A 109,403-nucleotide genomic window follows, 5' to 3' on the forward strand; every position below is an offset into this window, starting at 1 on the left:
ACGACGAAGCCCTGGGCGTACTTGACGAACATGGTCTTGCGGGCGAAGAAGTAGCGGAAGTTGACGCCGAGGTCGACGTACTCGTTGAGGCCCTGCTCGAAGGGCAGCTCGATGCCCAGTCCGACCGACGCGCCGCCCGCCTCGAGCGCCCCGCGGTTGGCCGCCTCCATCAGCCCCGGCCCGCCGCCGGTGATCACCGCGAACCCCGCCTCGACCAGGCCGCGCCCGAGCTGCACGCCCAGCTCGTACGTCGGGTGCTCGCGCGGCACGCGGGCCGACCCGAACACGCTGACGGCGTCGCCCAGCTCGGCCAGCGCGCCGAACCCCTCGACGAACTCCGCCTGGATGCGCATCACCCGCCACGGGTCCGAGTGGACCCACTCGGCGTCGCCGCTGTTGTCGAGCAGCCGCTGGTCGGTCGTGGAGCCGGGGACGCGCTTGCCGCGCAGCGTCACCGGGCCCTTGTGGTAGTCCCCTCGAGCGTCCTTCATGCGGCCAACCTACCCGCGCGACGAGGTCAGCCAGGCGTGCAGCCGCTCGTAGGCCTGCTCGACCTGCGCGATGGCGCAGCACTCCTCGTCCTGGTGGGCGACGAGCGGGTCGCCCGGCCCGAAGTTGACCGCGGGCACCCCGACCGCGCTGAACCGCGCGACGTCGGTCCAGCCCTGCTTGGCCTGCACCGGCAGCCCGAGCGCCTCGACGAAGGCCTGCGCCGCCGCGCGGTCCAGGCCGGGTCGCGCCCCGTCGGCCGCGTCGGTCACCACGACCTCGTAGCCCTCGAAGAGCGCCCGCATCCGCCGCTCGGCCTCGGCGGCGTCGATGTGCGGCGCGAACCGGTAGTTGACCGTCACCACGCACTCGTCCGGGACGACGTTGCCCGCGCGCCCGCCCCGGATGCCGACCGCCGACAGCCCCTCGCGGAACTCCAGCCCGTCCACGACGACCGTCTGCGCGTCGAACGCCCGCAGCCGGTCGATGATCGTGCCCGCCTCGTGGATCGCGTTGTGCCCCAACCATGGCCGTCCGCTGTGGGCCGCCTCGCCGCGCGCGGTCACCTCGACGCGCAGGGTCCCCTTGCAGCCCCCCTCCACCGTGCCGTCGGTGGGCTCCAGCAGCACCGCGAAGTCCGCCTCCAGGACGCTCGGGTCGTGGCGGACGAGGCGGGCCAGGCCGTTGTGCTCCGCCTCGACCTCCTCGCAGTCGTAGAAGACGTAGGTGAGGTCCCGCGTCGGCTCCGGCACGGCCGCCGCCAGCGCCAGCATGACGGCGACCCCGCCCTTCATGTCCGTGGTGCCGCGCCCCACGAGCTCGGTGTCCGTGCGCGTGATCGGCAGCGACGACGCCGTGCCCTGCCCCGCCAGCGGGACCGTGTCCAGGTGCCCCGCCAGCACGACCCGCTCGCGGCGGCCCAGCTCGGTGCGCGCGACGACCGTGTGCCCGTCGCGGCTGACCACCAGGTGGTCGAGGCGGCGCAGCGCCGCCTCGACCGCGTCGGCCAGCGCCTCCTCCTCGTGGCTCACCGAGGGGATGTTGCAGACGGCCTCGGCGAGGTCCACCGGCGAGGCCGTCAGGTCGAGGTGCGCTGGGGTCGTCATACGGACAATGTATGCCGAGCCCCGCCCGCGGCCCGTGCCTCTCCCAGGTGCGCCCGAGCGTCGGTCCACCGAGCCCCCAGCACGGACCGATAGCCTGGAAGGCATGACTTCTCGCACGGCCTGGGGCCACGGACTCGCGACCATCACGACCTCCGGCACGGTGCTCGACACGTGGTACCCCTCTCCCGCCCTCGGTGACCACGACGGCTCCGACCTGCCGGCCGCGCTCGTCGGCCTCGCGGGCGAGGACGCGGCGCGTGGCGTCACCACCGAGGCCGTCCTGACCGAGATCGACCTGGACGCCCCGCCCGCGGACGCCCGGGACGCGTACCTGCGCCTGCACCTGCTGTCCCACCGGCTCGTGCAGCCCAACTCGATCAACCTCGACGGGCTCTTCGGCGCGCTCGCCAACGTCGTGTGGACCAACCACGGCCCGTGCTCCCCCGAGGGATTCGAGAACGTCCGACTCGCGCTGCGCGCCCGGGGCCCGGTCCAGGTCCACGGCGTGGACAAGTTCCCCCGTATGACGGACTACGTCCTGCCCACCGGTGTGCGCGTCGCCGACGCCGACCGGGTGCGGCTCGGTGCCCATCTCGCCTCCGGGACCACCGTGATGCACGAGGGCTTCGTCAACTTCAACGCCGGCACCCTCGGCTCCTCCATGGTCGAGGGCCGTATCTCGCAGGGGGTCGTCGTCGGCGACGGCTCCGACATCGGGGGCGGCGCGTCCACGATGGGCACGCTGTCGGGCGGCGGGACCCAGCGCGTCTCGATCGGCGAGCGCTGCCTGCTCGGCGCGGAGTCCGGCATCGGCATCGCCCTCGGCGACGACTGCGTCGTCGAGGCGGGGCTCTACGTCACCGCCGGCACCAAGGTCACGCTCGCCGACGGCCGGGTCGTCAAGGCCGCCGAGCTGTCGGGGCAGTCCAACCTGCTCTTCATCCGCGACTCCGTCACGGGCGCGGTCCTCGCCAAGGCCCGCGACGGCCACGGCATCGCGCTCAACTCCGAGCTGCATGCCAACGACTAGGACCGAGCGCCGCCGCACCCAGCGGCTCGTCATCCTGGCGGTGGTCGTGGCGCTACTGCTGGCGGGGCTGGGCTACGTGTGGCACACCGTGCGGGACTTCAACGAGGGCTTCGGCTCCTCCACGTGCCGCGCCGCCGCCTCGACCTACACCGCGACCTTCAACCCGGACCAGACGGCCAACGCCGCCACGATCGCCGGCATCGGCGCGCGGCGCGGGCTGCCGGCGCGGGCGGCCACGATCGCGCTGGCCACGGCGATCCAGGAGTCGAAGCTCGAGAACATCGACTACGGCGACCGGGACTCCGTCGGTCTGTTCCAGCAGCGGCCCTCGCAGGGTTGGGGCACGGTCGAGCAGATCATGGACCCCGTCTACGCCACCAACAGGTTCTACGACGCTCTCGTCAAGGTCGACGGCTGGCAGACCATGGAGATCACCAAGATCGCCCAGCGCGTCCAGAGGTCCGGCTACCCCGAGGCCTACGCCGACCACGAGGGTGAGGGGCGCGCGCTGGCCTCGACGCTGGCCGGGCACACGCCCGGCGGCCTCGGGTGCCGGCTGGACCCGCTCGAGGCGGGGGACCACCGCGCCGGGCCGGTCGTCGTCGCCAGGGACCTCGAGAAGCAGCTCGGCGTCAGGGGTGTCGTGAGCGGCGACCAGGTCGAGGTCACCGCGTCGTCCGCGCAGCAGGCGTGGATGGTCGGGCAATGGGCGGTGTCCCACGCGCAGCGCCACGGGTTGTCGACCGTCACCGTCGGCGACCGGGAGTGGACGCGAGTGCGTGGCGAGCAGGGTTGGTCCTGGCGGGCCGCCCGCTCCCCGGTCCCCGCGACGGCCGTCACGATCCGCTGACCTGGTGCGGCGGCCGCCCCCAGCCCACCAGCCCCGCGCCGTCGGTCACCGACCGACATGGGGGATCGTTCAACCATGCCGGGACCCGTCCCGTGGTGACCCATGGACGAAGGGAGGGGCGAGGAGGGGGCGCAACGCCGCAGAGCCACCCGCCGTGCAGACAGATGGCCCTGCGGAGGGTGGAGTCGAAGGCTCAGGCCTGCGGCGCCACGTAGCCCGGGTAGGTGCGCTCGGTCTCGCCGACGTAGACCTGGCGTGGGCGCCCGATCTTGGTGGCCGGGTCGGTGATCATCTCGCGCCACTGGGCGATCCACCCCGGCAGCCGCCCGAGCGCGAACAGCACGGTGAAGTAGTTGACCGGGAAGCCCATGGCCTCGTAGATCAGGCCCGTGTAGAAGTCCACGTTGGGGTAGAGCTTGCGCTCCTTGAAGTAGTCGTCCGTGAGGGCGACCTCCTCCAGGGCGAGCGCGATGTCGAGCAGCTCGTTCTGACGGCCGGAGGACTTGAGGATCTCGTCGGCGTGCTTCTTGATGATGGCGGCGCGCGGGTCGTAGTTCTTGTAGACCCGGTGGCCGAAGCCCATGAGCTTGACGCCGTCCTTCTTGGCCTTGACGTCCTTGACGAAGCGCTGGACGTCGCCGCCGTCCTTGTCGCGGATCGTGCCGAGCATCTCCAGGACGGCCTGGTTGGCGCCGCCGTGCAGCGGGCCCGACAGCGCGTTGATGCCCGCCGCGATGGAGGAGTAGATGTTGGTCTGGGCCGACCCCACCAGACGCACCGTGGACGTCGAGCAGTTCTGCTCGTGGTCCGCGTGCAGGATCAGCAGGACGTCGAGCGCCTTGGCGACCGCCGGGTCGACCTCGAAGGTCTCGGTGGGGTAGCCGAAGGACAGGCGCAGGAAGTTCTCGACGTACCCCAGGGAGTTCTTGGGGTAGAGGAAGGGCTGGCCGACGGAGTTCTTGTAGGCGTAGGCCGCCAGCGTCGGCAGCTTGGCCAGCAGGCGCACGGTGGCGCCCTCGACCTGCTCGGGGTCCAGCGGGTCGACGGTGTCGACGGCGAAGGTCGACAGGGCCATCACGCCGGCCGACAGCACCGGCATGGGGTGGGAGCGACGGGGGAAGCAGCGGAACAGGTCACGCATCCGCTCGTCGAGCAGCGAGTGGCGGGTGATGCCGCGCTCGAAGCTCTCCAGCTGCTCGCCCGTCGGCAGCTCGCCGTAGATCACGAGGTACGCGACCTCGAGGAAGCTGGACTTCTCGGCCAGCTGCTCGATCGGGTAGCCGCGGTAGCGCAGGATCCCCGCGTCACCGTCGATGTAGGTGATGGCCGAGGTGCAGCTCGCGGTGTTGGTGAAGCCGGGGTCGAGCGTCGTGTTGCCGGTCGCGGACAGCAGCTTGCCGATGCCGTACCCGCTGTTGCCCTCGGTGGCCTGCGTGATGGGCAGGTCGATGCTCTTGCCGCCGTCGGTCAGGACGGCCTTGCCGGCATCACTGGTCATGGGTTTCCTCCTTGGGGGGCCGTGGACACCACGGTCCTTCGGTGCTTGGACGCTACCGCAGGTGGGGCGAACGTCCCGAATCAGGATCGGCCCGACCAGGCGGCAGGTGACGGCCCGCTCAGCGGCTGAGACGCCTGACCGCTGCCTCGATCCGCTCGTCCGAGGCGGTGAGGGCGATGCGGACGTGCCGCGCGCCCGCGGCGCCGTAGAAGGCGCCGGGTGCGACCAGGATCCCGTCCTGCGCCAAGGCGTCGACGGTGCTCCAGCAGTCCTCGTCGCGGGTCGACCAGAGGTACAGCCCCGCCTCGGAGTGGTCGACCTGCAGGCCGGCGCCCTGCAGGGCCGGCAGCAGGGCGGCGCGCCGCTCGGCATACCGGGCCCGCTGCTCGGCCACGTGGGCGTCGTCGCCGAGGGCGACCCGCATGGCCTCCTGCACCGGCCAGGGCACGATCATCCCGGCGTGCTTGCGGATCTCCAGCAGCCGCCTGACGATGCGCGGGTCACCGGCCACCAGGGCCGCGCGGTAGCCCGCAAGGTTGGACTGCTTGGACAGCGAGTAGCACGCCAGCAGCCCCTCGGTCGACCCGCCGCTGACGCGCGGGTCCAGGATGCTCGGGACGTGCCCCGGCCGCGGCAGCCCGTCGACGAGCGCGTCCTCGTCCCAGACCAGCTCGGCGTAGCACTCGTCGCTCGCCACGACCACCCCGCGCTCGCGCGCCCACCGCACGACGCGGGCGAGGGTGTCGACGTCGTGGACGGCGCCGGTCGGGTTGCTGGGCGAGTTGACCCAGAGCAGCCGTATGCCACCTGCCTGCGGCAGGTCGCCCGCCAGGTCGACGACCACCGGCTCGGCGCGGGCGAGCCGCGCGCCGACGTCGTAGGTGGGGTAGGCCACGGAGGGGATGGCGACCTGGTCGCCCGGCCCGAGGCCGAGCAGGAGGGGCAACCAGGCCACGAGCTCCTTGGAGCCCACCGTCGGCAGCACCCCGGCCGGGTCGAGGCCGGGGACGCCACGGCGCCGCTCGAACCACCCGGCCACCGCCTCGCGCAGCGCCGGGGTGCCGTGGGTCTGCGGGTAGCCGTGGGCGTCCGAGGCGTCGGTCAGCGCCCGCCGCACCAGCTCCGGGGTCGGGTCGACAGGGGTGCCGACGGACAGGTCGACGATGCCGTCGGGGTGCTCGGCGGCGCGGGCCTTGGCGGGCTCCAGCGCGTCCCAGGGGAAGTCGGGCAGCGCGAAGCGGCTCGGCAGCACCACGCGTCAGGCGTCCTGGGCCTGCGGGGGCAGGGCGGCGATGATCGGGTGGTCCTTCTTGATCAGGCCCATCTTGGCGGCGCCGCCGGGGCTGCCGAGGTCGTCGAAGAACTCCACGTTGGCCTTGTAGTAGTCGGTCCACTGCTCGGGGACGTCGTCCTCGTAGTAGATGGCCTCGACGGGGCAGACGGGCTCGCAGGCGCCGCAGTCCACGCACTCGTCCGGGTGGATGTAGAGCGAGCGCTCACCCTCGTAGATGCAGTCGACAGGGCACTCCTCGATGCAGGCCTTGTCCTTGAGGTCGACGCACGGCTGGGCGATCACGTAGGTCATTGCTCAGTACCTTCCGGAGGGGCGGGGGTGTATCGGGACCACACTATGCCGTCCCGTGCCGTGCGACGAGCCTCGTCTCGCCGCTCTGGTGATCGTGTGGCCGAACAACTTCGGCTGGGCCACGCACTCGAACCCGCCGGGCACGACGGCGGGCTGCGCGGTGGAGGTCTGGACGCTGACAGCCGCAGGCCGGGCGCTGGCGTTCGGGGTTGGTCGATGCGAGAGCAGGCTGATCACCTGAGGGGTGGTAGGCCACGGGTTCGTGGAAGCCCCGCGCGGCCCGGGTGGGGTTGCTCGCCGTCGCCACGGCGATGCCGCGACGTTGCCGCAACAACGGGTCCCGCATACCGTTGGCGGGGCTGACTGCCGGCTCGACACCCGGCACCTCGGCACCCGCCACCCTCCTAGAGGTAGGTGCACATGAGACGAGCAATGATCACTGTGGTCCTGGCCGGCGCAGCCGCCGGCGGGGTCGTCGCCCGCCGCGCTGCTCGATCGTCGCGCGAATCCGCCGGCGAGGAGTCCACGGGGCGGTGGCACAGCGTCACGCTCAACCGCAGCCAGGAGGAGGTCATGCCGAACGGGCAGGTGCCCGGTCCGTTGGCGGGGTTGGGTGACCTCGTCGAGGTCCAGGTCCGGCCGGCCCCTGGCGGAAAGGGCACCGAGCTTGCCGCCCGGTTGCGGGTGCCCGAGCCGACCGGCCCGCGGGCAGCGCGCGCCCGGGTCAGCGGCCACGATCCGCGCCAGCAGGTCCGATCGGCGTTGCGTCAGTCCAAGCAGCTGGTCGAGGTCGGGGAGGTGCTGCGGGTGGATCCCACCCCGCACGGCCACCGTTCGTCGACCCCGACCGGCAAGCTCATCGAGGTCGTCACCCGGCGCGCCGGCGGGGAGGGAGTGCTGTGAAGGCGCTGTGCTGGACCGGCGTCAACAAGACGTCGGTGGAGACCGTCGAGGACCCGAAGATCCTCAACGACCACGACATCATCCTCAAGGTGCGACTCAGCACCACCTGCGGCTCAGACCTGCACCTGCTCGGCGGGTACATCCCGTCGATGCGCGCCGGTGATGTGCTCGGCCACGAGTTCATGGGCGAGGTCGCCGAGGTCGGCAAGGGCGTCCGCAACCACAAGGTCGGCGACCGGGTCACCGTCTGCTCGTTCATCGCCTGCGGGAAGTGCTGGTACTGCTCCCAGAAGATGTACTCACTGTGCGACAACGGAAACCCCAACCCGGGCCTGAGCGAGGGGATGTGGGGCAGCGCCATCGGCGGCTGCTTCGCCTACAGCCACATGCTGGGCGGTTTCGCCGGCAGCCACGCCGAGTACGTACGGGTCCCCTACGCCGACCAGGGCGCGTTCGCCGTACCGGACGGGGTGTCGGACCTGGCGGCCCTGTTCGCCTCCGACGCCGCCCCGACCGGCTGGACCGGCGCCGACGGCGCCGGCATCACCCCGGGCGACACGGTCGCGGTGTGGGGCGCCGGCGGGGTCGGACAGATGGCCGCCCGCGGCGCGATGCTGATGGGCGCCGAGCAGGTCATCGTCATCGACCGGCTCCCCGAACGCCTCGCCCAAGTCCGGCAACACATCGGTGCGGACACCTTGGACTACACCGAGGACAGCATCGTGGCCGAACTGAAGGAACGCACCGGCGGCCGCGGCCCGGACGTCGTCATCGAGGCAGTAGGGATGGAAGCGCACGGAACCGGCCCGGCTTACCTATACGACCAGGTCAAGCAGCAGTTGCGGCTCCAGTCCGACCGGCCCACCGCCCTACGGGAGGCGATCTACGCCTGCCGCAAGGGCGGCAGCCTCTTCATCCTCGGAGTCTTCGGCGGGTTCGTCGACAAGTTCCCGCTCGGTGCGATGATGAACAAGGGGATGACCGTGCGCGGGGCCCAGCAGCACGGCCATCGCTACATCCCCCAGATCCTGCAGCACATCGCCGACGGTGAGCTCTCCACCGAGCATCTCGCCACCCACATCATGCCGCTGGACCAAGGACCCCACGGCTACGAGATGTTCAAGAACAAGCAGGACGGCTGCGTCCGGGCCGTCTTCCAACTCGACCGATGACCCGCGCAGTGAGCCAGCACTGGACGTGGAGCTGACCCGCGAAGACTTGGATCCTCTGGACCGTGCGTTTCCGCCGCCGAGCGCACCGCGACCACTAGACATGCTGTGACCCTGCCCAAGCGCGCAGCCCGGTCAGTCCGGGCAGTCCGGTCAGCGCGAAGAGCAGGACTCCCCCGGTGTCGTGTGCCGGGGCATGAGATCAGGCCGAGCCAGCAGGCCCTGCCTGTCACCTCTCCCTGAACCTGTGCACGCCTTCACGTGATCCACCACGGCAGCACCATCGGTTCGGGTGTGGAATTTCCGGGCTTGAAGGGGGATGATTTCGCGGGTGTCAGAGGACTCTGAGCCGCCGGGCAGCGAGGCCGACGCGCGGGACAGCGGTAGCGGGTCGGTGGGCAACCTAGAGCTGTTCTTCGACCTGGTGTTCGTGTACGCCATGTCGCAGCTGACCGAGCTGCTGCGGGACGACGTTTCGTGGCGCGGTTTCGGTCATGGTGTGCTCGGCCTGCTGGCGGTGTGGTGGGCCTGGGCCTGCTACACCTGGCTCACCAACACCGTCACCACGACTCGGGTGGTATCTCGCGGCCTGGTCATCGCCGCCATGGCTGCGATGCTGCTGGCCGCAAGCGCACTCCCGACCGCGTTCAGCACCGGAGCCCTCGTGTTCGGGCTTGCCCTGCTCGCCATCCGCGTCATCCACCTGGTCATGTTCGTCGTGTCCGCCTCCGACGACGACGAACACCTCCGTGCAGGCCTACTGCGGCTGGCCCCGAGCCTGATCATCGGACCAGTCCTGATCGCGGTCGCCGCCGCTTTCTCATCCCCCTACCGAGAGCTGCTCTGGATCGGTGCAGCCATCATCGACTTCGGCGGACCCCTGGTGGCCGGGGTCGAGGTTTTCCGGGTGGTGCCCTCCTACTTCGTCGAGCGCCACGGCAACATCATCATCATCGTGCTCGGTGAAGCCGTCGTCGGGCTGGGCACCGGGGCCAGCGCGCACCTGCAGCAACCGGTCGTGCTCGCCGCCGCCGTCCTCGGAGTCCTGATCGCCGCCTCGTTGTGGTGGACCTACTTCGGTCTGACCGCCGGCGCCGAGCAGCGCCTCAAAGACGCCGACGGGCCCGAACGCGCCCGACTGGCCCGCGACGCCTACAGCTACCTCCACCTTCCCCTGGTCGCCGGGGTCGGCTTCTTCGGCTTCGGTGCCAGCGCGGCGCTCGAGCACGTGTCCGACCCGTTACCGCTGCTGCCGGCCATCGCCCTCAGTGGCGGGGTGGGCCTGTTCTACGCCGCCGATGTCGCCTACCGATGGCGCGATCACCATCAGCTCGTGCCGGACCGCCTCCTCACGGCGGCCGCATCCCTGCTCATCATCCCGCCAGCACTGACCATGCCCGCCTGGTCAGTACTGACGGCTCTCACCGCGGTCGGCGCCCTGCGCCTGACGTGGGAACTCGTGCGACAGCCGCGGATCGGTCCCGCAGCCGCCGGCCAAGTCCGCTAAGGCCAGAACTCCACTGCCCCGTCACCAGTCCTCGCAATCGCGGTGTCGGTGCCGGTGAGGACGACGACAGCGGCCTGGTGCGCGTCATACGGCCGGAGCTGGCTCGGCCGCAGGGCGAGGGTCAGGTGCGCTTGACCTGGCCCTTGACCGGCCCGGTGCAGCGGACCTTGTCCTGAGGGTCGTAGTGGGTGTCGAAGCCGTCGGTCTTGACGACCTGGCCGCCCTTGATCATCTGGCGGGTGATCGTGACCTCGAACCCGGGCACGGGCACCTGCGGCTGGCAGGTGGGGCTGTCGTCCTCGATCGTGCGCGGCGGCACGACCTTGCGGCGGGGGCTCTTGAGGGACTTCACCTCGTCGTAGCGCTTGGTGCTCCACAGCTCGAACTTCAGCACCCCGTCCTCGACCCAGGAGTGCACCAGCACGGCGTACGGGCTGTCGTTGCGCCACTTGTTGTCGAGGTCGGGCCAGTGGACGGTCGCCTCGCGGCCCTCCGGGTAGTGGGTGATGTAGAAGCTGTGGGCGCGGTGCTCGACCAGCTCCATGCCGGCGAAGAAGGCGGAGTTGAGCACGGAGGTGGAGACCTGCGAGACGCCGCCACCGGTGTCCCGCACGTAGCGCGTGCCCTGGATGATCAGCGCGTCGCGGTAGCCCTTGGCCGGGGTGCGCTCCCCCACGATGCCGTTGAGGCTGAAGGTCTCCCCCGGCTTGATGACCGTGCCGTCGATGGCGCCCGCCGCGAGCCGGATGTTGGCGGTGCGGTTGGGGTTGTACGGCAGGTCGGCGTCGTAGCGGGAGATGACCTCCTTGATCCCCCACCGCGCGACGTCCTCGGTGCTGATGCCGGGCTCCACGGGCTGGGCCTTGACGGTCGCCGTGCGGGTGGGTGACGCGACCGCCCCGAGCACGGCGGTGGACAGCTGCTCGGCGGGCACCTCCGTGCCATTGCGGCCGGGGACGGTCTGGGGACGGCCGTCGACGAGGCGGACGCCGGCGTTGACGGGCGGCGTCTCGATGCCCGGGGCGACCCCGACGAGCAGCCGCCCCAGCTTGTCCTGGTCGACCTGTGGGGCGAGCGTCCCGTCCTTGGGGGCGAACGCGATCACCGACGCCAGCTGAGCGGGGGCCAGCACGCCCTTGTGGGTGCCGTCCGTGACGGTGACCGGGCCGGCCAGCACCGGTCGGGCGACGGTGGCGACGGCCTGGTCCACGGCCTTCTGCGGTATGGCGGGCTGCTGCTCCTGCATCACCGCGTCCGTCGTCGTGGTGCGGGGCCACTGCTCGAGCAGCTGCGAGCGGGTGCGGGCCACGTCGAGGCGACGGCCGACGACCGCGTCCTTGGCCTCGATGGCCCCCTTGGCGATGGACAGCGCACCGTCGGTCGCCGACACGTCGAGGGTGGCCCGGGCCTTGTCGAGGGCTGCGTCCAGCGCCTCCTCGTCCACGTCGACCCGCACGTCCCGGTCGCTCCCACCCGTGAGGTGGGCGACCACGTCGCGCGGGTCGAGCGAGAAGCGCGTGAGACCGGTCAGGCTGCCCGGCACGTCGACGGACAGCCCCGCCGCGCGGGGGTCGATCGTGGCGCTCCGCTCGCCGGAGCGCAGCGTGATCGGCTTGGTCGTCAGGGGCGCGAGCCGCTCGGTGAGGGTGCGCTGGGCGGTGGCCTGGTCCATGCCGCCGATCGACACCCCGCCCACGCGTGACCCCGCGGGCGCCTGCCGGGTGAGGATCGCCGCGAGGCCGGCATAAAGCCCCAGGAGCACGGCGAGCGAGACGAGCAGACGCACGAGCACAGCGGTGCCCGAGCGCCTCGTCCCGGAGAGGGAAGCAGCCATCACAACTCCTGGATCAGACGGTCAGGGACACGTTACGTCGTCCACCGTCACGACAAGTGACCAAACGCGCCACGGTAGTAGGTCAATGCCTCCCCGGCGTGCGCCGGCACCTCGAGCCCGACCACGGCACCGATGATGATCGAGTGGTCCCCCGCCGGCACCACCTGCGTGGTGCGGCACTCCACCGCCGTGAGCACGTCGTCAAAGATCGCCACCCCCGTGTTGGCGCCGCGGTGGTGCGCCACCCGGTCGAGCTGGCCATGCACCGGACGCCCCCTGGTGGCGAACCACGCTGCGTGCGAACGGGACTCGGCCGGCAGGACATTGACGCCCCACACCCCGGTCTCCAGCACCACGTCGTGGAAGCGCGCCTCCTGCTCGACGCAGCAGAGCAGGAGCAGGGGATCCAGGGAGACCGACGTGATGGCGTTGGCCGTCATGGCGTGGTCGACCCCGTCCTGCCAGGTCGTCAGCACCGACACCCCGGTCACGAACCGCCCCATCGCCCGGCGGAACACGTCCCGGTCCGGCGGCGGGGTGGGCACCGGCGCCTGCGGCGCGCTTTCACTCATCAGGTCCTCCCGTGGACGTGACGGCCGGCGGGTCGACGAGGACGAAGGCCTCGCGCCCCGCGAGCCGGGTGGCGATGTCGTTGGACAGGGCGTAGTAGCCGTCGTGCACGGTCACCTGCGTCGGGTGCTCGCGCAGCGCGGACGCCTGGACGCGGGCCGCCGCAGGGTCGACCACCACGTGGGTGACGAGGTCGTCGGGCACCACCGACGGCGGATAGGGATCGTCCGGCCCGGGCACCACGACGTCCGTGCGGTGGACGTGCTCGGCGAGCCAGGCCCGGTCCTCCATCGCCCACGACCGGGGCACCACCACCTGCAGGACGTGCGGCGGGGCCTCGAGGTCGCCTCGCACCGCCAGCGACGCCACCGCCGCGAGGGTCGCCCGGTGCGCCGCGACGTGGTCCGGGTGCTCGTAGCCGCCGTGCGGGTCGTAGGTGATCACGCCGTCCGGACGCAGCTCGCGCAGCAGGTCGGCGAGCGCCTCGACGGCGGCCCCTCCTGCGGAGGCGAAGGCGTCGGGGTGGCCCGCGGCCGGGGTTCCCGCCATACCGGAGTCGCGCCAGCGCGCACCCGGCCCGCCGCCCCCCTCGGACCCGGCCGCCCCCTGCAGCCCCGGCCGCCCCTCGGACCCGGCGGACAGGACGTGCGAGGTGGCGCCGAGCACGCGCATGGCCCCCGCCAGCTCCCCCCGCCGATGCGCCGCGAGCGCCGGCCCGTCACCCTCGAGGTGACGCAGGTCGGGCGGGATCACCTCGCCCTCCTCCCCCAGGGTGCAGGTGACGACGTGAGCCTCGGCACCCTGCGCCACCAGGTGCGCCGTCACCACCCCGGTCCACAGCGACTCGTCGTCGGGATGGGCATGGACGAGGACGACCCGCCGCAGGGACAGGTCGTCGAGGGAGCGCGTGACGGTCATCCCGCAGAACGTTACTCGTCCCCACGGGTCGGTGGCGCGACACGGCTCCTGGCGGGCCTTCACCGGGGCCCCGCGATCGGGCGGGCTGCCGTTCACATCGCGTTCACGAACCCCGGCCTATGCTCCCCGCAGACCCCGACCCGGCTGGAGATCCCATGCAGCAGAACTTCCGTGAGTACCTCGCCACGCTCCACGAGCAGGGGTACACGGTGCGCGACGACCAGGGCTCGGACCCGGACCTCATCGACCCTCTGGGCAACCCCGTCGAGACCTGGCGCGAGGACTACCCGTACGACGAGCGCCTGGACCGCGAGCAGTACGACATCGAGAAGTACCTCCTGCAGGTCGAGCTCCTGAAGTTCCAGAAGTGGACGCGCCAGACCGACAGCAAGCACCTCCTGGTGTTCGAGGGGCGCGACGCCGCGGGCAAGGGCGGCACCATCAAACGCTTCACCGAGCACCTCAACCCGCGGTACGCCCGGGTCGTGGCGCTCGTGAAGCCCACCGAGACCGAGCTGGGGCAGTGGTACTTCCAGCGCTATGTCCAGCACTTCCCCACGTCCGGCGAGATGGTCATGTTCGACCGGTCGTGGTACAACCGCGCCGGCGTCGAGCGGGTCATGGGCTTCTGCACCGACGAGCAGTACACCCAGTTCATGCAGCAGGCGCCGGTGTTCGAGAAGATGCTGGTCGAGTCCGGGATCTCGGTGACCAAGCTGTGGTTCTCGGTGTCCAGGAGCGAGCAGCGGACCCGCTTCGCGATCCGCCAGATCGACCCCGTCCGGCAGTGGAAGCTCTCGCCGATGGACCTCGAGTCGCTCGACAAGTGGGACCGCTACGGCGAGGCCAAGGAGGCGATGTTCACCGCCACCGACACGGACTACGCACCCTGGATCACGATCAAGTCCAACGACAAGAAGCGCGGCCGCATCAACGCGATGCGCTACTTCCTCAACAAGTTCGACTACGACGGCAAGGACACCGACGTGGTGTTCGACCCGGACCCGCTGCTGGTGCGGCGCGGCATCGACACCGTGGACGACTGAGCCGAGGACCCGAGCGAGGAACGAGCGAGGCCCGGAGGCGAGGCAGAGTCCACGGCGCGGGCCCCGTGGACGACTGAGCCGAGGACCCGAGCGAGGAACGGGCGGGGAACGAGCGAGGCCCGGAGGCGAGGCAGAGTCCACGGCGCGGGCTCCCTGGACGACTGACGTCTGGGACGGCCGCGCCGGTCTCTCCAGCCATCCCCCGTCTTGCGCTGGAGCACGAGACCAGGGACGCAATCCCAGACGGAGCACGCAACCCCAGACGGAGGACGCACGCCCAGACGGGGGCGTCAGACGACGGCGCGCAGCTCCGGGAAGTGGCAGGCCACGCGGTGGCCGGGAGCCACCTCGACCGGCAGCGGCACCTCCGCGGCGCAGCGCTCCTCGGCCTTGGGGCAGCGGGTGCGAAAGACGCAGCCCGACGGCGGGTTCTGCGGCGAGGGCAGGTCACCCTTGAGCAGGATCCGCTCGCGCCGCTCCTGGTGGCGGGGGTCGGGGACGGGGACGGCCGACAGCAGCGCGTGGGTGTAGGGGTGCAGCGGCCGCTCGTACAGCTCGTCGCGGTCGGCCTCCTCCATGACCTTGCCGAGGTACATCACGACGACGCGGTCGGAGATGTGACGGACCACGGACAGGTCGTGAGCGATGAAGACATAGGCCATGCCCTGCTCGTCCTGGATCTCCTCCAGCAGGTTGACGACCTGGGCCTGGATCGACACGTCGAGCGCGGACACCGGCTCGTCGCAGACGACCAGGCGTGGGCGCAGAGCCACCGCGCGAGCGACGCCGATGCGCTGGCGCTGCCCGCCGGAGAACTCGTGCGGGTAGCGGTTGTAGTGCTCGGGGTTGAGGCCGACGCGCTCCATGAGGCCCTGGACGGTGCGCTTGACGCCGCCCTCGGGCTTGATCCCCTGGATCTCGAACGGCGCCGCGATGATCGAGCCGATCGTGTGCCGGGGGTTGAGGGAGCCGTAGGGGTCCTGGAAGACCATCTGCATCTCGCGGCGCAGGCGACGCAGGCGTGCGCCCTTGGCGTCGGTGATGTCCTCGCCGTCGAACTCGATGCGGCCACCTGTGGGCTCGAGGAGCTTGAGCATGGTGCGTCCGGCGGTGGACTTGCCGCAACCGGACTCCCCCACCAGACCCAAGGTCTCGCCCTGGCGCAGCTCGAGCGAGACGCCGTCGACGGCCTTGACGGGCGCGTCGGGGCGCTTGACCAGGGTCTGGCGGAACTGTGGGAAGTGCTTCTGCAGGTCGGTGACCCGCAGCAACGGCTCTGCACCGGGCCGAGGTGCGGGCGCGGAGGACGGGGTGACGGCGGTGCTCATGCTGGTGTGGTCCTTCCCGGTCACAGCCGCGGCTTGACGTGGGTCTCGAAGAGCTCGCGTCGCCGCTCCTCCATGAGGTGGCAGCGGACGAGGTGGTCGGACTGCTGGGCGGGCAGCAGCTCCGGGACCTCGGTGGTGCAGCGGTCCTGCGGCACGTGCTCGCGATAGGCGCACCGGGGGTGGAACGCGCAGCCCGCCGGCACGCGGATCAGCGACGGCGGGTTGCCCGGCACGGGGTCCAGCCTGGCCTGGCGGACCCGGTCGAGCCGGGGCATCGACGACAGCAGCCCCCAGGTGTAGGGCATCTGGGGTGCGTAGAACACGTCGTCGACCGGGCCCCGCTCCACGGCCTTGCCGGCATACATCACCAGCACCTCGTCGGCCATCTCGGCGACGACGCCGAGGTCGTGGGTGATCACGATGATGGCCGAGCCGAACTCCTGCTGGAGGTCCCGCATCAGGTCGAGGATCTGGGCCTGCACCGTGACGTCGAGCGCCGTGGTGGGCTCGTCCGCGATGAGCAGCGAGGGGTCGTTGGCGAGCGCCATCGCGATCATGGCGCGCTGCCGCATGCCGCCGGAGAACTCGTGCGGGTACTGGTCGACGCGCTTGGCGGGGTTGGGGATCCCCACACGGGCCAGCAGCTCCTTGGTGCGCTCCTTGGCGGCCTTCTTGGACACGTCGGCGTGGTGCACCCGGATGGCCTCGACGATCTGGGCGCCCACCGTGTAGTAGGGGTGCATCGCCGACAGCGGGTCCTGGAAGATCATGGCCATCGTGCTGCCGCGCAGCTCGCGCAGCTCTGACTCGGGCAGGTCGAGCAGCTCCTGGCCGTCGAGGCGCACCGACCCGGCCAGCCGGGCCCGGCTGCCGCGGTGCAGCCCGAGGATGGCCTGGCTCGTCACGGACTTGCCGGAGCCGGACTCGCCGACGATGCCGAGCGTCTGGCCCTTGTCGACGGAGAAGGTCAGCCCGTCGACCGAGCGGACGAGACCGTCCTCGGTCGGGAAGTGCACCTGGAGGTCGGTGACCTGGAGGTATGGCGCCGCGCCGCTGCGGGAGGGGGTCCGCTCGCCGGCATACGTGGTGGAAGGTGTCATCTGGGCTGGTCTCCTCGCCTCAGGTCAGCCGCACGCGCGGGTCGATGACGCCGTAGAGCACGTCGACGACGAGGTTGGACAGGACGATGAAGAAGGCGGCGACCAGCACGATGCCGACGATCACCGGCAGGTCGGTCTCGGTGATGGCGCGGACGGCGGTCCACCCCATCCCTTGGAAGTTGAAGACCGACTCGGTGATGACGGCACCGCCGAGCAGGCCCCCGAGGTCGAGCCCCGCAGCCGTGACGATCGGGGTCAGTGCGGCGCGCAGCCCGTGGCGCCGGATGATCGGCAGCCGCTTGACGCCCTTGGCGCGCGCCGTGCGGATGTAGTCCTCGGACATCGTCTCGATCATGTACGCGCGGGTGAGCCGGACGTACTGGGCGGCGAAGATGCACGCCAGCGTGATGGCCGGGAGGATCAGGCCCTGGGCCCACGCGAGGGGGCTCTGCGTGAACGGCACGTAGGCCGGCGGGGGCACGACCTGCCACTTGATCGCGACGAAGGTGAGCAGCAGCAGGCCGATGAAGAAGGTCGGCAGCGAGTAGCCGACCAGGGCGAGGCCGACGACGACGCGGTCGACCACCTTGCCCTTGTTGAGCGCGGCCAGGATGCCGCCCACGATGCCGACGACCATCCAGAGCACGAACGCCGCCAGCGCGATGGAGACCGTGATCGGCAGCGTCTCCTTGAGGATGTCGGTCACCGACTTGCTCTTGAGCACGGAGAAGCCGAGGCAGGGTGCGTCGCAGTGGCTGGCGAGCTGTGGCGCCGCCTTGCGGAGCTCCTCGTCGGCCGGGTAGTCCCGTCCCACGGCGATGCCCTTGAGGAAGTCGCCGTACTGCGCGAGGACCGGCTTGTCGAAGCCCATGAACTTGCGGTTGCCCTCGATGACGGCCGGCGTGCAGTTCTTGGCGCAGGTGAGCCGGGCTGGGTCCTCGGGGGCGGCGTAGAACACGAGGAAGGTCGCCAGGGTCACGATGAGGAGCATGACGACGGCGGTGGCCAGTCGTCGCAGGATGTAGAAGATCATCGGGCGTCAGCGCCAGGTCGTGGCGCCCTCACCGCCTCTCGGGAGCGTGGGCTGGTCAGACGGACGAGCCCGTATGCCGCGGCGGGGTGCGGCGACCAGGTGGCGCCGCACCCCGCGTTGCGTCATACGGTCTGGATCACTTGACGGCGATCCGGGCCAGGTCGGGGTAACCGCCCATCTGGGAGTTGACCTCGAAGCCCTTCACGCCCGAGCCACGCATGAACGTGAACTTCTGGTTGACCAGGGAGACGTAGCCGCCCTTCTTGCCGATCATCTCGTCGACGTCGCCCCAGGCCTTCTCGCGCTGCGCCTCGTCCTGGATGCCATAGGTCTCGTCGATCTTGGCGTTGACCTCGGGGTCGTTGAAGTAGCCGTAGTCCTGGCCGGAGCCGCCGGCCGAGATGTTGACGCGGCCGTCGAACAGCGCCGGCAGGACGGTCGAGCCGGACGGCCAGTCCGCGCCCCAGCCGGCCCAGAAGACGTCCTTGTCCACCATGCCGGGGGCCTGGATCGTCGCGTAGTACTTCTCGGCGATGGGCTGCAGGGTGACGTTGAAGCCGGCCTTGTCCCAGGTCTCCTTGAGGGCGGTCAGCGCCTTGTCGGCGTTGCCGCGCTTGCGATAGACGACGGTGATCGGCAGCGGCGACGGCGCCCCGGCCTCCTGCAGGAGCTTCTTGGCGCCCTCGACGTCACCGTTGGGCTGGTTGCCGAAGGGGTTGAAGTCCTTGGCGCACTTCAGCTCCTTGTTGCACATGCCGAAGGACGGGGTCATGACCGTCGGGCCGCCGTAGGCCGTGATGTAGGCGCTGCGGTTGGTGGCCATGGCGAAGGCCTGGCGGATCTTGGGGTTGGACATCGTCTTGGACTTGAAGTTGGGCGCAAGGTAGTCCACGTAGGGGGCCGGCACGTTGATCGAGCGCGACTTGGCGGTCGGGTTGCCGGCGATCTGCGGCAGCGACGCGGCCTGCGCCTGCAGCGCCGAGATGGCCGTCTTGTCCTCCCCGGCGTCCGCGATCAGGCGCTGGTAGGTCGTGTCGACCGGGATGCCCTGCACGTCCACGATCTTGTCGGGGTAGGCCATGCGGACCTTGTCCGAGTCGGCCGACCAGTTGGGGTTGCGCACCCAGGTGCCGCCCTTGTTGGGGTCGTAGGTGCCCTCGAGCATGTAGGGGCCGTTGGAGAAGGCCTGGTAGTCGGACTTGGCGCCCTGGTCCTTGTCCTTGCGGAAGGGCGCGAACGCTGTCAGGGCCGCGTTGTTCATGTTGAAGTCGGTCCACGGCTTCTTGAACTTGAAGGTGATGGTCTGGCCCTCGCAGGTCACGGCCTTGTCGAACGCGGCCTGACCGGCGGCGTCCGACTTGTAGGGGCCGCTGAAGGCCGGCACCTCGCCGTCGGGGGTCTGCTTCGTCGGGATGTCCAGGAAGGTCAGCGCGTAGTTGGGGCCACCGGTGATGACATCCTGGGCGAACGTGCGGGAGACGCCGTACTTGACGTCCTCGCAGGTCACGGGCTTGCCGTCCTGCCACTTGGCGTTCTGGACCAGGGTGAACTTCCAGGTCTTGCCCGCGTCGGACATCTGCCCGGTGTCGGTGGCCAGGTCCGGCACCATCTTGGCGTCGCTGCCGGGGGTGTAGGTCGTCAGGGTGCGGGCGTAGGTGCGCGAGCCGAACAGGATGTCCGCGCCGACGTACATGCGCTGCGGGTCGAGGTGCTCCTTGGGCCCGAGGTTGAGGACCGTCAGGGTCCCGCCCTTGGCGGCCGGGGCCTGGCTGGACGACGTCGTCGTGCTGGCTCCGCCACCGCAGGCCGCGAGGCCCAGGGTCGCCGCGGTGCCGAGGGCGACGGCGAGCGAGCCCTTCGTCGTGCGCTTCATGACTACTCCTTTGAAGGTGCCCACCGCGGGGGTGCGGTGATGGGATGGTGCGATGAGGAACGCCCCGCCGGCAGCGGATGGGTCACTGCCGGTCAGCCTTGGGGTCGAGGGCGTCCCGCAGGCCGTCGCCGAGGATGTTGAAGGCGAAGACCATGAGGAAGACGGCGAGTCCGGGGAACAGGAAGTAGGCGGGGTCCGGCAGCGCGTAGTTGATGGAGTCGTTGAGCAGCGTGCCGAGCGAGATCGTGGGCGGCGGGACGCCGACGCCGAGGAAGCCCAGGGCCGCCTCCTGCGCGATGTTCTGCGGCAGGATCATCGTGGTGTAGACGAGGATCGGCGCCCACAGGTGCGGGAGCAGCTCCTTGGTGTAGAGCCGCCACGGGCGGGCGCCCAGGGAGCGCGCGGCCTCGACGAACTCCCGCTCCCGCAGCGACATGACCTGGCCGCGGACGATGCGGGCGAAGTAGGGCCAGCCGAAGAACCCGAGCACCGTGATGATGAAGAGCAGCTTGGGTGTGGACGCCGTGTCGGCCATGCCGACCAGGTCGGCGATCCAGGTGACCATGACGGTCTGCAGGGAGAGCAGCATCAGCGTCTGCGGGAAGGACAGGACGAGGTCGATCACGCGGCTGATGAGCCAGTCCGTGCGACCGCCGGCGAAGCCCGAGACCAGCCCCATGATGGTGCCGAGCAGGATGGCCACGCCGGTGGCCGAGACCGCGACCAGCAGCGAGGTGGTCATGCCGGAGAGGATCAGGGACAGCAGGTCCCGTCCCGTGCCCGGTTGGACCCCCAGCCAGTGGTCGCCGGTCACGCCGCCCATGGACCCGGAGGGCATCGAGCCGAGGTCCTGGACGAGCTCTTCGTGGTTGCTGAGGTCCAGCACGCCCGCCGAGGTCAGGACGGGGGCGACGACGCCGAGCAGGACGACCACGACCGAGCCGACGAGCGCGGCCATCGTGACGCGGTCCCGACGCAGACGGGCGAACACCAGCTGCCACGGAGAACGCCCCTTGATGTCGTCTCCCTGCGCGGGCGCGACATCGACGGCGATCCCCGCCTGATCGGCATGGGTGGGCGAGGTTGACATCGACGGCGGCCTTTCGAGAGCGGGCCCGCGCCTGTCCCGGTTGAGCGGCCGAGGGGCGCGGGTGCTGGTGACACTAAGGACAGTGCCTCCCCGACGACAGTCCCCGGCCGTCACCGTGTCCCGATCGTGACCTGGGTCTGGTGGCCCCGACCGGCCGTATGACGAAGCCGGTCACCCCCGCGCCGAGGGAGGGTGACCGGCTGTCGGCATACGCGCTGCCCCCGACGATCAGGGGCCCGGGATCACTGGCCCTGCTCGCGCTTGGCCTCGGAGCGGGCGCGGGCGGCCGTGCGGGCGCGCTCGGTGGCGCCGAGGACGACCTTGCGGATGCGCACGTGCTGCGGGGTGACCTCGACGCACTCGTCCTCGCGGCAGAACTCCAGCGACTGCTCGAGCGAGAGCTTGCGCGGGGGCACGACCTTCTCGAAGTTGTCCGCGGAGGAGGCGCGCACGTTGGTGAGCTTCTTCTCCTTGGTGATGTTGACGTCCATGTCGTCGGCGCGGGAGTTCTCGCCGACGATCATGCCCTCGTAGACCTCGGTGGTCGGGTCCACGAACAGCGTGCCGCGCTCCTGCAGGTTGACCATCGCGTAGGACGTCACCGCGCCCGCGCGGTCCGAGACGAGCGAGCCGGACTGGCGCGTGGAGATGGTGCCGAACCACGGCTCGTAGTCCTCGAACACGTGGTGGGCGATGCCGGCGCCGCGCGTCTCGGTGAGGAACTCCGTGCGGAAGCCGATGAGGCCGCGCGAGGGCACGAGGAACTCCATGCGCACCCAGCCGGTGCCGTGGTTGGTCATCTGCTCCATGCGGCCCTTGCGGGCAGCCATGATCTGGGTGACCGCGCCGAGGAACTCGTCGGGGGTGTCGATGGTGAGGCGCTCGGTCGGCTCGTGCAGCTTGCCGTCGACCTCGCGGGTGACCACCTGCGGCTTGCCGACGGTCAGCTCGAAGCCCTCACGGCGCATCTGCTCGACGAGGATCGCGAGCGCCAGCTCGCCGCGGCCCTGGACCTCCCAGGCGTCGGGGCGCTCGGTGGGCAGGACGCGCAGGGAGACGTTGCCGATGAGCTCGCGGTCGAGGCGGTCCTTGACGAGGCGCGCCGTGACCTTGGTGCCGCGCTCCTTGCCGACGAGCGGCGAGGTGTTGGTGCCGATCGTCATCGAGATCGCGGGCTCGTCGACGGTGATGACGGGCAGCGGGCGCGGGTCGTCGGGGTCGGCGATGGTGTCGCCGATCATGATGTCCGCGATGCCGGCGATGGCGATGATGTCGCCGGGCCCGGCCTTGTCGGCGGGCTTGCGCTCGAGGCCCTCGGTGACCAGCAGCTCGGTGATCTTGACCTGCTTGGACGAGCCGTCGTGCTGGAACCACACGGCCTGCTGGCCCTTGCGGATCTCGCCGTTGAAGACGCGCAGCAGCGCGAGGCGGCCGAGGAAGTTGGACGAGTCGAGGTTGGTGACGTGCGCCTGCAGCGGCGCCTCGTCGTCGTAGGTGGGGGCCGGGACGGTCTCCATGATCGTCTTGAACAGCGGCTCCAGGTCGGGGCTGTCCGGCAGGCCGCCGTCCGCGGGCCGCTCGACCGAGGCGACACCGGACTTGGCCGACGCGTAGACGATGGGGAACTCGATCTGGTGCTCGTCCGCGTCCAGGTCCATGAACAGCTCGTAGACCTCGTCGACGACCTCCGCGATCCGCGAGTCCGGGCGGTCGACCTTGTTGATGCACAGCACGACCGGCATCTTGGCCTGCAGCGCCTTGCGCAGCACGAAGCGCGTCTGGGGCAGCGGGCCCTCGGACGCGTCGACGAGCAGGACGACGCCGTCGACCATCGACAGGCCGCGCTCGACCTCGCCACCGAAGTCGGCGTGCCCCGGGGTGTCGATGATGTTGATCGTCACGCCCTCGGGGAACTCCGACGCAGACGGGCCGTTGTAGTGGATCGCGGTGTTCTTGGCGAGGATCGTGATCCCCTTCTCGCGCTCCAGGTCACCGCTGTCCATGGCCCGCTCGTCGACGTGGTCGTGCTCGCCGAAGGCACCCCCCTGCCAGAGCATCTTGTCGACAAGAGTCGTCTTGCCGTGGTCGACGTGAGCAACGATGGCGACGTTCCGGATGTCGCCGCGGGTCTTTTGGGCCATGCCTCCATTGTCTCAGCCCGGGGGACCTGCCCCGACCATTCGTGACGCGCCCCCGCTCACGGCCCGAGGAGCCGACCCACCGCCTCGACGATCGGCAGATCAGCGGGCAGCCAGGGGACGCTGGTCAGCTCGCCTGCGGCGAGCCAGTGGAGCTCGTCGTGGTCCTCCAGGAGGCTCACCTGTCCCCCGCTGACCTGCGCGGTCCAGACGCGTATGGCGTACCGCTCGCTCAGCACCCACCGACCGTCCGGGCGGGGACCTGTGACCTCCTCCCCCACGACGACGTCGACGCCGAGCTCCTCGCGCAGCTCACGGTGCAGCGCCTCCAGCTCGGTCTCGCCGGGATCGACCTTGCCGCCGGGCAGCTCCCACCCGCCCGCGAGGTGGGAGGGCTCGGTGCGGCGTGCGGCCAGCAGCAACCGCGGTCGTGACAGGTCGTCGAGGAGCGCGGCCCCGACGACGGCGATGGGTTCCGGCATACGGCCCATCCTGCCCCGAGAGGCGATGATGTCCGCATGAGCCGACTGCTGGACGACGAGGAGATCGCCCGTCAGCTACGCGACCTGCCTGGGTGGGAGCGCGTGGAGGGGCACCTGGTCGCGACCTACGAGTCGCCGTCCTTCCTGGAGGCGGTGCGGCTGGTCGAGTGGGTCGCCGACGAGGCCGAGCAGATGGACCACCACCCCTTCGTCGACATCCGTATGGCGCGGACCCGGTGGGAGCTGTGGACCCACTGGCGTGACGGCATCACGCAGCTGGACGTCGAGCTCGCCCACCGCATCCGCCAGCGCGCCGAGGCGACCGGGGCCCGCGTCACGACCGCGGGCGACGCGGACGACGACGGCCGCCGGAGGGGTACCCCCGCGCCTGGCCCGAGCACGGGCCCTCGGTAGTGTCGTAGGTGCCACTGGACGGAATCGGTGGCCAGCGACAGCTGAACGACGACGTTCTCGGATCGAGCCGATCATGCAGGTGCACACAGTCCTTGCGCCCCCACTTCGCGTCCCGGCCTCCGGCGAGGCCGACCTCCACCTCCCCGACCTCGGGTCGGTCGACTTCCTCGGCGGCATCAGCGGCCACTCGCTGCTGATGGGCGGCATCGTGGTGTGCCTGCTCGGCCTGGGCTTCGGCGTCGTGACCTACGGCCAGCTGCGGCGGCTGCCCGTGCACGAGTCGATGCACGAGGTGTCCGAGCTGATCTACCAGACCTGCAAGGCCTACCTCGTCCAGCAGGGTCGGTTCCTGCTGATGCTGTGGGTCTTCATCGCCGCGGTGATCGTGGCCTACTTCGCCTTCCTCATGGACTACTCGCTCGGTCGGGTGCTCGTCGTCCTCGCGTTCTCGTTGGTCGGGATGGGCGGGTCGTATGCCGTGGCGTGGTTCGGCATCCGCGTCAACACCTTCGCCAACAGCCGCACGGCCTTTGCGGCTCTGCGCGGCAAGCCCTACCCCGTCTACGAGATACCCATGAAGTCCGGCATGTCCATCGGCATGGCGCTGATCAGCGTCGAGCTGCTGATGATGCTGGTCATCATGCTGTTCGTCCCCGGGTCGCTGGCAGGCGCCTGCTTCATCGGGTTCGCGATCGGTGAGTCGCTCGGGGCGAGCGCGCTGCGCATCGCGGGCGGCATCTTCACCAAGATCGCCGACATCGGCTCGGACCTGATGAAGATCGCCTTCAAGATCAAGGAGGACGACGCCCGCAACCCCGGCGTCATCGCCGACTGCACCGGGGACAACGCCGGCGACTCGGTGGGCCCGTCGGCCGACGGTTTCGAGACCTACGGCGTCACCGGGGTCGCCCTGATCACCTTCATCCTGCTGGCGGTCCACGACCCGGCCACCCAGGTCAAGCTCCTGGTCTGGATCTTCGTCATCCGCGCCGTCATGGTCATCGCGTCCGGCCTGTCCTACGCCGGCAACCAGGTCATGGCCGGCCGCCGCTACTCGCACCTGGACCGGATGAACTTCGAGACGCCGCTGTCAGCCCTGGTGTGGCTGACCTCGGCCGTGTGCATCGTCCTGACCTATGTCACGTCCTGGGCCCTGGTCGCGGACCTCGGGACCGGGCTGTGGTGGCAGCTGGCGACGATCGTGTCCTGCGGCACGCTCGCCGGTGCCCTCATCCCCGAGCTGGTCAAGGTCTTCACCTCCACCCACAGCCGACACGTGCGGGAGGTCGTGACCAGCTCACGGCAGGGCGGCGCCTCCCTGGACATCCTCTCCGGTCTGGTGGCGGGCAACTTCTCGGCATACTGGCTCGGCATCGCCATCGTCGGGCTCATGGGTGGGGCCTACCTGATCTCGACGATCGCGCTCGGCGGGCTGATGATCGCTCCGGCGGTGTTCGCCTTCGGGCTGGTCGCGTTCGGCTTCCTCGGCATGGGGCCGGTGACCATCGCGGTCGACTCGTACGGACCGGTCACCGACAACGCCCAGAGCGTCTACGAGCTGTCCGTCATCGAGGAGGTCCCCGGCGCGGCCGAGCAGATCCGCGCCGAGCACGGCTTCGACGTGCAGTGGGAGCGCGCCAAGTACTTCCTCGAGGAGAACGACGGCGCCGGCAACACCTTCAAGGCCACCGCCAAGCCCGTCCTGATCGGCACCGCGGTCGTCGGCTCCACCACCATGATCTTCTCGATCATCATGGCGCTCACCGGCGGTCGCACCGACCAGATGATCCACCTCTCGCTGATGCACCCGCCGTTCCTGCTCGGCCTGATCACCGGCGGCGCCACGATCTACTGGTTCACCGGGGCGTCCATCCAGGCGGTCACCACCGGCGCCTACCGCGCGGTCGAGTTCATCAAGGACAACATCCACCTCGACGGCGCCACCAAGGCGAGTGCCGCCGACTCCACCCGCGTCGTCGAGATCTGCACGCAGTACGCGCAGAAGGGCATGCTCAACATGTTCCTCGGCGTCTTCTTCTCCACCCTCGCGTTCGCCTTCGTCGAGCCGTTCTTCTTCATCGGCTACCTCATCTCGATCGCGCTGTTCGGTCTCTACCAGGCGATCTTCATGGCCGACGCGGGAGGAGCCTGGGACAACGCCAAGAAGGTCGTCGAGGTCGACCTGCACGCCAAGGGCACCGCGCTGCACGACGCGACGATCGTCGGCGACACGGTCGGCGACCCCTACAAGGACACCTCCTCGGTCGCGCTCAACCCGGTCATCAAGTTCACGACCCTGTTCGGCCTGCTGGCCGTCGAGCTGGCCGTGCAGCTGACCGCCTCGTCGGGCACGGTGCTCACCCACTCGCTGGCCGCGGTGTTCTTCGTGATCTCGGCCTACTTCGTCTACCGCTCCTTCTACGGCATGCGGATCTCGGGCGGCTCCGGCGCCTCCGACGACGAGCCCGAGCCGGCGCCGGAGGGCGGCACCCGTCCGGCGACGGTCTGAGTCGTACGGAACGGGTCGCACGGGGTCTGTCGGTGGGGCGTGAGACGCTGCGCGGGTGACATCTCCCGAGCCGGGGCCCTCCCCCGCCACCGCCCCGCCCGCTCCCGAGGCGGTCGACCCGCGCGCCGCCCGTCCGTGGCCCGCCCTGTGGGCGCTCTGCCTGGGCTTCTTCATGATCTTGGTGGACTCCACGATCGTGACCGTGGCGATGCCCGCTCTCATGGTCGGGCTGCACGCCGACATCGGGCAGGCGGTGTGGGTGACCAGCGCCTACCTGCTCGCCTACGCCGTGCCGCTGCTCATCACCGGGCGCCTCGGGGACCGCTACGGCCCCAAGCGCGTCTACCTCGTCGGGCTCGTGACCTTCACCCTCGCCTCCCTGTGGTGCGGGTTGACCGGCACCATCACCGGGCTCATCGTGGCCCGCGTCGTGCAGGGCCTCGGTGCAGCGCTCATGAGCCCGCAGACGATGTCGGTCATCACGCGCCTGTTCACCCCGCAGACCCGCGGCCAGGCCATGGGCCTGTGGGGCGCCGTGGCGGGTGTGGCCACGCTGGTCGGCCCGATCGTGGGCGGGGTGCTCGTCGACACCCTCGGCTGGGAGTGGATCTTCTTCATCAACGTGCCCGTGGGGCTCCTCGCGATGGTGCTCGCCTGGCGTCTCGTCCCGATGCTCCCCACCCACCAGCACCGGTTCGACTGGATCGGGGTAGTGCTCTCGGCGGTGGGGCTGTTCTGCATCGTCTTCGGCATCGAGGAGGGCCACAGCTACGACTGGTCCACCATCACCGGCCCGATCACCGTCTGGCGGCTGATCGGTCTCGGCGTGCTCGTCATGATCGGGTTCGTCGTCTGGCAGGCGCGGCAGCGCAGCGAGCCACTCGTGCCGCTGCGGTTGTTCCGCGACCGCAACTTCTCCGTCGCCAACGTGGCGATCACCACCGTGGGCTTCGCGGTCACCTCGACGATGTTCCCCATCATGATCTGGGCACAGAGCGTGCGTGGTCTCTCGCCGACCGCCGCCGCGCTGCTCATGGCGCCCATGGCGGTCATCTCCGGCGGTCTCGCACCGGTCGTCGGCCGCCTCGTCGCGCAGACCCATCCGCGCCTGCTCGCCGGGATCGGGCTCGTCTCCTACGCCGTGGCGCTGGTGTGGATGCGAGGCGTGCTGCGGGCCGACGTCCCGCTCTGGCAGCTGCTGCTCCCGGCGGCGCTGCTGGGCGTCGCCAACGGCTTCATGTGGGCGCCGCTGTCCACCTCGGCGACCGCCAACCTCGACCGCCGCGAGGCGGGCGCCGGGTCAGGCGTCTACAACACCACCCGGCAGATCGGCGCGGTGCTCGGCTCGGCCGCCATCGCGCTGGCCATGGAGGACCGGCTCGCCGCTCACCTGCCCGGCACCTCGGCCACCGCCCCCACCACGAGCGCGTCGGGCGCCACCGTGCCGCCCCAGGTCGCCGAGGCGTTCAGCGCGGCCATGGGGGACGCGCTGATGGTCCCCGCCGCCGTGATCCTCGTCGGCGCGGTCGTCGTCATGGCCTTCGAGCGGCCCCGCCACCAGCGCGCCTGACCCGGCACCGGGCGTTCACCGCTCACGGCGGTGTGCGCCCCACCCGTCCCGGCCTGCGGCGACGCCGGTCGTCTCGGTCCCCTGACTCCAGCGACCAGGCCGAGCAGCAGCCACATGAGCGTGGCGACCCCCGTCGCGTTGGCCGGTTGGTCCGCCAGCGACATGACGGAGGTCCTGACGTCGAGCACGAGCGTCTCGCCCGGCGGGCGGCGCGGTGACGGCGCGGGCACGCCGACGTGAACACTGCGTGGGACGGGAGGGTCTCGCCCAGCAGACTCGACGAGATCGGCTCAACCACGCGGATTATCGTGCAGAGCATGATGGACGTTGCTGCCTACGCGGCCCCCTCCGCCGGAGCCCCCCTCGAGAAGTCCACGATCACCCGCCGCGACGTGGGCGAGCACGACGTGCTCATCGACATCGAGTTCGCCGGCATCTGCCACTCCGACATCCACACCGTCCGCAACGAGTGGGGTGCCCAGCAGTACCCCCTCACCCCCGGCCACGAGATCGTCGGCCGCGTCACCGAGGTCGGCTCGGGCGTGAGCCGCCACCAGGTCGGCGACCTCGTCGGCGTCGGCTGCATGGTCAACTCCTGCCAGGAGTGCGCCGCGTGCGAGGAGGGCCTGGAGCAGTACTGCCTCGCGGGCAACATCGGCACCTACGGCGCCGTCGACAAGGACGGCACGATCACCCAGGGCGGCTACTCCACCCACGTGGTCGTCGACGAGAAGTTCGTCGTCCGCGTCCCCGAGTCCCTCGACGAGGCCGCCGTCACGCCGCTGCTGTGCGCGGGTATCACGCTCTACTCCCCCCTGCGCCACTGGGGCGTCACCGAGGGCACCAAGGTCGCCATCATCGGCATGGGCGGCCTCGGGCACGTCGGCGTCAAGATCGCGAGCGCGATGGGCGCCGAGGTCACCGTCCTGTCCCACTCGGACAAGAAGCGCGAGGACGCCGCGACGTTCGGCGCCCAGCACTACGTCAACACCACCGACGAGGACGAGATGAAGGCCCTCGCGGGCACGTTCGACCTCATCATCAACACCGTGTCGGTCAACCTGCCGATGGCGGACTACCTCGCGCTGCTGCGCTACGACGGCACGCTCGTCGAGCTCGGCGCCCCGTCCAAGCCGCTCGAGGTGCCGGCGTTCGCGCTGATCCCCGCCCGCAAGGCCTTGGCCGGGTCCTGCATCGGCGGCATCGCCGAGACCCAGGAGATGCTCGACTTCTGCGCGGAGCACGACATCACCGCCGAGATCGAGCTGATCGACGCCGACCGGATCAACGAGGCCTACGACCGTGTCGTCGCCAGCGACGTGCGCTACCGCTTCGTGATCGACGCCAAGACCTTCTGAGCTCCGGCTCCACCCGAGTGGCCAGGCATCCGAGGGTGCCTGGCCACTCGGCGGATGGGGGCGCGTCGCGGTCAGACGAGCTGACGGCCCAGATGCCGGAACGGCCCGTCCGCCTCGAAGCCGGCCCGCTCGTAGACCCGGCGCCCCGACTCCGTCGAGTGCAGCTCGATCCGGCCCGCCCCCTGCTCCCGGGCCCACGCCATCGCGTGGTCGAGCAGCGCGGTGCCGATGCCCCGGCCGCGGTGGGGGACGTCGGTGCTCATGTCCGAGAGGTATGCCGACAAGCCCCGCCCGCGAGGACCGGGCAGGTGCTGCTCCACCGCCACGCTGACGCACCCGGCGAGCGAGCCGCCCTCTCCCGCCAGGGGATCCACGTCGACGACGAAGCAGGCGTAGGTGTCGCGCGCGAGCAGCACCTCCGCCGCCTCGGCGCATCGCCGGCGCCAGTCCTCGTCCTCGGAGACCGCGACCGGCCAGGGCCATCCCGTCTCCATCAGCAGCGCCTTGAGGCGCACGATCTCGGGGATGTCAGCAGGGGTGGCACGGCGCACGATCACGGACGCCGAGCCTAGTCGCCCAGTCGCCCCCGCATGCACCCGCACCTCAGGTCCGCTCCCACACCGCCCCAACCCGCCGCCCGGCTCGCCGGCAAGCGACAGGAAGTGACCTGACGGGGCGAGAGACGCCGCGTGACCGCCGCTTTGATCGTTCAGCCTGACCCGACGGGTCACTTCCGGTCGGCGGGTGGGGTCGGGCCGCCACCGACCCGGCACGTCGCGCCCACTCCCCCCACGCCACCCCGCCGGCCCGGCACCTCGCGCCTGCGTCGCCCCGCCGGCCCGGCCCGCGGGCGGGTAGCGCCAAAAAATGACCCGGCGGGGCTCGAACCGTCCCATCACCGCGGGTTTGATCGTTCAGCCTGACCCGACGGGTCACTTCTGGTCGGCGGGTGGGGTCGGGCCGACACCGAAGCGGGCAGGGAGGGCCGGCGTCACGTCGCGGGGCAGTGTCCGACGCTCCTATGGTTCGTCAAGGGGTGGTGGGGCCTGATTCGAGGGTTCGGTAGAGGTCTCGGATGATGTAGCGCTTGAGGCAGCGGCGGATCTCGCGTGGGGTCTTGCCTTCGGCGGTGCGGCGGGCGGTGTAGGTCTTCGTGGCTTCGTCGTAGCGTTGGCGGGCCAGGACGATGGTGTGGATGGCGCGGTTGAGCTGGTGGTCGCCGTACCGGTTGAGGCGGTATCGGGTGGTGACGCGGCCGCTGTTCGCGGGGATCGGGGCGATCCCGGCGAGCATCGCGAACGCGGCTTCGGAGTGGATCCGGCCGGGGTGGGACCAGGCGCACAGGACGGTCGCGGCGACGATGGGGCCGACGCCGAGCAGGTCGAGCAGGTCCGCCCGCCAGGCCTTGACCAGGACGGTGATCTGCTTCTCGAGGGTGTCGACCTCGGTGGTGAGGGCCTGGACGCGGCGGGCCAGGGTGCGTAGGACCTGGCGGGTGGTGGCGGTCTCGACGTCGTCGCCTCGGTGGGCGCGTAGGACCGCGGCGCGCTTGACCCTTTCGGGGCCGGTCACACCGCGGAAGGTCGCGCGCAGGGTTTCGGGGGCGGCCACGATCAAGGAGAACAACTGGCGTTGAGCGACCGTTGCTGCGTCGACGGCGGAGCGTCGTGCGGCGAGCAGTACCGATAGGGCCTGGCGTTGTCCGCCGGCTCGGGGCGTGCCGAGGACGGGTCGGGTCAGGGCTTCGCGGGCGGCGCGGATCGCGTCGAGGGGGTCGGACTTCGCGCCGTGGCGGCGGGCGGCGCGTTGGGGTCGGTCGAGCTCGACGACGACCTCGCCGGCGCTGGTCAGGGCCCGGGTCAGGCCCGCGCCGTGGCTGCCGGTGCCTTCGATGGCCCAGGCCCGGGCCGGGCAGTGATCGTCGGCCCAGGTCAGCAGGTCCTGGTAGCCGGGCGGGGTGGTCGCGATGGTCATCTCGTCCAGGACGGCGCCGGTCGTGGTGTCCACGATCGCGGCGGTATGGGTGTCGACGTGGGTGTCGACACCGATGACGATGTCGGCGATTTCGGCCAGACTGGTCATGCGTTCCTCCTCTAGCTCCGGATGGACGTTGATCCGGTCCGGGAGAGGTCACGGCAGGACTGTGACGGGACACGACGACGCCGCTAACGTCGCCGGTCAAGCTCCTGATCAGGCCAGCAGACCTCGACCGGGCCGGGTCGCCGATCCCGAACGGACAAGTCGCGCGGAAGGCACGAAGCCAGTCAGGCGAGGAGTCACGAACGAGACCGACGACCACAGCCCATCACCGCTGGGCTGCTGTCACACCCTCACAGTCAGGCGAGGATCCAGGCGCGGGTCAGCGCGGCGAGCTGCCGCTCGAAGTCGCGCGCCGAGAGCTCCTCCGGCTGGTCCGGCCACAGGGCCAGCTCGAGCGCGACGCACCCGTGGGTGGCAGCCCAGATGGCGAGCGCGGCGGCGTGGACGTCCTCCCCGACCAGCCGGCCGGCGTCGGCCACGCGCTGCACCACCCCGAGCAGAGGGGCGAGCCCGTCCTCGGCACAGTCCTCGGGCGGCGGCACCCGTCCGCCGAACATGACGGCATACAGGCTCGCGTGCTCCACCGCCCAGCGGCGGTAGGCCAGACCCAGGGCGAGGAGGTCGTCGAGGGGGTCGCGGCCGGCCACCGCCTCGAGCTGGGCTGCGACGAAGGAGGTCTGCGCCTCGGACGCCATGGCCCCGACCAGCCCGTCCTTGCCGCCGAACACGGTGTAGACGGCGTTGGTCGAGGTGCCGGCCTCCTCTGCCACCCGCCGCAGCGAGAGGCCGTCGAGCCCGCCGGCGGCGACCTGGTCGGCAGCCGTGGCGATGAGGCGACCCCGGAGGTCGTCGTCATACAGCTTGGGTCTGGGCACTTGACGACCGTAACATAACGGTGTTTTATAACGGTGTCATGATTCGTCGGTACGCTCCCAGAACCACAGGAGGCGTCATGCCCCGCATCAACCTAGGTCGCCACACCATCGACTCCGACCGCGAGATCACGGTCTTCCTCATCGGCATGGGCATCAACAGCCCGCTGCGCGTGGACCGGTGGTGGCCAGTCTTCACCGCGATGCCACGCATGCTGAAGCATCTCGAGACCGACCCCGGGTCGGGCATGCTCGGCTACGACCTGTGGGCGCTGCCCTCCCCGCTCGTCCTCATGTACTGGGAGTCGTCGGAGCAGCTGCAGGCCTTCGCGGCCGACGCGGACGCCCCGCACCTGCAGGCCTGGCGCGACTTCGCACAACTCACCAAGGACGGGCACGTCGGGGTCTGGCACGAGACCTACGTGACGACACCCGGCCGGAGGGAGGCGATCTACGTCAACATGCCCAGCCTCGGCCTGGGCAAGGCGATCGGCACCACCCCGGTCGGGCGCGGGTCGTCGACCGCGCGGCAGCGCATGAGCGTCACCGTCTCGAGCTGACCGCTCGCCCGCCTCCGGTCCGGCTCAAGCCTCGCTCGGGCCCTCGGCGGGGCCGGTCAGTCCAGCTTGCGAGCGGCGCCCTTGTCGGCGCTCTGCGCGAACCGGGCAAAGATCTGCAACGCCGTGGACACCTGCCGGTCCCGGTCGCGGGGCCGCCAGCCGAGCTCGTCCTGCTCCGCGCGCCGCCGCTCCAGCTCCTCGTCGGGGACCAGCAGGTTGACCCGGCGCTGCGGGATGTCGAACTCGATGACGTCGCCGTCGCGCACGAGGCCGATCGGCCCGCCCGACGCGGCCTCCGGGGAGACGTGGCCGACGGAGAGGCCGGACGAGCCACCGCTGAACCGGCCGTCGGTGATCAGCGCACACTTGGGGCCGAGGCCCACGCCCTTCAGATAGCTCGTGGGATAGAGCATCTCCTGCATCCCCGGCCCACCCTTCGGGCCCTCGTAGCGCACCACCACGACGTCGCCGCCCTGGATCTCGCCGTTGAGAATCTTGGAGACGGCCTCCTCCTGCGACTCGGCCACCCGCGCCGGCCCGCTGAAGGACCACTGGTGCTCGGGGACGCCGGCCGTCTTGACGATGCAGCCGTCCGGGGCGAGGTTGCCGTGCAGCACCGCGAGACCGCCCTCGGTGGTGTACGCATGCTCGACCGACCGGATGCAGCCGTTCTCGGGGTCGGTGTCCAGGGTCGCCCACCGGTTGCTCGAGGAGAACGCCTCGGTGGTGCGCACCCCGCCGGGAGCAGCGTGGAACAGCTCGATCGCCTCCGGGGTCGCGGAACCCCCACGGACGTCCCAGTCCTGCAGCCACCGCTCCAAGGACGGCGAGTGCACGCAGCGGACGTCGTCGTCGAGCATGCCGGCGCGATGCAGCTCACCGAGGATCGCGGCGATGCCGCCGGCGCGGTGCACGTCCTCCATGTAGAACTGGGTGGAGTTGGGGGCCACCTTGACCAGGCAGGGCGTGACGCGGGACAGGGCATCGATGTCGTCCTGGTCGAAGTCCACACCGGCCTCCTGCGCCGCCGCCAGCAGGTGCAGGATCGTGTTGGTCGATCCACCCATGGCGATGTCCAGGCGCATGGCGTTGGCGAAGGCGGGCTTGGTGGCGATCGACAGCGGCAGGACCGAGTCGTCGTCCTCGCCATACCACCGCTTGGCCAGCTCGACGACGAGGTGGCCGGCCCGCTCGAAGAGCGCCTTGCGCGCGCTCGCCGTGGCGAGCGTCGAGCCGTTGCCGGGCAGGGAGAGGCCGAGCGCCTCGGTGAGGCAGTTCATCGAGTTGGCGGTGAACATGCCCGAGCAGGAGCCGCACGTGGGGCAGGCGTTCTGCTCGATAGTGGTGATGTCCTCGTCGGAGACCGAGTCGTCCACGGACTTGATCATCGCGTCGATCAGGTCGAGGCGGGTCTGCGCGGTCCCGTCGGGACCGATGACGGCCTTGCCGGCCTCCATGGGCCCGCCGCTGACGAAGACCGTGGGGATGTTGAGGCGCAGCGCCGCGAGCAGCATCCCCGGGGTGATCTTGTCGCAGTTGGAGATGCAGACGAGCGCGTCGGCCTGATGCGCGTTGACCATGAACTCCACCGAGTCGGCGATGATCTCGCGGCTCGGCAGGGAGTAGAGCATGCCGCTGTGCCCCATGGCGATGCCGTCGTCGACGGCGATGGTGTTGAACTCCCGCCCCACCCCGCCCGCCTCGGCGACCGCGCCGGCGACCAGCTGGCCCATGTCCTTGAGGTGCACGTGGCCGGGCACGAACTGGGTGAACGAGTTGGCGATCGCCACGATCGGCTTGCCAAAGTCGCCCTCGGTCATGCCCGTCGCACGCCACAGGGCGCGCGCCCCGGCCATGTTGCGTCCGTGGGTGGTGGTTCGTGAGCGCAGTTCGGGCATGTCTCCAGACTAGCCAGCCGGTCCGTATGACGGGCGCGCGTCTCACGCAGCGCTGGCGCGACGGCGACGGTGCGCGGACCACCCTCCCCGGGTCGCCCACCGCGGGTGGCGCGCCGCCCGTCCCCGGACATCGCCGCCCTGGTGCGCGGCGAGGTCGTCCCCTTCGACCGCATCTACTTCCGCTGCACGCCGCGGTTGCCGTCGAGCGGTCCACGCTGGGGCTGGCTGGCGGGGCCGATCCTCCGCGGCACCGGGCGCCGAACGCCGGACGCGGTGCACCTCGACGTCTTCGTGGTCGACTGACGCCACCCGCCCAGCCAGGGCACCGTCGACAGACCGAGCGGCCCGGCAGGTCTCCCTGCCGGGCCGCTCGCGTGCAGGTCAGGACTCGTCGTCCTGCCCCGCGGGGACTACTTGGTGTAGTCGACCTTGATGTTCATCTGGTCGCCCTGCTTGGCCATGTTGTTGACCGTGATCTTGACGCCCGCGCCGGCCACCTTGGTGGAGGACCACGGGTTGGCGGCCGACCAGTAGCGGTTGGGGTCGCTGTCGTCGAAGGTCGGGATCGCCGGCTGGGACGGCACGGTGACCGCCTGGCCGTTGCGGTGGAAGGTCACCGGGTCGGTCGCCTGCAGTCCGAAGGTCGCGTCGAAGGGCTGACGACGGTTGCCGAGCAGCGCCCCGTCGGGGAAGCGGATCGGCGTGGGACGCGCGTCGACCGGGAGGACCTGGCCGCCACCGGGGTGGACCGACGTGTTGTTGTCGGTGTACTCGTTGTTGATGTACCAGACGAGCATGCCGTCCTGGTAGGGGAAGCGCTCCACCCAGTCGGGCCGCGTGTTGGCCCAGCCGAAGTTGTACGGCCCGGTCTTGAGGTAGCGGTCGTAGCCGGTGTAGGTGCGGTTCTCCGCCAGGTAGTAATGCGTGACGGCCTCGGAGGAGCTGGCCCCGACCTGGGTGAAGCCCTTGGCCGTCCAGCCCTTGGCGTCGCCCTCGACGTCGTCGGTGAACACGGTCTGCCCGTCGGCGACGAGGGTGATGTCGTCGACGAACGCGCCGAGCTTGTGGACGCCGCCGTCGGAGGCGTAGCGGAAGCGGAAGCTGATCTGCTTGCCGGCGTAGGCGGACAGGTCGTACGTCTTCTGGACGTAGCCGCCGGAGCTGCCGTCGTAGGTGGCCAGCTGCTTCCAGGTGGCTCCGCCGTCGTCCGTGACCTCGGCGTAGAAGTAGTCGTACTCCGCCTCGGTCTGGTAGTTGACCCACGCGGACAGCGACGCCGTCTTGACGGTGGTCAGGTCGATCGGGCGGGTCAGCGTGACGTTGAGGTCGTCAGCCGCGCCGGACCACCACTGCTTGCTACCCGAGTGCGGGGCGACGAGCTGGGAGGTGCGGGTCTTGTCGGGCAGCGACACGAGCGCGGCCTGCGGCATCTTGCCCGCGAGCGAGGCGGGGCCGAGCTTGACGTTGCCGTCCTTGCCGTAGCTCACGGTCTGGTAGTCGAGCCAGCCGAGCTGGAGCTTCTCCCACGGGCCCATGTAGCCGGGCTTGGAGCCGATGTCGACGGTGCCGTCGTTGAGCCAGGAGCCGCCGCTCATCAGGGTCCAGAAGCCGGTGCCGTTGTCGCCGCCCTGGGTGTCGTAGAGGTCCGGCAGGCCGAGGTCGTGACCGAACTCGTGGGTGAAGACGCCGAGGCCGCCGTTCTCGGGCTCGGTGGTGTAGTCACCGATCCAGATGCCCGAGGTGCCGATCTGCACACCGCCGGCCTTGTTGGTGGCGGGGCCGGTCTTGCCGGCGTTGTTGGAGTAGGCGTACCACCGGTGGGACCAGATGGCGTCCTCGCCCTGGGCCCCGCCGCCGGCCTCCTCGCCCTCACCGGCGTGGATGGCCTGGAAGTGGTCGATGTAGCCGTCCGGCTCGTTGAAGTCGCCGTCCTGGTCGTAGTCGTAGCGGTCGATCTTGTCGAAGCCCTTGAGGTAGGCGGCGATCTCGGCGTCGGTCTTGCCGGCGGCCTTCTGCGCGGCGTACCAGGCGTTGGCGGAGTCCTGCACGAACGGCCAGGCGCCGGCGGCGTCGGAGATCTTGTTGCTGCCGTAGCGCGCCTCGTTGTAGGGCACCTTGACCCAGTCGGAGACGTCGCCCTTGGCGAGGAAGCGACCGTTGGACTGCTTGAGGTAGAAGTCCTTGAAGGACTCGCCGTCGCCGAACATGAGGTTCTGGTAGTGGGCGCGGTCGAAGTTCGCACGCCAGATCGTGGAGTTGTCCTGCGAGCGGTCGGGCTGCGGGATCTGGTTGTGCAGCGGACCGGCGGTGCCGCCGGTGGTCGGGTGCACCCCGTCGCCGAACTCCGCGAGGATCGTGAAGATGTCCTCCTCACGGTTCACGTCGTAGTTGACGTACTGGCCCTTGGCCACCTTGATGACCTTCTTGCCCTTCTTGTTGGTCTCGACCTTGGCCGCGCCCTTGACGACCTTGTCGACGGCCGACTTGCGCAGGGCGCGCTCCTTGTCGCCGAGCGGGTGGGACCGGTCGTCCTTCTGCGCGGCGCCGGACGGCTGGGGGTCGCGCGGTGACGTGACGGCGTGAGCGGTGGGGGCCAGCGACAGGGCGATGAGCATCGCTCCCGTGGCGCCCGCGATGGTGCGCTTCATGGTGCTCCTCATGATGGGCACGAACGACGACGGCATCATTCGTATGGGGTGGTGGAACCTTATGCGTGTCCTATTCACCCCGACAGGACCAAATGAGTGAATGATCCCGTCTCGTTCCTCGCCCGACCCCCGGGCGAGCACAGGGCGTGATCGGTGCGGGTCAGCCGCGGCTCAGGTCGGCCGTGGCCCGGTCGACGGAGCGTGACCGGGTGACCAGCTTGTGCCCGGCACAGAGCGCCAGGAAGAGCGGGAGACCGAGGTATGACGAGAGCACGGCCTCGAGGTCCGTGTGACCGACCAGCGCCTCGTAGTTCTGCCCGACGATGACGACCGCGCACATCGGCCAAGGCGCACGTGGGCCGCCTCATGACCAAGGTGGGGGTCCTCAGCCGGGTGCCGGCAGTCGTGCGCGGCTGCGAGCTGGGCCTGGTCAGCCCGCGGCTGCGCTGACGGCCGGGGCTCGGTGACGGCCCGGCGAGACGGTGTCCACGCTCTCGTCATACGGCCGTCACCCGGCACTCACGCCCCCGTCGCCCGGGGCGAGGAGGCCCCTGCGCACCAGCTCATCCGACCCGGAGGTCCCCCATGTCCCACCCTCCTCAGCAGCCCGAGCGACACGTCACCGCCATGGACCGTCGCCGGTTCCTGCAGGTCGCGACCCGCACCCCGCGGTGCTCCCGAGCGGCAAGGACGTGTGGCACCAGAGCGACGGGACCCGGGAGGTGCTGCCCTTCCGCCCCGACCAGGACGAGCTCGGCCACGCCTTCCTCGAGGGGCTACCGCACGGCTGGTGGGACGGCCAGATGGCCGTCAACCGCGGGCGCTACGACCGGTGGCTGCCCGCCAAGGGCACGACGACGATGGCGCACCTCGAGCGACGCGACGCGGCGTTCCACTACCAGCTGGCCGACGCGTTCACGGTGTGCGACGGCTACTACTGCTCGTTCATCGGCAACACCGACCCCAACCGCTACTACCTGTGGTCCGGGTGGGTAGGCAACGACGGCAAGGGCGGCGGCCCGGAGCTCTACAACGAGGAGCTCGGCTACGACTGGACCACCTACCCCGAGCGGCTCGAGGCGGCCGGGGTGTCGTGGAAGGTCTACCAGGACGAGGGCACCGGCCTGGACGCCGCAGGCTCGTGGGGCTGGACCCAGGACCCCTACATCGGCAACTACGGCGACACCTCGCTGCTGTACTTCAACCGCTACCGCAATGCCAAGCCCGGCGACGCGCTCTACGAGAAGGCCCGTCGGGGCACCACCGCCCGGACCGGGGACGACTACCTCCGGATCCTGCGCGAGGACGTCCGCGCCGGCCGGCTCCCCGCGGTGTCCTACATCTCGGCGCCCGAGGCCTTCTCCGAGCACAGCAACTGGCCCACCGCCTACGGGGCGTGGTACATCGCCCAGGTGCTGGACGCCCTCACCAGCAACCCCGAGGTGTGGAGCAGGACGGCGCTGTTCATCACCTATGACGAGAACGACGGCTTCTTCGACCACCTCGTCCCGCCGATGGCGACCAACCCCGACATCCCCGGCGCCTCGACGGTCTCGACCGAGTTCGAGTACTACCCCGGCAAGGCCGGCGACAAGCGCTTCCCGTCGGGGGCGTACGGCGCGGGGCCGCGTGTGCCGATGTGGGTCATCTCTCCGTGGAGCACCGGCGGCTGGGTGTGCTCGGAGGCCTTCGACCACACCTCGGTGATCCGCTTCATGGAGCGGCGCTTCGGGGTGCGCGAGCCGCAGATCACCCCCTGGCGCCGGGCCGTCTTCGGGGACCTGACCAGCGCGTTCGACTTCTCCCGCACCCCGGCGGCGCCACCGCGCCTGATGGACGTGGCCGGCTGGGCGCCCACCGACCGGCAGCGTCACCCCGACTACAAGCCGGTGCCGCCGGCGGCGGGGACGATGCCCCGCCAGGAGCCGGGGACCCGTCCGGCCCGCCCGCTCGGCTACGACCTGCGGCTCGACGAGCGGCCCACCGACCAGGGGCTCGTCCTGACCCTCACCAACCGCGGCCGGCTGGGCGCGGCGCTGCAGGCACGGCTGCTCGAGCCCGCCGCCGCCCCCCACAGCTACACCGTCGAGGCGGGACGCTCCCTCAGCGCGACGCTGCCCGCCACCGGCGCTTACCACGTCGACGTGCACGGACCCAATGGCTTCTACCGGTCGTATGCCGGCGACCGCTCCCAGGACGCGGTCACCGTCTCGCTCGAGCCGCAGGGCCACTCCGGCCGGCTGCGCCTCGTCGTGACCCGCCAGGGCCGGGAGGTCGACGTGGAGATCACCAGCGCCTACCCGGCCGCGCTGCGCGCCGGTGACGACGTAGAGGGCGCCGAGGGCGGCGTCGGCGAGGCCGCACGCGACGAGCACGACGAGCGCGGTGCGGGCAGCGCCAGCCTGCGCGACCACGGACGCGGCAAGGGCCGGTCCCGCTCGGCGGTGCGGGTCGACACGCGGCGCTCGGGCGGGTGGTACGACCTGACCGTGACCGTGCCCGGCACCTCGTTCCGCCGCGTCCTGGCGGGCCACCTGGAGACCGGCGCGCCGAGCGTGAGCGACCCGCAGCTGGGCCGCTGAGCCGAGCCGCGGGGCTGCTCAGGCGGTCGGCGTCGGGGCCGGGCCGTCCTGCTCCTGCTCCATCGCGGCCACGAAGTCCCGCTTGCCGGCCTGCCAGGCGTCCTCGTCCTGCCCCGTGCGCCAGTACCCCGAGATGGAGACGCGGTCCCGAGGCATCCCCTGCTCGACGAAGAGGTAGCGCCGCAGATCCTTGATCATGTCGGCGTTGCCGTGCACGAACGCCCGGACGTCCCCGCCCGGCAGCCCCGCCTCACGCACGGCCCGGGCCAGGGCCACGCCATACCGGCCGCCCGCCTCGTCGCGGTGCACCCAGGTGACCTCGATGCCCGGCGTGCTCCGGAGCGGCACGTGGGTGGTCGCGTCCTCGACCTCGAGGAAGACGCGAGCCCGCGCGTCGTGCGGCAGGGCGTCGAGGGTCGCCGCGATCGCGGGCGCCGCCGACTCGTCGCCCACCAGCAGGTGGAGATCGGCGGCCGGGTCGGGTCCCCACCCGCCGCCGGGGCCGTGGAAGCCGATGCCGTCGCCGGGTCGCGCGGCCGCCGCCCAGGGCCCGGCCAGACCCTCGTCGCCGTGGACCACGAAGTCCAGCGCCATCCGCCCCGCCACGGGGTCCAGGCTGCGGATCGTGTAGGTGCGCGTCACCGGCCACTGCTCGCGCGGCCGCTCGTCGCGGATCCGGTCGGGGTCGAAGGGCCAGTCGTAGGCCGCACCCGCGGGCGCGAAGAGCAGCTTGACATAGCGGTCCGTGTGCTCGGACGGGTCGATCGCTGTGAGGTCGGGTCCCTCGAGGTGCACGCGCACGAGGTCCCGGGTGAGTCGCTCGGTGCCTGTGACGGTGGCCCTGCGCATCACCCGGGGCCGTCGCTGCTCGCTCATGAGGGCAGCCTAACCTCAGGCGCGGGACGGGCTACTTGGCCGCTTACTTCGCAGCCTTCTTGGCCGACGCCTTCTTCGCAGCCTTCGTGGCGGTACCGCTGGCGGCCTGCGCCGAGTCCTCGGCCTGGGCCAGCTCGGCCTCGGGGTCCTCGACGTACGCCTCGGCGTCCTTGTCGACGGGCGTGATGCCGTCGGCCGCCTTCTGGGCCTGCCAGCGCAGGAAGTCCACCGCGATGTCGTGCCGCTGCTGCAGGCTCGCGTGGTCGCGGAAGTCGCGCAGGTCCTGCCGCTCCTCCTCCCCCATGTGCTCGGAGTTGACGACGTCGGCGTCCGTGACCGCCTCCCACCAGGCGTCCGAGCCGACCTCTACCTCGCCGGCCCGGCGGATGGCGTCGCGCAGCTTGTTGTGGTCCTTGATGGCGTCCTCCACCTCGCCCTCGACGGTGCCGTCGTCCGCGTCCGCGGCGCCGGTGCCCTCGTCGAGCAGGTGCGGGTAGAAGAAGCGCTCCTCGGCCTCGGCGTGCGTCTCCAGGAAGATCTGCAGTCGCTGCCACAGCGCCGTCAGTCCCTCGACGTCCTGCTTGGGCCACTCCTCCAGCTGCGCGAACGCCGCCCGCTGCTGCGCGTGCTGCTCCAGGATGATGTCGGTGATGTCCACTCGGTGCCTCCTCGATACCGCCATGTGTCGTCGAGGGTATACCCCTGACCTCGACGTCTAACCTGGGGCGGTTGCCCACAGGAAGGACCCACGTGTCGCCGTCGTCGTCCCCGCCCCGACTCGCCGCCGCCCAGCCGCACACCCTCGTGCGGGGCCTCACGACACGGCACGTGCAGTTCATCGCCCTGGGGTCCGCCATCGGCACGGGCCTCTTCTACGGCTCCGCCGGCGCGATCCAGATGGCCGGGCCGGCCGTGCTGGTCGCGTATGTCGTCGCCGGTCTCGCGGTCTTCCTGGTCATGCGGGCCCTTGGCGAGATGGCGGTGCGCGACCCCGGCGCCGGCTCGTTCGGCCGCTACGCCCGGACCTACCTCGGGCCCCTCGGCGGCTTCGTCACGGGGTGGATGTTCGTCATCGAGATGCTCGTCGTGGCCGTCGCGGACGTCACGGCCCTCACCATCTATCTCGGTCACTGGTGGCCCGCGGTCCCTGGCTGGGTGTGGGTGGCCGGCGCCATCGCCCTCGTCACCGGGCTCAACCTCGTCCACGTGAAGGTGTTCGGCGAGACGGAGTTCTGGTTGTCCCTGGTCAAGGTCACCGCCATCGTCGCAATGATCGTCGCGGGACTCGCGATCCTGGTGCTCGGCCTGCACCTCCCCGGCGGCAGCACCCCCGGCATCGAGAACCTCTGGGCGCATGACGGATTCGCGCCATACGGCCTGTGGGGGGTGTTCGTCTCGTTCACCGTCGTGGTGTTCGCGTTCGGCGGGATCGAGACCCTGGGGCTGTCCGCCGCCGAGGCGCAGGACCCCGGGCGCGCGATCCCCCGCGCGATCAACACGATCCCGTGGCGCGTGCTCCTGTTCTACGTCGGGGCCATCGGCGTCATCCTGTGCCTCGCGCCGTGGACGACGGTGGACGGGCGGTCGAGCGCGTTCGTGCAGATCTTCGACGCCGTGGGGCTCCCCGCCGCCGCGCACGTGCTCAACGCGGTCGTGATCACCGCGGCGTTCTCGGCGCTCAACGCCATCACCTTCTCCATCGGCCGGATGCTGCACGGGCTCGCGGAGCAGGGCGACGCCCCCGAGGCCCTGGCGCGCACCAACCACCGCGGGGTGCCGGTCGCCGCGGTCGGGTTCGTGGCGGCGGCGCTCACCGTGGGGCTCGTGCTCGACGTGCTGGTCCCCGAGAACGTCTTCGTGCTCGTGGCGTCGGTCGCGAGCTTCGCGACGGTCTTCGTGTGGCTGATGATCCTGCTCTCGCACCTCGCGATGAAGCGCCGGATCGCCCGCGGCGAGCTCGCGCCCGGCGCCTTCCCCGCGCCCGGATGGCCTGTCGCGGGCTGGGTCGCGGTGGCGTTCATGGTGGGGGTGCTGGCGCTGCTCGGCGCGAGCGCGCAGTCACGGCCGGCGCTGTGGACCGGCCTCGTGACCCTCGTCGTGCTGGTGGCGGCGCAGCGCCTCAGCGCGGGCCGTCGGGGTAGCCGCTGACCGGGCCGTCCTGGTTGGGCTCCCACCCGAGGGCGGGCGCCACGTGCTCGGCGAAGTTGCGCAGGATCTTGACGTTGGCCTCGACGCCGAGCTGGGAGGGGATCGTCAGCATCAGCGTGTCGGCGGCCTGGACGGCGGCGTCCGCCTGCAGCTCGGTGACGAGGCGGTCGGGCTCTCCGACATACGACTTGCCGAAGGTCGAGGTGAAGCCGTCGATCGTGCCGACCTGGTCGCTGCCGCCGCCGCGCAGCTGGCCCCACATCAGGTCGCCGCTGTCCACGATCGGGAAGACGCTGCGGCTCACCGACACCCGCGGCACCCGCTCGTGGCCGGCCTCGCGGAAGGCCGTGCGGTAGCGCTCGATCTGCTCGCGCTGCAGGTCCGCGAAGGACGCGCCGGTGGCCTCGGTGAGCAGCGTCGAGCTCATGAGGTTGAGCCCGAGCCGGCCCGTCCACTCGGCGGTGTCGCGGCTGCCGGCACCCCACCAGATGCGCTCGGCGAGGCCGGGCGACTGGGGCTCGACCCGCAGCCGGCCCCCGGAACCGAACTGGTCGGGGTCGGCGTCGGCCATCCACCCGCCGGAGACGGCATCGAGGAAGGTCTCGAACTTGGCGCGGGCGATGTCCGCCCCGCGCGGGTCCTCGGACCCCGTGTAGCCAAACGCCTCCCAGCCGCGGCGTGCCGGCTCGGGGCTGCCGCGGGAGATGCCGAGGGCGATCCGGTTGCCGGCGATGAGGTCGAGCTGCGCGGCCTCCTCGGCGAGGTAGAGCGGGTTCTCGTAGCGCATGTCGATCACGCCGGTGCCGACCTCGATGCGCTGCGTCGTCGCGGCGATGGCGGCGAGCAGCGGCATCGGGCTCGCGGACTGGCGAGCGAAGTGGTGCACCCGGAAGTACGCGCCGTTGACGCCGAGCTCGTCGGCCTGCCGGGCGATCTCGATGGCGTCCAGCAGTGACTCGCGGGCACTCGGGTCGCCCGGGCCCCGCCCGTAGCCGTAGTGGCCGAAGCTGAGGAATCCGAAGGCCTTCATGCGCCCCTTAACGCGGTTCGGCAGCCGGGGATTCCGGGGCGGTCGCGGACGCACGGCCCGTGACCCGCCCGCCGGCTGCTGGTGCTGTGGGGGTGCGCCGCGCTGGCGAGCTGGGCGGTGGCCACCGGGCCGCTGCGATGGGCGTGCGCGGCCAGGACCGTGGTGGCGCTGGCCTCCGCAGCGGTCGTGTGCGACGCGCAATGGGCCGGCGAGCGACGTTGACGGGCGCGAGGTCACGCGGCGGTCGCGGTCGGTGGCGCTGAGCACCGGCAGCGGGGGGATGCCGTGGGCGCGAGGTCAGGAGCCTTGCCGTATGCCGTCAACCCACATGACGGCGGGACCGGCATACGGGCAGGCAAGCCCCCGCGACCCACCGCCCGACGCACACCGGGTGAGTCCGCTGCGCGTAGACCAGCCACAGACTCACCCGATCTGCCGGGACGGCAGCCGCGCCGCCTCGGTGTCACGTCCTGGGGGCGCAAGGAGAAGCGCGGCCATCGAGGCACACGACCGAGCAGGTGCTAGACGTTGAACCTGAACTCGACCACGTCGCCGTCGTGCATGACGTAGTCCTTGCCCTCGATGCGCACCTTGCCGGCCTCCTTGGCCTTCTGCATCGACCCCGCGGCGACCAGGTCGTCATACGACACGACCTCGGCCTTGATGAAGCCGCGCTCGAAGTCGGTGTGGATCACGCCGGCCGCCTGCGGGGCGGTCCAGCCCTTGCGGATCGTCCACGCGCGGGACTCCTTGGGGCCGGCCGTCAGGTAGGTCTGCAGCCCGAGGGTGTGAAATCCCTTGTGCGCCAGCTGGTCCAGGCCAGGCTCGGTCACGCCCACGGACTCGAGCAGCTCGGCGGCCTCGTCCTCGTCGAGCTCGGCGAGGTCCATCTCGAGCTTGGCGTTGAGGAAGATCGCGTCGGCCGGCGCGACCAGCTCCTGCAGCTCGGCCTGCAGCGCGGTGTCGGTGAGCTGGTCCTCGTCGACGTTGAAGACGTAGAGGAAGGGCTTGGTCGTGAGCAGGAAGAGCTCCTTGATCGCGGCCAGGTCGACGCCGACCGCCTCGCCGCGCGCATAGAGGGTGTGACCCTCCTCGAGGACCTTCTGCGCCGCGAGCGCGTTGTCCAAGATCGCCTTGTCCGTCTTCTTGCCCTTGACCTCCTTCTCCAGGCGCGGGATCGCCCGCTCCAGGGTCTGCAGGTCGGCCAGGATCAGCTCGGTGTTGATGGTCTCGATGTCGCTGCTCGGAGACACCTTGCCGTCGACGTGCACCACGTCGTCGTCGTCGAAGGCGCGGATGACCTGGCAGATCGCGTCGGACTCGCGGATGTTGGCGAGGAACTTGTTGCCCAGCCCCTCCCCCTCGGACGCGCCGCGCACGATCCCCGCGATGTCCACGAAGGACACGGTCGCGGGCAGGATCTTCTCCGACCCGAAGATCCCGGCCAGCACCTTCAGCCGCGGGTCGGGCAGCGGGACCACGCCCACGTTGGGCTCGATGGTCGCGAAGGGGTAGTTCGCGGCGAGCACGTTGTTCTTGGTCAGGGCGTTGAACATGGTCGACTTGCCCACGTTGGGCAGTCCCACGATCCCGATAGTCAGAGCCACGGGACGCGAGTCTATCGGCTGGGTCGGACAGACCCCGGCCACGCGGCGAGGGCGCGGGAGCCGGTGGTATGCCGAGCCCCCGGCGCCCGGCATACCGGGGTCTCGCGGGCGGGGTCTCGCGGGCGACGCACGGATGCGCGGCGCGCCCGCCCGGCCGTGCACGTGCTCTCACCCGGCGTGACGGGTCGCGGGGGACGGTCCTAGCGTCGAGAGCACGTACTCGCGAGTAACGACGCTCGCGAACGTCTTCGAGGAGTCATCATGACCATGCGCCGCATCGTCGCCGCGGTCGCCTCCGCGGCCGCTCTCACCCTCGCCGCCCCTGCCTCGGCCTTCGCCGCCGACCCCGCTCCGGCCCCCGCCCCCGCACCCGCCCCCCAGCCCGTCGAGCCACCGGTGATGTCGCCGCACAGCCCCGAGGGCGTGCCCGCCGGCCCGGTCGGCCCGGCCTTCCTGACCTGGCCCGCCGCGTCGACCCACTCCAAGCTGCACCCCGGCTCCCGCCCGGTCGGCGCCAACGACTGGACCTGCAAGCCCGCCGCGGGCACCCGGCCGGTCGTGCTGATCCCGGGCACGGGCGAGGACGCCTTCGCCACCTGGTCGGCCTACGCCCCACGGCTCAAGGCGGCCGGGCTGTGCGTCTACACCTTCAACGTCAACCCGGTCACGAACCCCATCGACGAGGCCAAGCCCTTCTCCGGGCACATCCGCAGCTCGGCGCAGTTCCTCGGCACCTTCGTCGACCGCGTGCTCGCCAGCACCGGCGCCGACAAGGTCGACCTCGTCGGCCACTCCCAGGGCGGCGGCCCCCTCCCCCGCGCCTACCTGAAGTACGAGGGCGGCGCCGTCAAGGTCAACCAGCTGATCGGCCTGGTGCCCTCCAACCACGGCACGACCGTCTACGGCCTGGACCGGCTGCTGGCCAAGGAGGGCACGCCCGCCAACTGGGCGCTCGGCACCAACGCCCGGCTGCACAACAACTACGCCCTGCCCGAGCAGCTCATGGGCTCGCCCTTCCTCACCGAGCTCAACGCGGGCGGGCTGACCCAGCCGGGCGTGAAGTACACCGTGCTCACCACCCGCTACGACGACGTCGTCACGCCCTGGACCAACGCCCTCATCCACGAGCCCGGCGTGACCAACATCGTCATGCAGGACCTGTGCCGGCTCGACCACACCGACCACTTCGGCTTCACCTACGACCCGGTGGCGCTGCAGGTGGTGCTCAACACCCTCCAGCCGGCGAAGGCCAAGGCGCCCCTGTGCGTCTACGTGCCGGGCTACGTCCAGTAGCCGAACCCCGCGAGACGCCCCCTTCGCAGACCCGGTGGGTGCGCGCCGACCAGGCGGTATGCCGAGCGCCCGCCCGCCCGGCATACCGCCTGGTCGCGTCGGGGCTCAGGCCGGGCGCAGGAAGGTGACCGGGAGGGTGAACTCGTCCTCGGCGCCGCTGTAGTGCCGACCGATCTTGGTGTCGTAGTCGCGGCTGCGGAAGGACTGCAGCGACGGGGAGAAGGTGTCGACGGTCAGCTCGCCGCGCTGCACGTCCATCTGCAGCAGCCGCACGAAGCCCGCGTGCCCGCGGCCGTCCCAGCCCGCGTCGTAGTCCTGGTAGTCGGCCATCAGCTCGATGACCTGGTGTCCGGGGCTGCCGGCGTCCTGGCGGACGTTGCGCCCGACGCCGTGCTCGTGCCCGGAGAGCACGAGGAAGACGTTGGGGTTGGGGTCGACGACGCGGCCGCGGACGCGGGCGCCGTCGTCGCTCAGGGGGGCGCCGACGCCGTCCGGGGCAGGGCCGGGCTTCAGGTAGGCGTGGGTGGCGACGATGACATTGGCGCGCGGGCGCTTCTTGATCTCGGCATCGGCCCAGGCCAGGGCGGCGTCGCTGGGCTGGTAGCCGAGGTGGACGACGGCGAAGTCCACGCCGCCCGCCCGGAAGGTGTCGACGTGGTTGCTGTTGTCGCCGGCCTTCCAGGGGCCCTGGTAGTAGGGCTGGGTGGCGCGGGCGCTGGCGGCCTGGTAGCGGGCCGGGCCGAAGAACTGGTTGTAGACCGAGGAGTCGGCGCCTCGGGCGTTGTCGTGGTTGCCGGGGAGCACGCCATTGGGCATGCCCGAGTCGTCCAGCACGGCCTGCGCCTTGGCGGCCCAGGAGAACTCGCCCTTGGCGAGGTTGGGGGTCTTGAACCAGTAGGAGTCGACGAGGTCACCGGTGTGCGCGGTGTAGGCGATCTTGCGGGTGGCGCTGTTGTCGACGATCCACTGGTTCATGCCGGTGTAGATCGCCTGGCAACGCTTCATCTTGGCCGGGAGGATGCCGGCGCCGTTGGCGCACTGGCTGAGGTACTGGGTGTCGGTGATGTGCGCGATCGCGAGGTCATAGGTGGCGGGGTCGCGGAAGGCGCCGTCCGGCTCGGTCGTGGCAGTCGTGGCGGCGTGGGCGGGCGTCGCGGCGAGCGTGAACGTGGCCGCGGCGACGGTGGCGAGGACTGGGGTGAGGCGCATGCGGGCGAGGCTAGGACGCTCGGGCCTACTGATCGGTAGATCCCTCGTTGCGGCGAGGTGAACAGGGTCTGTCGGTGGTGGGTGCTTGGCTGCAGCCATGGACGTGAACCTGGTCACCGGTCTCCTCGTGGGGATCGCCCTCGGCACGCTGGTCACCTGGCTGGCGCTACGGGGCTCGGGCGAGGCCGGCCGCACCGCGCTCGCCGGGGTGACGGCCGAGCGCGACCTGCTGCGCGAGCGCTGCCTCGACCTCGAGACCAGCCTCGCGGAGGACTCCCAGACCTCGGCGACGCTGGCCCCCATGCGCGAGGCCCTCTCGCGGATGGAGCGGACCGTCGGGACGCTCGAGCGGGACCGACAGCTGCAGTATGGCGCCCTCGGCAGCCGTCTCGAGGAGGTCACCGCCACGACCGCGGCCCTGCGCGACCAGACCGCCTCGCTGGCAGGGTCGCTGCAGTCCAGCAGCGTGCGCGGGGCGTGGGGGGAGGCCCAGCTGCGGCGGCTGCTCGAGCACGCGGGCCTGCTCGCGCGGTGCGACTTCGACGAGCAGGTGAGCGCCGTCAGCGAGCACGACGCGGCCGTGCGTCCCGACGCGGTCGTGCGCCTGCCCGGCGCCAAGGTGCTGGTCATCGACGCCAAGGCGCCCCTGACGCGGTTCCTGGCGGCGCAGGCCGAGGGCCTCGACGAGACGCAGCGATCGGCGCACCTGCGTGCCCACGCCGGCGCGCTGCGCGGGCACGTCGACACGCTCGCCGCCAAGGCCTACTGGACCGCCTTCCCCACCACGCCCGAGATGGTCGTCTGCTTCGTGCCGTCCGACGCCGTGCTCGCCGCCGGCCTCGCGCACGACCCGACGCTGTATGACGACGCCTTGGCCCGACGCGTCGTGCTGGCCTCTCCGGCCACGCTGCTCGCGCTGCTGCGCACGGTCGCCTTCACCTGGCAGCAGGACGCCCTGGCCAGCAACGCCGCCCAGCTGCTGGCGCTCGGCAAGGAGCTCTACGCCCGCATCGGCACCCTCGCCGGGCACACCACCCGGCTCGGGGCCCAGCTGTCCCGGTCGGTCGAGGCCTACAACGCCATGGTCGGCACCCTCGAGTCACGGGTCCTCGTGACGGCACGACGCATGCACGAGCTCGAGCTGGTGTCGGCGGCGCCGCCCACCGTCGACGTCGTGGAGACGGCGGCCCGCCCCCTGACGTCGGCGGAGCTGCTCGACGCGCTCGACGAGGACGTGCGCCGTCCCGAGCTGGACCTCTCCGGGCCGCAGCGGGAGGCGATCGTCCGCCGTGACGAGACCGCCTGAGCCGAGGCATCATCGATCATCTCGCTCCGACTCCCGAAGGGCCACGATGAGACGCAGGCTGGCCGCGCTGGCGGTGCTCACCACCGCCCTGGCGACGGTCCCGGCAGGCTCGACCACGGCGGCCTCGGCGTCCCGTCCCGTGGCGGTGTCGGCGTCGCGTCCGGTGGCGGTGTCGGCGTCAGTTCCCTCCGAGGTCCGCGAGGAGTCGGTGCGCGTCCCGGTCAGGGCGGAGTCGGATGGGTCCACGGTGACGCTCGAGGCGACGGTCGTCTCCCCCACCTCGCCGGGACGGCACCCCGCCGTGCTGCTCGCCCACGGCTTCGGCGGCAGCAAGGCCGACCTCATGAGCCGAGCCCGCGAGCTGGCCGGTCAGGGCTACGTCGCGCTGGCCTATACGGCCCGGGGGTTCGGAGCCTCAGGGGGACTCATCCATCTGGACGACCCTGACTACGAGATCGCCGACGGCTCAAGGCTGCTCGACACCCTGGCCGCTCGGCCCGACGTGCAGCTCGACGCTCCCAAGGACCCGCGGGTGGGCGTCGCGGGCGGGTCCTACGGCGGGGCGCTTGCCGCCATGCTCGCGGGCACCGACCGCCGCGTCGACGCCGTCGTCGCTGGCATCACCTGGAACGACCTGTCCGAGACCTTCGTGCCCGGCGGGGTGGGCTCTGCGCCAGGCGTGCTCAAGCGCCGCTGGGCCTCGATCTTCTTCTCCTCCGCGCTCGGTCAGACGCGGCCCGCGAGCGGGGGCAACGATCCCCGCACACCGGGCGCCGCCCTGTGCGGCCGCTTCGACCCGACCATCTGCCGACTCTTCCTCGACGCCGCCACGACGGGCCGGCCCTCCCCCGCGCTCGAGCAGGTGCTGCGCCGCCACGGACCGTCGGCGGTGGCGAGCAGGGTCACCGCGCCGACCTTGCTCGTGCAGGGCATGCGCGACTCCTTCGTCGGCCTCGACCAGGCCGGGGCGACGGCACGGCAGCTCGCGGCCAACGGCACGCCCGTCGCGGTCCGCTGGTTCGACGGCGGCCACGACGGCGGCACCGAGCCGAGCGACGCGGAGACGCTGATCCCCTGGTTCCAGCGTTACCTCACCGACCAGGGCCGGCAGCAGGCCGGGGGCGACCTGCGAGCCGGGATGCCGCTCCCCGCCTTCAGCGCTCCCCTCGCCGCGCAGGGAGGTGACCGTGAGGTGCGCCTTGCAGCGCCACCCCGACTCGACCAGGCGGCGGCTGGTGCCACGCGCGTTGCCCTGGCCCCCGCCGCAGGACAGGGCTCTGCAGCGGGGCAGGGCTCTGCCGATGGCGCGGCAGGGGCCGGCAGCGGCAGGGGCCCGGCTCGGCTGCTCTCCCCGCCCGGCGGCGACCCCGCCGCCATGAGCAACCTCGGGGCCCTGGGCGGCGCGCTCGGCGGGGAGTCGTCGAGCAGGTCGGGCGATGCGGGCTCGGGCGGATCCGGTGGGTCCGGCGAGCCCGGCAGCTCAGGTGGGTCCAGCGGGTCCGGCGGGTCAGGTGGGTCCGGCGGCTCGGGCGTCTCGGACCTCGCCGCGACAGCCGCCTACTCGCTGGCGGCGCTTCCCGGCCAGCACGCGGCCTTCGACACCGCGCAGCTCACCGACCGGGTCGACGTCGTCGGCGCGCCGCGGGTGCGGCTGCGCCTGACCTCGACCGCCCGCGACGCGACGGTCTTCGTGTCCCTCTGGCGGGTCACCCCGTCCGGCCCCGTGTCCCAACGCTCCCAGGTCGTCCCCGTCCGCGTCGCCACGACCCCCGGCGTCCCGGTGGAGGTCGACGTGGCCCTGCCCGCCGGCACCTACGCGATGGCGGCGGGCTCGCGCTGGCGCGTACTCGTGTCGTCGACCGACGCGGGGTTCGCCGTGCCCACCGACGCGCGTGCCTACGCGGTGGAGCTCGCCGACGCCGGCCTCGCCCTGCCCGTCGTCCCGGCCGAGGCCGTCACCGATCCACGCGCCGGCGGAGGCGGCATACGGTCCGTCGATCGGGAGGTCGTCTGGGCCGCGAGCGGACTCGCGGCGCTCGTGCTGGTCGTCAGCGCCCTGGCCGCCCTCGCCGCCTGGCGCCGCCGACGAGGGGACCGACGCGACACCCGCGCCGAGGACGCCGACGTGCCCCTGGCGGTGGATCACCTGGTCAAGACCTACAAGGACGGGCACCGGGCCGTCGACGACGTGTCCTGGCGCGCCGAGGCTGGTCAGGTCGTCGGCCTCCTCGGGCCCAACGGCGCCGGCAAGACCACCACGATGCGCATGCTCGTCGGCCTCATCCGCCCCGACTCCGGGGCCGTCCACGTGCTCGGGCAGCCGGTGCGCGCCGGGTCGCCCGTGCTGGACCGGGTGGGCGCGCTCATCGAGGGGCCGGGCTTCCTGCCCCACCTCACCGGTCGCCAGAACCTCGACGTCTACTGGCGCGCCACCGGGCGCGACCCGTCCGAGGCCCACGTCGAAGAGGCGCTCGACGTCGCCGCTCTCGGGGACGCGCTGGACCGGCCCGTCCGCACCTACAGCCAGGGCATGCGTCAGCGACTGGGCATCGCACAGGCCATGCTCGGGCGTCCGGAGGTGCTGCTGCTCGACGAGCCGACCAACGGTCTGGACCCACCCCAGATCGCCGCGATGCGCCCGATCCTGCTCGACTACGCGCGCACGGGACGGACCGTCGTGGTGTCCAGCCACCTGCTATCGGAGGTCGAGCAGACCTGCACGCACGTCGTCGTCATGCACCGCGGTCGCGTCGTCACCGCCGGCTCGGTCACCGACCTGACCAGCGGCGACGGTACGACCGTCGTCACGCTCGGCCCCGGTTGCGACCCCGCCGCGGTCGAGGACGCCGTGCGCTCCGGTCGGCTGGGCCCGTCGCTGCACGGGCTCCGCCTCGACCGGCACGCCCGCACCCTGACCCTCGTCAGCGACGCCCCCCGCGGCGAGATCGTCGCCGCGGTCGTCGCGGCCGGCGGCGACGTCGACTCGGTGGCGCCGCGCCGCCGTCTCGAGGAGGTCTTTCTCGGGGTGATCGGCGGCGACCAGCCCGACGAAAGGACCCGCATGGACAGCCTGCGTCAGGTGCGTGCCCGATGAGCCCCAGCACCGCGCGCACCCCGCGCGACACCCACCGACCCGGCGAGCAGCGAACCAGCTCGACCCGTCGCGCCAAGCCCCTGCGGTGGCGGGTCGAGCTGGGTCGCCAGGTCGGACGCCGCCGCACGGCATGGGGCTTCGGCCTGCTGCTGGCCCTGCCGCTGGTGCTCGTGGCCGCGTTCTCTCTCGGCGACGACGGGTCGGGCGGCGGGCGCTACGTCGACCTGGCGCGTGAGGGCGGCCCCAACTTCGCGGTGTTCTGCCTGTTCGCCGCGAGCGACTTCCTGCTTGTGATCCTCGCCGCGCTCTTCGCGGGCGACGCCGTGCCGTCCGAGGCGTCGTGGTCCTCGCTGCGTTACCTGCTGGTGGCGCCGGTCAGCCGGGCCCGGCTCCTGACGAGCAAGCTCGTCGTGGCTCTGGGGTCGACCGCGCTGGCGGCTGCGCTGCTGCCGGCGTGGGCGCTGCTGGTGGGTGGCCTCGCCTACGGGTGGGCGCCCTACTCCAGCCCCATCGGGACCGGCCTGACCTGGGAGCAGTTCCTCCCACGGCTCGCGCTGGCCGCGGGGATCGTCGCGGTCAACCTCGTGCAGGTCGTCGGCATCGCCCTGCTCATCGGCACCCTCAACGACGCGCCGCTCGGGGCCGTCGGCGGTGCGGTCCTCGTGACCATCGTCGCGTCGATCCTGGACACCATCGAGCAGCTCGGCGACCTGCGGCACGCCCTGCCCATGCACTACTCCCGCGCCTGGATCCGAGCGCTGTCCCCCGACATCGCCTGGACCGACATCCAGCTCAGCGCCCTCTGGTCGTTGATCTACGGGGTGGCCACGGTCGCTGCGGCCTACTGGTGGTTCCGGCGCAAGGACATCCTGAGCTGATGCCGGACAGCCACGCGCGCAAGGACAAGAACGCGGCCGTTCACAGGGACACCACTCGCTGGCTGATCGAGCAGCACGGCGCCACCTTTGCCGCTGACGCAGGAATCACGTTGCAGGACAAGCCTGCTCCTCTGTGGCAGCTCCTCGTTCTCAGCCTGCTGCTGTCGACCCGCATCCGCTCCGACATCGCCGTGGCCACGGCGCGCGAGCTCTGGTCCGAGGGGTGGCGGACCCCGCAGCACCTGCGCGAGAGCACCTGGCAGCAGCGGGTGCGGACCCTTGGACGGGGCGGATACACGCGCTACGACGAGAGCATCGCGACGCGCCTGGACCAGGCCGCCACGCTCCTGCTCGACCGGTGGGACGGCGACCTGCGTCGGCTGCGCGACGAGGCCGACGGCGACCCGAGACGCATCGCCGAGGCCGTGCAGGAGTTCAGAGGGATCGGTCCTGCCGGGGCCGCGATCTTCCTGCGCGAGGTGCAGGCCGTGTGGCCCCAGGTGCGCCCCTCCGTCGACGACCTCGTTCTCAAGGGCGCCAAGGAGGCCGGGCTCCCCACCGACCCGGCGACGTTGGCGACCCTGGTCGACGGCCGGGACCTCGCGAGCCTGGCCGCCGCCCTGGTCCGCGTGGCCCGCAACCCCGACCTGCTCACCGACCGGTGATCTGCCTGCCCGCTAGGTCAGCGGGTGGGAGCCCAGGATCTCGACGCGGGCGCCTTCGCCGACATCGACCCGTCGGTCCCTCGCCACGACCTGCCGCTGCTGCGCAGGCATCTCGCGGGCAGGCCCCACGTCTGGGCAGCCTTGTCGGGGGCCTTGCATCCGCTGCTCCCGGACGACCGGAGAGCGGACTAGCCACAGATGACAGGCACGGCGTCATGGGACACCAGTTGTCATGTGTGGGAAGCCCAGCGAAGGGCACACACCCAACCCCGGCGGTTCCATCGACCGTCCGGGCCCAGTCCCGTCGGTTGCATAGCTCTGGCGCTGCCCGACGCGATTGCTAGATTCGGCGTGACGAGCCTCCCCCTGCAGCACCACCTCACGCGGGCCTACGAGGCCGGCATCCGGCATACGGCAAGGAGCACGGCATGAGCACCGCCAACCAGCACATCCGCCTCGTGGAGACCTATGCGGCCCACAACTATCACCCGCTCGAGATCGTCCTCACCGGCGGCGAGGGCGCGTGGGTCACCGACGTGGACGGCAAGCGCTACCTCGACGCACTGGCGGGCTACTCGGCGCTCAACTTCGGGCACCGTCACCCGCGGCTGGTCGCACGGGCCCACCAGCAGCTGGACCAGCTGACGCTGACGAGCCGCGCCTTCCACAGCGATCAGCTCGGGCCCTTTGCCCGTGACCTCGCGACGCTGACCGGCAAGGACATGATCCTGCCGATGAACACCGGCGCCGAGGCCGTCGAGACCGCGGTCAAGGTGGCCCGGCGCTGGGGCTACGACGTCAAGGGGATCCCCGCGGACCAGGCCACCATCGTCACGATGTCAGGCAACTTCCATGGCCGCACGACCACGGTGGTGTCCTTCTCGACGGACGACATCGCGCGGCGCAGCTATGGCCCCTATACCCCCGGCTTCCGGGTGGTGCCGTATGGCGACCTCGAGGCCCTGGACCAGGCGATCGACCAGCACACGGCCGCGGTCCTGCTGGAGCCGATCCAGGGCGAGGGCGGGGTGCTGATCCCGCCGACCGGCTACCTGTCGGGCGTCCGTGACCTGTGCACCCGGCACGAGGTGCTGATGATCGCCGATGAGGTGCAGTCCGGGCTCGCCCGGACGGGGCGGACCTTCGCGTGCGACCACGAGGACGTCGTGCCCGACATCTATGTGATGGGCAAGGCTCTCGGCGGCGGCATCCTGCCGGTGTCGGCGATCGCGGCGGATCACTACGTGATGGACGTGATCACGCCGGGCTCGCACGGCTCGACCTTCGGCGGCAACCCGCTGGCCGCGGCCGTCGGGCACGAGGTCGTGCAGATGCTGCTCACCGACGAGTGGAACTCGCGTGCCCGCGCTCTCGGCGACCACATGACGCCACGGCTCGAGGCGCTGCGCGAGCACGGCGTGCTGGAGGTGCGGGTGCGCGGCGCATGGGCCGGCCTCGACATCGACCCGCACCTGATGACGGGCTACGAGCTGTGCCACCGCATGGCCGGCCATGGCGTGCTCGCCAAGGACGCGCACGACTCGACGATCCGCCTCGCGCCCCCACTGGTCGCGACGACGGACGACCTCGACATCATGGTCGACGCGATCGAGCAGTCCCTCCGCGCCTGAGGGCCTCGCTGGCCGCGTGACCGCCCCACCGATGTCGCCAAAGCGCCCGTTGCCGGGCATACTCCCTGGTCGCTGCGGCAGCTCACGCTCCGTGAGCGCAGCGCGATCGATCACGGTCACCTGACAGGACGCAGTGCTCGCACGAGCCGGGATGGGGTACGCCGCACCCAGCCTGCAGCGATGTCGTCAACCCCGGTTGACGACATACGAGCGTCAACGTAGATTGACACCCACGGTCGACGCTGAGGACGAGCACGAGATGGGTGAACAGCCGATGAGTGCACTGGTGAGCCAGGCAGGCGACGATGACCCGCTGCGGGCGCTCGCCGCGGTGGCCGAGCTGCGCCGCGAGGTCAACCGCGCCGAGGCGGTGGTCGTGCGCAGGGCGAGGACGCGCGGCGCCTCCTGGGCGGAGATCGCGCGGGTGCTGGGCGTCAGCCGTCAGGCGGTCCACAAGAAGTACGGCGGGACGCGGTTCGGAACCAACTGAGCCGCCGCTGCCCGACGACCGCCGACGCGGCGAGCACGCGGCGCGGCCAGAGGCCGCAGGGTCAGACGGACGGGTCGTCCGCCGCCTCACGGTGAGGGTGGGGGACGTTGCTCTCGTCCACGTAGGCCTCGTGCTCGCCGCCCTCCTGGGGCCGGGCGCCCTCGTTGTCCCCGTCCTCGGGGATCTCGAACGCTGCATCGGTGGGAACGCTCATGATCTTGTCCTTTCGCCTGCGGGATCGGAAGTCTCAGTCTGCTACAGAATGCCCGGGCGTGGGCGGCGCGTCGTCGCCCACGTCTGCGACACCGCCGCAGCAGCGGTAGGTCCCAGCCCGCACGACAGACATGGGGATCCTGATGCAGACCGTTCTCGGCGCGAACGGCCAGATCGCCGTGGGGCTGACCCGCGAGCTCTACCGCAGCCGCACGCACGACATACGGCTCGTCAGTCGCTCTCCGCACAAGGTGCACGACACCGACCAGCCGGTGGCCGCGGACCTGACGGATGCCGAGGCCACCTCCCGCGTGTCGAAGCCCCTCAAGGAGATGAGCGAGCAGCTGCCGCGCTACCGGGGGGACGACGTCTTCGACTCCTCGGCGTTCACGCGCCGCTTCCCCGACTTGGCGGTGACGACCTATCGCGACGGCATCGCCCAGGTCCTCGGTGGCGCTCCTTAGGCCGTGTCGAGCCTCGGGGAAGATGACATCTTTACCTGGCCCCGTTGGGCCGACTGGGCGATGCTTTCGCACTCAGTGTGGTCGACCTACGCGGTTTTTGGCTACGTTCCGTGCATGAGGATCCCGTCGCAGTACGAACTGGACGCGTGGCGTGAGGTTCAGGAGTTCCGGGGGCGAACGATGTCGAGCGGCGTGGCTGAGGTCAATAGGGCCGCCGGAAAGGCTGCCTCGAAGGTAAGCGACTTGGCCGTCAGCCTCGGCGACAAGGCCCACGCTCATGTCGAGGCGCGGCCGCAGGCGAAGGCACTTGTCAAGCGAGCGCGAGAGGCGTCGTCGAAAAGCGCGGATCTTGCCAGCAAAGCTGCCAGAAGGGCTGCAGCGAGCAGTCCCGACTGGACCGGACCGGCCATCACGTCGGTCGGCAGCAGCCTTGCGCGCGCGTCCCGTGTCGGCCTGTCGCCGAAGGGCGTCGTGAAGAAGCACCAGAAGGCGGGCCACGACGTGAAACATCTCGCCGACGTGCGCCGCCTCGACCTTGAGCAGGTGGACGAGCTGCGCGGGCGGACAGCGAGCTGGTCCTATCCGCTGGCTGCCGCGATGTCGGGTGCGGGAGCTGCGTTGGCGATGACGGGCGGACAGCTGGTGGTCGTGGTCGGGGCAGGCGCAAGCGCTGCCAGGGGGTGCCGCCGTGGCCGGCGCTTTCGTCGCCGATGCTGCCGCCGTCCTCGCCCTGTCATCGAGGGCCGCCGGGCAGGTTGCGCTGACCTATGGCTACGACCCCGAGGCGCCGGCCGAGAAGGTCTTCATCATGTCCGTGGTGAACGCGGGCACCGCTGCGTCGAGCGGCGCGAAATCGGCAGCGCTCACAGATGTCTCAAGGCTGACCCAGGCCCTAGTGCGCAGGAAGACGTGGGACGAGCTGAACAAGTCCGTGCTCTCGAAGGTCACCACACAGTTTGCGAAGTCCTTCAACGTCCGTTGGACACAGCAGAGCCTGGGCAAGGTTGTTCCTGCCGCGGGCATCGCCGTCTCGGGGGCCCTCAACTGGGCGACGCTCGAATCCATCGTGGACACGGCGGACTTCGTCTACCGACGTCGCTTCCTGCTGGAGAAGTATCCGGACCTTGGTTCGGTGGACATCCACGAGGCCTTCAGCATGCCGGGAGTGGAGCCGGTCGCCGACGAGGAGATCAGCATTGTCAGCGACCTCGAGCTTGAGGGTGTCGTGCTGGAGGAGGAGGTGCGTGATGGGCGCGTCTGAGACGTCGGCTTGGGTGGCCGACGAGGCGCTGTGCTCCGCAGCCGTCGAACGTGCTCGAAGTGCGGTGGGCGGTACTGCCGCGGTTGATCACCTCGTGCGCTACTACGATGCGCGGCGCATCGGTCCGCCTCGACATCGACCCGCACCACATGAGGGGCTACGAGCTGTGCCCAGGCATGGCCGGGCACGGCATGCTCGCCAAGGACGCGCACGACTCGACGATCCGCCGGGTTGCCGCCTACCGATCGTCAGGAGGGTGGACCACACCCGGCAACCCTCCTGACGCCGCGCATCGCCCACAGCCACACCTGCTCTCACGCACGGTCACCTGGCAGGACGCAGTGCTCACGCGAGCCGAGGTGGCTGGGCCGCCTCGCCCCACCGAGGGCGACGGTGGGTCACCAACCAAGACTCAGGCCCCGCGATAGGTCCGCTCGACGCGCCTGGCGATGTCGCAGGTCACCTCGTAGGTGATGGTGCCGAGGAGCTCTGCCATCTCGTCCGTGGTGATGACCTCCTCGCCGGACCGACCCAGCAGCACCACCTCGTCGCCGACGGACACGGGGCAGGGCTCGGACGCGGGGCCGACGTCGATCATCGTCTGGTCCATGCAGACCCGGCCGGCGATGGGATAGGAGGCCCCACCCACCAGCACGCGTCCCCGGTTGGACAGCAGCCGGTTGTAGCCGTCGGCATAACCCACGGGCATCGTCGCGATCCAGCGGTCCTCGTCGCTGGACCAGGTCCGGCCGTAGCCGACGGTCGTGCCCGCCGCCACCCGCTTGACGAAGCTCACCCGCGTCACCCAGCGCATGGCCTGCCGCAGCGTGATGGTGCGGGGCGTCGACGCGTCCGGGTAGTAGCCGTAGGCCATGATCCCCGGCCGCACCATCGTCAGCCAGGACGACGAGTGCCCCAGAACGCCACCGGAGTTCGCGGCATGAACGTGCTCCAGGCGGCGGCCGAGGGCATCCTGCGCCTGCGCGGCGACACGGACGAAGCTCGCCACCTGCTCCTCGGTGAACGCGTCCTGCGAGGCCTTGTCCGCGACCGGCATGTGGGTGAACGCGCCCTCGAGGCGCACCAGCGACAGGCTCTCGACGTATGCCGCGAGCGCCGCCGCGTCGCCTGCCGGCACCCCGATGCGCGCCATACCGGTGTCGACCTTGAGATGCACCCGGGCGGGCCGCCCGACCAGCTCGGCCGCTGCCTGGAGAGCGTCCGCGTTGTCGCGGGACGGGCAGGCCGTGACCACGTCGGCCGCGATCGCCGCCTCCATCTCGGCGCCGGGGAAGCAGTGCGACAGCTTGAGGATCGGCAAGGTGATACCGGCGGCGCGCAGCTCGAGCGCCTCGGGCACGGTCGCGACCCCCAGCCAGTCGGCGCACCCGCTCGCCTGGATCATCCGGGAGACGGCCACGGCGCCATGGCCGTAGGCGTCGGCCTTGACCGCCACCAGCACCGCACGGTCCGGCCCCACCGCCTCCCGCACACCCTCGATGTTGGAGCGGATGGCGCCCAGGTCGACCTCGGCTCGCGTCGCGTACAGCATGGGTCCGTTATCCCACACGCCAGGCCGAGGGATACGCCCTGGGTCCCCCCGACGACCATCTTGTCGACGTACGGGCTGGTCGACAGCGCCAGCAGCGCGGCGTAGTCGGGGTAGAACGCGATCTCGTCCCCCACCCGCAGGGATCCGGCGTCCGCGGCGTCCTCGACGTCGAGGATCATGTGATCGACGGCCACCACCCCGGCGCGTGGGTCGTCAGTGCAGGGAGCCGGCGTCGTGCCGCATCTTGTCGGACTGGCCGCGCGCCTTGAGCTCCTTGCGGAGCTCCATGGGCAGGGCGAACAGCAGCGACTCCTCGGCCGCCACGACGGGCTTCACGTCGGCATACCCCCGCGCCGCCAGCCAGTCGAGCACGTCGCGCACCAGCACCTCCGGCACGCTCGCGCCGCTGGTCACGCCCACCGTCGCCACGCCCTCGAGCCAGGCCTCGTCGATCTCGTCGGCGTAGTCCACGAGGTACCCAGCCTGAGCGCCGTGCTCCACCGCGACCTCGACCAGACGCACCGAGTTGGAGGAGTTGCGCGAGCCGACCACGATCATCAGGTCGGTGTCGGGGGCCATCTGCTTGACGGCGAGCTGGCGGTTCTGCGTGGCATAGCAGATGTCATCGCTCGGCGGGTCCTGCAGGTTGGGGAACTTCTCGCGGAGCCGGCGCACCGTCTCCATGGTCTCGTCGACGGACAGCGTGGTCTGCGAGAGCCAGACGACCTTGTCGGGGTCGCGCACCGTCACGTGCTCCACGGCGTCGGGGTTGTCGACGATCGTGATGTGCTCGGGGGCCTCGCCGCTCGTGCCCACGACCTCCTCGTGCCCCTCGTGGCCGATGAGCAGGATGTCGTAGTCCTCCCCGGCGAACCGGACGGCCTCGCGGTGGACCTTGGTGACCAGCGGGCAGGTGGCGTCGATGGTCTTGAGCTGCAGCCGGGACGCCTCGTCGTGCACGACCGGCGCGACGCCGTGGGCGCTGAAGACGACGGTGGCGCCCTCGGGCACCTCCTGCGTCTCGTCGACGAAGATCGCACCGCGCTTCTCCAGCGTGGAGACGACGTGCTTGTTGTGGACGATCTGCTTGCGCACATAGACGGGAGGGCCGTAGAGCTCGAGCGCCTTCTCCACCGTTACGACCGCGCGGTCGACGCCGGCGCAGTAGCCGCGCGGAGCGGCGAGGAGCACGCGCTTGTGGTCAGTCTGCAAGTCAGTCACCCGGCAAGTCTAGGCGAGTCGCCTGGGCCACCCCTGACTCGGCGTAGGCAGAGATCTTCGGGTGGTGACCCGAAGATCGTGGAGGCGCCCTGGCAGTGGCGACCGGGGACCCCGACACGCGCGCGCCGTCGTCCCAGGCGTCGCCCCGGGTGGCGGCGGGGCGTCATACGCTCAGGAGCATGCCCGGCCCCGACCTGCCCGAACGCGCCAACCAGACCACCGCCGAGCAGCCGTGGCCGGTGCGGGTGCTGTCGATGAAGATCGCGGACTACGTCGACAAGATGTCCGGCCTGTGGGTCGAGGGGCAGGTCGTCCAGCTCAACCGGCGGCCTGGGGCGGGCCTCGCCTTCCTCACGCTGCGCGACCCGGACGTCGACATGTCGCTCACCGTGACCTTGCCGAGCCAGGCCCTGGACCGTATGCCGGCACCGCTGTCGAGCGGGGCCCGGGTCGTGGTCCAGGCAAGGCCGACGTTCTGGACCAAGCGCGGAACGCTGCAGCTCGAAGGTCGCCAGCTGCGGGCCGTCGGGGTCGGCGAGCTACTGGCCTGCCTCGAGCACCTCAAGACCGTGATGCGCTCCGAGGGGCTCTTCGACGCGTCGCGCAAGCGGCCGCTGCCGTTCCTGCCGCGACGGGTGGGGCTGGTCTGCGGGCGCGCCTCGCAGGCCGAGCACGACGTCGTGCAGAACGCCCTGCGCCGTTGGCCCGCAACGCAGTTCGAGATCCGCCAGGTGGCGGTGCAGGGCGCCAACGCGGTCGCCGAGGTCAGCGCGGCCGTGCGCGAGCTCGACGCCCACCGCGAGGTCGACGTCATCGTCGTCGCGCGCGGCGGCGGCTCGGTCGAGGACCTGCTGCCGTTCAGCAACGAGGCGCTCGTGCGCTGCGTCGCGGACTGCCTGACACCGGTCGTCAGCGCCATCGGCCACCACGAGGACACGCCCCTGCTCGACCACGTCGCCGACTGGCGGGCCTCCACCCCGACCGACGCGGGCAAGCGCGTCGTGCCCGACCTGGCCGAGCAGCAGGAGGTCGTGGCGGTCGCGCGCCGGCGGATCGAGCGCGCGCTGCTGATGTATGTCGAACGCGAGCGGCGCAGCCTCTCCGCCATACGATCCCGCCCGGTGCTGGCGCGGCCGGTGACGCTCGTCGACCAACGGCGCGCAGAGCTCGGCGCACTGCTCGACCGCGTGACGCGGCGCATCGAGGCGGGGATCCACCGCGACCAGGCGCGCCTCGACGGGCTGGCCGGACGGCTGCGGGCGCTGTCACCGCTGGGGACGCTGGAGCGCGGCTACGCCGTGGTGCAGCACCGCGACGGGTCGGTCGTCCTGGACCGCGACGACGTGGAGCCCGAGGAGCTGCTGCGGGTGCGGGTGGCGACGGGCGACTTCGGCGTCCGCGTCCTCGGCTGACCCCTCCCCTGCCGACTGGTCACCTCCGGACAGGCTCCGTCTCGCCGCCTCACCTGCTCGCCGCCTCCGGGATCATGAGGGTTTCGTCCACGATGCTTGGACCAAACCCGCACGTCGTGGAGGGGGCTGGGTGGGGCGGAGGGGTGGCGGGCCTGGTCAGGACAGCGGGTCAGGACTCGTCGTCGTCCTCAGGCTCGACCGGACCCCGAGGCTGGGTCGGCCCCGGCGTGTCGCCCGACAGTCGCGCCTCCGCCTGGTCCAGCCACGTGGAGCAGTGCGCGGCCAGCGCCTCGCCCCGCTCCCACAGGCGCAGGCTGTCCTCGAGCGGCAGCTGCCCCGCCTCGAGCTGCGACACGATCGTCACCAGCTCGTCGCGGGCCTGTTCGTAGGTCAGGTCCTCGATCGGACGGTCGGTGCTCGCGGGGGTCAGGTCGGCCATGGACTCACCCTAGGCGCGCGAGCCGACCGGTCAGAAGAGGCCGCGTCCGAAACTGACCAGTCGGCGAAGCCGGACCGTCCGAAACTGACCAGTCGGCGGGAGAGGGCGGGGGATGGGGCGGGAGTCAGCGCAACGCGGGCGACATCTTGGCGGCGTGGGCGGCGGCGACGGCGCACGAGCCGGTCGACTCGAGGACGGTGGTCAGGCCGTCGCCACCGCGACGCACCAGGGTGCAGGCACCGTTGCTCGGGTCGGTGTAGCTGTCGACCGGCACGCCACCCACCGACATGGCCCCCGCCGCCGCGCGACCCTTGAGCTGCGCGGTGACCCAGCCGTCGGTCGCCTTGGCGGTCTGGTCCAGGGCGACGTACTCCTGCTCGCCACCCTCCCGCACGTAGCCCACGTGCCACGTGCGCAGACCGTCGGCCTCGGGCTCGAGCCGGGCGGAGTTGGCGGCCCACCCCTCCCCCAGCCCCTCGAGCTGAGACAGCTGCCAGCCCGTGCTGCGGCGGGCCTCGGTCACGACCGACGGCACGTCGACGCTGGGTCGGGCCACCGTGTCGGGTCGCGCCACGAGGGCAAAGAACGCGAGCACCACCGTGGCCACCACGATCGTCGACAGCACCATCGACGCAAAGGTCCCCATCATGTGCGGGTTGCGCCGGGGCGGACGCTGCTGGTCGCTCGAGGGGTCCGCGGAGGCGCTGGTGCTCATGGGCCCATCGTCCCCGATGAGACGGGTCAAGGGCCAACCACGCCAGGCGGTTCCGTCTCGGCCGGGGGATACTGGGGCGCCCGAGCCACCGCCGTCCCGAGGAGCCCCCGCATGACCGACCGTCTGCTCGTCGTCGGAGAGTCCCTCGTCGACATCGTCCACCGACAGGGCGGCGCCGTCGACGAGCACCCGGGTGGCAGCCCCGCCAACGTCGCCATCGGTCTGGCGCGGCTGGGGCACCCCGTCGACTTCGCCACGCAGTTCGGACGGGACGCGCATGGCGAGATGGTGCGTGCCCACCTGGTGCAGGAGCGGCTGCTGACCCTGACGAGCGGGTCTGACCAGGCGGAGTCCACCTCGACGGCCAAGGCGACGCTGGACGCGGCCGGGGGCGCGACCTACGACTTCGAGCTGCTGTGGGACGTGGCGGGGGCGCTGGACGAGGACGCTGTCGGCCACCTCCACACCGGGTCGATCGCGGCGACCCTGGAGCCGGGGGGATCGGCCGTGGTCGACGCGGCGCTGAGGGCGAGGGCGACGGGGACGGTGTCCTACGACCCCAACGCGCGCCCGACGATCATGGGCACCCCTGAGGAGGTGCGGCAGCGCATCGAGCAGCTCGTCGGTCTCTCGGACGTGGTCAAGGCCAGCGACGAGGACGTCGACTGGCTCTATCCGGGGGCCACGCCCGAGCAGATCATGGAGCTGTGGGGTCGGCTCGGCCCCGAGCTCGTCGTCGTGACGCGGGGCGGCGCGGGGGCGCTCGTGCTGATCCCGCGCACGGGCGAGCGCCTGGTGGCCGAGGCCACCCGCACCACCGTCGTCGACACGGTGGGGGCGGGCGACTCGTTCATGTCGGGCCTGATCTCGGGGCTGCTCGACGCCGGGCTGCTCGGCTCGGTGGAGGCCCGTGAGCGGCTGCGGACCGCCTCGCTGCCCGACGTGCGCCCGGCCATCGAGCGGGCCGTGGCGTGCGGCGCCATCACGGTGTCCCGCGCCGGCGCCAACCCGCCCACCCGCGCCGAGCTCTGAGCCGGCGCGGTCAGCCGTGCTGCTTGCGCGCGGCGTCGAGCTGCGCCACCAGCTGGTCGACCGTGGTCGTCCCGGCGGTCAGGCCGACCATGCCGCGCGCGAACGCGACGGCCCCGAGGGCCGGCGGCATCTGGTCGCTCGCGTCGAACCGCACGGTCTGCGCCTGGTAAGCCGCCGACGCGATCTTGCGCGTCGTCGTGCTGGCGTACCGCTCGAGGTCGAAGTCCTCATGGGGAGAGATGAATCCGCGATCCTCAGAACCTGCCCAGTCCGCCCCGAAGCGCGGGTCCGAGCCCATGTAGCGGACCAGGTCGCGCGCCGCCAGGTCGTGCCCCCTCAGCAGCACCGCGCTGTCGCCGCCGACCTCGATCGCGTCGTTGTCGCCCGAGGGGAAGGCCACGACCGAGGTGGTCTGGTCGATGGCCTTGCGCACCCGCTCGGGCAGGAAGCCCTGCTGGGTGACATAGCTGCCCTGCTTGAGCAGGGCGCACCGCTGCGGCTCGGCGAACAGGCCGTCGGCCGCCTGGCGGACGTCCCGACGGGCCGCGGCCGGTCCACCACCCTCGACGCCGTCGTGCCGCAGGACCTCGACATACGTGGCGAAGGCCGCCTTGATCCGATCGTCGGAGAACGGGACCCGCCCGCTCACCCACTGGTCGTAGACCTCGGGGCCGGCGCCCTTGAGCACGAGCTCCTCGACCCAGTCGGTCGCGGCCCAGCCGCTGTTGGCCCCGTCCTCGATCCCGAGGCACCAGGGCGTGCTGCCCCGCTCTCGCAGCCGGTCGCCGGCCGTCGCGAGGTCGTCCATCGTCTGCGGCGGGTCGATGTCGACGGCGTGCAGGGCGTGCCGGTCGTACCACAGGAGGGACTTGACGTTCATCGCCACGGGGATGCCATAGGTCCGGCCACCCTCTTGCAGGGGCTCGACCATGCCCGGCACCATGCCGGAGGCGACGCGACTGACGGGCAGCACGTCATCGAGCGGCTCGACGGCCCGCTCGTGCGCGAGCTCCAGGGCCAGCCCGGGCTGGGGCACCATCGCCAGATCGGGAGGGTTACCCGCGGCCACGCGCGCGCGCAGGTCGGTCGTCAGGTCGTCGCTGGCGGAGTAGCTCACCTGCACGGCGTGCCGCGCGGCCCACGCGTCGACCGCCTCCTGGAAGCCCTTGGCCTGGCTCCCCGAGAAGGCGTACATGATCTCGATGCTCGAGCCGCCCCGCACGGTCTCGACCGAGGACCCGTCGGAGCAGCCTGCGACCACGAGGCCGAGCAGCAGCGCCAGCACCCCAGCAACACCACGCGCCCGCATGGCAGCTCCTTCCTCGTCCCGTCGCGACCGACCCTACTCGCGAGCACCGACAAGCCCCCGCCTGACAGGCCATCGCCCGCCGGACACGGGGCAGGGCCCGCACCCCCAGGGAGGATGCGGGCCCTGCACCGGCCGTATGCCGGAACCACCGCGTGGCGGTGGCCACGGCATACGCTCGGGCTCAGCCCTTGACCGCGCCGGACGTCATGCCGCGCACCAGGAAGCGCTGCAGCAGCACGAACACGAGCATGGGCACGACCATCGAGATGAACGCGCCTGCGGTGAGCAGCTCCTGGCCCTGGCCCTGCGTGCCGAGCAGACCCTGCAGCTTGACGATCACCGTGGTGTTCTCGGACTTCAGGAACAGCTTGGCGATCAGCAGGTCGTTCCACACCCACAGGAACTGCAGGGTGGCGAACGCCGCGATGGCCGGCATCGACATGGGCGCCACGAGCTTCCAGAAGGTCTGGAAGTGGCCGCAGCCGTCGATCTTGGCGGACTCGACGATGGAGCGCGGCAGGGTGCTCATGTAGTTGCGGAGCGTGTAGATCGCGAGGGGCATGCCGAACCCGGTGTGCAGCAGCCAGACCGCGATGTACTGACCCGAGATCCCGAGGCCACGCGGCCCGAGCAGGTCCAGCAGCGGCTGGAAGGCCACCTGGATCGGGACCACGAGGACGGCGACGATGATGATGAACAGGACGTCCTTGCCCGGGAAGTCCATGAACGTGAACGCGTACGACGCGAACGCCGCGAACATGATCGGGATGATGGTCGCCGGGATCGCCACCACCAGGGAGTTGATGAAGGCGTTGCCCATGTCGGCCTTGGTGAACACGTCGGCGTAGTTGTTGAGGGTCCAGCCCTGGCCGAACGGGTTCAGCAGCGCCGTCCACCACCCAGAGGTGGCGGCGTCGTCGCGGGTGCGGAAGGAGGTCACCAGCAGACCGAGGGTCGGCAGGCACCACATCAGGCCGAGGATCGTCAGCGTGACGATCGCGACGATGCTGCGGCGGCGGCCGTCCTTCATCGTGCCCTTGGCGCGGGTCACCTGCTGGGGCTCGGTGGTCCGAGCAGCCATGGTGCTCGTGCTCATCGGTTGGCCTCCTGCTCGCGGAACATCTTCACCTGGTAGACGAGGACGGGGATGATGAGCAGGAGCAGGATCACGACGATCGCCGAGGCCTTGCCTGCGTTGCTGTTGGCGAACATCTCGTTGAAGAAGAGGTTCGCGATCACGTTCGTCTTGTCCCGGCCGTTGGTCAGGACGTAGACGATGTCGAAGACCTTCAGCACGAGGATCACGGTGGTGATGAAGACCGACAGGATCGTGCCCCAGATCTGCGGGATGATGACCTTCCAGAAGATCTGCCACTCGCTGGCGCCGTCGATGCGGGCCGCCTCGAGCGTGTCGTCGGGCACGCCCTTGATGGCCGAGCCGAGCAGCACCATGGCGAAGCCGACCTGCAGCCAGATCAGGATGATCATGAGCAGCAGGGAGTTCAGCCGGCCGCTCGAGATCTGCAGCCAGGTCTGCGGGCTGCCGCCGAGGGCGGTGTAGGTGGCGTTGAGCAGACCGGTCTGCGCGGAGCCCTCGGGGTTCCACGCGTAGACGAGGTTCCAGATGGCCGAGGCGCCGACGAAGCTGATCGCCATGGGCAGGAAGATCGCGGACTTCGCGACCTTCTCCCCCTGCGCGGACAGCTTGTCCGCCAGCACCGCGACGATCACGCCGAGGGCGACCGTCGTCGCGGGCACGATCAGCAGCCACAGGAAGTTGTTGAAGAGCGAGGTCCGGAACTCCTGGTCCGCGATCACCTCCTTGTAGTTCTGCATGCCCACCCACGCGGTGCTGTCCTTGTTGGCGAAGGAGTACACGAAGGTCTGGATCGTGGGGTACAACAGCATCAGCGACATCAGGCCGAAGCCCGGCAGCAGAAAGGCGTAGGGGATCAGCCCCTCCGACAACCGTCGCGGCAGCGCCTCGACGAACATGTTGAGGAAGTAGAAGAACAGGGCTGCTCCGCCGACGCCGGCCACGAGGGCCAGCAGGCCGATGACGATCTTGGACCCTCCGAGGAAGACCCCCGGGTAGTAGGCGAAGGCGAGGAACAGGTTGGCGATGGCCCAGACGACCACGACCATGCCGAGGAAGCCGAGGGCGAGACGGCCCGGCTTGAGCCGGCCGTCGTCGACCTTGGGCCCCCTCACGGGGGCGGCGTCGTGCCCCGCGGGGCGCTCGGTGACGGAGGTGCTCATGACTTCGGCCAGCTCTTCTCGATCTCGTCAGCCACCTGCTGCGAGGTCTTGCTGCCGTTGACCCAGCTCACCATCCCCGTCCAGAAGGTGCCCGAGCCGACCTCCTTGGGCATGAGGTCCGAGCCGTCGAACCGGAAGACGTCGGCCTCGATGGCCATCTTGGCCACGTTGCGGGTCGTCTCGTTGGGGTAGTTCTTCATGTCGAAGGTCTTGTGCGGGCTGAGCCAACCGCCGGCCTTGGCCCACTCGGCGCCGAACTGATCGCTCGCCAGGAACTCCATGACCTTCTTGGCGTCGGGGTCGTTGCCGTTGAACAGCGCCGCGAGGTCGCCACCGCCGAGGATCGGCTTCCCGTCATACCCACCCTGGTAGGGCGGGAAGGGGTAGGTGCCGACCTGGTTGTCGAGATCGGCCTGCACGTTCTTGGGGTAGAACGTGGTGGCGAAGTTGCCCTGGCGGTGCAGCATGCACTTGGGCGGGGTGGCGAAGGCCGGGGTCATGGCCTCGCCGAACTTCGTGTTGAGGATGGCCTGGGTCCCGCCGTAGACGCTGCCCGGGGCCTTGAGGACCTTGGCCATCTCGTCGAGGGCCTTGACCACCCGGGGGTCGTTGAAGGGGATCTCGTGCGAGGTCCACTGGTCGTAGACCTCGGGGCCGTACATGCGGAGCATGTACTCCTCGAGCCAGTCCGTCCCGACCCACCCGGTCGCCTGGTCGGAGTTCCACGCCACGCACCAGGGCGCGACGCCGGAGCCCTTGATCTTGTCGGCGACCTGGTAGAGCTCCTGGATGGTCTTGGGTGCCTTGTCGTAGCCGCCCTTGTCGTAGGCGGCCTTGGGGTACCAGACGATCGACTTGACCGCCATGCGCATGGGGGCGCCGTAGACCCGACCCTTGTAGCGCGAGGAGTCCATGAAGCCGGACACCAGCGTGCTGTCCAGCTTGTCGTAGTCCAGATAGGTGTCGATGGGCTGGATCTTGCCCTGGCCCGCCATCTCCAGCAGACCGCCCGGCTGGGGGAACAGGCCGATGTCTGGGGAGTCGCCCGAGCTGACCTTGGACTTGATCGTGGTCGTGAAGTCCTGGTCGGCGGTGTACTGGATCTTGATGCCAGTCTGCTGCTGGAACTTCTGCATGGACTGGTTGAAGAACTTCTCCTCGTCGCCGCCGAAAGCTCCCAGGATCGTGACCGTCTTGTCGCCGTCCGCCGTGCCGCCTTCGACCGTGCCGGACAGGCCGCCTCCGGTCCCTGCGGCACCACCTTGGGGGTTCTGCAGGCAGGCACTCGTCGACATCGTGACGATGCCGCATAGGAGCGCTGCCGTGGAAAGCTTGCGCACACGCATCTGCATTTCCTCATCCCTGGGTCCCGGGCCGTGCGCCGCACCGGGTCCCCGGGAGCCTGCGGCTCCGGGGTGCACGCGACGCTGCGAGCGGCCTTTGACGTTTTAGTGACCCAATAGTGGGTGCGCGGGCCGTGCCCGTCAACGGGCTGACCGCACTGCAACGAACCTGTGACATCAGGCGCTTCGGCGATGTGCGGAACGATCGACATGGCTTACCTTGCCGTCTATGGACCTGCGCAGGGGTGGCCGTCGACCGACCCTGGCCGACGTGGGGCGCCGGGCGGGCGTCTCCGCCACGACCGTGTCCTTCGTGCTCAACCCCGACTCCAAGCAGACCATCAGCGCCGCGACCCGGGCGCGGGTCCTGCAGGCGGTCAACGACCTCGGCTACCGCCCCAACCGCACGGCCCAGGGTCTGCGGCGCAAGCGCAGCGGCACGATCGGCGTCGTGGTGGACGAGCCCGCGATGGAGGCCTTCTCCGGCGAGACGGTCAACGGGGCGCACGACCTGGCCTGGAGCGAGAGCACGGTGCTGCTGGTGACGCACACGGGGCGCCGGCCCCACGGCATGCAGTCGGCGATCGAGGAGCTCGCCGACCGCCAGGTCGACGGCCTGGTGATCACCTGCTCCGGCACCCGCGAGATCGAGCTGCCGGACCATATGCCGAACCTGCCCTGGGCCCTCGCCAACTGCTTCGACCCGGCTGGGCGCGGGCCCTGCTTCCTCCCCGACGAGGAGTTCGGAGGTCGCGAGGCGGCCCGGCTCGTGGCCGAGGCGGGCCACCGCCGCATCGCCTACCTCAGCGGTCACGCCGGGGCGTGGGCGACGCCGCTGCGGATCGGGGGCTTCCTCGCCGAGCTCGAGGACCGCGGCGTCCCCACGACAACCGGCGACGTGGTCGTGCGCGAGGGCTTCTACTACGTCGACTCGGGGTTCGCCCTGGCCCGTGAGCTGCTCGCCGGTTCCTCACCCCCGACCGCCGTCGTCTGCGGCAACGACCGCATCGCGCTCGGCGTCTACCTCGCGGCCGCCGAGTCGGGGCTGCGCATCCCCGACGACCTGTCCGTCGTCGGCTACGACGACCACGAGCCGGTGATCCAGCAGCTGACGCCCCAGCTGACGACCGTGCGGCTCCCCCTCTACGACATGGGGCGGCTCGCGGCCGAGGCGTTGGTGCACGGCGCGGTCGGCGCCCTGCCCGAGCGCACGCTCCTGCCCTGCCCGGCCGTGCCGCGCGCGTCCGTCGCCCGCCCCCGCGCGGCATACGGCCCCTCCCAGGCCTAGGGTGGAGGCGACGGGCCGCCGCTCACCGACGAGTGCGAGGGCCGGCCCACCCCCGCTGGATCGAGGAGCAGGAGCACGACCATGCCCGAGTTCGCCTACGAGGCCCTTCTGCCGCACGGCGCCGACGAGACCCCCTACCGCAAGCTGACCTCCGAGGGCGTCTCGCTGGTCGAGGGCCCGGACGGCCGGACCTTCCTCACCGTCGCGCCCGAGGCGCTCACGCTGCTCGCCGAGACCGCGATGCACGACATCGCGCACTACCTGCGGCCCGGCCACCTGGCCCAGCTGCGCCGGATCCTCGACGACCCCGAGGCCAGCAACAACGACAAGTTCGTCGCCCTCGACCTGCTCAAGAACGCCAACATCGCCGCGTCCGGCGTGCTGCCCATGTGCCAGGACACGGGCACCGCCATCGTCAAGGGCGAGCGCGGCCAGCACGTCCTCACCGACGGCGTCGACGAGGAGCCCCTGGCGCGCGGGGTCTACAACGCCTACACCCGCCTCAACCTGCGCTACTCCCAGAACGCCCCGGTCTCGATGTACGAGGAGCGCAACACCGGCACCAACCTGCCGGCGCAGATCGAGCTGTATGCCGACACCGAGCGCGGCCACGAGACGGAGTACTCCTTCCTGTTCATGGCCAAGGGCGGCGGCTCGGCCAACAAGTCCTATCTCTTCCAGGAGACCAAGGCGATCCTCAACCCGGACGCCATGATGCGCTTCCTCGACGACAAGATCCGCTCGCTCGGCACGGCGGCCTGCCCGCCCTACCACCTGGCGATCGTCATCGGGGGCACGAGCGCCGAGTTCGCCCTCAAGACGGCGAAGTACGCGAGCGCGAAGTACCTCGACACGATGCCCACCACCGGCAACGCCGCGACCGGTCGCGGCTTCCGCGACCTCGAGCTGGAGGAGCAGGTCCTCGAGTTGACGCGCCGGCAGGGCATCGGCGCGCAGTTCGGCGGCAAGTACTTCTGCCACGACGTCCGCGTCATCCGCCTCCCCCGCCACGGCGCCTCCCTGCCCGTCGCCATCGCCGTCTCCTGCTCCGCCGACCGCCAGTGCCGCGGCAAGATCACGTCCGAGGGCGTCTTCATCGAGCAGCTCGAGATGGAGCCCGGCCACTACCTGCCCGACACGACCGACGAGCACCTGGCCCAGGGCGCCGACGACGAGGGACGCGGCGGTGACGTCGTCGAGATCGACCTGTCACGCCCCATGGACGACATCCTCGCGGAGCTGACCAAGCACCCGGTCAGGACCCGCCTGTCCCTCACCGGGACGCTGGTCGTGGCCCGCGACATCGCGCACGCCAAGATCAAGGAGCGCCTCGACGCCGGGGAGGACATGCCGCAGTACCTCAAGGACCATCCCGTCTACTACGCCGGCCCGGCCAAGACGCCCGACGGCATGGCCTCGGGCTCCTTCGGACCCACGACGGCCGGCCGCATGGACTCCTACGTCGACCAGTTCCAGGGCGCGGGCGGGTCCATGGTGATGCTGGCCAAGGGCAACCGGTCCCGGGCCGTCACCGACGCCTGCCGGGCGCACGGCGGGTTCTACCTCGGCTCCATCGGCGGGCCGGCCGCCCGCCTCGCCCAGGACTGCATCAAGAAGGTCGAGGTGCTGGAGTACCCCGAGCTCGGGATGGAGGCCGTATGGCGGATCGAGGTCGAGGACTTCCCGGCGTTCATCGTGGTGGACGACAAGGGTGACGACTTCTTCGCCGAGTTCGCCAAGCCCACCGTCATGACCATCACGACCCGCGCGGACGTGGACGCATGAGCGGCCGCACGACGCTCACCCCGGCGCAGGCGTGGGAGCAGATGGTCCAGGGCAACGCGCGGTTCGTCTCGGGGCAGCCCGAGCACCCCAACCAGGACGTCCACCGCCGCGCCGAGCTCACGGCCGGACAGGGTCCGTTCGCCGTGCTGTTCGGCTGCTCCGACTCCCGCGTCGCGGCTGAGATGGTCTTCGACCGCGGGCTCGGCGACCTGTTCGTCGTGCGCACCGCCGGGCACGTGCTCGACCCGTCCGTCCTCGGCACCGTCGAGTTCGGCCCCGGCGTCCTCGGCACCCCGCTGATCGTCGTCATGGGCCACGACACCTGCGGCGCCATCAACGCCGGCATCCAGGCGACCGACACCGGCGAGTTCCCCGGCGGCTACATCCGGGACCTCGTCGAGAAGGTCATGCCCTCGGTGATCCAGGCCCGTTCCTCCCACGGCGCAGGCCCGGGCGCCACGCCCGAGCAGGTCAACGCCTGGCACGTCCGGCGCACCGTCAACATGCTCGCCGAGCGGTCGGCGCTGCTGCAGCAGCTCGTCGAGGACGGCACGCTCGCCATCGTCGGCATCAACTACCGCCTGGCCGACGGAGACGTCCGCTACATCGCCCACCTCGGCGACATCGGCGACGTCCGGCCGGGGGTGGACCGAGCCGCCGCCGACACGGGCGACAGCGCGGGCGTCGAGGCCGGCGGATGACCCACGTCACCGACCTCGCGTACTACCCCCTCAAGTCCGCCGGCGGCGTGCCGGTGCGCGAGGCCGTTGTCGAGCACTGGAGCATCCGCCACGACCGCCGCTGGATGCTGCTCGAGGACGACGGCCGGATGGTCAGCGCCCGCGAGGCCCCCACCCTGCTCCTGCTCCGCGCCGAGCATCGCGCCCACGACGGGGCGCTGCTGGTTCGGCATCCGGCCGGGGCGGTCCCGCCGCTCGAGGTGCCCGTCCCTGACCAGGGCGAGCACCGCGACGGCGTCGTCTGGGGCGCGGCCGTCCGCGGTCGCGAGGCGGCGCGTGAGGCCAGCGCATGGTTCGAGGACTACCTCGGCCGCACGGGCCTGCACCTCGTGTGGTGCGACGACCCGACCTACCGGCTGGTCGACCAGCAGTATGCCGAGCCCGGCGACACCGTCACCTTCTCCGACGGCTTCCCGCTGCTGCTGACCAGCACCCCGTCGCTGCGCCGTCTGCAGGAGTGGGTGGACGAGAGCACCGACCGCCGCGGCGAGGCACGGGTGCAGCTGACCATGGACCGGTTCCGCCCCAGCGTGGTCGTCGACGGCGGCGAACCGCTGGCCGAGCAGGGCTGGGAGCGGGTGCGGATCGGCGAGATGACCTTCCGCATGGCCAAGCACTGCGGGCGCTGCGTGATGACGACCTACGACACGACGTCGCTGGGCCGCACCAAGGAGCCGCTGCAGACCCTGGCCGAGCGCAACGCGATCGACGGGCGGCTGGTCTTCGGCGTCAACCTGGTCCCCGAGGGCACCGGCACCCTCCGCGTCGGCGACGAGGTCACCCCGATCCCCTGACCCCTCCCTCCTCCCCCCAGGATCGTGAGGGTTTTCGTGCACCATCCGCGGACCAAGCACTCAGGGCGTCGGGGGGGGTGGAGGTGCTCGGTGGGGTTAGCGCACCCCATGACCGGGGTAGGTGAGGCAGTCAGCGTCCCACCCACCTCCCCCAGGAGACCCGATGACCACCGGACCCACCGGCACCTCGCCCCAGCAGCCCGGCCCTTCCGGCTCCCCGCTCGACACCTTCTTGCACGGCGCCAAGGACGCGGTCGTCCAGGCTCGCGCCCAGGTCGCCCGCACCACCCAAGCCAACCGCGGCACCATCTCCGGCGCCCTGGACAAGCTCGTCAGGACGGTCGACGACAAGACCGGTCGCAAGTACCACGCCCAGGTCGAGTCCGCCAAGGGCTGGGTCGAGAAGGGGGTCGACGTCGTCGCCGGTGCCCCCGCCTCCCGCGCGACGGGCACGACCGGCGCCGCGGGCACGTCGAGTGCCACCCCGGCCCCAGGCGGCACCGCCGCGCCCGCCACGCCCACGCCGGCCCCCGAGAAGCCCAAGGAGGGCTGGCACCGCGGGGAGGACGGCCAGTGGACGCGGTCCTCCTGAGACCCAGCCGACGATGAGCTGCTCACACTGCGGCGCCGCGATCTCCGACGGCGCGACCTTCTGCCCGAGCTGCGGCGAGATGGTGCTGACCGCGCCTCCGGCCGCCACCCCGCCTCCCTCGACCCCGCCGCAGGGGGCAGGACCGGCCGCAGGCTCTCCGCCCTCCGGGGCTGGTGGCGCGCCTCGCCAACGTCCGCGCCCCCAGGTCGTGCCCGTGCCGCAGCGACCGACGAGGCAGCGGCCCCCGAGCCAGCCCCGCGGTCGCACCCGCCAGCAGGTCCCGCAGCGCGGGCCCTACCCCGGCCAGCAGCGGGGGCCGTATGCCGGCTATCCCGGTCAGCAGCCGCCCCGGCAGCAGCTGCCACCCCAGCAGTACCCGCCTCGGCGCGGCGGCGCCGGCTACCCCGGTGGCTATGGCGAGCGCCCCCAGGTCCGGCGCGGGCCGGGCTGCGGAGCGATGCTGCTGCGCCTGGTCCTGCTCGCCCTCGCGATCCCGGTGCTCCTGACCCTGGCCGGGGCGGTTCTCGGCTTCGGCCTCCTGTCCGGGGGTGGGGAGGACACCTCGACGCCGTCGGCCGGCCCGAGCTCGTCGGCCGACTCGAGCCCGTCGGCCGACTCGAGCCCGTCGGCCGACTCGAGCCCGTCGGCCGGCTCGAGCCCGTCCGAGAGCGCGCCGTCCGAAGCCACGGTCTCGAGCGCCCCCACCCCGGCCACGACCTACCCGCCGGCCCGGATCACCGGCCGCGAGTGCTCCCGCACGGGCGCCGGGGCGTATGCCGCGACCGCCGCGGGAAACGACCGCACGTCGTGCGCCTTCGCCGTCGCCGTGCAGCGCGCCTACGTGGCGGCGGGCGGCTCTGGCTCGACGACGACCGTCACGGCATACAGCCAGGCCCGAGGGTCCGACGTCCGCATGCTCTGCACCGACGACCAGCCGGTGCGGTGCGTGAGCAGCACCGGAGCCCTGGTCTTCCTCTACGGCGGCGAGGCCCTCGTCGGCTGATCCCGACCTCACCTGGCCGCCCCGCTACCACCCCACCCATCACCCACCACGGAGGATCCGATGACCCAGCCCCCGACCGACCCCACCCAGCCGCAGCAGCCGACGCCGACCCCGCCCGTGCCGACCGGGCCCACGGCGCCCGGCGTCCCCACCGCTCCCACCACCCCGGGCATGCCTGCCGCGCCGGTGGGCGCGCCTGCCGGCGAGCCGCTCGGCAGCCCGGCCCCCGACACCACCGCGCCTGGAGCCCCCGACCCGGGCCAGAGCCCCGTCGACCCGACCCAGCCGATCGCCTCGCCGGCTCCGGTCGAGCCCCCCACCCCGGTCGAGCCGCCCGCCCCCTCCCCGGCTCCCGCCGCGACCTCGGCTCCCGCCGCCCCGGTGGCTCCCCCGGCGCCGACCACCCCCGCGCAGCCTGCGCAGCCCGTCCCGAGCGCGATAGACACCCCCGCGCCGCAGGACGACAAGGCCAAGCTCCTGCCGTTCTACCTCGTCTGCGACGTCTCGCACTCCATGGTCGAGAGCGGCGCTCTCACCGAGGCCAACAACATCCTCCCGAGCCTGGTCCAGGCCCTGGAGAAGGACCCGATCATCTGCGACAAGGTGCGCTTCGGGGTCATGGACTTCAGCGACGACGCCCGCATGGTGCTGCCGCTGTGCGACCTGCTCGAGCAGACCACCCTGCCGCAGCTCGAGGGGCGGGGGCGGACGTCATACAAGGCCGCCTTTGACCTGCTCCGCACCCAGATCGAGCGAGACGTCAACCAGCTCAAGGCGGACGGCTTCGCCGTGCACCGCCCCGCCGTGTTCTTCCTCTCCGACGGCGCCCCGACGGACGCCGAGCCGGACTGGAAGGCCGCCTTCGCCGCGCTGACGGAGTACGACAAGGCGTCCGGCACCGGCAACCGCATGTACCCCAACATCATCCCGTTCGGCCTCCAGGGCGCCGACCCCCGCATCCTGCAGGAGGTTATCCACCCCAAGAACCCGCCCGAGCGCGCCATGCGTCTGTTCATGGCCGACCAGGACCAGACCGCGGCGTCTGCCGTCACCAAGATGGCCAAGCTCCTCGTGACCTCCGTCATCCAGTCCTCGACGGGGCTCGCTCAGGGCGGCAACGGGATCGCGCTGCCCAAGGCCGAGGACGGCGTCACGTCCTACGCTGCGGACGACGATGTCTTCCTCTGAGCCCACCGGCCCGGTCGGCGAGGACGCTCCGGCGGATCCCGTGAGCGCCCCGCCGCCCGCCACGTCCGAGTCGTGGGGCAGGCCCGTGGACCCTGCGCAGGCCGAGGCCGAGAGCCCCGTCGAGCCCGAGGCCGCGGCTGGGCCCGAGACCTCGGGTGGGTCGGCGGTGGCCGGCGCACCAGAGGTCGCGACGGAGCCCGCCGCGACGGAGCCCGTCCCGACCGAGCCCCACCCGATCGAGCCCGACCCGACCGAGCCCGACCCGACCGAGCCCGACCCGACCGAGCCCCACCCGACCGAGCCGAGGGCTCGCCCGGAGGCGGTGGCCACGGCTGCCCCTGAGCAGGCGACGGAGCCGATCCGGCGAACGGGCGCGTTCGAGGCGTACACCATCGGCGACCCGGGCCGAGCCTTCTCCCATGCGGTCTCGCTGACGGAGGTCAAGCACCGGGACGCGCACGACATCGTCATCGACGCCGCGACCGTCCCCGACCCTGAGGGCACCCCGCGGCTGATCCTGCGCGGTGCCAGCTCGCGGGGGCTCGCGCACCAGCAGTATGCCGACCCCCGCCAGGACGACCACTGCACGGTGCTGTCCCGGGACGGGGAGTGGCTCGTCTGCCTGGTGGCCGACGGGGTCTCCTCCGGGGAGTGGTCGCACCTCGCGGCCAAGATGGCGACCGAGGAGGGCGCGGCGCAGGTCATCAGGATGCTCGAGACGCACGAGCCGGCCGAGATCCCCTACCGCGAGATCTACGCCCGCCTGGCCGACCTGCTCGCCGACGTGTGCGCGACCCTGCCGGACTCGGAGCCCACGGTCGACCTCACCCAGCGGGACGTCGCGAAGCGGATGGCGACCACGCTGGTCATCGGCATCGTCGCGACCCGTCCCGGCCAAGACGGCACGCACGCCGTCACGGTCGTGCGCCTCGGTGACACGAGCGCCTGGATCGTCGACGACGAGCGCGGCTGGATCGCCCTCGGCGAGGTCAAGAACGCCGGCAACGTGATCGCCGAGTCCGCCACCGCCTGCCTCCCGCTCGTGCCGGAGGCCGATCCCGTGCCCGTGCAGACCACCCTCGGCGAGGGGGCCGCCCTCGTCCTGATGACCGACGGGATCGGTGACCCGCTCGGATCCGGCGGGGGCGAGGTCGGGCGCGAGCTCGCACGGCTGTGGGCACGACCGCCGCACCCGCTCGAGTTCGCGGCGCAGGTGGCCTTCGGGCGCAAGACCTTCGACGACGACCGCGGCGCGATCGGCGTCTGGCTGGTGGTGCCGGAGTGAGCCTGTCGACCGGCGAGCTCATCGAGCGGTCGCAGCTCGGGCAGCTGGAGTACATCGCCGAGGGCGGTCAGGGCCGGGTCTACCGGTGCCTGACGCTCCAGCTGCCCGACGTGCACCACCGTCTCGCGTACAAGGAGTTCAAGGCGGGCCAGCTTGCCAGCGGCGGGCTCGAGGCGATCGTCGGCGTGCGCTCGCGCCTGAGCGCCCCGGACCGGGACCTGCTGGACTCGCACGCGGCGTGGCCGATCCGGCTGGTGCGCGACCAGGGGCGCGTGGTGGGGCTGCTCATGCCCCTCATCCCGGACGCCTTCGTGCAGGTGGGGCGGTCCATCACCGGATCCGCGATGCGCAAGGAGCGCGAGATCCAGTTCCTCTTCCTCGCGGCCAACCGGTGCGCCAAGCTCGGCTTCCCGCTGGTCAACCTGCACCAGCGGCTGCACCTGTGCGAGCAGCTCGCCCGCGTCCTCGCCCTGCTGCACACCAACAACGTGGTCTTCGGCGACTTCAACGCCAAGAACGCGTTGTTCTCCGTGGGTCCGGGGCGTGCGGACGCCGGGATCATGCTCGTCGACTGCGACGCCGTGCGCGTGCGCGGCACCATGTCGGCCGTCCCCCAGCTCAACACCCCGGACTGGGAGCCACCGGCCGCCGAGCGCACCCAGCTGACGAGCTACACGGACGTCTACAAGTACGCGCTGTTCGTCCTGCGCTGCCTCTCGCCCGGCACCAACGCCTCGACGGCCCGCGACACCCGCCGGGTCACCGACATCCTGGACCCCGAGGGACAGCACCTGCTCGCCGCGTCCCTGTCCGAGACGCCCGGGCACCGCCCGTCCTGCGCGCAGTGGGCGGAGTACTTCGCGCGGCTGCGCTCGGCGCGGCTCGCGGGCCAGCCCGTCGCACCGGCGCCGGGCTCGACCGCGATCGGCACGGGCGCGGCGGGAGCCGGTGCAGCGGGAGCCGGTGCAGCGGGAGCCGGTGCAGCAGGGGCGACCCCGTCAGCCCCGGCCGCGACGACGGCCGCGCCGACGACGACCCAGGGCGCTCAGACACCCAGCACGGGTGGCTGGCATCGCGCGCCTGACGGCTCCTGGATCCGCTGACCCCCGGGGATCGTGAGGGGCTGGTCCAGCTCCCCTGGACCAGACCCTCACGATCCCGGGGGCAGGGCAGACCCGGCGCCAGCACCAGCCGGCCGTCAGAGGTCGAGGAGCAGCGTGACCGGCCGCTCGATGCAGTCGGCCACGTAGCGGACGAAGCCCCCCGCCGTCCCGCCGTCGCACACCCGGTGGTCGAAGGTCAGCCCGATCGTCCCGACCGTGCGCACCGCGAGCGCCCCGTCCACGACCCACGGCTTGTCGACCAGTCGCCCCACACCGACCATGGCCGCCTCGGGGTGGTTGATGATCGGGGTGGAGCCGTCGACGCCATACCCGCCGTAGTTGTTGAGCGTGAACGTCCCGCCGGTCATCTCGGCCGGGGTCAGGGTGCCGTCCATGGCCTTGGCCGTGAGCTCGCGCAGAGCCGTCGACAGGTCGGCGAGGCTCATCTCGCCGGCGCCGTGGACGACCGGCACGACGAGCCCGCGCGGTGACTGCGCCGCGAAGCCCAGGTTGATCGCCCCGCGCACCACGACCTCGTTGGCGGCCGTGTCCACGGTCGCGTTGAGCTCGGGGTAGCGCCTCAGCCCGGCGACCACGATGCGCCCCAGCAGCCCGAGCACCCCGATGCGCGCGTCGGGGCGCGCCTCGGCGAGCCGCCTGCGGGCGGCCAGGAAGTCCGTCGCGTCCACGTCGACCCACGTCGTCGCGTCGGGGATCTCGCGGCGCGAGGTGGTGAGCCTGCTCGCGATCGTGCCTCGTATGCCGGTCAGCGGGATCCGGCGATCCGGGGCGGGGGACCGCGGGGTGGGGCCAGGAGCAGAGACCGGCTGCGCCGCCACGAATCCCGCCGCCTCACCGTCACCCCGAGAGGCCACCGCAGCCATCACGTCGCACCGCCGGATGATCCCGCCCGGTGCGGTCGGGGTCACGGTCCGCAGGTCGATACCGTGCTCGGCGGCCAGCTGGCGCACCAACGGCGAGATCACGCGGACGGCGGCGCCCGGCTTGCTGGACACCTCGTCGCCCGCCGCAGGTGCGCCGGCGATGTCCGCCGGCACGCGCTCGTCGACCACGGGTGCGGCCGTGTCGCCCATCACGGGCCCGGCCGACGGCAGCGACGACCCCGCGGCCGGGGCGGTCGGTCCGCCCGTCCCCACCCGGCGACGCCGCCGACGCGAGCCCTCGCTCGTGCCGTAGCCGATGAGGACGGCACCGGACCCGGCCCGCTCCTCCTCGCGGTAGGTCTCCACGACGACCTCGGAGACCTCGCCCTCCCCGCCTTCTCCGGTGACCGCAGCCGGGCCGCCGTTCGGCATCCCGTCGGCGGGCACGTCGACGTCCACCGTGATGAACGGCGCACCCACGTCGACCACGTGCCCGGCCCCGCCGTGGAGGGTGACCACGCTGCCGGCATACGGGCAGGGCAGCTCGACCTGGGCCTTGGCCGTCTCGACGACCGCGATCGGCTGGTCCACGACGACGACGTCGCCGGGCCCGACGAGCCAGCTGACCACCTCGGCCTCGGTCAGGCCCTCCCCGAGGTCGGGCAGGTGAAAGACCTTGTGGCTCATCGCGCACCAGCCTTCGTCGAGGGTGCCGCGGCCAGGTGGCGCGGGTCGGGCTCGTCGTCCCACTGCAACCGAGCCAGGGCATCGAGGACCCGGTCCACCGAGGGGAGGTGCAGGTGCTCGAGCTTCGGTGCGGGATAAGGGATGTCGAAGCCCGTCACGCGCAGCACGGGCGCCGCGAGAGAGTGGAAGGCCCGCTCCTGGACTCGGGCCGCGATCTCGGCCCCGACCCCCGCGAAGCCCTGCGCCTCCTGCAGCACCAGGCAGCGGCCCGTGCGGCGGACCGACGCCACGACCGTCTCGTCGTCGAACGGCACGAGGGAGCGCACGTCCACCACCTCGACGTCCCAGCCCTCCTCGCGCGCGGCCTCGGCCGACTCCATCGCGACGGACAGGGTGGGGCCATAGGCCACGACGGTGGCGGCGCGCCGGAGGTCGGAGGCCGGGCGACGTACCGCGGCCCGGCCGAGCACCTGGTCGTGGGTCAGCGACCCGCTCCCCCAGCGCGCCGACAGGTCGTCCAGGTCGGCGTCGGCCTTGGACCAGTAGAGGCGCTTGGGCTCCATGAAGACCACCGGGTCGGGGTCGTCGATGGCCGCGCGCAGCAGCAGGTAGGCGTCCTCGACCGTCGCCGGCGTCACGACCTTGAGCCCCGGCGTCGCGGCGTAGTAGGCCTCGGAGGAGTCGCAGTGGTGCTCGACCCCGCCGATGCCCCCGGCGAAGGGGATGCGGATCGTCATCGGGACCGTCACGGACCCGCGCGTGCGGTTGCGCATCTTGGCGACGTGCGAGGTGATCTGCTCGAACGCCGGGTAGGCGAACGCGTCGAACTGCATCTCCGCGACGGGCCGGAAGCCGGCCATGCACAGCCCCACGCCGAAGCCGATGATCCCCGACTCCGCGAGGGGGGTGTCGAAGCAGCGGTCGTCGCCATACGTCGAGGCGAGGCCGTCGGTGATCCGGAAGACGCCCCCCGCCACCCCCACGTCCTCGCCGAAGACGAGCACGTCCGGGTCGGACGCGATGGCGTCGGCCAGGGCACGGTTGAGGGCCGAGGCAAAGGTCGTGGTGCTCACCGGGCGCCCTCCGCCTCGGCGTCCAGCGGCGTCTCTGCCTCGAGCTCCGCATGCAGCAGGCCTTGCTGCTCCCGGAGCTGCGGCGTCGGGCTGGCGTAGACGTGCCGGAACAAGTCGTCGGGATGAGTCTCGGGGTCGAGGTTCATGCGCTCGCGCAGGTGGGCGGCCAGCCGCTCCCCCTCCGCCTTGGCCTCCTCGACGAACGCGTCGTCGACGAGGTCGCGGGCGCGCAGGTATTTCTCGAGCCGGGCCACGGCGTCCTCGTGGGCGATCGCCTCGAGCTCCTCCTTGGAGCGGTAGCGCAGGTGGTCGTCGGCGTTGGTGTGCGCCTCGAGACGCGTGGTGTGCAGCTCCAGGAGCACCGGCCCCTTGCCCGCCCGGGCCCAGGCGACCGCCTTGTTCATGACGGCGAGGACGGCGACGGCGTCGTTGCCGTCGACCTGCTCGCAGACCACGCCGTAGCCGATCCCCTTGTAGGCCAGGGACGGTGCGGCGGTCTGCTTGCTGAGCGGCACAGAGATCGCCCAGCCGTTGTTCTGGATGACGAAGACGGCGGGCACCTTGAACACGGCGGCGAAGTTCAGCCCCTCGTGGAAGTCCCCCTCGCTGGTCGCCCCGTCGCCGATGAAGGCCATGACGACCGTGTCGCGCCCCCGGCGCTGCTCGCCGTGCGCCAGCCCGGCCGCGTGCAGCAGCTGCGTCGACAGCGGCGTGCACTGGGCGGCGACGCGGGTCTGCGAGACGTCATACCCGCAGTGCTGGTCACCGCGCAGGAGGGTGAGGACCTCGACCGGGTCGACCCCGCGGCTCACCAGCGCGACGCTGTCGCGGTAGGTGGGGAAGACCCAGTCCTGATCGCCGAGGGCGAGGACCGACCCGACCTGGCAGGCCTCCTGGCCGCGCGAGCTGGGATAGACGGCGAGGCGTCCCTGCTTGGTGAGCGCGGTCGCCTGGATGTCGAAGCGCCGCCCCACCACCATCCGCCGGTAGCACTCGACCAGCTGGTCCGGCTCCGGCTCGACGTAGTCGTCGGTCACCGGCTGCACCCGGTTGCCCGCCTCGTCCAGGAAGCGCACCGGCTCCGGCGCGGGGATCAGCCCGGCCTGGAAGGGCTCGTGCCGGTGCGGGTGGTCGGGGTGGTCGACGGCCTGTGCGGCTGCGCGGCCGGCGACGTGGTCGGGTGTCGTCATCGACAGCCTCCGATATGTCGTGAAGCGGGGTGACGCCATGGTGCGCCCCGGCCAGGCGATGGTTCAATGAGGCGGCGGAGAACCAGACGATCGGCTCTCGCAGAGCGAGGACGGAGGCCAGATGTCTGACCACGCGCGCCCCGGCGCCCCTCTCGACGAGGTGGATCGCTCGCTGCTCGGCGCGCTGGTCGCCGACGGGCGGCAGTCGCTGCGCACCATCGCCGAGCGGCTGCACGTGTCGCGGGCCACCGCCTACGCCCGGCTGGACCGCCTGGTCGAGCAGGGCGTGGTGGACGGCTTCACGGTGCGCGTCAACCCTGAGGCGGCGGGGCTGGGCACGTCGGCCTACGTGCTGGTGTCGGTCGAGCAGAACTCCTGGCGCGAGGTCCGGGACGCCCTGGTCCAGGTGCCGTACGTCGAGCACGTGGCGCTGGTCGCGGCGGAGTACGACGTGATCGTGCTCGTGCGGGCGCAGGACAACGCGGCGCTGCGGGCGGTGGTCTTCGACCGCATCCAGATCATCCCTGGTGTCACCAGCACGCGCACCCTGCTGATCTTTGCGGAGTCCCGCGGCGAGGTCCCGCCCTTCCTCTGACCTGGCGTTGCTCTGACCCGATCACCGGGGCCGGGCGTCAGATCGACAGGTTGTCCTTGACGACCTGGGCGAGACGCTCGGCGGCCTGCCGCGCGGCCTCCTCGGTCTGCGCCTCGACCATCACGCGCACCAGCGGCTCCGTGCCCGACTTGCGCAGCAGCACCCGGCCCGAGCCCTGGAGCTCGTTCTCGACCTCGGCGACGGCGATCTTGACGGCGTCGTTGCGGTCCACGGCGTCCTTGTCGACGCCCTTGACGTTGACGAGGGTCTGCGGGAGACGCGTCATGACCGAGGCCAGCTCGGCGAGGGAGCGCCCGGACCCCACGACGCGAGCGGCCAGCATCAGCGCGGTCAGCACACCGTCCCCGGTGGTGCCGTGGTCGAGCATGATGACGTGGCCCGACTGCTCGCCACCGAGCGACAGCCCGTTGGCGCGCATGTCCTCGAGGACGTAGCGGTCGCCCACCCCGGTCTGGCGGATGGTGACGCCCTGGCGCTCCATCGCCTGCAGCAGCCCCAGGTTGCTCATGACCGTCACCACGAGGGTGTCCTCGGCGAGGCGTCCCTGCTCCTTGAGGGCCAGGGCGAGGATCGACATGATCTGGTCCCCGTCGACGACCGTGCCCTGCGCGTCGACCGCCAGGCACCGGTCCGCGTCGCCGTCCCAGGCGACACCGAGGTCGGCGCCGCGGGCCACGACCGCCTCCGACAGGCGATCGAGGTGGGTGGAGCCGTAGCCGTCGTTGATGTTGAGGCCGTCGGGGGACGCCCCGATGACGTCGACCGTGGCACCCGCCCGCTCGAACACCTCGGGACCGACCTGGCTCGCTGCTCCGTGGGCCGCGTCGACGACCAGGTGCAGCCCGTCGAGGCGGGTCGGCACGGCGTCGAGCAGGTGCTCCATGTAGAAGTCGGCGCCCTGCGGGAAGGGACGGATGCGCCCCACCGCCGCGCCGGTCGGGCGGTCGCTCGACGCCTGCTGCTCGGCGTCCAGGCGCTCGAGGATCTCGTCCTCCTGGGCGTCGGACAGCTTGTGCCCGCCCTTGGCGAGGAACTTGATCCCGTTGTCGGGCATCGCGTTGTGCGAGGCGGAGAGCACGGCGCCGATGGAGGCGTTCATCCGGGCCGTGAGGTACGCGATGGCCGGGGTGGGCAGCACCCCGGCGTCGAGGACGTCGACGCCCGCCGACGCGAGACCCGCGCAGACGGCCGCGCCCAGGAACTCGCCCGACGCGCGGGGGTCACGGCCCACGACCGCCACGGACCGCTGGCCACCGAAGGCCCCCTTGTCGCCGAGCGTCCGCGCGGCCGCCACCGACAGGTGCAGGGCGAGGTCCGCGGTGATGTCCCGGTTGGCGAGGCCGCGGACACCGTCCGTGCCGAAGAGTCGAGCCACAGGAGGCCTTTCGTCGTCGGGCCGCGCGGCGGCGAGCCCGGGTCAGCTGAGCGTGGTCTGCTCTCGACCGTACTACGGCGGGCGTCGAGGAGGTCGGCGCCGGTCCGTGACGCCGGACGGCGGCCGCCCCGTGAGGGACGACCGCCGTCGGTGGCGCGAGGACCCGCGCGTCGGCGCGGCGTCAGATCAGCGCTTGGAGTACTGCGGGGCCTTGCGGGCCTTCTTGAGACCGGCCTTCTTGCGCTCGGGGACGCGGGCGTCGCGGGTGAGGAACCCGGCCTTCTTGAGGGTCGGACGGTTCAGCTGCTCGTCCACACCGTTGAGCGAGCGGGCCACGCCCAGGCGGACCGCGCCGGCCTGGCCGGAGGGGCCACCGCCGTGGACGCGGACGAGCACGTCGTAGGCGCCGTCGAGCTCGAGCACCTTGAGGGGCTCGTTGACGATCTGCTGGTGCACCTTGTTGGGGAAGTACTCCTCCAGGCCGCGACCGTTGATCTTCCACTCGCCGGTGCCGGGGACGATGCGCACGCGGGCGATGGCCTGCTTGCGGCGACCGGTGGCCGCGCCGGGGGCGGAGGCGGAGGGCTTGCGGGAGGGCTCGACCGGGGCCGAGGACTCGCTGGTGTACTCGGTGAGCTCGGGCTCGTCGGTGTCGAGGACGTTCTCGACGTCGATGCTGGTGTCAGCCACGTTGTTTCCTTAAATCTCTACGGCAGCGTCGCGCGGGGGCGGATTACTGCGCGACCTGGGTGATCTCGAAGGGGACAGGCTGCTGGGCCTGGTGCGGGTGCTTGTCGCCGGTGTAGACCTTGAGCTTGGTCAGCTGCTGGCGGGCCAGCGAGTTCTTCGGCAGCATGCCGCGGATGGCCTTCTCGACGGCCCGGGTCGGGTCCTTGTCGAGCAGCTCGGCGTAGCTCTGGCTCTTGAGGCCACCCGGGTAGCCGGAGTGCCGGTAGGCCATCTTCTTCTCGAGCTTGGCACCGGTGAGGGCGACCTTCTCGGCGTTGATGATGATGACGAAGTCGCCCATGTCCACGTGGGGGGCGAAGGTCGCCTTGTGCTTGCCACGCAGGAGGGTGGCGGCCTGGACGGCCAGACGGCCGAGCACGACGTCGGTCGCGTCGATCACGTGCCAGGTGCGAGTGACCTCGCCCGGCTTCGGGGTGTACGTACGCACGGTGGTTCTGCCTTACGTTCGGATGAGTGTGTATCGGCGGTATGCCGTGAGCTCCCGGCGACCTGCGCTGGGGTGGCACGCCCGCGGAGGGCACACGGCACAACAGTCCTCAAGTCTACCGGCCGAGCCGCGCCACCCCAAACGGCGGGTGGGGCACCGCCGTACGGCCTCTGACCTGCGGCAATGGGTCTCCCGACGCATTTTGCAAAACAAGTGTGCAAACGTGCTGTGCAAAGCTATTGTGCACGTATGACGATCCCCCCGCCCCCTCCCCCGCTGTCATCGGTGCGGCTCACCGCCACCGCCGTCAAGGTCCTCGCGCACCCCCTGCGATCCCGCCTCGTGGGGGCACTGCGACGCGAGGGGCCTTCCACCGCAACCGCGCTCGCGAAGGTGATGGGCACCAACAGCGGCGCGACGTCATACCACCTGCGCAAGCTCGCGGAGGTCGGGCTGGTGGTTGAGGTGGGTGACCGTCAGGGCCGGCGACGGCTGTGGGCCGCGTCCGCCGACCTCACCCAGTTCAGCCCCAGCGAGTTCCACGACGACGAGGACGCCGACACGGCCCTCGGCTGGCTGGAGCGGGACTGGCTGCAGCACTTCCACGACAAGTTCGGCGCCTGGCTGGACGCCCGTCACCGCTGGCCCTCCTCCTGGCAGGACGCCGCCTCGATGAACGACACCATGCTCGTCGTCACCGACGCCCAGCTCGCCGAGCTACGGGACCGGGTCTCCGAGCTGGCCGACTCTTATCGGACCGCGGGCCAGGGCAACCCGGAGGCCAAGCGTGTCTCCTTCTACCACGTCGCCTACCCCATCGACCTCGACAAGGCCCCACGGCGTCGCTGACCCCCACCCCCGCCCACTGGTCACCTCCCGACACCCCCACCCCCGCCCACAACTGACCAGTCGTCGAAAGAGACTCCCGTGCGTCCGCTCGCCCCCCGCACCGTCTTCCTCACCTTGACCGGCACCCGGTGGGCCCCGGTCGGGCTGGTGGTCGGCGTGTTGACGCTGTGGGCGCGCGAGCGTGGGCTCAGCGTCGCCGAGACGCTCACCTACGTGTCCTTCCAGGGCCTGGCCGTGCTGCTCCTCGAGGTGGCCGGTGACCTCGCCGCCCAGGGGACGATCCTCGGGGTCACCATCGCCGCCGGCTCCCTGCTGTGCGGCGGGCTGGTCGCCTGGCACCCGTGGCGGGGGCACAGCGCGCTGCTGCTTCCCCTCGTCCTCTACGCCCTGCTCTGCGTCGTTCACCTGGTGGCGACGTCCGCCCTGTTGCGGGAGACGCGGGCCCAGGATGCCCCACCCCGTGGTACGGGGTCCGGCGGGCTCGCCGCGCTCGTCGCCTCCGCACGCGCGACGCCCAGGGTGATCGGCGACAGCGTCCGGCTCGTGGTCGGCAACCGCGTCCTGTCCTCCCTCGCCGGGCGGCTCCACCAGCGCATCGGGGTGCCTCGCACGGCCATCGTTGCCCGCGTGCTCAACGGGCTGGGGGCGCTCGCGATGGGGCTGGCCGCGGGCCCGGTCGCGCTGGTCGCCGCCTACCTGTTCACGTACGCCCTGCACGGCACCGCGGGCGTCGCCCACAACGCCCTCCTGCACCGCGAGGCCACCTCGGGCAACCGGGCGACGGTGCTGTCGCTCAACTCGCTGGTCTTCTTCGCGGCGGCAGCGGCCTGGTCCCCCGTGCTGGGGCTGCTGGCCGGCCGCACGAGCACGGCGACGGCCATGGCCCTGGGCGGACTCGTCTCCGTGCTGGGTCTGCTCGGCTACCTGCCTGCTGCACGGGCGGATCGTCGCCGGAGTGCGGCACGGGTCCGCGACCAGTGCTGACGCCGACCGGTCCGGCGTCAGGGCACGCCGGCACCCCGCGCCGACGTGAGCAGGGCGTACCACTGCTCACGGCTCATCGACGCGGCCACCCGCCGCGCGCCGGCGCAGGCCACGATGCGGTCAGGATCCGTGCTGCCCACCACTGGGGCGATCCGTGCGGGGTGCTTCATCAGCCACCCGAGGACGACCTCCTCCCGCGTGGCGCCCAGCTCCTCGGCGAGCCTCGCGACGAGACGGGCCGTCCGACGATCGGCCCCCTCGGCGTCGTCCGGGAGCCGGCCCGAGTAGCGCCCCTGAGCGAGGCTGCCCCAGGCCTGCACCTGGACGCCCTGCTCCCGGCAGTGCTCGAGGGTCCCCTCGGGGAAGGGCGCCGAGGTCGACGCGGCCGTGTTGACGCAGATGCCCTCCTCGACGAATCCCCGATGATGCAGCGACAGCTCGAGCTGGTTGACGGCGAGCGGGAGGTCGAGGTGCCGCTGCAGGGACCGCATCTGGGCGGCCGAGAAGTTGGACACGCCGACGGCGCCCACCAGGCCCTCGCCGACCAGCTCCTGCAGGGCGTCCGCCGCGTCCTGCGGCTCCATCAGCGGGTCCGGCCGGTGCAGGAGCAGGGTGTCGACGTGGTCGACGCCCAGCCGCTCGAGACACGCTCGGGCCCGTGTGCGGATGGCCTCGCCGGACAGGTCGTAGTGGCCCACGACGTCGTCGGTCGGCAGGGTGATCCCGACCTTGGTCTGGATGCGGATCCGGTCCCGCAGCCCGGGATGGCGCTGCAGCACCAGGCCGAACGCCCGTTCCGCCTTGCCCCGCCGGTAGATGTCGGCGTGGTCGAAGGTCGTCATCCCGGCGTCCAGCGCGGCCAGGACGGCGCGTTCGGCCGCATCGACCGCGTCGACCGTGACCTCCTCGCCGTCCCAGTCGCCGCCCAGCCCCATGCATCCGTAGACCAGCTCGCTCATCCGCCCAGTCTCGCGGACGCGGCGGTCCCCCACACGGCGTGCCGGGCCGCGGGACGGATCACGAGCGGAGCCCCCGGCCGGCGACCGGTCGGGGGCTCCGCCGTCGGCGATGAGCGTGCCTCAGCGCGCCGGCTGGACGAACACGGCCACGGTGCGGGCGGGGACGGTGGCCACCCCGGCCGCGGCGTCCCAGCGAGACCCACGGACGACCGCGTCCGCGCCCCGCTGCTGGACGGGAGACAGCGTCAAGGGCGTGCCCTTGAGCGCCGGCACCGACTGGGTGACCGCCTCGGGCGTGGCGTTGAAGACGACGACCACGCCGTCCAGCGCGGGGTCGACGGGGGTGCCGCGGGTGTCGTCGATCCGCATCACGACCACGCCCTGGTGCGCGTCGCCCGTGCCGCTGACCGGGTAGCTCAGCTTGGCCTTGATCTGGTCGGCCGTGCCGAGGCGGAACAGCGGCGTGGAGAAGCGCAGCCGCAGCAGGTCCTGGGCCTGGGCCGTCGCGGTCCCCACGTCGGCGGGCGACGGCTTGAGCGAGGCGTCGGCGAGCAGGGGCCGCATGAACTCCCACTTCGCCTTGTTGGGACCGGCCGGCGGCAGCCCGTGGCCGAAGCCGTTGTCGGCGCCCGTCCAGGACAGGGTGTTGAACCAGTCACCGCTGTTGTAGCTGTCCCGGTCGAAGCTCTTGCTCCGGAGCAGGTCGGCCCCCGCGTGCCAGAAGCTCGGCGACTGCCCGAGCGCCGTGGTCGACAGCGAGAGGGTGTTCATCCGCACCCGGTCGGCCATGGAGGTCGCCCGGGGCAGCTTCATCGTGAGCGCGTCCCACAGCGTCTCGTTGTCGTGGGCGTCGACGTAGCTGATCGCCTCGTCCGGCTGGTCGGCGTAGCCGGCCTTGGCGCCGTTGTAGTCCACCTGCTCGCCGGTGACGACCGCCCCCCGCGTGCTCCGGAAGCGGAAGGACCTCAGCTGGCCCGCCAGGCCGAGCTGCAGCAGGTCGGTGTCTCCCGCGAGGTCGGCGGCGCCTCCCGCGACGGGGCTGCCGTTGGGGTCGGTCACCACCCCCGAGCCGAAGCCCTGGGCGCGAGGGTCGTCGTCGAACGGCCCACCGCCTCGCACCGCGTCGCGGAGCCGGTCGTTGAACGACCCGATACCGGTCCCTCCGAGCTGCCCCTGCGTGGCCTGGCGGAAGAGCGCGTTGTCGGCGACCTCGCCGAAGTTCCAGCCCTCGCCGTAGACGTAGACGGTCCGGCCGTCGACCCCGTCGCGCGCCGGGGTCAGGGCGTCGAGCGCGGCCCGGACCTTGACCATGGACTCGCGGCTGTGGTGCCCCATCAGGTCGAAGCGGAAGCCGTCCACCTTGTAGTGGCGCGCCCACAGCACCACGGCGTCGACCATGGCCTTCTCCGCCATGGCGTGCTCCGTGGCGATGTTCTGGCAGCAGGTGGAGGTGTAGACCGCGCCCTTGGCGTCCAGCCGGTGGTAGTAGCCGGGGACGACCCGGTCCAGCACGGACGTGGCGTCCTGGCCCGAGGCCGGGGTGTGGTTGAACACCTGGTCGAGGACCACGCGCAGCCCGGAGCGGTGCAGACCACCGACCATCGTGCGGAACTCCGCCACGCGCGCGCCGCCGTCAGCGCCGGCGTCGGTGGAGGCGTAGGAACCCTCGGGGGCCATCCAGTGCAAGGGGTCGTAGCCCCAGTTGTAGCCGTCCTTGTCGGCGACCTTGGCGAGGCAGGCCTGCTGGCCCTCGCTCGCCGGCCCCATGGACGAGAGGTCGCAGCCCGGCGTCTGCTGGTCTGCGCGCCGCTCGGGGATCGAGGCGATGTCGAAGGTCGGCAGCAGGTGCACGGTGTTGAGCCCCGCGCGGGCCAGGGACCTCAGGTGCTTGGTGCCGTTGCCCTCGTCGGCGAACGCGAGGTAGGAGCCCCGGTGGGCCGCCGGCACGCTCTCGTCGCCGATCGAGAAGTCCCGCACGTGCAGCTCGTAGATCGTGGAGTCCACGGACTGCCGCAGGGCCGGTGCCTTCGCCTCGCGCCAGAGCCGGGGCGCCAGGGCGGGGTCGGCGAGGTCGACCGCCACGGAGCGACCGGAGCCAGGCGTGAGCGCGACGGAGTACGGGTCGGTGACCACGTTGGTCTCGACCTTGCGGGTGCGTGGTGCGTAGACGACGACCTCGTAGGCGTAGCGCGAGTCCTTGAACCCGGGCCGCGTGACCGTCCAGGCACCGTCCTGACCGCGGTCCATCCGGGTGCGCGTCGCGCTCGAGACCGGGGCGTCGGCTGCCGCCCCGGCGGGCCACGACAGGAGGGTCACCTGCTGAGCCGTGGGCGCCCACACCGCGAGCGAGGCCGTGCTCCCGCGGAAGGTCACGCCGTAGGAGCGGGCCGCCGCACGGCCGGCATACAGCGCGTCGAGCACCAGGGCGGTCTGCACCCCGGTGGCGTCCTGGATGCGACCGAGGTGGTCGTACATCCCCACGGCCACCTGCCCGCGGAGGATCTCCGGAGCCTGACGGGCCGCCGCGCGGTCCAGCCGCAGGGCGTGGTAGCCCTTGAGCTCGGGGTGCGAGGCCAGCACAGCGGCCGGTAGGCCCGCAGGGTCCCGCGTCAGCGCTGCCTGACCGCCGTCGGGTGAGGTGATCGCCTCGGCGTCCATGGCCAGCCGTGCGGTCGGCGACCAGTGCAGCCGCCACCGCAGGAGGGCCGGGTCGGTCCCCTGCGGCACCCCGGAGGCAGGCCAGGCCACGAGGTCCGGCGCGACCCAGACGGCGCGCTGCGTGCCGAGGTCGGGGGCCGACCCGGCCCGGGACGTCTTCACTGTCGTCATGTGGGTGCCGATCGTGTAGGAGATGGTGACGACCGTGCCGTCCGAGGGCACGGTGAAGGACATGTTGGCCCCGCCCGCGGCGCCGCCCGCACCGTAGCTCTCGGTCCACGACAGGCCGTGCGTCACCTTGAACTCGTAGCTCCCGGCGGGGATCTGGTCGCTCGACCAGGTGTAGGTGCCGTCCCCGTCCGGGTCCTGCAGCCACGGCCGCATGCAGTCGGGTGCCCAGTCACCGCCGCAGCCGAGCTTGGCCTGGTAGGAGCCCGGGGCCGTGATGATCGGGCCCTGCGCGTCGCTGGTGGCGTAGTGCGTGGCGTGGTCGTAGTAGAAGGTGACGTTGCCGCCTGGTGCGGTGTAGTCGATGTTGGACCCGCCCCGGACGCCGCCGGCGCCGTAGTTCTCGTCCCACGCGCGGTTGATCGCCGCCTTGTAGGAGTGCTGGCCCGCCGGGATCGTGGTGAACGTGCGCTTCCAGACCTGGTCCTTGGCGTCCAGCGCGAGCTGCGCCTGGTCGCAGGACGGGGCCCAGTCCTCGGCGCACCCCATCTCGGTGTTGTGCGTGCCCGGGACGGACACCGCCGCGGGCTGGGTCACCGGGCCGACCCCTCCACCACCCGGCAGGGGGTCGCTGCCGGGATCCCCGACGATGCCGTATGACGAGGACGCCGACACGTTGCCGGAGCTGTCCTTGGCCACGGCGCGGTACTCGAGCAGCGTGCCCTTGGCCATCCCCGTCACGTCGTGAAAGACCCGGTAGGGAGCATTGTCGTCGGTGCCGATCGTGGTCCACCCGGACGTCCCCACGGGACGGTAGGCGAAGGTGACCTGGGCGAAGGTGTTCTCGGGGATGGCCGCCGCGATCTCCGCCCGACCGCCGACGGCGGCGCCGGCGCCAGGAGAGGTGAGGTAGACCGCCGGCGCCGCCGGGCGGTGCGTCATGGAGCCGGTCGAGGACCAGACGCTCACCGACAGCGGCGGCACGGTCGCGGTGACCCGGCCGTCCTTGTCGGACTTGAGGATCGACGTCGTGCCGTGCACGGGCAGGAAGGGCCGCTGCCGGACGTAGGTCGAGAAGGAGGCGGACGCGGCCTTGGTGCTGTTGTTGACGGCGACGACGTACTCGCGACCGGTGGCCCGGTCGATGCGCGAGAAGGCGTAGATGCCGGCCGCGTCCGAGGCGTAGCGGTGGATCTGGGCACCGTCCGCGAGCGCCGGGTTGGCCTGCCGCAGCGCAGACAGCTCGGAGATCGTCCGATAGAGCGGTGCGGACCTGTCGTAGCGGTCCCGCGACCCGGGGGCTCCGCCGATGACGGGCTCCTCGGCATACTGCTGGACCTTGGTGGCGAACATGTCCTGGCGCGAGTCCTTGTCGCCCCCGGCCCCTGCGAAGCCCTGCTCGTCGCCGTAGTAGGTGACGGGCTGTCCCCGGGTGAGGTACATGATCGCGTTGGCCAGCCGCGTGCGCTGCAGCAGCTCGTCGCCGGTGTAGCCCGCCTTGGCGAGCATCATGCCGACGCGTCCCATGTCGTGGTTGCCGAGGAAGGTCGGCAGCTGGTAGGCGTTCGAGTCGGCGTCGGTGTAGTAGTCGTCGCCGGCGAACAGGTCGCGCAGGCCGGTCGTGGCCTTGCCCTGGGCGGCGGCCACGGCTGCGCCCTGGAAGCCGAAGTCCAGCGTGGCGGGGAGCTTGCCGGCCGTGGTGTAGGTGGACATCACCTTGGGGTCGCCGTCGTAGACCTCGCCGAACATGAAGAAGTCCTTGCGGCCGATCGACCGCGCGTGGTCCAGGACCCGCGGAGAGAACCGCTGCCAGAACTCGAGATTGACGTGCTTGACCGTGTCGATCCGGAAGCCGTCGATGCCGAGGTCGACCCACGCGGCATAGACGTCGCCCATCCCGTCGACCACCTCGGGACGCTCGGTGAACAGGTCGTCCAGACCCACGAAGTCGCCGTAGGTCGTCGACTCGCCCGCCCACGTCGAGTCTCCGCGGTTGTGGTACATCGTCGGGTCGTTGAGCCAGGAGGGCACCCGCACCGTCTTGTCGGTCTCGGTGCGGTAGGTGGGGGTGTAGGGGAAGGACGTCTGCGCCGACAGGGGCGGGAACTGCTTGTTGACGTAGTCCCGGTCGTCGAACGCCTGACCCGTGGCCGTCTTGTAGGGGACCGCCGACTTCGGCACGTAGGAGTACTGCTTCTGGGCGTAGTCGAGCACGTCGGCCGTGTGGTTGGTGATGATGTCGAAGTAGACCTTCATCCCCTTGGCGTGCGCTGCGGCGACGAGGGCCTTCATCTCGGCGTTGCTGCCCAGGTGCGGGTCGATCTGGGTGAAGTCGGTGACCCAGTAGCCGTGGTAGCCCGCGCTCGCGTCGGCCCCGGTGCCCTGGACCGGACGGTTCTTGAACGACGGAGTCAACCAGATCGCCGTGGTGCCGAGCCCCTTGATGTAGTCCAGCCGCTGCTGCAGCCCCGCCAGGTCACCCCCGTGGTAGAAGCCCTTGTCGGACGGGTCCAGCCCCGTCTCGAGCCGACCTCCGGCAAGACCCCCGCGGTCGTTGGACCGGTCGCCGTTGGCGAACCGGTCCGCCATCACGAAGTAGAAGCGCTCCCGTGTCGTCGGCGGACGGAGGCTGTCCCCGGCCAGAGCCTTGTCAGCCGCGGTCGCGCCGCCGGACAGCCCGAGCGGGGTGATACCGGTGCGGTGCGTGCTGTCGTCGTACGTCACCTGCAGCCGTGCCGGGCCTCGGAGCACGAGCGGAGCGTTGGCTCCGCCCTTGGTGCCGTCGAGCGCGTAGGACTCCTCCCACGTGCCGTTGATCGCGGTCTTGACCTCGTAGGACCCGGCCGGGACGTCGAAGGTGCGCTGATAGGTCGTCGTGCCCGTCTCGGGCACGAGACGCGTCTGCTCGCAGGCGGGTTGCCAGTCGTCGGAGCAGCCGAGCTCGGACTGCAGCGAGCCGACGAGGGTCACGGTGCGGGGCTCGACCGCCGTGGCGAGAGGCGCCTGCGGCAGGCCGATCGCGGCGAGGGCCAGGGCGGCGAGGGTGGCCAGTGCCGGACGGGCAGCGCGGCGAATCATGAGCGGCACGATGTCTCCTGAGACTCATGCCCGCAGTGGGGTCCGCGGGCACCTGACGGGCCACGTCGTCGTGGTCCGCTCGACAGTATGGTGCCCGCCACCGACAGACCGCCCCCCAGCCCCTGCAATAAGTTGCACTTCTTGCAGCAAACCGCGTCAGCCGTCCTCTCCACGCGGGGGTCGGCCCCCCGGGAGGGTCCGCACGGACCGAGCCTCTCGCGCCCGCGCCTGCAGCTCCGGGTCGGGCGGGTAGACGACCTCGTCCAGGCTGAGCCCGTGCGGCGCCATGACCGCCACCCCCGGATCTCGCCGGGCCCCCGCCAGCACCGACCGCAACCACTCACGGTCCCGGCGTCCCTCCCCCACCGGCACCGCGCCCCCGATCAGCGCTCGGACCATCGAGTGGCAGAAGGCGTCGGCGCGGACGGTGGCCACGAGGACCCCCTGGTCGTCACGCACCCAGGAGTACTCCAGCAGCGTGCGGATCGTCGTCGCGCCCTCCCGTTGCCGGCAGAAGGCCGCGAAGTCGTGCAGCCCGACCAGACCCGCGCACGCCTCCTGCATGCGGGACAGGTCGAGGGGCCTGCGCACCACCGCCGTGTCGTGCCGTCGCAGCGGGTCCAGGCGCGCCGGGTCGTCCAGCAGCCGATAGCGGTAGCGCCGCTCCACCGCGGAGAAGCGGGCGTCGAAGCCCTCCGGCGCCACCCGCACCGCCCGCACCACGACGTCGCCGGGGAGCACCCCGTTGAGACGCGTCACGGCGGCCTCGACCGGTCTCCGGTCCGAGCGCCCGGGCAGCCGCGCCAGCAGGTCGTCCGCGACGTCGAGGTGGCAGACGGCGCCGCGCGCGTGCACCCCCGCGTCCGTGCGCCCGGCCACGGTCAGCCGCGGCGGCGCCTCGCTGCGCAGGATCGTCTGCCACGCGACGGCGAGCGTCTCCTCGACGGTCCGCCGGCCGGGCTGCGCCGCCCACCCGCTGAACCCCGTCCCGTCATACGCGAAGTCCACCCGCAGTCGGGACAGGGCGGACGGCGGGGTCTCCATGAGCGTCCATCCTAGCGATGGCACGAGGACCCCTCGTATGCCGCAGGGCCCGGCACCCCTGGTGGGGGTGACGGGCCCTGCTGTGCTCCGGGGACGCGGTCAGGCGTCGCCCTTGGCCTCGGTGGTGCTGTCCGTGGCGGCGTCGGCCGCCTGGGTGGTGGGCTGGTCCTCGACCGGCGCCTCGGGGGCCTCGGCCTCCGGGGTGGCGACCGGCTCCACCGTCTCGGTCTCGACAGCCTCGGGGGCCTCGACGGGCTCGGCGGTCTCGACCGGGACGGCCGGCTGGGAGTCCCTGGACGCGCGCCGGGTTGCGGCCTCGGCCTCCTTGACGGTGGCCTTCTTGGCGACGGGCTCGCGCACGAGCTCGATGACGGCCATGGGGGCGTTGTCGCCCTTGCGCGCACCGATCTTGGTGATGCGGGTGTAGCCGCCCTGGCGCTCCGCCATGTCCGGCGCGATCTCCACGAACAGGCGGTGGACGACACCCTTGTCGCGGACGACCGTGAGGACGCGACGACGAGCGTGCAGGTCTCCGCGCTTGGCGAAGGTGATCATGCGCTCGGCCAGGGGGCGCAGGCGCTTGGCCTTGGCCTCCGTGGTCGTGATCCGGTCGTGCTCGAACAGCGACGTGGCCAGGTTGGCCAGCATCAGGCGCTCGTGGGCCGGACCGCCGCCGAGACGAGGACCCTTGGTGGGGGTAGGCATGGTTTCTCCTAGATAGTCCGACCGACCGCAGGGGGCGCCGACCGTGGCACCGTGAGGTCAGTCCTGCTTTCGGTCAGTAGTTCAGTACTGCTCGTCCTCGAGGGCGATGTCGTCCTCGTAGCTGTCGTACGCCTCGGCGATCGTCGACGGGTCGAACCCGGGCGGGCTGTCCTTGAGCTGCAGGCCCATGCCCACGAGCTTGGCCTTGACCTCGTCGATCGACTTCGCACCGAAGTTGCGGATGTCGAGCAGGTCGGCCTCGCTGCGACCCACGAGCTCACCCACGGTGTGGATGCCCTCGCGCTTGAGGCAGTTGTAGGACCGGACGGTCAGGTCGAGGTCCTCGATCGGCAGCGCCAGGTCGGCGGCGAGCGCGGCGTCCGTCGGGGACGGGCCCATGTCGATGCCCTCGGCCTCGACGTTGAGCTCGCGGGCCAGCCCGAACAGCTCCACCAGCGTCTTGCCGGCGGAGGCCATCGCGTCGCGCGGAGCCATGGAGTTCTTGGTCTCGACGTCCACCACCAGGCGGTCGAAGTCCGTGCGCTGCTCGACACGCGTCGCCTCGACCTTGTAGGTCACGGCCAGCACCGGGGAGTAGATGGAGTCGACCGGGATGCGGCCGATCTCCTGCTCGCCGGACTTGTTCTGCTGCGACGAGACGTAGCCACGGCCACGCTCGACGGTCAGCTCCATCTCGAGCTTGCCGTTGTCGTTGAGCGTCGCGATGTGCAGGTCGGGGTTGTGCACCTCGACGCCCGCGGGCGGGGTGATGTCGGCGGCGGTGACGGCGCCGGGACCCTGCTTGCGGAGGTACATCACGACCGGCTCGTCGTGCTCCGAGGAGACGACCAGGCCCTTGATGTTGAGGATGAACTCCGTGACGTCCTCCTTGACACCGGGGACGGTGGAGAACTCGTGGAGGACACCGTCGATGCGCAGGCTGGTGACGGCGGCACCCGGGATGCTCGACAGCAGCGTGCGCCGCAGCGAGTTGCCGAGGGTGTAGCCGAAGCCCGGCTCGAGGGGCTCGATGGTGAAGCGGGAACGGGCCTCGGAGAGCATCTCCTCCGAGAGCACCGGACGCTGTGCGATCAGCACGGTTTTCTTCCTTCCCATGGACGCCCGCTATATGACGTCTCATGAATCCCCTGGCGGGGCGGCCCCTCACCTCTGTCCGTGAGCCGGCCGGCCGGTCCGTCCGCGGGACGGACCGTGGTCTCAGACGTATGGCGGCGAGCCGGGCCGCAACCCGGCCCACCGCCATGCGTCGTGATGCCGATTACTTCGAGTAGAGCTCCACGATCAGCTGCTCCTCGACGGGGACGTCGATCTGCTCGCGCACGGGCAGCTGGTGGATCAGGATCCGCAGGGAGCCCGGGACGACCTGCATCCACGCCGGGATCGGGCGGTCCCCGAAGGTCTGGCGAGCCAGCTCGAACGGGAACGTGTTCACCGACTTGGGACGGATGTCGATGATGTCGTACTGGGTCACCTGGTAGGACGGGATGTCCACCCGGACGCCGTTGACCGTGAAGTGGCCGTGGGCGACGAGCTGACGCGCCGCACGACGGGTGCGGGCCAGGCCGGCGCGGTAGACGACGTTGTCCAGGCGGGACTCCAGGATCTGGAGGAGGTTCTCGCCGGTCTTGCCGGGACGGCGCGAGGCCGTCTCGTAGTAGTTGCGGAACTGCTTCTCCAGCACGCCGTACATGTAGCGGGCCTTCTGCTTCTCGCGCAGCTGGAGGAGGTACTCCTTCTCCTGCACGCGACCGCGGCCGTGCATGCCGGGCGGGTAGGGGCGGTTCTCGAAGTTCCGGTCGCCACCGACGAGGTCGGTCTTGAGACGACGGGACTTCTTGCTCATGGGTCCGGTGTAACGAGCCATAAGTCAGCTATCTCCTTCCGTGTCTCAGACGCGACGGCGCTTGGGCGGGCGCACGCCGTTGTGGGGGGTGGGCGTGACGTCGCTGATGGCGCCGACCTCGAGGCCGGTCGCGGTCAGCGAGCGGATCGCCGTCTCGCGGCCCGAGCCCGGGCCCTTGACGAACACGTCGACCTTGCGCATGCCGTGGTCCATGGCGCGGCGCGCGGCGGCCTCCGCGGCCATCTGCGCGGCGAACGGCGTGGACTTGCGGGAGCCCTTGAAGCCGACCTGGCCGGCGGACGCCCACGAGATCACCGCACCGGTCGGGTCGGTGATCGAGACGATCGTGTTGTTGAACGTGCTCTTGATGTGAGCGTGCCCGTGGGCGACGTTCTTCTTCTCCTTGCGGCGGACCTTCTTTGCCGCAGCCTGACGGCCCTTGGGAGGCATGTGGCTGGTTTCTCCTGTAACTCGGTAAGTGAAGACTGTGCGTGAAGTGGACCGACTGATGTGCCGCGCCGCGAGGGTTTCCAATCCCCCGGCTGGGCGTCCGGTTCACATCGGTTGGTTACTTCTTGCCGGCCTTCTTCTTGCCGGCGACCGTGCGCTTGGGACCCTTGCGGGTGCGGGCGTTGGTCTTGGTGCGCTGACCGCGGACGGGCAGGCCACGACGGTGGCGAAGGCCCTCGTAGGACCCGATCTCCACCTTGCGGCGGATGTCGGACGCGATCTCGCGACGGAGGTCACCCTCGATCTGGTAGCTACCCTCGAGGTGGTCGCGGAGCTTGACCAGCTCCTCCTCGGTGAGGTCCTTGACGCGCGTGTCCGGGTTGACGCCCGTGGCCGCGATCGTCTGAACGGCGCGGGTGCGGCCCACGCCGAAGATGTACGTCAGTGCGACCTCGACGCGCTTCTCGCGCGGCAGGTCGACTCCAACGAGACGAGCCATGTGGTTGGTTCTCCTGATACGGACGGAGGTCTGGAGCAGCACCGTTCCGCTGACCCCGCGCCGTCGCCGCTCGACGCCCTCTTGGTCGGGCGCCTCGCTCGGACGAGGATCTCGGTCCCCGGCCTCCGTGCCGGGGGTGACGTCCAGGTCTCGACGGGTCGAGACCTGAGGCCGGGTGCTGCTGGCAATGCTTCGTGCGCGTTCGGCGGAAGCCTGCGCGTGCGGGTCGACGCGGCCGGGGCCACGATGACCGGTGGATCAGCCCTGACGCTGCTTGTGGCGAGCGTTCTCGCAGATCACCATGACCCGGCCGTTGCGGCGGATCACCTTGCACTTGTCGCAGATCTTCTTGACGCTGGGCTGAACCTTCATCTGCCTACTGTCTTCAGATCGGGCCCGGGGCACGGACGTGCCCCAGGCGGGTGGATCGGGTGGTGCCTGCCGACCACCGGACCGGGCGAGCCGGTCAGCGGTAGCGGAAGACGATGCGCCCTCGGGTCAGGTCATACGGGCTGAGCTCAACGACGACCCGGTCCTCGGGGAGGATGCGGATGTAGTGCTGACGCATCTTGCCGGAGATGTGAGCGAGCACCTTGTGACCGTTGGTGAGCTCCACCCGGAACATCGCGTTCGGGAGAGCCTCCACGATCGTGCCCTCGATCTCGATGACACCGTCCTTCTTGGCCATGTCCTCCACATTCCGTCGAGGCGGACCGCGTCCTGCGAGCAGGATGACAACCGCCGTGGCACTGTCTGATCGGGTACTTCCGGCACACGTTGTGACGAGGCCTTGACCTGCCATGACCAGCCGCCGGGACAGGTGGGTCTGAACGCTCGTGAGCCGACGCACCAGCCTACGCCATACCCCCGCACGCAGGGAAATCGGCGCAGGCGCGCTGGGGGGACGTCACGCCTGGTCGAGCGGGCCGTATGCCGCGCCCGCCGCCCGCAGCCGCTCCGCTCCCCCGTCGACCTCGGTGAGGACCCACAGACCCGCGTCCGTGACGGCCACGGTGTTCTCCCAGTGGCTCGCCGCGGAGCCGTCGTCGGTGACGACCGTCCACTCGTCGTCGAGCACGTGGTTGTCGGCCGAGCCCAGGGTGATCATCGGCTCGATCGCCAGGGTCACGCCGCTGCGGACGGTCGGCCCCCGGTCGCGGACGCGATAGTTGTAGACCTGGGGGTCCATGTGCATGGACGTCCCGATGCCGTGGCCGACGTAGTCCTCCACGATGCCGTAGTCGACCCCGTCCCGCCGCCCGGAGGCCTCGATCGAGTCCTCGACCGCGGCCCCCACCTCGTGCAGCCGGCCCCCGACGCGCAGGGCGGCGATGCCCGCCCACAGGGATGACTCGGTGGCGTCGGACAGCGCGAGCTCGGCCGGCCTGGCCGCCTCCCGCCCCCCGACGACGAAGGTGCGGGCAGCGTCGCCATGCCACTGCGTGCCGTCCTCGAGGACGTAGCAGCCGCAGTCGACGGACACCAGGTCGCCCTCCAGCAGCATCCGGTCCCCCGGGATGCCGTGCACGATCTGCTCGCCGACGGAGACGCACAGGGTGTGGTGGTAGCCCGGCACCTCGGCGAAGTTCGGCACCATGCCGTGGTCACGGATGAAGCTCTCGGCCAGTGCGTCGAGCTCCCCGGTGGTCATACCGGCCCGCAGCTCCTCGGACAGCATCTGCAGGGTGCGGCCGACGACCAGCCCCGCACGGCGCATGGCGCGGATCTGGTCGTCGGTCTTGGTCTGGATCCTGGAACGCCCGAACACGTGGTTGGCTCAGCCCCGGACCGTCTGCAGGAGTCGCTCGGTCACGTCGTCGACCTCGCCCATGCCGTCCACCTCATGGATCAGGCCCCGCTCGCGGTAGAGGTCGATGAGGGGTTGCGTCTCGCGGGCGTAGATGGCCATCCGCTCCCGGATGACCTCCTCCGTGTCGTCGACCCGACCCTCCACCTCGGCCCGCTTGAGCAGGCGCTGCACGACGGCGTCCGTGTCGACGGTCAGGACGAGGACGGCGTCCAGGGGGCGACCCATGCGCTGAAGCATCCCGTCCAGGGCCTCGACCTGGCCCACGGTGCGCGGGTAGCCGTCCAGCAGGAAGCCGGGCTGGCAGTCGGGCTGGGACAGGCGGTCGGCGACGATCGCGTCGGTGATCTCGTCCGGGACGTAGCCCCCGCCGGCGATGATCTCCTTGACCTTGAGACCGAGCTCGGTCTCGGCCTTGATGTTGGCGCGGAAGATGTCGCCGGTCGAGATGGCGGGGATCCCCAGACCCTCGACGAGCCGTGCGGCCTGCGTCCCCTTGCCGGCGCCGGGCGGACCCATGATGATCAGTTGCATTAGCGCAAGAACCCTTCGTAGTTTCGTTGCTGGAGCTGGGACTCGATCTGCTTCACCGTCTCCAGGCCGACGCCCACCATGATCAGCAGGGAGGCGCCGCCGAACGGGAAGTCGCGCTGCACGTTCATCGTGGTGAACGCGATCACGGGGATCAGGGACAGCAACCCGAGGTAGAGCGCACCCACCGAGGTGAGCCGGGTGAGGATGTAGTCGAGGTACTGGGCCGTGGGGCGCCCTGCGCGGATGCCGGGGATGAAGCCGCCGTACTTCTTCATGTTGTCGGCGACCTCCTCCGGGTTAAAGGTGATCGACACGTAGAAGAACGTGAAGAACACGATCAGGGTGAAGAAGATCAGCGAGTACCACGGCCCGCTGCCCATGCCCAGGTGCGTCTGGATCCACTCGGCCCAGGCGGGCGGGTTGGCGTTGTTGCGCTGGAACGTCGCCACCATCGTGGGCAGCTGCAGCAGCGAGGACGCGAAGATGATCGGGATGACGTTGGCCATGTTGATCTTCATCGGGATGTAGGTGCTGGTGCCGCCGTAGACCTGACGGCCGACCATGCGCTTGGCGTACTGCACCGGGACCCGCCGCTGGCACTGCTCGACGAAGACGACGATGGCCACGATGAGAAGACCCACGAGCATCACGAGGATGAAGCGGCCGAGCTGGCGACCGTTGGCGGCGACCGAGCCCCAGAGCGTGCCGGGGAAGCTGGAGACGATCGAGGTGAAGATCAGCAGCGACATCCCGTTGCCGACGCCCCGGTCCGTGATGAGCTCACCCATCCACATGACCAGGCCGGTGCCGGCGGTCATGGTGACCACCATGATGAGGAGTGCCGGCAGGGACTCGTCCGGCATGATCGACGTGCACTGGCCACCGAACAGCTGGTCAGGGTTGCGCGCGTACGTGACGTACGTGGCCGACTGCAGGATCGCCAGCCCGATCGTGAGGTAGCGGGTGTACTGCGTCAGCTTGGTCTGCCCGGACTGGCCCTCCTGCTTGAGTGCCTCGAACCTTGGGATGACGACGGTCAGCAGCTGCACGATGATGCTGGCCGTGATGTAGGGCATGATGCCCAGCGCGAAGATCGACAGCTGCAGCAGCGCGCCGCCGCTGAACAGGTTGAGGATGCCGAGGGCACCGGTATTGGTCTCGGCGCCCTGCAGGCAGGCCTGGACGTCCGTGTAGCTGACGCCGGGCGTGGGCACGATCGACCCGACGCGGAAGAGCGCCATCACGAACAGGGTGAACAAGATCTTCTTGCGAAGGTCCGGCGTCTTGAACGCACGGGTAAAGGCCGACAGCACAGGTCCTCCTCGGCGACCATGACGACTTACGCAGGGTAGCATCCGCGCCCCTGGTGCCCTGCACGACCACGACCCCGGAAGCGACGCTTCCGGGGTCGTGGTCGTGCAGGTGATGTCGGGCAGCGCCGGCGCTCCGGCTCCTGCCGACGATCAGGCCTGGGTGGTCGAACCGCCCGCGGCCTCGATCTTGTCCTTGGCGGATCCCGAGAACTTGTCCGCCGTCACGTTGACCTTGACGGTGATCTCGCCCTGGCCGAGGACCTTGACGAGCGAGCCCTTGCGGACCGCGCCCTTCTCCACGAGACCCTCGACGGTGACCTCGCCACCCTCGGGGTAGAGCGCGGAGATCTTGTCGAGGTTCACGACCTGGTACTCGGTCTTGAACGGGTTCTTGAAGCCGCGCATCTTGGGCAGACGCATGTGCAGCGGCGTCTGACCGCCCTCGAAGCCCGCGGGCACCTGGTAGCGGGCCTTGGTGCCCTTGGTGCCGCGACCGGCGGTCTTGCCCTTGGAGCCCTCACCGCGACCCACGCGGGTCTTGGGGGTCTTGGCGCCGGGGGCGGGGCGAAGGTGGTGCACCTTCAGGGCGTGCGTGGTGCCGTCGGCAGGGAGCTCCTGCTCGCCGGACTTCTTGGCGATAGCCATCAGTCAACCTCCTCGACGGTCACGAGGTGCGCCACGGTGCGGACCATCCCCCGGATCTCGGGGCGGTCCTCCTTGACGACGACGTCACCGATGCGCTTGAGACCGAGCGTGCGCAGGGTCTCTCGCTGGTTCTGCTTGCAGCCGACGTGGCCACGGGTCTGGGTCACCTTGAGTCGAGACATCAGGCACCAGCCCCAGCGGCACGGGCGCGCAGCAGAGCGGCGGGCGCGACGTCCTCGAGGGACTTGCCGCGGCGAGCCGCGACAGCCTCGGGGCGCTCGAGACCCTTGAGGGCCTCGACCGTCGCGTGGACGATGTTGATCGAGTTGTCCGAGCCGAGCGACTTGGACAGCACGTCGTGGATGCCGGCGCACTCGAGCACGGCGCGCACCGGGCCTCCGGCGATGACACCGGTACCGGGGGCGGCGGGACGAAGGAGCACGACGCCCGCGGCCTTCTCACCCTGGACGGGGTGCGGGATGGTGCCCTGGATGCGGGGGACGCGGAAGAACGCCTTCTTGGCCTCCTCGACGCCCTTCGCGATCGCGGCGGGCACCTCCTTGGCCTTGCCGTAGCCCACGCCCACAGTGCCGTCACCGTCGCCCACCACGACGAGCGCGGTGAAGCTGAAGCGGCGGCCACCCTTGACGACCTTGGCGACGCGGTTGATCGTCACCACTCGCTCGATGTACTGGCTCTTCTCGGCGGAGTCGCGACGGTCGCCCCGCTCGCGGCGGTCACGGCGGTCGTTGGTGCGCTCGCCGCCGTTCTGGCCGGTGCCGGCGCCGGTTCCGCGGCGCTGAGGTCCTGGCATCAGATGTTCCTCTTTCCTGAAACGTACGTCTGGTGAGCGGTCACAGGTCCAGACCACCCTCGCGGGCGCCGTCGGCGATCGCGGCGATGCGGCCGTGGTACTGGTTGCCGCCACGGTCGAACACGACCGCGGACACGCCGGCGGCCTTGGCGCGCTCGGCGACGAGCTCACCGACCCGCTTGGCCTTGGCCGTCTTGTCGCCCTCGAAGGAGCGCAGGTCGGCCTCCATGGTGGAGGCGCTCGCCAGCGTCTTGCCGACGGTGTCGTCGACCACCTGGACGAACATGTGACGCGCGGACCGGTTGACCACGAGGCGAGGCCGCGTCGTGGTGCCGGCGATGCGCTTGCGCAGACGCAGGTGACGGCGGCCGCGCGCGGCGCTCTTGCCCTTGCCGCGCTTGACGATGAGTCGTGCCATGGCTTACTTACCAGCCTTTCCGACCTTGCGGCGGATCTGCTCGCCCGCGTAGCGGACACCCTTGCCCTTGTAGGGGTCGGGCTTGCGGAGCTTGCGGATGTTGGCAGCGACCTCGCCGACGAGCTGCTTGTCGATGCCCTTGACCGAGAACCTCGTCGGGGCCTCGACCTGGAAGGTGATGCCCTCCGGCGGCTCGACGACGATCGGGTGCGAGTAGCCGAGAGCGAACTCGAGGTTGCTGCCCCGGGCCATCACGCGGTAACCGGTGCCGAAGATCTCGAGCTTCTTCTCGTAGCCGTTGGTGACGCCCTCGACCATGTTGGCGATGAGGGAACGGGTCAGGCCGTGCAGGGCGCGGGACTGACGCTCGTCGTTGGGACGCTTGACCTCGATCGTGCCGTCCTCGGCCTTCTCGACCGTGATCGGCTCGGCCACGACGTGGCTCAGCTCGGCGTTGTTCTTCTTGACGGTGACGGTCTGACCGTCGATGTTGACCTCCACACCCATGGGCACGGAGACAGGGAGTCGTCCGATTCGGGACATGAGATGCTCCTTTCGCGCCGTGGGTTACCAGACGTAGGCGAGGACTTCCCCACCCACGCCCTTCTGGGCAGCCTGCTTGTCGGTCAGCAGACCGGTCGACGTGGAGATGATCGCCACGCCGAGGCCGCCGAGGACCTTGGGCAGGTTGGTGGACTTCGCGTACACGCGCAGACCGGGCTTGGACACCCGACGCACGCCCGCGATCGACCGCTCGCGGTTGGGGCCGTACTTGAGGTTGATGGTCAGGGTCTGACCCACCTCGGCCTCCTCGATCTTCGAGCCGGCGATGTAGCCCTCGGCCTCGAGGATGTCCGCGATGTTCTTCTTCAGCTTCGAGAACGGCATGGAGACGACGTCGTGGTGCGCCGAGTTGGCGTTCCGGACGCGGGTCAGCATGTCCGCAATCGGGTCAGTCATGGTCATTGGGCTGCTTGCCCTTCCTCACCGCGGTTTCAGTCTCGGGCCGGCTCCCCGGGTGTCCCGGGGGCGCCGCCGTCGTCCCGACCTGCGATGTAGAGCGGAGTGGAAATTCGAGGGTTGGGGTTACCAGCTGCTCTTAGTGACGCCGGGGAGCTCTCCCCCGTGCGCCATCTCGCGCAGGCAGATCCGGCACAGGCCGAACTTGCGGTACACCGAGTGCGGACGGCCGCAGCGCTGGCAGCGCGTGTACGCGCGCACCTTGAACTTCGGCTTGGCGTTCGCCTTGTTGATCAGAGCGGTCTTGGCCACGGTCAGTTCTCCTTGAACGGGAAGCCGAGCTGCTTGAGCAGGGCGCGACCCTCGTCGTCGTTCGTGGCGGTGGTGACGATCGTGATGTCCATGCCGCGAACCCGGTCGATCTTGTCCTGGTCGATCTCGTGGAACATCGACTGCTCGTTGAGACCGAAGGTGTAGTTGCCGCGACCGTCGAACTGCTTGCCGGACAGACCCCGGAAGTCGCGGATACGCGGGAGGGCGACCGACAGCAGACGGTCGAGGAACTCCCACATGCGGTCACCGCGGAGGGTGACGTGCGCGCCGATGGGCATCCCCTCGCGCAGCTTGAACTGCGCGATGGACTTGCGAGCCTTGGTCACGATGGGCTTCTGGCCCGTGATGGCGGTCAGGTCACGCACCGCGCCCTCGATCAGCTTCGAGTCGCGAGCCGCCTCACCGACACCCATGTTGACGATGACCTTGACGACACCGGGGACCTGCATGACGTTGGGGTAGGAGAACTGGTCCTGCAGCGCAGGCTTGATCTCCGCGCCGTAGCGCGCCTTGAGGCGGGGCTGCGTCTTCTCAGTGGTGGTGGCAGTCATGATCACAGGTCCTTGCCCGAGCGGACGGACACGCGCGTGCGGACGGTCTTGGACCGACCGTCACGCTCGACGGTCTCGACGCGCGTCTTGATACGGGTCGGCTTCTTGCTCTCCGGGTCCACGACCTGCACGTTGGAGACGTGGATCGGGGCCTCGGTGTGGACGATGCCGCCGGTGCGGCCCGCACCCTGGCCGGCCTTGGTGTGCTTGGTCACGCGGTTGATGCCCTCGACCAGGACGCGCCCGGCCTCGGTGTCCACCGAGATGACCTTGCCCGTCTGGCCCTTGTCAGGGCCGGTGATGACCTGGACCAGGTCACCCTTCTTGATCTTCATCTTCGCCATGGGTTACAGCACCTCCGGCGCCAGAGAGATGATCTTCATGAACTTCTTCTCACGCAGCTCGCGGCCCACCGGGCCGAAGATGCGCGTGCCACGCGGGTCACCGTCGTTCTTGAGGATGACGGCCGCGTTCTCGTCGAACTTGATGTAGGAACCGTCGGTACGACGACGCTCCTTGGTCGTGCGGACGATGACGGCCTTGACGACGTCGCCCTTCTTCACGTTGCCACCGGGGATCGCGTCCTTGACGGTGGCGACGATGACGTCGCCGATGCCGGCATACCGACGACCCGAACCGCCGAGCACACGGATGCAAAGGATCTCCTTGGCACCGGTGTTGTCGGCGACGCGCAGTCGCGACTCCTGCTGGATCACTGTCGAACTCCTGTCGTCGAGCTGGTTCTCACCGGATCCCTCCGGTTGAGCCTGGCCGAACTGTTGGTCGGGCTGGTCCCAGGTGCTCCTGAGACCGATGCGTGCGGGTGAGCGGCAGAACTACTTCGCGCGCTCGAGGATCTCCACCACGCGCCACCGCTTGGAGGCGGACAGCGGGCGGGTCTCCATGATCAGGACGCGGTCACCGATGCCCGCCGAGTTCTCCTCGTCGTGCGCCTTGACCTTGCTGCTGCGCCGCAGGACCTTGCCGTAGAGCGCGTGCTTGACGCGGTCCTCGACCTCGACCACGACGGTCTTGTCCATCTTGTCGCTCACCACATAGCCCTGGCGGGTCTTGCGGTCGTTGCGCTCGAGAGTCGTCTCGCTCACGGTGTTGGCAGCTTCCTTCTGGTTGTCGCTCATGCCTGGCCACCCTTCGACGGGGCGGCACCGATGCCGAGCTCGCGCTCGCGCATCTCGGTGTAGATGCGAGCGATGTCCTTGCGGACAGCGCGCAGACGGCCGTGGTTCTCCAGCTGGCCCGTGGCGGACTGGAACCGGAGGTTGAACAGCTCCTCCTTGGCCTTCTTGAGCTCGTCGACCAGACGGTCGTCGCCGAGGCCACGCAGCTGCTCGGAGGTCAGGTCCTTGGATCCGACTGCCATCAGATGTCACCACCTTCACGCGCCACGAAACGGCACTTCATCGGGAGCTTGTGCATCGCCAGACGCATGGCCTCGCGGGCAACGGGCTCCGGGACGCCGGCCAGCTCGAACATGACGCGGCCGGGCTTGACGTTGGCGACCCACCACTCGGGCGAGCCCTTTCCGGAACCCATGCGGGTCTCGGCGGGCTTCTTGGTCAGCGGGCGGTCCGGGTAGATGTTGATCCAGACCTTTCCACCACGCTTGATGTACCGCGTCATGGCGATACGAGCGGACTCGATCTGCCGGTTGGTGACGTAGGCCGGCTCGAGCGCCTGGATCCCGTAGTCACCGAACGCGACCGTGGTGCCGCCCTTGGCAGCGCCGCTGCGACCGGGGTGGTGCTGCTTGCGGTGCTTCACACGACGGGGAATCAGCATCAGGACTCAGCTCCCTGCTCCGCAGGCTGGGCCTGCGCGGTGTCGGACGCGGCGCCGGCCTCGGCCGGGGCGACGTCGCGGTTGCTGTCACGACGGGGGCCACGGCCACCACGGCCGGGACGGTCGGCACCGTCACGGCGCGGGCCGCGGGACGGACGCGGGGCGGCGGCCTGCTGGGCAGCCAGCTCCTTGGCGGTCACGTCGCCCTTGTAGATCCACACCTTGACGCCGATGCGGCCGAAGGTCGTACGAGCCTCGTAGAAGCCGTAGTCGATGTTGGCGCGCAGCGTGTGCAGCGGGACGCGACCCTCGCGGTAGAACTCCGAGCGGGACATCTCGGCGCCGCCGAGACGGCCGGCGCACATGACCCGGATGCCCTGGGCGCCAGCGCGCTGGGCGGACTGCATGCCCTTGCGCATGGCACGGCGGAAGGAGACACGGGCGGAGAGCTGCTCGGCGATGCCCTGGGCGACCAGCTGGGCGTCGACCTCGGGGTTCTTGACCTCGAGGATGTTGAGCTGGACCTGCTTGCCCGTGAGCTTCTCGAGCTCGCCGCGGATGCGGTCGGCCTCGGCGCCTCGGCGACCGATGACGATGCCGGGGCGCGCCGTGTGGATGTCCACGCGGACGCGGTCACGGGTGCGCTCGATCTCCACGCGGGAGATGCCGGCGCGCTCCATGCCGTTGGACAGGAGACGTCGGATCGCGACGTCTTCCTTCACGTAGTCGCGGTACCGCTGACC

At 71.0% G+C, this 109,403-nt stretch carries 106 protein-coding genes and 1 pseudogene (2 of these 107 cut by a window edge); 39 read left to right on the forward strand and 68 right to left on the reverse strand.

The window, feature by feature from the left end; translation table 11 throughout:
• Together ACF3NS_RS00255 and dapE are read right to left on the reverse strand one after the other, a co-directional pair.
• A protein-coding gene (locus ACF3NS_RS00255) for a TIGR00730 family Rossman fold protein (RefSeq protein WP_154594634.1) crosses the window boundary here: on the reverse strand, positions 1-491 show its 5' portion. 265 nt of this gene lie to the left of the window's left edge; only the first 491 of its 756 coding nucleotides appear in the window; it begins with the start codon at positions 489-491; its stop codon lies beyond the left edge, outside the window.
• Between the two features lie 9 nt (positions 492-500).
• The gene (gene dapE / locus ACF3NS_RS00260; protein ID WP_154594635.1) at positions 501-1,595 is read right to left on the reverse strand and encodes a succinyl-diaminopimelate desuccinylase; all 1,095 of its coding nucleotides are present in this window, start codon (positions 1,593-1,595) and stop codon (positions 501-503) included.
• A gap of 103 nt (positions 1,596-1,698) precedes the next feature.
• Between dapE and dapD the strand changes: the two genes are divergently transcribed.
• Together dapD and ACF3NS_RS00270 are read left to right on the forward strand one after the other, a co-directional pair.
• Positions 1,699-2,625, forward strand: coding sequence for a 2,3,4,5-tetrahydropyridine-2,6-dicarboxylate N-succinyltransferase (dapD, locus tag ACF3NS_RS00265; protein ID WP_154594636.1), 927 nt, complete (start codon positions 1,699-1,701; stop codon positions 2,623-2,625).
• A complete protein-coding gene (locus tag ACF3NS_RS00270; protein WP_392467204.1) occupies positions 2,612-3,475 on the forward strand; it encodes a hypothetical protein in 864 nt (287 codons plus the stop codon). The genes dapD and ACF3NS_RS00270 overlap by 14 nt, the downstream gene beginning before the upstream one ends.
• A gap of 193 nt (positions 3,476-3,668) precedes the next feature.
• Here ACF3NS_RS00270 and ACF3NS_RS00275 read toward each other — a convergent pair whose 3' ends face one another.
• The 3 genes from ACF3NS_RS00275 to fdxA all read right to left on the reverse strand — a co-directional run bounded on the left by ACF3NS_RS00275 (position 3,669) and on the right by fdxA (position 6,558).
• Positions 3,669-4,973 carry a citrate synthase gene (locus ACF3NS_RS00275; RefSeq protein WP_288798399.1) on the reverse strand — a complete coding sequence of 435 codons (1,305 nt, stop codon included), beginning with the start codon at positions 4,971-4,973 and terminating at the stop codon, positions 3,669-3,671.
• Positions 4,974-5,091: 118 nt separating this feature from the next.
• A complete protein-coding gene (gene dapC, locus ACF3NS_RS00280) occupies positions 5,092-6,222 on the reverse strand; it encodes a succinyldiaminopimelate transaminase (protein ID WP_154594662.1) in 1,131 nt (376 codons plus the stop codon).
• A gap of 9 nt (positions 6,223-6,231) precedes the next feature.
• Positions 6,232-6,558, reverse strand: coding sequence for a ferredoxin (gene fdxA / locus ACF3NS_RS00285; protein ID WP_154594639.1), 327 nt, complete (start codon positions 6,556-6,558; stop codon positions 6,232-6,234).
• A gap of 432 nt (positions 6,559-6,990) precedes the next feature.
• Here fdxA and ACF3NS_RS00290 point away from each other — a divergent pair, with 432 nt between their 5' ends.
• The 3 genes from ACF3NS_RS00290 (at position 6,991) to ACF3NS_RS00300 (ending at position 10,137) form a co-directional block, all read left to right on the forward strand.
• On the forward strand, positions 6,991-7,461 hold the full coding sequence (locus tag ACF3NS_RS00290) for a hypothetical protein (protein WP_392467207.1): 471 nt from the start codon (positions 6,991-6,993) through the stop codon (positions 7,459-7,461).
• Positions 7,458-8,633 (forward strand): zinc-dependent alcohol dehydrogenase, encoded by a 1,176-nt coding sequence (locus tag ACF3NS_RS00295; protein ID WP_392467208.1) that lies wholly within the window; start codon positions 7,458-7,460, stop codon positions 8,631-8,633. Before ACF3NS_RS00290 ends, ACF3NS_RS00295 begins: the two co-directional genes overlap by 4 nt.
• Before the next feature lie 328 nt (positions 8,634-8,961).
• Positions 8,962-10,137 (forward strand): low temperature requirement protein A, encoded by a 1,176-nt coding sequence (locus ACF3NS_RS00300; protein ID WP_392467210.1) that lies wholly within the window; start codon positions 8,962-8,964, stop codon positions 10,135-10,137.
• 121 nt (positions 10,138-10,258) lie between these two features.
• Here ACF3NS_RS00300 and ACF3NS_RS00305 read toward each other — a convergent pair whose 3' ends face one another.
• The 3 genes from ACF3NS_RS00305 to ACF3NS_RS00315 are packed head-to-tail and all read right to left on the reverse strand — an operon-like array spanning position 10,259 to position 13,459.
• On the reverse strand, positions 10,259-11,971 hold the full coding sequence (locus ACF3NS_RS00305) for a VanW family protein (RefSeq protein ID WP_288798571.1): 1,713 nt from the start codon (positions 11,969-11,971) through the stop codon (positions 10,259-10,261).
• A gap of 47 nt (positions 11,972-12,018) precedes the next feature.
• A complete protein-coding gene (locus tag ACF3NS_RS00310) occupies positions 12,019-12,543 on the reverse strand; it encodes a flavin reductase family protein (RefSeq protein WP_288798570.1) in 525 nt (174 codons plus the stop codon).
• Entirely contained in the window at positions 12,536-13,459 is a 924-nt protein-coding gene (locus tag ACF3NS_RS00315; RefSeq protein ID WP_154594643.1) for a PIG-L family deacetylase, read from the reverse strand. The genes ACF3NS_RS00310 and ACF3NS_RS00315 overlap by 8 nt, the downstream gene beginning before the upstream one ends.
• A gap of 155 nt (positions 13,460-13,614) precedes the next feature.
• Between ACF3NS_RS00315 and ppk2 the strand changes: the two genes are divergently transcribed.
• Positions 13,615-14,505, forward strand: a complete 891-nt coding sequence (gene ppk2 / locus ACF3NS_RS00320) for a polyphosphate kinase 2 (RefSeq protein WP_154594644.1) — start codon at positions 13,615-13,617, stop codon at positions 14,503-14,505.
• A gap of 290 nt (positions 14,506-14,795) precedes the next feature.
• Here the strand turns inward: ppk2 and ACF3NS_RS00325 are convergent, their stop codons facing one another.
• The 7 genes from ACF3NS_RS00325 to ACF3NS_RS00355 form a co-directional block, all read right to left on the reverse strand.
• Positions 14,796-15,833, reverse strand: a complete 1,038-nt coding sequence (locus tag ACF3NS_RS00325; RefSeq protein WP_154594645.1) for an ABC transporter ATP-binding protein — start codon at positions 15,831-15,833, stop codon at positions 14,796-14,798.
• Positions 15,834-15,853: 20 nt separating this feature from the next.
• Positions 15,854-16,933: an ABC transporter ATP-binding protein gene (locus ACF3NS_RS00330; RefSeq protein ID WP_154594646.1), complete on the reverse strand. Its 1,080-nt coding sequence runs from the start codon at positions 16,931-16,933 to the stop codon at positions 15,854-15,856.
• 19 nt (positions 16,934-16,952) lie between these two features.
• Positions 16,953-17,966, reverse strand: coding sequence for an ABC transporter permease (locus tag ACF3NS_RS00335; protein WP_288798569.1), 1,014 nt, complete (start codon positions 17,964-17,966; stop codon positions 16,953-16,955).
• Between the two features lie 136 nt (positions 17,967-18,102).
• Entirely contained in the window at positions 18,103-19,839 is a 1,737-nt protein-coding gene (locus ACF3NS_RS00340; protein WP_154594648.1) for an ABC transporter substrate-binding protein, read from the reverse strand.
• 82 nt (positions 19,840-19,921) lie between these two features.
• Complete coding sequence (locus ACF3NS_RS00345; protein ID WP_392467213.1) at positions 19,922-20,929, reverse strand: ABC transporter permease; 1,008 nt, start codon at positions 20,927-20,929, stop codon at positions 19,922-19,924.
• A 242-nt stretch (positions 20,930-21,171) separates the two neighbouring features.
• The gene (gene typA, locus ACF3NS_RS00350; protein ID WP_392467215.1) at positions 21,172-23,070 is read right to left on the reverse strand and encodes a translational GTPase TypA; all 1,899 of its coding nucleotides are present in this window, start codon (positions 23,068-23,070) and stop codon (positions 21,172-21,174) included.
• Between the two features lie 56 nt (positions 23,071-23,126).
• A complete protein-coding gene (locus ACF3NS_RS00355) occupies positions 23,127-23,549 on the reverse strand; it encodes an NUDIX domain-containing protein (RefSeq protein ID WP_392467217.1) in 423 nt (140 codons plus the stop codon).
• 36 nt (positions 23,550-23,585) lie between these two features.
• Between ACF3NS_RS00355 and ACF3NS_RS00360 the strand changes: the two genes are divergently transcribed.
• The 5 genes from ACF3NS_RS00360 to ACF3NS_RS00380 all read left to right on the forward strand — a co-directional run bounded on the left by ACF3NS_RS00360 (position 23,586) and on the right by ACF3NS_RS00380 (position 29,400).
• A complete protein-coding gene (locus tag ACF3NS_RS00360) occupies positions 23,586-23,963 on the forward strand; it encodes a 4a-hydroxytetrahydrobiopterin dehydratase (RefSeq protein ID WP_154594652.1) in 378 nt (125 codons plus the stop codon).
• Positions 23,964-24,036: 73 nt separating this feature from the next.
• Positions 24,037-26,472, forward strand: coding sequence for a sodium-translocating pyrophosphatase (locus ACF3NS_RS00365; RefSeq protein ID WP_392467219.1), 2,436 nt, complete (start codon positions 24,037-24,039; stop codon positions 26,470-26,472).
• A gap of 55 nt (positions 26,473-26,527) precedes the next feature.
• Entirely contained in the window at positions 26,528-28,042 is a 1,515-nt protein-coding gene (locus tag ACF3NS_RS00370; protein WP_392467220.1) for a DHA2 family efflux MFS transporter permease subunit, read from the forward strand.
• A gap of 114 nt (positions 28,043-28,156) precedes the next feature.
• A complete protein-coding gene (locus ACF3NS_RS00375) occupies positions 28,157-28,282 on the forward strand; it encodes a hypothetical protein (RefSeq protein ID WP_392467222.1) in 126 nt (41 codons plus the stop codon).
• A gap of 77 nt (positions 28,283-28,359) precedes the next feature.
• On the forward strand, positions 28,360-29,400 hold the full coding sequence (locus tag ACF3NS_RS00380) for an NAD(P)-dependent alcohol dehydrogenase (RefSeq protein WP_154594654.1): 1,041 nt from the start codon (positions 28,360-28,362) through the stop codon (positions 29,398-29,400).
• A 71-nt stretch (positions 29,401-29,471) separates the two neighbouring features.
• Here ACF3NS_RS00380 and ACF3NS_RS00385 read toward each other — a convergent pair whose 3' ends face one another.
• The 3 genes from ACF3NS_RS00385 to ACF3NS_RS00395 form a co-directional block, all read right to left on the reverse strand.
• Positions 29,472-29,957: a GNAT family N-acetyltransferase gene (locus tag ACF3NS_RS00385; RefSeq protein WP_313716728.1), complete on the reverse strand. Its 486-nt coding sequence runs from the start codon at positions 29,955-29,957 to the stop codon at positions 29,472-29,474.
• Between the two features lie 472 nt (positions 29,958-30,429).
• On the reverse strand, positions 30,430-31,482 hold the full coding sequence (locus ACF3NS_RS00390; RefSeq protein WP_392467223.1) for an IS110 family transposase: 1,053 nt from the start codon (positions 31,480-31,482) through the stop codon (positions 30,430-30,432).
• Positions 31,483-31,736: 254 nt separating this feature from the next.
• A complete protein-coding gene (locus ACF3NS_RS00395) occupies positions 31,737-32,315 on the reverse strand; it encodes a TetR/AcrR family transcriptional regulator (RefSeq protein WP_154594370.1) in 579 nt (192 codons plus the stop codon).
• Positions 32,316-32,392: 77 nt separating this feature from the next.
• Between ACF3NS_RS00395 and ACF3NS_RS00400 the strand changes: the two genes are divergently transcribed.
• A complete protein-coding gene (locus ACF3NS_RS00400) occupies positions 32,393-32,872 on the forward strand; it encodes a DUF4188 domain-containing protein (protein ID WP_034251324.1) in 480 nt (159 codons plus the stop codon).
• A gap of 56 nt (positions 32,873-32,928) precedes the next feature.
• Here ACF3NS_RS00400 and ilvD read toward each other — a convergent pair whose 3' ends face one another.
• The gene (gene ilvD, locus ACF3NS_RS00405) at positions 32,929-34,770 is read right to left on the reverse strand and encodes a dihydroxy-acid dehydratase (protein WP_154594371.1); all 1,842 of its coding nucleotides are present in this window, start codon (positions 34,768-34,770) and stop codon (positions 32,929-32,931) included.
• A gap of 105 nt (positions 34,771-34,875) precedes the next feature.
• On the opposite strand from ilvD, the gene ACF3NS_RS00410 reads away from it, so the two are divergent.
• A complete protein-coding gene (locus ACF3NS_RS00410) occupies positions 34,876-35,073 on the forward strand; it encodes a DUF3237 family protein (RefSeq protein ID WP_392467225.1) in 198 nt (65 codons plus the stop codon).
• A gap of 107 nt (positions 35,074-35,180) precedes the next feature.
• Here the strand turns inward: ACF3NS_RS00410 and ACF3NS_RS00415 are convergent, their stop codons facing one another.
• Positions 35,181-37,418 carry an immune inhibitor A domain-containing protein gene (locus ACF3NS_RS00415; RefSeq protein ID WP_392467226.1) on the reverse strand — a complete coding sequence of 746 codons (2,238 nt, stop codon included), beginning with the start codon at positions 37,416-37,418 and terminating at the stop codon, positions 35,181-35,183.
• A 160-nt stretch (positions 37,419-37,578) separates the two neighbouring features.
• Entirely contained in the window at positions 37,579-37,758 is a 180-nt protein-coding gene (locus ACF3NS_RS00420) for a hypothetical protein (RefSeq protein WP_230083036.1), read from the reverse strand.
• Positions 37,759-37,900: 142 nt separating this feature from the next.
• Between ACF3NS_RS00420 and ACF3NS_RS00425 the strand changes: the two genes are divergently transcribed.
• Positions 37,901-40,000 (forward strand): phosphocholine-specific phospholipase C, encoded by a 2,100-nt coding sequence (locus ACF3NS_RS00425; RefSeq protein ID WP_392467228.1) that lies wholly within the window; start codon positions 37,901-37,903, stop codon positions 39,998-40,000.
• 18 nt (positions 40,001-40,018) lie between these two features.
• Here ACF3NS_RS00425 and ACF3NS_RS00430 read toward each other — a convergent pair whose 3' ends face one another.
• Together ACF3NS_RS00430 and ACF3NS_RS00435 are read right to left on the reverse strand one after the other, a co-directional pair.
• Positions 40,019-40,876 (reverse strand): siderophore-interacting protein, encoded by an 858-nt coding sequence (locus tag ACF3NS_RS00430; RefSeq protein ID WP_288798364.1) that lies wholly within the window; start codon positions 40,874-40,876, stop codon positions 40,019-40,021.
• A gap of 43 nt (positions 40,877-40,919) precedes the next feature.
• Positions 40,920-41,534, reverse strand: coding sequence for a hemerythrin domain-containing protein (locus ACF3NS_RS00435; RefSeq protein WP_311966715.1), 615 nt, complete (start codon positions 41,532-41,534; stop codon positions 40,920-40,922).
• Positions 41,535-41,626: 92 nt separating this feature from the next.
• Here ACF3NS_RS00435 and ACF3NS_RS00440 point away from each other — a divergent pair, with 92 nt between their 5' ends.
• Positions 41,627-43,024, forward strand: coding sequence for an amino acid permease (locus ACF3NS_RS00440; protein WP_392467230.1), 1,398 nt, complete (start codon positions 41,627-41,629; stop codon positions 43,022-43,024).
• Here ACF3NS_RS00440 and ACF3NS_RS00445 read toward each other — a convergent pair.
• Both ACF3NS_RS00445 and ychF read right to left on the reverse strand, forming a co-directional pair.
• Positions 42,996-44,054 (reverse strand): LLM class flavin-dependent oxidoreductase, encoded by a 1,059-nt coding sequence (locus ACF3NS_RS00445; protein WP_392467232.1) that lies wholly within the window; start codon positions 44,052-44,054, stop codon positions 42,996-42,998. The two genes, ACF3NS_RS00440 and ACF3NS_RS00445, sit on opposite strands and share 29 nt — an antisense overlap.
• Positions 44,055-44,575: 521 nt before the next feature.
• Positions 44,576-45,661, reverse strand: a complete 1,086-nt coding sequence (gene ychF, locus ACF3NS_RS00450) for a redox-regulated ATPase YchF (RefSeq protein WP_392467233.1) — start codon at positions 45,659-45,661, stop codon at positions 44,576-44,578.
• Between the two features lie 261 nt (positions 45,662-45,922).
• Here ychF and ACF3NS_RS00455 point away from each other — a divergent pair, with 261 nt between their 5' ends.
• Positions 45,923-46,954 (forward strand): esterase/lipase family protein, encoded by a 1,032-nt coding sequence (locus ACF3NS_RS00455; RefSeq protein WP_392467234.1) that lies wholly within the window; start codon positions 45,923-45,925, stop codon positions 46,952-46,954.
• Positions 46,955-47,059: 105 nt separating this feature from the next.
• Here ACF3NS_RS00455 and ACF3NS_RS00460 read toward each other — a convergent pair whose 3' ends face one another.
• Positions 47,060-48,163, reverse strand: coding sequence for a metallophosphoesterase (locus ACF3NS_RS00460; RefSeq protein WP_392467235.1), 1,104 nt, complete (start codon positions 48,161-48,163; stop codon positions 47,060-47,062).
• Positions 48,164-48,260: 97 nt separating this feature from the next.
• On the opposite strand from ACF3NS_RS00460, the gene ACF3NS_RS00465 reads away from it, so the two are divergent.
• The 6 genes from ACF3NS_RS00465 (at position 48,261) to ACF3NS_RS00490 (ending at position 56,227) form a co-directional block, all read left to right on the forward strand.
• A complete protein-coding gene (locus tag ACF3NS_RS00465) occupies positions 48,261-49,469 on the forward strand; it encodes a DNA recombination protein RmuC (RefSeq protein WP_289032617.1) in 1,209 nt (402 codons plus the stop codon).
• 46 nt (positions 49,470-49,515) lie between these two features.
• Entirely contained in the window at positions 49,516-52,563 is a 3,048-nt protein-coding gene (locus ACF3NS_RS00470; protein ID WP_392467237.1) for an alpha/beta fold hydrolase, read from the forward strand.
• Positions 52,560-53,441, forward strand: coding sequence for an ABC transporter permease subunit (locus ACF3NS_RS00475; RefSeq protein WP_289032620.1), 882 nt, complete (start codon positions 52,560-52,562; stop codon positions 53,439-53,441). Before ACF3NS_RS00470 ends, ACF3NS_RS00475 begins: the two co-directional genes overlap by 4 nt.
• The gene (locus ACF3NS_RS00480) at positions 53,441-54,106 is read left to right on the forward strand and encodes an endonuclease (protein ID WP_392467239.1); all 666 of its coding nucleotides are present in this window, start codon (positions 53,441-53,443) and stop codon (positions 54,104-54,106) included. The genes ACF3NS_RS00475 and ACF3NS_RS00480 overlap by 1 nt, the downstream gene beginning before the upstream one ends.
• 428 nt (positions 54,107-54,534) lie before the next feature.
• Complete coding sequence (gene rocD, locus ACF3NS_RS00485; RefSeq protein WP_392467241.1) at positions 54,535-55,737, forward strand: ornithine--oxo-acid transaminase; 1,203 nt, start codon at positions 54,535-54,537, stop codon at positions 55,735-55,737.
• Positions 55,738-55,996: 259 nt separating this feature from the next.
• A complete protein-coding gene (locus ACF3NS_RS00490) occupies positions 55,997-56,227 on the forward strand; it encodes a helix-turn-helix domain-containing protein (RefSeq protein ID WP_392467242.1) in 231 nt (76 codons plus the stop codon).
• A gap of 61 nt (positions 56,228-56,288) precedes the next feature.
• Here ACF3NS_RS00490 and ACF3NS_RS00495 read toward each other — a convergent pair whose 3' ends face one another.
• Complete coding sequence (locus ACF3NS_RS00495) at positions 56,289-56,441, reverse strand: hypothetical protein (protein ID WP_392467244.1); 153 nt, start codon at positions 56,439-56,441, stop codon at positions 56,289-56,291.
• A gap of 142 nt (positions 56,442-56,583) precedes the next feature.
• Between ACF3NS_RS00495 and ACF3NS_RS00500 the strand changes: the two genes are divergently transcribed.
• Both ACF3NS_RS00500 and ACF3NS_RS00505 read left to right on the forward strand, forming a co-directional pair.
• Positions 56,584-56,904 (forward strand): hypothetical protein, encoded by a 321-nt coding sequence (locus ACF3NS_RS00500; protein WP_392467246.1) that lies wholly within the window; start codon positions 56,584-56,586, stop codon positions 56,902-56,904.
• A gap of 688 nt (positions 56,905-57,592) precedes the next feature.
• Positions 57,593-58,165: an EcsC family protein gene (locus ACF3NS_RS00505; RefSeq protein ID WP_392467248.1), complete on the forward strand. Its 573-nt coding sequence runs from the start codon at positions 57,593-57,595 to the stop codon at positions 58,163-58,165.
• 412 nt (positions 58,166-58,577) lie between these two features.
• Here the strand turns inward: ACF3NS_RS00505 and alr are convergent, their stop codons facing one another.
• Positions 58,578-59,717: an alanine racemase gene (gene alr / locus ACF3NS_RS00510; RefSeq protein ID WP_392467250.1), complete on the reverse strand. Its 1,140-nt coding sequence runs from the start codon at positions 59,715-59,717 to the stop codon at positions 58,578-58,580.
• Between the two features lie 213 nt (positions 59,718-59,930).
• Positions 59,931-60,938: a 4-hydroxy-3-methylbut-2-enyl diphosphate reductase gene (locus ACF3NS_RS00515; RefSeq protein ID WP_375804488.1), complete on the reverse strand. Its 1,008-nt coding sequence runs from the start codon at positions 60,936-60,938 to the stop codon at positions 59,931-59,933.
• Between the two features lie 179 nt (positions 60,939-61,117).
• Between ACF3NS_RS00515 and xseA the strand changes: the two genes are divergently transcribed.
• Positions 61,118-62,350, forward strand: a complete 1,233-nt coding sequence (xseA, locus tag ACF3NS_RS00520; protein ID WP_392467251.1) for an exodeoxyribonuclease VII large subunit — start codon at positions 61,118-61,120, stop codon at positions 62,348-62,350.
• Between the two features lie 169 nt (positions 62,351-62,519).
• Here xseA and ACF3NS_RS00525 read toward each other — a convergent pair whose 3' ends face one another.
• Both ACF3NS_RS00525 and ACF3NS_RS00530 read right to left on the reverse strand, forming a co-directional pair.
• Positions 62,520-62,789 (reverse strand): exodeoxyribonuclease VII small subunit, encoded by a 270-nt coding sequence (locus tag ACF3NS_RS00525; RefSeq protein WP_392467253.1) that lies wholly within the window; start codon positions 62,787-62,789, stop codon positions 62,520-62,522.
• A gap of 124 nt (positions 62,790-62,913) precedes the next feature.
• Positions 62,914-63,504 carry a DUF4245 domain-containing protein gene (locus ACF3NS_RS00530; RefSeq protein WP_392467255.1) on the reverse strand — a complete coding sequence of 197 codons (591 nt, stop codon included), beginning with the start codon at positions 63,502-63,504 and terminating at the stop codon, positions 62,914-62,916.
• A gap of 111 nt (positions 63,505-63,615) precedes the next feature.
• Here ACF3NS_RS00530 and ACF3NS_RS00535 point away from each other — a divergent pair, with 111 nt between their 5' ends.
• Entirely contained in the window at positions 63,616-64,536 is a 921-nt protein-coding gene (locus ACF3NS_RS00535) for a carbohydrate kinase (RefSeq protein WP_154591854.1), read from the forward strand.
• A 10-nt stretch (positions 64,537-64,546) separates the two neighbouring features.
• On the opposite strand, the gene ACF3NS_RS00540 is transcribed toward ACF3NS_RS00535, so the two are convergent.
• The 4 genes from ACF3NS_RS00540 to ACF3NS_RS00555 form a co-directional block, all read right to left on the reverse strand.
• Positions 64,547-65,845 carry an ABC transporter substrate-binding protein gene (locus ACF3NS_RS00540; RefSeq protein ID WP_392467257.1) on the reverse strand — a complete coding sequence of 433 codons (1,299 nt, stop codon included), beginning with the start codon at positions 65,843-65,845 and terminating at the stop codon, positions 64,547-64,549.
• Positions 65,846-66,026: 181 nt separating this feature from the next.
• Positions 66,027-66,875 (reverse strand): carbohydrate ABC transporter permease, encoded by an 849-nt coding sequence (locus ACF3NS_RS00545; RefSeq protein WP_154591872.1) that lies wholly within the window; start codon positions 66,873-66,875, stop codon positions 66,027-66,029.
• Between the two features lie 62 nt (positions 66,876-66,937).
• Positions 66,938-68,104 (reverse strand): carbohydrate ABC transporter permease, encoded by a 1,167-nt coding sequence (locus ACF3NS_RS00550; RefSeq protein WP_392467259.1) that lies wholly within the window; start codon positions 68,102-68,104, stop codon positions 66,938-66,940.
• The gene (locus ACF3NS_RS00555; protein WP_392467261.1) at positions 68,101-69,450 is read right to left on the reverse strand and encodes an ABC transporter substrate-binding protein; all 1,350 of its coding nucleotides are present in this window, start codon (positions 69,448-69,450) and stop codon (positions 68,101-68,103) included. Before ACF3NS_RS00555 ends, ACF3NS_RS00550 begins: the two co-directional genes overlap by 4 nt.
• 226 nt (positions 69,451-69,676) lie before the next feature.
• On the opposite strand from ACF3NS_RS00555, the gene ACF3NS_RS00560 reads away from it, so the two are divergent.
• The 10 genes and pseudogenes from ACF3NS_RS00560 (at position 69,677) to ACF3NS_RS00605 (ending at position 79,225) form a co-directional block, all read left to right on the forward strand.
• Complete coding sequence (locus ACF3NS_RS00560; protein ID WP_392467263.1) at positions 69,677-70,735, forward strand: LacI family DNA-binding transcriptional regulator; 1,059 nt, start codon at positions 69,677-69,679, stop codon at positions 70,733-70,735.
• Positions 70,736-70,816: 81 nt separating this feature from the next.
• A complete protein-coding gene (locus tag ACF3NS_RS00565; RefSeq protein WP_392467265.1) occupies positions 70,817-72,520 on the forward strand; it encodes a fumarate hydratase in 1,704 nt (567 codons plus the stop codon).
• Positions 72,517-73,221, forward strand: a complete 705-nt coding sequence (locus ACF3NS_RS00570; RefSeq protein ID WP_392467267.1) for a carbonic anhydrase — start codon at positions 72,517-72,519, stop codon at positions 73,219-73,221. Before ACF3NS_RS00565 ends, ACF3NS_RS00570 begins: the two co-directional genes overlap by 4 nt.
• Positions 73,218-74,054, forward strand: a complete 837-nt coding sequence (locus ACF3NS_RS00575; protein ID WP_392467269.1) for an MOSC domain-containing protein — start codon at positions 73,218-73,220, stop codon at positions 74,052-74,054. The genes ACF3NS_RS00570 and ACF3NS_RS00575 overlap by 4 nt, the downstream gene beginning before the upstream one ends.
• Before the next feature lie 163 nt (positions 74,055-74,217).
• Positions 74,218-74,646 carry a hypothetical protein gene (locus ACF3NS_RS00580; RefSeq protein ID WP_392467270.1) on the forward strand — a complete coding sequence of 143 codons (429 nt, stop codon included), beginning with the start codon at positions 74,218-74,220 and terminating at the stop codon, positions 74,644-74,646.
• Between the two features lie 13 nt (positions 74,647-74,659).
• Positions 74,660-74,722: pseudogene (locus tag ACF3NS_RS00585) on the forward strand (zinc-ribbon domain-containing protein); the annotation flags it as partial.
• Positions 74,723-74,860: 138 nt separating this feature from the next.
• Positions 74,861-75,649: a hypothetical protein gene (locus tag ACF3NS_RS00590; protein WP_392469143.1), complete on the forward strand. Its 789-nt coding sequence runs from the start codon at positions 74,861-74,863 to the stop codon at positions 75,647-75,649.
• A gap of 60 nt (positions 75,650-75,709) precedes the next feature.
• Positions 75,710-76,837, forward strand: a complete 1,128-nt coding sequence (locus tag ACF3NS_RS00595; protein ID WP_392467271.1) for a VWA domain-containing protein — start codon at positions 75,710-75,712, stop codon at positions 76,835-76,837.
• Positions 76,824-78,122 (forward strand): protein phosphatase 2C domain-containing protein, encoded by a 1,299-nt coding sequence (locus tag ACF3NS_RS00600; protein WP_392467272.1) that lies wholly within the window; start codon positions 76,824-76,826, stop codon positions 78,120-78,122. The genes ACF3NS_RS00595 and ACF3NS_RS00600 overlap by 14 nt, the downstream gene beginning before the upstream one ends.
• Positions 78,119-79,225 carry a hypothetical protein gene (locus tag ACF3NS_RS00605; protein ID WP_392467273.1) on the forward strand — a complete coding sequence of 369 codons (1,107 nt, stop codon included), beginning with the start codon at positions 78,119-78,121 and terminating at the stop codon, positions 79,223-79,225. Before ACF3NS_RS00600 ends, ACF3NS_RS00605 begins: the two co-directional genes overlap by 4 nt.
• A 95-nt stretch (positions 79,226-79,320) precedes the next feature.
• Here the strand turns inward: ACF3NS_RS00605 and ACF3NS_RS00610 are convergent, their stop codons facing one another.
• From ACF3NS_RS00610 to ACF3NS_RS00620, 3 genes are read right to left on the reverse strand one after another with little or no spacing between them, the layout of a single operon-like run.
• Positions 79,321-80,796, reverse strand: a complete 1,476-nt coding sequence (locus tag ACF3NS_RS00610; protein WP_392467275.1) for a dihydrolipoamide acetyltransferase family protein — start codon at positions 80,794-80,796, stop codon at positions 79,321-79,323.
• Positions 80,793-81,869 (reverse strand): alpha-ketoacid dehydrogenase subunit beta, encoded by a 1,077-nt coding sequence (locus ACF3NS_RS00615; RefSeq protein WP_392467277.1) that lies wholly within the window; start codon positions 81,867-81,869, stop codon positions 80,793-80,795. The genes ACF3NS_RS00610 and ACF3NS_RS00615 overlap by 4 nt, the downstream gene beginning before the upstream one ends.
• Positions 81,866-83,059 carry a thiamine pyrophosphate-dependent dehydrogenase E1 component subunit alpha gene (locus ACF3NS_RS00620; protein WP_392467279.1) on the reverse strand — a complete coding sequence of 398 codons (1,194 nt, stop codon included), beginning with the start codon at positions 83,057-83,059 and terminating at the stop codon, positions 81,866-81,868. Before ACF3NS_RS00620 ends, ACF3NS_RS00615 begins: the two co-directional genes overlap by 4 nt.
• 121 nt (positions 83,060-83,180) lie before the next feature.
• Between ACF3NS_RS00620 and ACF3NS_RS00625 the strand changes: the two genes are divergently transcribed.
• Positions 83,181-83,654 carry an Lrp/AsnC family transcriptional regulator gene (locus tag ACF3NS_RS00625; protein WP_288797607.1) on the forward strand — a complete coding sequence of 158 codons (474 nt, stop codon included), beginning with the start codon at positions 83,181-83,183 and terminating at the stop codon, positions 83,652-83,654.
• A gap of 37 nt (positions 83,655-83,691) precedes the next feature.
• Here the strand turns inward: ACF3NS_RS00625 and glmM are convergent, their stop codons facing one another.
• The 3 genes from glmM to rplM form a co-directional block, all read right to left on the reverse strand.
• Complete coding sequence (gene glmM / locus ACF3NS_RS00630) at positions 83,692-85,050, reverse strand: phosphoglucosamine mutase (RefSeq protein ID WP_392467281.1); 1,359 nt, start codon at positions 85,048-85,050, stop codon at positions 83,692-83,694.
• 186 nt (positions 85,051-85,236) lie between these two features.
• Complete coding sequence (gene rpsI / locus ACF3NS_RS00635) at positions 85,237-85,740, reverse strand: 30S ribosomal protein S9 (RefSeq protein ID WP_392467283.1); 504 nt, start codon at positions 85,738-85,740, stop codon at positions 85,237-85,239.
• Positions 85,741-85,783: 43 nt separating this feature from the next.
• Complete coding sequence (rplM, locus tag ACF3NS_RS00640) at positions 85,784-86,227, reverse strand: 50S ribosomal protein L13 (RefSeq protein WP_288797604.1); 444 nt, start codon at positions 86,225-86,227, stop codon at positions 85,784-85,786.
• A gap of 249 nt (positions 86,228-86,476) precedes the next feature.
• On the opposite strand from rplM, the gene ACF3NS_RS00645 reads away from it, so the two are divergent.
• The gene (locus ACF3NS_RS00645) at positions 86,477-87,076 is read left to right on the forward strand and encodes a winged helix-turn-helix domain-containing protein (protein WP_392467285.1); all 600 of its coding nucleotides are present in this window, start codon (positions 86,477-86,479) and stop codon (positions 87,074-87,076) included.
• A 78-nt stretch (positions 87,077-87,154) separates the two neighbouring features.
• Positions 87,155-88,060 carry a hypothetical protein gene (locus ACF3NS_RS00650; protein WP_392467287.1) on the forward strand — a complete coding sequence of 302 codons (906 nt, stop codon included), beginning with the start codon at positions 87,155-87,157 and terminating at the stop codon, positions 88,058-88,060.
• A 17-nt stretch (positions 88,061-88,077) separates the two neighbouring features.
• On the opposite strand, the gene ACF3NS_RS00655 is transcribed toward ACF3NS_RS00650, so the two are convergent.
• From ACF3NS_RS00655 to rpsC, 27 genes are all read right to left on the reverse strand, one after another.
• Positions 88,078-89,019 carry an aldo/keto reductase family oxidoreductase gene (locus ACF3NS_RS00655; protein ID WP_392467289.1) on the reverse strand — a complete coding sequence of 314 codons (942 nt, stop codon included), beginning with the start codon at positions 89,017-89,019 and terminating at the stop codon, positions 88,078-88,080.
• 120 nt (positions 89,020-89,139) lie between these two features.
• Positions 89,140-94,923 (reverse strand): pullulanase-type alpha-1,6-glucosidase, encoded by a 5,784-nt coding sequence (gene pulA, locus ACF3NS_RS00660; protein WP_392467291.1) that lies wholly within the window; start codon positions 94,921-94,923, stop codon positions 89,140-89,142.
• A gap of 156 nt (positions 94,924-95,079) precedes the next feature.
• On the reverse strand, positions 95,080-95,967 hold the full coding sequence (gene truA, locus ACF3NS_RS00665; RefSeq protein WP_392467293.1) for a tRNA pseudouridine(38-40) synthase TruA: 888 nt from the start codon (positions 95,965-95,967) through the stop codon (positions 95,080-95,082).
• Between the two features lie 99 nt (positions 95,968-96,066).
• Complete coding sequence (rplQ, locus tag ACF3NS_RS00670; protein WP_154591839.1) at positions 96,067-96,672, reverse strand: 50S ribosomal protein L17; 606 nt, start codon at positions 96,670-96,672, stop codon at positions 96,067-96,069.
• 81 nt (positions 96,673-96,753) lie between these two features.
• Positions 96,754-97,770: a DNA-directed RNA polymerase subunit alpha gene (locus tag ACF3NS_RS00675; protein ID WP_288797601.1), complete on the reverse strand. Its 1,017-nt coding sequence runs from the start codon at positions 97,768-97,770 to the stop codon at positions 96,754-96,756.
• Between the two features lie 181 nt (positions 97,771-97,951).
• Complete coding sequence (gene rpsD, locus ACF3NS_RS00680; RefSeq protein WP_154591837.1) at positions 97,952-98,557, reverse strand: 30S ribosomal protein S4; 606 nt, start codon at positions 98,555-98,557, stop codon at positions 97,952-97,954.
• A gap of 24 nt (positions 98,558-98,581) precedes the next feature.
• Positions 98,582-98,986: a 30S ribosomal protein S11 gene (rpsK, locus tag ACF3NS_RS00685; protein ID WP_019286330.1), complete on the reverse strand. Its 405-nt coding sequence runs from the start codon at positions 98,984-98,986 to the stop codon at positions 98,582-98,584.
• A 118-nt stretch (positions 98,987-99,104) separates the two neighbouring features.
• Positions 99,105-99,485, reverse strand: coding sequence for a 30S ribosomal protein S13 (rpsM, locus tag ACF3NS_RS00690; protein WP_154591836.1), 381 nt, complete (start codon positions 99,483-99,485; stop codon positions 99,105-99,107).
• A 258-nt stretch (positions 99,486-99,743) separates the two neighbouring features.
• Positions 99,744-99,857 (reverse strand): 50S ribosomal protein L36, encoded by a 114-nt coding sequence (rpmJ, locus tag ACF3NS_RS00695; protein ID WP_019286332.1) that lies wholly within the window; start codon positions 99,855-99,857, stop codon positions 99,744-99,746.
• 94 nt (positions 99,858-99,951) lie between these two features.
• The gene (gene infA, locus ACF3NS_RS00700; protein ID WP_006946284.1) at positions 99,952-100,173 is read right to left on the reverse strand and encodes a translation initiation factor IF-1; all 222 of its coding nucleotides are present in this window, start codon (positions 100,171-100,173) and stop codon (positions 99,952-99,954) included.
• Positions 100,174-100,392: 219 nt separating this feature from the next.
• On the reverse strand, positions 100,393-101,253 hold the full coding sequence (gene map, locus ACF3NS_RS00705) for a type I methionyl aminopeptidase (protein WP_311966316.1): 861 nt from the start codon (positions 101,251-101,253) through the stop codon (positions 100,393-100,395).
• A gap of 9 nt (positions 101,254-101,262) precedes the next feature.
• Complete coding sequence (locus ACF3NS_RS00710) at positions 101,263-101,826, reverse strand: adenylate kinase (RefSeq protein ID WP_288797599.1); 564 nt, start codon at positions 101,824-101,826, stop codon at positions 101,263-101,265.
• Positions 101,826-103,139, reverse strand: coding sequence for a preprotein translocase subunit SecY (gene secY / locus ACF3NS_RS00715; RefSeq protein ID WP_288797598.1), 1,314 nt, complete (start codon positions 103,137-103,139; stop codon positions 101,826-101,828). Before secY ends, ACF3NS_RS00710 begins: the two co-directional genes overlap by 1 nt.
• 150 nt (positions 103,140-103,289) lie before the next feature.
• Positions 103,290-103,784 carry a 50S ribosomal protein L15 gene (gene rplO, locus ACF3NS_RS00720; protein ID WP_154591833.1) on the reverse strand — a complete coding sequence of 165 codons (495 nt, stop codon included), beginning with the start codon at positions 103,782-103,784 and terminating at the stop codon, positions 103,290-103,292.
• Positions 103,784-103,966, reverse strand: a complete 183-nt coding sequence (rpmD, locus tag ACF3NS_RS00725) for a 50S ribosomal protein L30 (protein WP_019286337.1) — start codon at positions 103,964-103,966, stop codon at positions 103,784-103,786. The genes rplO and rpmD overlap by 1 nt, the downstream gene beginning before the upstream one ends.
• On the reverse strand, positions 103,966-104,598 hold the full coding sequence (gene rpsE, locus ACF3NS_RS00730) for a 30S ribosomal protein S5 (protein ID WP_154591832.1): 633 nt from the start codon (positions 104,596-104,598) through the stop codon (positions 103,966-103,968). The genes rpmD and rpsE overlap by 1 nt, the downstream gene beginning before the upstream one ends.
• Before the next feature lie 40 nt (positions 104,599-104,638).
• Positions 104,639-105,016, reverse strand: a complete 378-nt coding sequence (gene rplR, locus ACF3NS_RS00735; RefSeq protein WP_288799222.1) for a 50S ribosomal protein L18 — start codon at positions 105,014-105,016, stop codon at positions 104,639-104,641.
• 3 nt (positions 105,017-105,019) lie between these two features.
• Positions 105,020-105,559: a 50S ribosomal protein L6 gene (gene rplF, locus ACF3NS_RS00740; protein WP_288799223.1), complete on the reverse strand. Its 540-nt coding sequence runs from the start codon at positions 105,557-105,559 to the stop codon at positions 105,020-105,022.
• 24 nt (positions 105,560-105,583) lie between these two features.
• On the reverse strand, positions 105,584-105,982 hold the full coding sequence (rpsH, locus tag ACF3NS_RS00745) for a 30S ribosomal protein S8 (RefSeq protein WP_019286341.1): 399 nt from the start codon (positions 105,980-105,982) through the stop codon (positions 105,584-105,586).
• A gap of 120 nt (positions 105,983-106,102) precedes the next feature.
• Positions 106,103-106,288, reverse strand: coding sequence for a type Z 30S ribosomal protein S14 (locus ACF3NS_RS00750; protein WP_288799224.1), 186 nt, complete (start codon positions 106,286-106,288; stop codon positions 106,103-106,105).
• A 2-nt stretch (positions 106,289-106,290) separates the two neighbouring features.
• The gene (gene rplE, locus ACF3NS_RS00755; RefSeq protein ID WP_154591829.1) at positions 106,291-106,860 is read right to left on the reverse strand and encodes a 50S ribosomal protein L5; all 570 of its coding nucleotides are present in this window, start codon (positions 106,858-106,860) and stop codon (positions 106,291-106,293) included.
• 2 nt (positions 106,861-106,862) lie between these two features.
• The gene (gene rplX, locus ACF3NS_RS00760; protein WP_154591828.1) at positions 106,863-107,204 is read right to left on the reverse strand and encodes a 50S ribosomal protein L24; all 342 of its coding nucleotides are present in this window, start codon (positions 107,202-107,204) and stop codon (positions 106,863-106,865) included.
• A gap of 3 nt (positions 107,205-107,207) precedes the next feature.
• Positions 107,208-107,576, reverse strand: coding sequence for a 50S ribosomal protein L14 (rplN, locus tag ACF3NS_RS00765; protein WP_288799225.1), 369 nt, complete (start codon positions 107,574-107,576; stop codon positions 107,208-107,210).
• 120 nt (positions 107,577-107,696) lie between these two features.
• Entirely contained in the window at positions 107,697-107,999 is a 303-nt protein-coding gene (gene rpsQ, locus ACF3NS_RS00770; protein WP_154591827.1) for a 30S ribosomal protein S17, read from the reverse strand.
• Complete coding sequence (gene rpmC, locus ACF3NS_RS00775) at positions 107,996-108,241, reverse strand: 50S ribosomal protein L29 (protein WP_154591826.1); 246 nt, start codon at positions 108,239-108,241, stop codon at positions 107,996-107,998. The genes rpsQ and rpmC overlap by 4 nt, the downstream gene beginning before the upstream one ends.
• Positions 108,241-108,660, reverse strand: a complete 420-nt coding sequence (gene rplP, locus ACF3NS_RS00780) for a 50S ribosomal protein L16 (protein WP_154591825.1) — start codon at positions 108,658-108,660, stop codon at positions 108,241-108,243. The genes rpmC and rplP overlap by 1 nt, the downstream gene beginning before the upstream one ends.
• A protein-coding gene (gene rpsC, locus ACF3NS_RS00785) for a 30S ribosomal protein S3 (RefSeq protein ID WP_288799226.1) crosses the window boundary here: on the reverse strand, positions 108,660-109,403 show its 3' portion. 87 nt of this gene lie beyond the right edge of the window; only the last 744 of its 831 coding nucleotides appear in the window; its start codon lies beyond the right edge, outside the window; it ends in the stop codon at positions 108,660-108,662. The genes rplP and rpsC overlap by 1 nt, the downstream gene beginning before the upstream one ends.

Source organism: Arsenicicoccus cauae, assembly GCF_043162025.1.
Lineage (GTDB): Bacteria > Actinomycetota > Actinomycetes > Actinomycetales > Dermatophilaceae > Arsenicicoccus > Arsenicicoccus cauae.

What these genes read in the sequence shown, in the direction of transcription:
- dapE (WP_154594635.1), bottom strand. Translation starts at nt 1,595, where the DNA reads ATGACGACCCCAGCGCACCTCGACCTGACGGCCTCGCCGGTGGACCTC.
- dapD (WP_154594636.1), top strand. Translation starts at nt 1,699, where the DNA reads ATGACTTCTCGCACGGCCTGGGGCCACGGACTCGCGACCATCACGACC.
- ACF3NS_RS00270 (WP_392467204.1), top strand. Translation starts at nt 2,612, where the DNA reads ATGCCAACGACTAGGACCGAGCGCCGCCGCACCCAGCGGCTCGTCATC.
- ACF3NS_RS00275 (WP_288798399.1), bottom strand. Translation starts at nt 4,973, where the DNA reads ATGACCAGTGATGCCGGCAAGGCCGTCCTGACCGACGGCGGCAAGAGC.
- fdxA (WP_154594639.1), bottom strand. Translation starts at nt 6,558, where the DNA reads ATGACCTACGTGATCGCCCAGCCGTGCGTCGACCTCAAGGACAAGGCC.
- ACF3NS_RS00290 (WP_392467207.1), top strand. Translation starts at nt 6,991, where the DNA reads ATGATCACTGTGGTCCTGGCCGGCGCAGCCGCCGGCGGGGTCGTCGCC.
- ACF3NS_RS00305 (WP_288798571.1), bottom strand. Translation starts at nt 11,971, where the DNA reads ATGGCTGCTTCCCTCTCCGGGACGAGGCGCTCGGGCACCGCTGTGCTC.
- ACF3NS_RS00310 (WP_288798570.1), bottom strand. Translation starts at nt 12,543, where the DNA reads ATGAGTGAAAGCGCGCCGCAGGCGCCGGTGCCCACCCCGCCGCCGGAC.
- ACF3NS_RS00315 (WP_154594643.1), bottom strand. Translation starts at nt 13,459, where the DNA reads ATGACCGTCACGCGCTCCCTCGACGACCTGTCCCTGCGGCGGGTCGTC.
- ppk2 (WP_154594644.1), top strand. Translation starts at nt 13,615, where the DNA reads ATGCAGCAGAACTTCCGTGAGTACCTCGCCACGCTCCACGAGCAGGGG.
- ACF3NS_RS00325 (WP_154594645.1), bottom strand. Translation starts at nt 15,833, where the DNA reads ATGAGCACCGCCGTCACCCCGTCCTCCGCGCCCGCACCTCGGCCCGGT.
- ACF3NS_RS00330 (WP_154594646.1), bottom strand. Translation starts at nt 16,933, where the DNA reads ATGACACCTTCCACCACGTATGCCGGCGAGCGGACCCCCTCCCGCAGC.
- ACF3NS_RS00335 (WP_288798569.1), bottom strand. Translation starts at nt 17,966, where the DNA reads ATGATCTTCTACATCCTGCGACGACTGGCCACCGCCGTCGTCATGCTC.
- ACF3NS_RS00340 (WP_154594648.1), bottom strand. Translation starts at nt 19,839, where the DNA reads ATGAAGCGCACGACGAAGGGCTCGCTCGCCGTCGCCCTCGGCACCGCG.
- ACF3NS_RS00345 (WP_392467213.1), bottom strand. Translation starts at nt 20,929, where the DNA reads ATGTCAACCTCGCCCACCCATGCCGATCAGGCGGGGATCGCCGTCGAT.
- typA (WP_392467215.1), bottom strand. Translation starts at nt 23,070, where the DNA reads ATGGCCCAAAAGACCCGCGGCGACATCCGGAACGTCGCCATCGTTGCT.
- ACF3NS_RS00355 (WP_392467217.1), bottom strand. Translation starts at nt 23,549, where the DNA reads ATGCCGGAACCCATCGCCGTCGTCGGGGCCGCGCTCCTCGACGACCTG.
- ACF3NS_RS00360 (WP_154594652.1), top strand. Translation starts at nt 23,586, where the DNA reads ATGAGCCGACTGCTGGACGACGAGGAGATCGCCCGTCAGCTACGCGAC.
- ACF3NS_RS00365 (WP_392467219.1), top strand. Translation starts at nt 24,037, where the DNA reads ATGCAGGTGCACACAGTCCTTGCGCCCCCACTTCGCGTCCCGGCCTCC.
- ACF3NS_RS00375 (WP_392467222.1), top strand. Translation starts at nt 28,157, where the DNA reads ATGAGCGTGGCGACCCCCGTCGCGTTGGCCGGTTGGTCCGCCAGCGAC.
- ACF3NS_RS00380 (WP_154594654.1), top strand. Translation starts at nt 28,360, where the DNA reads ATGATGGACGTTGCTGCCTACGCGGCCCCCTCCGCCGGAGCCCCCCTC.
- ACF3NS_RS00390 (WP_392467223.1), bottom strand. Translation starts at nt 31,482, where the DNA reads ATGACCAGTCTGGCCGAAATCGCCGACATCGTCATCGGTGTCGACACC.
- ACF3NS_RS00400 (WP_034251324.1), top strand. Translation starts at nt 32,393, where the DNA reads ATGCCCCGCATCAACCTAGGTCGCCACACCATCGACTCCGACCGCGAG.
- ilvD (WP_154594371.1), bottom strand. Translation starts at nt 34,770, where the DNA reads ATGCCCGAACTGCGCTCACGAACCACCACCCACGGACGCAACATGGCC.
- ACF3NS_RS00415 (WP_392467226.1), bottom strand. Translation starts at nt 37,418, where the DNA reads ATGAAGCGCACCATCGCGGGCGCCACGGGAGCGATGCTCATCGCCCTG.
- ACF3NS_RS00420 (WP_230083036.1), bottom strand. Translation starts at nt 37,758, where the DNA reads ATGTGCGCGGTCGTCATCGTCGGGCAGAACTACGAGGCGCTGGTCGGT.
- ACF3NS_RS00430 (WP_288798364.1), bottom strand. Translation starts at nt 40,876, where the DNA reads ATGAGCGAGCAGCGACGGCCCCGGGTGATGCGCAGGGCCACCGTCACA.
- ACF3NS_RS00445 (WP_392467232.1), bottom strand. Translation starts at nt 44,054, where the DNA reads ATGAAGGCCTTCGGATTCCTCAGCTTCGGCCACTACGGCTACGGGCGG.
- ACF3NS_RS00455 (WP_392467234.1), top strand. Translation starts at nt 45,923, where the DNA reads ATGACCATGCGCCGCATCGTCGCCGCGGTCGCCTCCGCGGCCGCTCTC.
- ACF3NS_RS00460 (WP_392467235.1), bottom strand. Translation starts at nt 48,163, where the DNA reads ATGCGCCTCACCCCAGTCCTCGCCACCGTCGCCGCGGCCACGTTCACG.
- ACF3NS_RS00465 (WP_289032617.1), top strand. Translation starts at nt 48,261, where the DNA reads ATGGACGTGAACCTGGTCACCGGTCTCCTCGTGGGGATCGCCCTCGGC.
- ACF3NS_RS00470 (WP_392467237.1), top strand. Translation starts at nt 49,516, where the DNA reads ATGAGACGCAGGCTGGCCGCGCTGGCGGTGCTCACCACCGCCCTGGCG.
- ACF3NS_RS00475 (WP_289032620.1), top strand. Translation starts at nt 52,560, where the DNA reads ATGAGCCCCAGCACCGCGCGCACCCCGCGCGACACCCACCGACCCGGC.
- ACF3NS_RS00480 (WP_392467239.1), top strand. Translation starts at nt 53,441, where the DNA reads ATGCCGGACAGCCACGCGCGCAAGGACAAGAACGCGGCCGTTCACAGG.
- rocD (WP_392467241.1), top strand. Translation starts at nt 54,535, where the DNA reads ATGAGCACCGCCAACCAGCACATCCGCCTCGTGGAGACCTATGCGGCC.
- ACF3NS_RS00490 (WP_392467242.1), top strand. Translation starts at nt 55,997, where the DNA reads ATGGGTGAACAGCCGATGAGTGCACTGGTGAGCCAGGCAGGCGACGAT.
- ACF3NS_RS00495 (WP_392467244.1), bottom strand. Translation starts at nt 56,441, where the DNA reads ATGAGCGTTCCCACCGATGCAGCGTTCGAGATCCCCGAGGACGGGGAC.
- ACF3NS_RS00500 (WP_392467246.1), top strand. Translation starts at nt 56,584, where the DNA reads ATGCAGACCGTTCTCGGCGCGAACGGCCAGATCGCCGTGGGGCTGACC.
- alr (WP_392467250.1), bottom strand. Translation starts at nt 59,717, where the DNA reads ATGCTGTACGCGACGCGAGCCGAGGTCGACCTGGGCGCCATCCGCTCC.
- xseA (WP_392467251.1), top strand. Translation starts at nt 61,118, where the DNA reads ATGCCCGGCCCCGACCTGCCCGAACGCGCCAACCAGACCACCGCCGAG.
- ACF3NS_RS00525 (WP_392467253.1), bottom strand. Translation starts at nt 62,789, where the DNA reads ATGGCCGACCTGACCCCCGCGAGCACCGACCGTCCGATCGAGGACCTG.
- ACF3NS_RS00530 (WP_392467255.1), bottom strand. Translation starts at nt 63,504, where the DNA reads ATGAGCACCAGCGCCTCCGCGGACCCCTCGAGCGACCAGCAGCGTCCG.
- ACF3NS_RS00535 (WP_154591854.1), top strand. Translation starts at nt 63,616, where the DNA reads ATGACCGACCGTCTGCTCGTCGTCGGAGAGTCCCTCGTCGACATCGTC.
- ACF3NS_RS00540 (WP_392467257.1), bottom strand. Translation starts at nt 65,845, where the DNA reads ATGCGGGCGCGTGGTGTTGCTGGGGTGCTGGCGCTGCTGCTCGGCCTC.
- ACF3NS_RS00545 (WP_154591872.1), bottom strand. Translation starts at nt 66,875, where the DNA reads ATGAAGGACGGCCGCCGCCGCAGCATCGTCGCGATCGTCACGCTGACG.
- ACF3NS_RS00550 (WP_392467259.1), bottom strand. Translation starts at nt 68,104, where the DNA reads ATGAGCACCTCCGTCACCGAGCGCCCCGCGGGGCACGACGCCGCCCCC.
- ACF3NS_RS00555 (WP_392467261.1), bottom strand. Translation starts at nt 69,450, where the DNA reads ATGCGTGTGCGCAAGCTTTCCACGGCAGCGCTCCTATGCGGCATCGTC.
- ACF3NS_RS00560 (WP_392467263.1), top strand. Translation starts at nt 69,677, where the DNA reads ATGGACCTGCGCAGGGGTGGCCGTCGACCGACCCTGGCCGACGTGGGG.
- ACF3NS_RS00565 (WP_392467265.1), top strand. Translation starts at nt 70,817, where the DNA reads ATGCCCGAGTTCGCCTACGAGGCCCTTCTGCCGCACGGCGCCGACGAG.
- ACF3NS_RS00570 (WP_392467267.1), top strand. Translation starts at nt 72,517, where the DNA reads ATGAGCGGCCGCACGACGCTCACCCCGGCGCAGGCGTGGGAGCAGATG.
- ACF3NS_RS00575 (WP_392467269.1), top strand. Translation starts at nt 73,218, where the DNA reads ATGACCCACGTCACCGACCTCGCGTACTACCCCCTCAAGTCCGCCGGC.
- ACF3NS_RS00580 (WP_392467270.1), top strand. Translation starts at nt 74,218, where the DNA reads ATGACCACCGGACCCACCGGCACCTCGCCCCAGCAGCCCGGCCCTTCC.
- ACF3NS_RS00595 (WP_392467271.1), top strand. Translation starts at nt 75,710, where the DNA reads ATGACCCAGCCCCCGACCGACCCCACCCAGCCGCAGCAGCCGACGCCG.
- ACF3NS_RS00600 (WP_392467272.1), top strand. Translation starts at nt 76,824, where the DNA reads ATGTCTTCCTCTGAGCCCACCGGCCCGGTCGGCGAGGACGCTCCGGCG.
- ACF3NS_RS00610 (WP_392467275.1), bottom strand. Translation starts at nt 80,796, where the DNA reads ATGAGCCACAAGGTCTTTCACCTGCCCGACCTCGGGGAGGGCCTGACC.
- ACF3NS_RS00620 (WP_392467279.1), bottom strand. Translation starts at nt 83,059, where the DNA reads ATGACGACACCCGACCACGTCGCCGGCCGCGCAGCCGCACAGGCCGTC.
- ACF3NS_RS00625 (WP_288797607.1), top strand. Translation starts at nt 83,181, where the DNA reads ATGTCTGACCACGCGCGCCCCGGCGCCCCTCTCGACGAGGTGGATCGC.
- ACF3NS_RS00645 (WP_392467285.1), top strand. Translation starts at nt 86,477, where the DNA reads ATGACGATCCCCCCGCCCCCTCCCCCGCTGTCATCGGTGCGGCTCACC.
- ACF3NS_RS00655 (WP_392467289.1), bottom strand. Translation starts at nt 89,019, where the DNA reads ATGAGCGAGCTGGTCTACGGATGCATGGGGCTGGGCGGCGACTGGGAC.
- pulA (WP_392467291.1), bottom strand. Translation starts at nt 94,923, where the DNA reads ATGATTCGCCGCGCTGCCCGTCCGGCACTGGCCACCCTCGCCGCCCTG.
- truA (WP_392467293.1), bottom strand. Translation starts at nt 95,967, where the DNA reads ATGGAGACCCCGCCGTCCGCCCTGTCCCGACTGCGGGTGGACTTCGCG.
- rplQ (WP_154591839.1), bottom strand. Translation starts at nt 96,672, where the DNA reads ATGCCTACCCCCACCAAGGGTCCTCGTCTCGGCGGCGGTCCGGCCCAC.
- rpsD (WP_154591837.1), bottom strand. Translation starts at nt 98,557, where the DNA reads ATGGCTCGTTACACCGGACCCATGAGCAAGAAGTCCCGTCGTCTCAAG.
- rpsK (WP_019286330.1), bottom strand. Translation starts at nt 98,986, where the DNA reads ATGCCTCCCAAGGGCCGTCAGGCTGCGGCAAAGAAGGTCCGCCGCAAG.
- rpsM (WP_154591836.1), bottom strand. Translation starts at nt 99,485, where the DNA reads ATGGCTCGTCTCGTTGGAGTCGACCTGCCGCGCGAGAAGCGCGTCGAG.
- rpmJ (WP_019286332.1), bottom strand. Translation starts at nt 99,857, where the DNA reads ATGAAGGTTCAGCCCAGCGTCAAGAAGATCTGCGACAAGTGCAAGGTG.
- infA (WP_006946284.1), bottom strand. Translation starts at nt 100,173, where the DNA reads ATGGCCAAGAAGGACGGTGTCATCGAGATCGAGGGCACGATCGTGGAG.
- ACF3NS_RS00710 (WP_288797599.1), bottom strand. Translation starts at nt 101,826, where the DNA reads ATGCAACTGATCATCATGGGTCCGCCCGGCGCCGGCAAGGGGACGCAG.
- rplO (WP_154591833.1), bottom strand. Translation starts at nt 103,784, where the DNA reads ATGGCTATCGCCAAGAAGTCCGGCGAGCAGGAGCTCCCTGCCGACGGC.
- rpmD (WP_019286337.1), bottom strand. Translation starts at nt 103,966, where the DNA reads ATGTCTCGACTCAAGGTGACCCAGACCCGTGGCCACGTCGGCTGCAAG.
- rpsE (WP_154591832.1), bottom strand. Translation starts at nt 104,598, where the DNA reads ATGCCAGGACCTCAGCGCCGCGGAACCGGCGCCGGCACCGGCCAGAAC.
- rplR (WP_288799222.1), bottom strand. Translation starts at nt 105,016, where the DNA reads ATGGCACGACTCATCGTCAAGCGCGGCAAGGGCAAGAGCGCCGCGCGC.
- rplF (WP_288799223.1), bottom strand. Translation starts at nt 105,559, where the DNA reads ATGTCCCGAATCGGACGACTCCCTGTCTCCGTGCCCATGGGTGTGGAG.
- rpsH (WP_019286341.1), bottom strand. Translation starts at nt 105,982, where the DNA reads ATGACCATGACTGACCCGATTGCGGACATGCTGACCCGCGTCCGGAAC.
- rplE (WP_154591829.1), bottom strand. Translation starts at nt 106,860, where the DNA reads ATGACTGCCACCACCACTGAGAAGACGCAGCCCCGCCTCAAGGCGCGC.
- rplX (WP_154591828.1), bottom strand. Translation starts at nt 107,204, where the DNA reads ATGGCGAAGATGAAGATCAAGAAGGGTGACCTGGTCCAGGTCATCACC.
- rpsQ (WP_154591827.1), bottom strand. Translation starts at nt 107,999, where the DNA reads ATGAGCGACAACCAGAAGGAAGCTGCCAACACCGTGAGCGAGACGACT.
- rpmC (WP_154591826.1), bottom strand. Translation starts at nt 108,241, where the DNA reads ATGGCAGTCGGATCCAAGGACCTGACCTCCGAGCAGCTGCGTGGCCTC.
- rplP (WP_154591825.1), bottom strand. Translation starts at nt 108,660, where the DNA reads ATGCTGATTCCCCGTCGTGTGAAGCACCGCAAGCAGCACCACCCCGGT.